Genomic DNA, 112,662 nt, shown 5'->3' with positions numbered 1-112,662 from the left:
AGTTGTCGTGAGATATTGGTGCCGGTCAACTGCCCTTCGGCGAGCCGGGTTTCCAAGTGGCCGTTCAGGGCGCGCTTGAGTTCGGCCAGGCTGTTGCCCTGGCTTTCGAGTTCGCCGTTTCCTTCCAGAAGCCCCTGCACGGGGGCCGGTTCATCGCCGAGGCTTTCCAGCAGATCGCCCAGCCTCACAGCGCTGATGTTGGGTGACAGCTGCCAGCGCAGCGGTGTCTCGCGGGCATCGAGCGAGCCGGTGGCCGAGAGCTGGCCCTCGTGGAAATCCGCTTTGAAGCGAGTCAGGCGATGGCGACCCTCCTGGCCTTCCAGCGCCAAGGCCACGTTCTGGAAGCGCTGCCGCAGAAAGTGAAGCTCGCCGAGCTCAAGATGCGCCTCGAGGTTCAGGCCGGCCAGCCAGCTTGCGGGCACCAGGGCTGTCGCTTGCTCGGCATAGGCGCTCTCGAACAGGGGAAGGCTGGCGCTGGTTTCCGAGGAAGGCGTATCGGGCGGCAGGTAATCGTCCAGGTTCAGGGTGTCGCCCTGCAGGTCGAGATTCAGGCGAGAGCCGTCGAAGCGGCCTCCCAACTGCCCGCTGAAGGTGCCGCCATCCAGGTTCAGGGTCAGGCCGTCCAGGGTGATGGTCTGCAGATCGCCCTCGATCGGGCTGGTCAAGCCGACCTCGCTCAGTGCCGTATCGCTTGCCGTGGACGGCAGGATGTCGAGGCGTGTCAGCCAGGGGCGCAGCGACAATGGCGAGAGTTGCAACTGCCCGCGATAGGTAGGCGCCGTGAACAGTTCGGTCAGGTTGAGGTTGCCATTCAGGTCGAGGCCGTCGGGGCCCGTCAGGTGCAGTTCGCGGAGTTGCGCCGTCTGGGCCGGCAGGTCGGCATCCAGTTGGAAAGTGGTCTCCAGCGCCAGACGCTTGTCGCCCAGGCGCGGATGCAACAGGCTGGTATTGAGCTGGCCATCGCGCAATGTCAGATGCTGCTCGCCAAGATCGAGCACTGCCTCGCCGGCGCTCAGGTTGGCTCGCTGCTCCTCCTGCGCATCGCCGAGACGGGTATCGGCCTGCAGGGAAAGCTGCTGCAGAACGTGGCGTCCTTCGGCCAGACCGAGGTCGACCTGCGACTTGAGGATGATCTCGCTGACGAGGGTCGGCGTTTCGACGGCAACGTCGTCGTCCAGCGTGACGCGGAAGCTGGCATTGAGCGGAAAGGGCTTGTCGGGATTGACGTTGCGGCCGGTCACGTTGAGCTGCTCCAGGATGATATCCCGTTCTGCCTGATCATCGCGGTAGTGGACCTGCCCCTGGTGGACCTGAACGCTGGCGATGTTGAGCGCCACGGAAAGCCCTCCGTCGCTCGAGGCCTCGGGATTGGGGCCGGCGCTGGCTGGCGCGAGGACGGCTTCGGCCTCTTCGCCACGACTCTCCAGGCGCTCGATGAGCGTTTCCCAGTTGCCACGGCCCTGGGCATCGCGCGCCAGGTTGAGCGACAGACCTTCGAGGGTCAGGCCGTCGATGGCAATCTCCCCGCGCAGCAGGGGAGCGAAGGCCAGGCTGACTTCGGCCTGGTCGAAGGCGGCGAACGGGCGGGCATCGGAAGACTGGTTCGGCAGGCGAGCTTCGGCGGCCTTCACGCTGACGCCCAGTCGCGGATAGAACGACCAGCTGAGCGGGCCATCCAGTTCCAGCTTCAGCCCGCTATGCTCGCGTACCACGTCGACGAGGCGTGGCTTGAGGTCTTCGGGGTCGAAGAAGGTGGTGACAAAGACCACGGCACCGACCACGACCAAGCCGAGAATGCCGATGGTGGCCAGCAGGGTACGCAGGATTCGCTTCATTGCCCGGCTCCTTTGGGCGGTAAATCGAGTTCGAAGTAGTCACCCGTCTGGGTCAGGCGATAGCCGAGTCGTTTCAGCAGCATGTGGTCGGCCATGGAAAGCTGCGAGCTGACCATGCGCAGCCGGCACCCTTCGTGGTGTGCCGCTTCGCCGGTCAGTGTCAGAAGACGCGAGCCGACGCCCCGGCGGCGTGTGGTCTTGCGCACGCAGAGGTGGGAGAGCCACCAGGCGTCGGCGTCGGTGTGGACCGCCACGGCTCCCAGTAGTCGATCGTTGAAGTGCGCGCAGCAGAAGAAGCGCGTTGCCGCCAGATGCTCGCGGATGAACGCCTCGGGTTCCTGTGGCAGGCGCTCGATGGGGGCATCGGCGTAGATGCGGAGCAGATCGGTGCGGGCCTGGGCATCCGATTCCCAGGTCGCCTGGTCGACTCGCTGAAGCGTGACCGGCATGCATGATTCTCCCGTCTAGGGTGGCGAAGACCGCCATCGCTGAATGGTTGGCATTGTAGCGGATGGGGGTGGCGTTTCACTATAATGGCGATTCTGCGTCGGCGGCCTGCCATCGGCGCGTTCTGGTCAAGCGACCGGTCTTCTTTCGACAAGCGCCCTGGCGCTGGAGATTCAACATGTCCGAGCGTACCGCCACGGTCACCCGCGACACCAAGGAAACCCAGATCACGGTCACCGTGAACCTCGATGGCGAGGGGCGGCTGACCTGCGAGACCGGTGTGCCCTTCCTCGATCACATGCTCGATCAGGTGGCGCGCCATGGACTCATCGACCTCGACATCAAGGCGGTGGGCGACCTGCATATCGATGCCCACCATACGGTCGAGGATCTGGGCATCACCCTGGGGCAGGCTTTCGATCAGGCGATCGGCGACAAGCGCGGCATCTACCGCTACGGCCATGCCTATGTGCCACTCGACGAAGCGCTGTCGCGGGTCGTGGTGGACTTTTCCGGTCGTCCGGGCCTGTTCATGGATGTCGAGTTTACCCGTGCCGTCCTGGGACAGATGGACACCCAGTTGTTCTGGGAGTTCTTCCAAGGGTTCGTCAATCATGCCCGGGTCACCCTGCACATCGACAACCTGAAGGGCTTCAATGCCCATCACCAGGCGGAGACCATCTTCAAGGCCTTTGGCCGGGCCCTGCGCATGGCCGCGGCCGAAGACCCGCGCATGGCCGGCCGGATGCCGTCCACCAAGGGCAGCCTGTGAAGGAAACGCCGGGCCGCGCCGTGGAGCGCGAGACGCTTGAGTCAGGTTTCCCGAACCCGTCGACCGATACGAGGAGCATCTCATGACCATTGCCGTCATCGACTACGGAATGGGCAACCTGCATTCCGTCGCCAAGGCATTGGAGCACGTGACTCACGAGAATGTCGTGGTGACCCGTGATGCTCGGCGCATCCATGGTGCCACCCGGCTGGTTCTGCCCGGTCAGGGGGCCATTCGCGATTGCATGGGCGAGCTGGAGCGTACGGAATTGCGTGGCCTGGTGGAGGAGCTGCTGGCCAGCCAGGACAAGCCGCTGCTGGGCATCTGTGTCGGCCAGCAGATGCTGCACGAACGTAGCGAGGAGAATGGTGGCATCGATTGTCTGGGTTTCATGCCCGGCCAGGTACGCCATTTCCCCGCCGACATGCGCGACGAGAACGACAACCGGTGCAAGGTGCCGCACATGGGCTGGAACCTGGTACACCAGCATCAGGACCATCCGTTGTGGCGCGGCATCGACCAGGATGAGCATTTCTATTTCGTGCACAGTTACTATGTCGATGTCGACGACGACACCACCCTGTTCGGCACCACCGCGTACGGCCGTATCTCGGCCCATGTGGCGACCGGCCGCGATGCCACCTTCGCCGTGCAATTCCATCCGGAGAAGAGCTCCCGGGCTGGACTCAGGTTGCTGGAAAACTTCGTTCACTGGATGCCCTGAACGGCGCCCGGCCTACCGCCGGGCCCCGCCCTGGAGGATTTGACATGCTGGTAATTCCCGCCATCGATCTCAAGGATGGCACGTGCGTTCGCCTCAAGCAGGGGCGCATGGACGACGCTACCACCTATGGCGACGACCCGGTGGCCATGGCCGCTCGCTGGGTCGAGGCCGGGGCTCGTCGCCTGCATCTGGTCGATCTCAATGGCGCCTTCGAGGGGAAGCCGATCAATGGCGAGGCAGTCACCGCCATTGCCCGTGCCTATCCGGACCTGCCGATCCAGATCGGCGGCGGCATTCGTAGCGCGGCGACCATCGAACATTACCTGAAGGCGGGAGTCTCTCAGGTCATCATCGGCACCAAGGCGGTCAAGGAGCCCGATTTCGTCACCGAGATGTGCCGGGCCTTTCCGGACCACGTGATCGTCGGTCTCGATGCCCGCGATGGTTTCGTGGCCACCGATGGCTGGGCCGAGGTGTCCACCATCAAGGCCACCGAGCTTGCCAAGCGCTTCGCCGACGACGGCGTCTCCGCCATCGTTTATACCGATATTGCCCGTGACGGCATGATGGGTGGCGTCAATGTCGAGGCCACCGCTGAGCTGGCGCGCCAGGGCGGGTTGCCGGTTATCGCCTCGGGGGGCGTCACCAACCTCGATGACCTGCGGTCGCTTGTCGAAGCAGGCGAGACGGGAATCCTCGGTGCCATCACCGGCCGTGCCATCTACGAAGGCAGCCTGGACGTGGCCGAAGGGCAGCGGCTGTGCGATGAACTCACCCGCCAACGAACCGGGAGCTGAACCATGGGACTCGCCAAGCGCATCATCCCTTGCCTGGACGTCGATGCGGGACGCGTGGTCAAGGGCGTCAACTTCGTCGGCATCCGCGATGCCGGCGATCCGGTGGAGGTCGCCCAGCGCTACAACCACCAGGGGGCCGATGAGATCACCTTCCTCGACATCACCGCCAGCCACGAGGACCGCGACACCACGGTGGAAATGGTCGAGCGCATCGCCGGCGAGGTGTTCATTCCCTTGACCGTGGGCGGCGGCATTCGCACCTGCGACGATATTCGCACCATGCTGAATGCTGGCGCCGACAAGGTCTCGATCAACACGGCCGCCGTGCACAATCCCGACTTCGTTCATGAGGCCGCGGAACGTTTCGGCAGCCAGTGCATCGTGGTGGCCATCGACGCCAAGCGGGTCTCCGGCGAGAACGAGACGCCGCGCTGGGAGATCTTCACCCATGGTGGCCGTCGTCCCACCGGCCTGGATGCCGTCGAGTGGGCGCAGAAGATGGTAGAACTGGGAGCCGGTGAGCTACTGCTCACCAGCATGGACCGCGATGGTACCAAGCAGGGCTTCGATCTTGGCGTGACTCGTGCCATCAGTGAGGCGGTCAGCGTGCCGGTGATTGCCTCCGGTGGCGTCGGCAATCTCGATCACCTGGTGGAAGGCGTCAAGGATGGCGGGGCCGATGCGGTACTCGCCGCCAGTATCTTCCATTTCGGCGAGTACAGCATTCCCGAGGCCAAGCGTTACATGGCCGAGCGTGGCATCGAGATGCGCCTTTAGGGGAAACACGGTATACATGCCTGCGCATGCAGATCGCTGCGCTCTGGCTGCCATCCTTGTCGGCTACCCTGCGGGCCCATCTAACGACGCTACCGGTTCGCTCCTGGCGAACCGGTACGCGGTGCTGGTGCGCCAGCCCGGTCGAAAGCTCGCCTAACCTCATGTTATGTCTTGCCTTCTGTGCTCCAGACGCCTTGCGTGACCCACATGGATGTGGGGAAGGCGATGGCCCGTCGGGCACGGGCCTGGCTTCCCGCGTAAATCAGCGTTTCCCTACTGGCCCGGGGCCTTCATGGCGCGGGCCTTCACGCGACCGGCCAGGCTGGACAGGGCGAACAGGATCGCGGCCAGGCTGACGATGGTCGGACCGGTCGGGGTGTCCAGCCAGAAGGCCGCCTGCAGGCCCCCGGTGGTGGCGCTCGCCCCGAAGGCGGCGGCGAGCAACGCCATGGTTTCCGGTGTGCGGCTGAACGGGCGGGCCGTGGCGGCGGGGATGATCAGCAAGGCGGCGATCAACAAGACGCCTACCACCTTCAGTGCCACGGCAACGACTACCGCGAGCGACAGGGTCAGGATCAACTGCTCGCGTTTCGGGTCGATGCCACTGGCGTAGGCGAGGTCGGTATTGAGGGTGGCGGTCAGCAGGTTCGACCAGCGCCAGCCCATCAATCCCAGCACGAGGGCCGCCCCTGCCCAGATGATGGCCAGGTCGGGCTTGCCGACGGCCAGGATGTCGCCGAACAGGTAAGCCATCAGGTCGATACGTACGCCGGATACGAAGGATACCGCCACCAGGCCGAAGGCAAGGGCCGAGTGAGCCATGACGCCAAGCAGAGTATCCATGGCATAGCCCCGTCCGCTCAGTGACGAGACGATCGTCGCCATGACCAGTGACGTGACCAGCACGCCGGCGAGGATCGAGGTCGACAGGACCAGCGAGAGGGCCACGCCGAGGACCGCGGCGTGAGCGGTGGCATCGCCGAAATAGGCCATGCGCCGCCACACCACGAAACAACCCAGTGGTGCGGCGGCCAGGGCAACGCCGATGCCGGCCAGGGCGGCGCGAACCAGAAAGTCGTCGAGGATCATGAGGCCAACTCCGCTGGCGCTTGTTGATGGGAGTGGTCGTGACGGTACAGGGCGAAGGCATCCTGAGTGTCGTGCCCGAACATGGCGCGGTAGGCTGGCGAGGAAGCCACGCGCTCCGGCGTGCCTTCGCAGCAGATGGCCCCGTTCAGGCAGACGACGCGATCCGAGGCGCGCATCACGACATGCAGTTCGTGGCTGACCATCAGAACGCCGCAGCCGAGCTCGCGGCGTACGCTTTCCAGCTGGCGGTAGAAGTCGGCGACACCGCGCTGGTCGAGTCCCTGGGTCGCTTCGTCGAGAATCAACAGGTCGGGGGACTCCAGCAAGGCGCGGGCCAGCAGGATGCGCTGGAATTGGCCGCCCGACAGTGAATTCATCTGCTGTTGGCTCAGCCCGGCGGCGCCTGCCCGCTCGAGAGCCTGGTCGATCCGCTCGGCGTGCTGCCGACGAGGCAATCCCATGAACCTGGACACCGTCATCGGCAGGGTCGGGTCGAGATGAAGTCGCTGCGGGACATACCCCAGAACCAGTTCCGATGACCGTGCGATGCGTCCTCGTGAAGGTGTCAGCGAGCCGATGATGGCCCTCAGTAGGGTGGTCTTCCCCGAGCCGTTGGGGCCGACGATGGTGACGATCTCGCCGCGCTCGATAGTGAGCTGGATATTGTCGAGGATGGGGCGTCCATCAATGTCGACATCCAGGTGTTCGATGGTCAGCAATGTCATGGTGTCTCTATCGGAAGCGAACAAGGGTGAAGCTGGGCAGCGCAGGATGGCGTGCTTGACATTATTGTTATGTTATAACATAAATGTTTGCCGCTCAATTCACCTGACTGCGCCCCTGGAGGATGCCATGCCAATACGCGCTCGCCATTGCTTGATGGCGCTGCTGGGAGCACCGGCCATTGCGGTCGCCGATGTGCCGGATGTGGCGGTGGACATCCCGCCGGTCCATTCGCTCGTCGATCGTGTCATGGGAGATCTGGGCTCCCCCGAACTCGTGATTCAGCCTGGCGCATCACCGCATGGCTATTCCATGCGGCCATCGGAAGCCTCCGCGCTGGATCGTGCCGATGTCGTGTTCTGGATCGGCGATGACCTGACGCCCTGGTTGGGTGAATCGCTGAAGAGTCTGGCCGGCGATGCCGAGAGCGTCGCCCTGCTGGAGGTGCCTGGCACGAAGACGCTGGCGTTTCGTCAGGGGGCCACCTTCGAGGCCCACGATCATGATCATGGGCATCATCATGGTCACGACCACGACCACGACCATCATCATGCGTCTGGCGGTCATCACCATTCGCATGATGGCGAAGATCCACACGCCTGGCTCGATCCGGAGAATGCCCGTGTATGGCTGGATGCCATCGCCCAGTCGCTGGCCGACGCCGATCCGGAGCACGCGGAGACCTATCGGGAAAACGCACGCCTCGGCAAGGAAGCGCTTGAGGAACTGATCGGTGAGCTGGAGGAGCGTCTTGCCGGTGCCCATGACGCCCGCTTCATCGTCTTTCACGATGCCTATCAGTATTTCGAGCAGCGCTTCGATCTTGCGGCTGCCGGGGCGATTTCTCTGGGTGATGCGTCGGACCCGAGTCCGGCGCGCATCGATGAGCTCAGGGACATGGTGCAGGAGCTGGGAGTCGACTGTGTCTTCAGCGAACCGCAGTTCAACCCGCAACTGGTGGAAAACGTGTTCGGCTCGACCGGAATCGACACGTCCATCGTGATCGATCCTCTGGGAACGGAGTTGTCGCTCGGTGAAGCGCTTTATCCGCAACTTCTTCGCCAGTTGGCGGATGGCGTGGCGCAATGCGCCACGGAAGCCTGATCGCGGTGTCGCACCGCTTGTGGTCCGGCATCGAGAGACATCAGTAACACATTGATAAATAACGTAAAAGAACGAGTGGTTCATCCACTCGAACTGTTGAGCAAAGGAGAGAAGCATGAGCATGCCATATATGAAGAGGGCGAGCGTTCTGGCCATCAGCCTGCTGGCCATGACGGCGGGTCAGGCGGCGATGGCACATGAGAACGGCCACGATGAGCATGACCACGATCATGGGCACAGCCACGATCATGGCCACGACCACGACCACGACCACGACCACGACCATGGCCATGACAGCGATATCTACGCAGGTTATTTCGACGACAGCCAGGTGAAGGACCGGCCGCTTTCCGACTGGGAGGGTGACTGGCAGTCAGTGTATCCCTACCTTCAGGATGGCACGCTCGATCCAGTCATGGCCTACAAGGCGGAGAAGAGCGATGAGAAGACCGCCGAGGAATACAAGGCGTACTACGCGAAGGGCTACGAGACGGATGTCGATCGCATCGTGATCGACGGCAGTACCGTGACCTTCCATGAAGATGGCGAAACGATGTCCGGCGAATATGCCTACGATGGCTATGAGATCCTGACCTACGAGGCCGGCAACCGGGGCGTGCGGTTCATCTTCGAGCTGCAGGAAGGCGGTGATGAGTTGCCCGAGTACATCCAGTTCAGCGACCACAGCATCTACCCGACCGATGCGGGCCATTACCACCTCTACTGGGGCGATGACCGGGAAGCCCTGCTGGACGAGGTCACGAACTGGCCGACCTACTATCCCTCCAGCATGAGCGGCGACGCGATCGTCCGCGAGATGAAGGCCCATTAGGGCTGCCATGCTCGGCCCATTGGCTCGCCAATGGGCCGTCTCGCTCCGGTGTGTCGGGCCTCATTGCGTACACGCCCCTTGAAAACTCCCCCTGACGCCACCACCCTCCCACGCGGGTCCAGCATGGACCGCCCGCGGCTGACCGCCGTCGGTAACGAGATCGAATCTGAACCATTCCGACTTTCATAAGGAGGTATTGGATGTCAGTGCAGACATCGTCCAGCCGACCGCTGCCACAAGCGAACGCCAAGACCGATCTGAATTTCCTCGAAGCAGAGAGCCGGGTGCGGAGTGCCCCGCTTCCGGATGAGGATCCCTATCCGACCCGTCTGTCCGAACCGCTGGATCTCCCCTGGCTCAATCGCCGCGAGCCGGTGGTCAAGGGAGGCGAAGCCGATGGGCCGCTCTCGTCCTCGCAGCTCGACACCTTCGAGCGCCAGGGCTTTCTATTCGAGCCGGATTTCCTGAAGGGGGAGGAGCTCGATGCGCTGCGCCGCGAGCTCGATGCCCTGCTGGCCCGAGATGATTTCCGCGGACGCGACTTCGCCATTACCGAGCCGCAGGGCAACGAGATCCGCTCGCTGTTCGCGGTGCACTTCCTGTCGCGGGTCTTCAGCCGCCTGGCCCACGATGAACGCCTGATGGGCCGCGCCCGCCAGATTCTCGGGGGCGAGCCCTATGTCCATCAGTCGCGCATCAACTACAAGCCTGGCTTCGAAGGCAAGGGCTTCAACTGGCACTCGGATTTCGAGACTTGGCACGCCGAGGATGGCATGCCCGCCATGCATGCGGTGAGTGCCTCCATCGTGCTGACCGACAACCACACCTTCAATGGTCCGCTGATGTTGGTGCCGGGCTCGCATCGCGTGTTCGTGCCTTGCCTGGGCGAAACGCCGGAGGATCATCATCGGCAGTCGCTCAAGACTCAGGAGTTCGGCGTACCGAGCCGCGAAGCACTGCGCGAGTTGATCGATCGGCACGGTATCGAGGCGCCCACCGGCGCGGCAGGTGGCCTGCTGCTGTTCGACTGCAACACCCTGCACGGTTCCAACGCCAACATGTCGCCGGATCCGCGCAGCAATGCCTTCTTCGTCTACAACCGTCGTGATAATCGTTGTGTCGAGCCCTATGCGGCCGCCAAGCGCCGCCCGAGCTTCCTGGCGCATGCGCCGGATGAGCCGTGGTCGCCGGATAGCTGACTCGAGCGTAAACTGAAGGAGCCGGGCCCTGCTGGGCCTCACCCGTAGAAGGAGTCGAGTCGGATATGCGCTTCGTTCCCCGTTTCACCGATGGCCGGAGTTTTCCGGAACCGCTGGGCAAGATCGTCTGCGTCGGTCGCAACTATGCCGAGCATGCCCGGGAGCTGAACAACCCGGTGCCCAGCGAGCCGTTGTTGTTCATCAAGCCGGCCACCAGTGCCGTGGATCTGGCCTCGCCCATCCAGCTACCGCTTGCGCGTGGCGAGGTACATTTCGAGACGGAACTGGCATTGCTGATCGGCGAGCCATTGAGTGCGGCCGCGCCCGATCAGGCGGAGCATGCCATTGCGGGGATTGGCCTGGCGCTGGACCTGACGTTGCGCGATGTTCAGGCACGTCTGAAGGACAAGGGGCAGCCTTGGGAAGTGGCCAAGGCCTTCGATGGAGCCTGTCCGATATCGGCTTTCCTGCCGCTCGCCGAGACACCCAACTGGAGTGCCCTGGAGTTTACCCTGGAAGTGAACGGCGAGCGCCGACAGCACGGCCTGGGAGCTGACATGCTGTTCTCGGTGCCGACACTGCTGGCGGAAATGAGCCGCCACTTCACGCTGCTGCCGGGGGACGTGGTGCTGACCGGTACGCCCGCCGGCGTGGGGGAATTGCCTCGCGGTGCAGCGTTGCGCCTTCAATTGACCGGAGGTCTGACAGTGGAGACCCGGGTCGCGGAATGAACCCGGGTCGGCGCATCGTGGCCGAGCCAGACTGAGAGCCTCGGCCGATATACCTCAACGACAAGGCCCCGCCGGGTTACCCGGCGGGGCCTTGTCGTGGTGGGGCTTGCCCCGGGCGTTCAGCAAGCCCGGGACAGCAGGGCTAGTCCTGCTTCAGCTTGTAGGCCACCACGTAGTCACCGATGGTGGTACCGATCGAGCCGTGCCCGCCGGCCACCTGGACGACCATCTGCTCGCCCTGGCTGTTGAGGTAGGTCATCGGTGTGGCCTGGCCACCGGCCGGCAGGCGGGCTTCCCACAGCTGCTCACCGGTGCTGAGGTCATAGCCGCGCAGGTAGTCGTCCACGCTGGCGGCCAGGAAGGCTACGCCACTTTCGGTGATGATCGGTCCACCGATGCCCGGCACGCCCATCTTGATCGGCAGCGGCAGCGGCGTCATGTCTTCGATGGTGCCGTTCTTGTGCTTCCAGACGATCTCGCCGGTGCGCAGATCGGTGCCGGCCACGTAGCCCCAGGGCGGTTGCTGGCAGGGCACGCCGAACGGCGACAGGAAGGGCTTCATATCGACCGCATAGGGGGCGCCTGCATTCTCGTTCAGGCCCTGTTCTCCCTGGTTGGTCTCGCCCAGGTCAGCGCCTTCCTTGGGCACCAGGGTGGAGGTGAAGGCCAGGTAGAGCGGCATGCCGAACATCACCTGGCGCTTGGGGTCCACGGCGATGCTCCCCCAGTTGAAGACCCCGAAGTTGCCCGGGAAGACAATGGTGCCTTGCTCGGAGGGCGGGGTGTACTGGCCCTCGTAGCGCAGCGACTTGAACTGGATGCGGCACATCAGTTGGTCGAGCGGCGTGGCCCCCCACATGTCCGCCTCGCGCAGGGTCGGCGGCCGGAAGGTCAGGCTCGAGATTGGCTGGGTCTCGGCGGCATGGTCACCCTCGATGGTGCCCTGGGGTGCCGGCTGCTCGGAAATCGGCAGGATCGGCTCGCCGGTCTCGCGGTTCAGCACATAGACATCGCCCTGCTTGGTGGGGATCACCAGGGCCGGCTGGGTTCCCTGCTCGGTATCGAGATCGAGCAGGCTGGGCTGAGCCGGGGTGTCCATGTCCCACAGGTCGTGATGCACGAACTGCTGGACCCACTCCACCTGGCCGGTTTCCAGGTTCAGCGCCACCACCGAGCTTGCGTACTTCTCCTCGGCCTCGCTGCGGTACATGCCGAGTTGGTCAGGCGTGCGGTTGCCCATGGGGAAGTAGACCATGCCCAGCTCTTCGTCGGCGCTGGCGATCGACCAGCTGTTCGGGGAGCTGGTGGTATAGGTCTCGCCCTCGGCGATCGGTGAGGTCTCGTCCGGGTTGCCGGCGTCCCAGTTCCATACCAGTTCACCGCTCTTGGCGTCGTAGGCGCGAATCACGCCGGAGGGAGACTCGACGGCATAGTTGTCGTTGACTGAACCGGCGACGATGACCTTGCCGTCGGCCACGACGGGGGGAGAGGTGGAATAGTAGAAGCCGGCCTGCTTGAACGGCATGTTGTGCAGCAGGTCGAGTTCGCCGTTGTCGGCGAAGTTGCTGCAGCGTGCGCCGGTCGCCGGGTCGACCGCGACCAGGCGGGCATCGGAGGTCGGCAGGAACAGCTGGGCGTCGCACTGCATGGCGTCCAGGTCCTCGGCCGGTCCGCTGGCGACCTGCACGTCAATGTCGTCCGCCTCGCCGGAGCTCGGCGGCAGGTAGGAGACGCCACGGCAGGTCTGGTGCTGGCGCGAGCTTTCCGCCGGCACCTTGGCGTCATAGACCCACTGTTCTTCGCCGGTATCGGCATCCAGGGCAATCAGCCAGTTGTGCGGCGTGCACAGGAACAGAGAATTGCCCACCTTCAGCGGAGTCGCCTCGTAGGTGGTTTCGGTAACGTCCTCGGGGCCTTTCACGTCACCTGTCTGGTACTGCCAGGCCAGCTCCAGATCACCGACGTTCTCCGGAGTGATCTGCTCGAGCGGTGAATAGCGCTGCCCCAGGTTGCTGCGCCCGTAGGCGTGCCAGCTTTCCTTGGGCGTGTCCCCGGTGGCCGGCTCTTCGGCGACCACGTCGCGGCTCAGCTCGCCCTCGATACGGTGAGCGTCGACGCTGAGGCTGGCGAGAGTGCCCACACCGATGATCGCCCAGACCGGCAGCAGCAGGGCCAGGCCGGCGCGACTGCCCCCCTTGGCCGGGATCAGCAGCGGGATGGCGAGCACCAGGAAGAGGCCCAGCCGGGTTGCCAGCGGCCACCAGTCGTAACCGGATTCCCAGAGCGACCAGGCGGCGGTCGCGATCAGGAAGAGCGCGTATAGCATCTGAGCGGTGGGGCGACGCGAGCGCGTCAAGGCCCCGACCACGATCAGGACGATGCCGGCCAGTGCGTAGTACCAGCTACCGTCGAGGGTGATGAGCCAGATGCCACCTCCCAACAGGGCCAGTCCTACCAGCCAGAAGATGAGCGAAAGAATGATCATGATCCAAGCTCCTTGCCATGGAAGAAGCCCTGAATAAGGTCGCGATGCCGGTATTCGCACGCCAGCCCGATCTCGGTTGCGCTCGCCGTGCCGCCGAATGGAGCAGACTGTACCGAGCCATCATTCGGCGTTTGAATCCGTTCGTCGATTTATCCAGTGCTTGCGGAGTCGTTGATTAATTTCATTTTATAATAGTTAGCCTGTGAAACAAAGGCGGCCACCCGTGGCGGCCCGTGTGACGCCTCGTCCCGGACGCAGCGTTACCATCACTATGGTCTAATGGACCGGAGATGTCAGTGTCGAATGCGTCGAAAACCGTTCATTCCAGGTAGGTATACCCTTCCAGACCGGCGGAGAGGTCATGCCGGAACTGGTACTGCTCGTCGTCGCTCAGGTCGCTGGCGGCGAGTTGCTCATCGAGCCGTGCGCGCAGGGCATCGGCATCGAAGTTGACGTACCCGAGCACGTCGGCGACCCGATCGCCGCGCAGCAGGTGGTCGAAGTGCCACTGGCCATCGGCATCGAGGGAGGCATCCACTGAGTCAGTATCGCCGAACAGGTTGTGCAGATCGCCGAGGATCTCCTGATAGGCGCCGACCAGGAAGAAGCCCATCAGGCGCTCCTCGTCGTCGCGCCATTCCGGCAGCGGCAGCGTGGATTCGACCCCCTGGCCGTCGACATAGCCATCGATGCGGCCGTCGCTGTCGCAGGTGATGTCCTGGATCACCGCGCGGCGCGAGGGCTCACGGTCGAGGCCGGAGAGTGGCAGCACCGGGAATATCTGGTCGATTCCCCAGACATCGGGCACCGACTGAAACAGCGAGAAGTTGACGAACAGCTTGTCGGCCAGCTTTTCGGCCAGCTCGTCATGGATCTCGCGATGGGCGCGGTTGCGGGGGTCCAGCCGCTCGCGCAGGCGAGCACAGGCAGCGGAATGGACGCCTTCCCCCTCGGCACGCGCACCGAGGTCGGCCAGACCCATGACGAAGCGGTCCTGGAGTTCGCCCAGCGCCTGGGTCAGGTCGTGCCAGGCCTCGACCAGCCCGCGCGGGTCATGCAAGGCGTGCAGTTCGTCGTGGACCCGCCACAGCTCGGCTACCTGCGGGTCGCCGGCGTGGCAGCGCGTCTCGGGGGCTTGGGTATCGGGGCGCTCCTCGCCGATCACGTTGGTGATCAACACCGCATGATGGGCGGTCAGGGCCCTGCCGGATTCGCTGAGCAGGTGGGGATGGGGCAGCCCTTCGCTGGCGCAGACCTGGGAGAAGGCCGAGACGACGTTGCGGGCATATTCGCGCATCGAGTAGTTGATCGAGCAGAAGCTGCGCGAGCGAGTTCCCTCGTAGTCGATGCCCAGTCCGCCACCGACGTCCACGGTATCCACTGGCGCGCCCATCGCCAGCAGGTTCTGGTAGAAACGGGCGCATTCACGCAGGCCGCGCTGGATGTCGTGAATGTTGGCGATCTGTGAGCCCAGGTGGAAGTGCACGAGCTGCAGGCTTCCCAGGGCGTCGGCCTCGGTCAGGCGAGTGACCACAGCCTGGATCTGGCTGGCGGTGAGGCCGAACTTGGACTTCTCGCCCCCGGTATTCTGCCATTTTCCCTTGCCCACCGAGGCGAGACGGGCCCGCAGTCCGATGCGTGGCACGACGCCGAGATGCTCGGCCTCCTCGAGGATCAGCGGCAATTCGGAGAGCTTCTCCACGACCAGGTAGACGCGATGTCCCAGCCGTTCGCCCATCAGGGCCAGGCGGATGTATTCGCGGTCCTTGTAGCCGTTGCAGACGATCAACGAGGGGCCGTCGCCGGAGAGCGCGAGAACCGCCAGCAGCTCGGGCTTGCTGCCGGCCTCCAGACCGACGCGGCCGCGACCACGCTCCTGGGTGGCGAGGATCTCCTCGACCACCCGGTGCTGCTGATTGACCTTGATGGGATAGACGGCCGTGTAACCACCATCGAAGTCTTCCTCGGCCATGGCGCCGTCGAAGGCGGCACAGAGCTGCTCGACGCGGTCGTGGAGGATGTCGGTGAAACGTACCAGCACCGGCAGGCGCAGCCCCGCCTCGCGAAGCCGTGTCGCCAGTGTCGTCAGCGGCAGGGCAGGCCCTTCGGCGTCTTCGCCGAGTGGTCGCACCAGAGCCTGGCCGCCATCATCGACATCGAAATAACCGCTGCCCCATTGATCGATGTTCCAGGTATGCCGGGCGCGATGCGCGGGGCCGGCGGCACTGCTCATGGAGGCCTTCAAGACGTGACCTCGGGAAGCGGCAGGGCACCTTCCTCCAGGCGTCGCTTGAGGATGGTGCGGAACTGATCGGGATCGTGGGGCGTCAGGTCATGGGCCGGCGGGTCGACGTAGACCACCAGCAGCCGCGAGAGCCAGTAGCGCAGGGCCGTCATGCGCAGCATCATCGGCCAGGCATCGCGCTCGGCGGCTTCCAGCGGGCGCTGGGCCTGGTAGGCGGCGAGAATGGTGGCGTAGCGTTCGGCGTCGAGGCGACCGTCGGCCTGAGAGGCCCAGTCGTTGATGACGATGGCCAGGTCGAACAGCAGATCGCCCGTGCACCCATTGTAGAAATCGATCATGCCGCCCAGGCGGTCGCCGTCGAACAGGGTGTTGTCGCGGAACAGGTCGCCGTGGAGCGCGCCCTGGGGCAGTTCCGGATGCCCGTCGAAGAAGCCCTGGTAGATTTCCACCTCGTCCATCATCAGCGCCTGATCCTCGGGCGAGAGATAGGCCAGAACCTTGTGGTGCATGGGCAGCAGCCAGTGCAGGTCGCGCGGGTTGGGGCGATGTCCGGGGAAGCGTTGCGAGACCTTGTGCATGTGGCCCAGAGCATCGCCCAGGGCGCGGCACTGCGCCAGGTTGGGATGATGGGGATGTTGCCCCGGCAGGCGCGGAAACAGCAGGGCCGGCTTGTCGGCCAGGCTGTGCAGGGCGATGCCGTCGTGATCGTGCAGGGGGCCGGGGACCGGTAGACGGTGCTCGTCGAGGTAGTCCAGCAGCTCGACGAAGAACGGCAGTTCCTCATGCTCGCCTTGCTCGAAGAGGGTCAGCACCAGTTCCTGACGATCGGTGGTGACGAAGAAGGTGCTGTTCTCGGTGCCGGCGGGCACGCCTTCGACGGCAACCAGCGAGCCGGCGTCGAAGCGGCTCAGGAATGCCGCGACCTGGGCGTCGGTAAGCGGTGTGAATACGGCCATGTGTGTCTCGCGCGGGCTGTGCCAAATCGCCTATTGTAGCGGCTTGGCGCGTCGATGCACGACTACCGGGGCAGGTTGTGCCGCACCGGGGGTCAGCCGTCCTGCCGTACCCATTCGGGGACGGTGATATCGTTGCCCTCCTGGCGCTCGAAGTTGCCGTCGCCGTCCCTGTCGACCAGATAGTAGGATGGGCCCGAGGCGGGCTGGATCTCGATGGCATAGAGCACGCCGTCGACCCGGTACTCGCGAATGGTGCGATCCGCTTCCTGGCGGGTGGTGATCTCGGGGTCGGGCGAATCGCCGGACTGGGCCAGGGCCGGCAATCCGGCGAGCAGCAGGCCGCCACCGACCAGCAAGGCGGCGAACGGACGAAACAGGGACAGCATGGCAATCTCCGGGGCTGCAGTCATCTCCCCTAGTGTATGCCGTCGTCCGGTCGAGGCATACCGTCCGGCAAACATCGGCGGCTATGCGTATCATGGGGACTCAGGATGGCGCTTTCTTCCCGGACATCATTTTACTCAGACATCAATGGATGCCGATTCATGGCCGACACCCCCATCGTACTCGTCGACGGTTCTTCCTATCTGTATCGAGCCTTTCACGCTCTGCCGCCATTGACCACTTCCGGTGGCCAGCCCACCGGTGCCGTCAAGGGTGTGCTCAACATGCTCAAGCGCTTGCTCAAGGATTATCCCGACAGCCCCATGGCGGTGGTCTTCGATGCGCCCGGCAAGACCTTCCGCGATGATCTCTACGCCGAGTACAAGGCGCAACGGCCGCCGATGCCGGACGATCTGCGCGCCCAGGTCGAGCCGCTGCACGACTGCGTGCGGGCGCTCGGCCTGCCGCTGCTGTGCGTCGAGGGCGTGGAAGCCGACGACGTCATCGGCACCCTGGCCCGACATGCCGCCGAGGCCGGGCGCGATGCCGTGATCTCCACCGGCGACAAGGACATGGCGCAGTTGGTCAATGGCCACATCACCCTGGTCAACACCATGAAGGACGAGACCCTCGACACCGCCGGCGTCGAGCAGAAGTTCGGCCTACCGCCGAGTCTGATCATCGACTTTCTCGCGCTGATGGGCGACAAGGTCGACAACATTCCCGGTGTGCCCGGTGTCGGCGAGAAGACCGCCCTGGGGCTGCTGCAGGGCATGGAAGGGGGGCTGGAAACCATCTATGCCGACCTGGAGAAGGTCAAGACGCTGGGGTTTCGTGGCGCCAAGACGTTGCCGAAGAAGCTCGAGGAGAATCGCGAGCAGGCCTTCCTGTCCTACGAGCTCGCCACCATCAAGACGGACTGCGATCTGCCGGTCGGCCTCGACGACCTGAATATCGCCCGCCCCGATCGCGAGGCGCTGCTCGCCCTCTATCGCCGACTGGAGTTCAAGAACTGGCTGGCGGAGTTGCTGGAAGGCGATGACGAGGGTGTCGATGACGTGGCGGGGGGCACTGCCACGCCCGAGGCGAGTGACGCGGAGGAGGCCGGCGGGAGCGGAACGCGCCGCGATGTGGTGATCACCGAGCAGGCGGTGCTGGACGAGTGGCTGGCGCGTCTTGCGGACAGCGAGGCCTTCTGCTTCGATCTGGAGACCACCAGCCTCTCCTACATGGAGGCCGACATCGTCGGCGTGGGACTTGCCCTGGAACCAGGGGAAGCGGCCTACATTCCGCTGGCGCACGATTACCTGGATGCGCCTGAGCAACTCGATCGCCAGGCCGTGCTCGAGGCGCTGGCCCCCTTGTGGGCCGATGCCGGCAAGGCCAAGATTGGCCAGAACCTGAAGTACGACATCTCGGTGCTGGCGCGTCACGGCTACGAAGTGGCCGGTGCCCTGCACGACACCATGCTCGAATCCTATGTGCTGGATTCCACGGCCACCCGCCACGACATGGATTCCCTGGCGTTGAAGTACCTGGGCGAGAAGACGGTGAGCTTCGAGGAGATCGCCGGCAAGGGCGCCAAGCAGCTCACTTTCAATCAGGTTGCTCTGGAGCAGGCCGCGCCCTATGCCTGCGAGGATGTCGATATCACCTTGCGGCTGCACCGCGAACTACGCCCGCGGGTCGACGGGCAGGGTCGGCTGGCCGAGGTGCTCGACAACATAGAACGACCGCTGGTCCAGGTATTGTCGCGAATGGAGCGCAACGGGGTCGCGCTGGATCCCGAGCGGCTCCACGAGCAGAGCCGGGAGCTGGACGAGCGCATCCGCGAGCTCGAACAGCGCGCCCATGAACTGGCTGGTCGCGAGTTCAACCTCGGTTCACCCAAGCAACTGGGCGAGATCCTGTTCGAAGAGCAGAAGATTCCGGTCATCAAGAAGACGCCCAAGGGCGCGCCCTCGACTGCCGAGGCCGTGCTCGAGGAGCTGGCGCTGGAGTATCCGTTGCCCAAGGTGATCATGGAGCATCGCGGCTTCTCCAAGTTGCGCTCCACCTACACCGACAAGCTGCCCAAGCTGGTCGATCCTTCGACCGGGCGTCTGCACACCAGTTACCACCAGGCGGTCACCGCGACCGGGCGCCTGTCGTCGTCCGACCCCAACCTGCAGAACATCCCCATTCGCACCGAGCAGGGCCGACGCATCCGCCAGGCATTCGTGGCCCGACCGGGCTACCGGCTCGTCGCCGCCGACTACTCACAGATCGAGCTGCGCATCATGGCGCACCTGTCGGGCGACAAGGGCTTGCTCGATGCCTTCGCCGAGGGCCGCGACATCCACGCCGCCACCGCCGCCGAGGTCTTCGGCGTGGCGCTCGACAAGGTCTCCGGCGAGCAGCGGCGCAGCGCCAAGGCGATCAACTTCGGGCTGATCTACGGGATGAGCGCCTGGGGACTGGGGCGCCAACTGCATATCGAGCGCAACCAGGCGCAGATCTACATCGATCGCTATTTCGACCGCTACCCCGGCGTGGCGCGCTACATGGAGCGCATTCGCGCCCAGGCAGCGGAGGACGGCTATGTGGAAACCGTCTTCGGTCGACGGCTCCATCTGCCGGAGATCCACTCCCAGAATCGCAATCGGCGCCAGGGCGCCGAGCGTACCGCGATCAACGCGCCGATGCAGGGCACGGCCGCGGACATCATCAAGCGTGCCATGATTGATGTCGACGACTGGCTGGCCGAGGATGACATCGATGCCATCATGGTCATGCAGGTTCATGATGAACTGGTCTTCGAGGTCGCGGAAAGCGAGGTCGACACCTTCATTGAACAGGTCAAGGCCCGCATGCAAAGCGCCGCCGAGCTCGACGTGTCGCTGACCGTCGAGGCGGAGAGCGGCGCCAACTGGGACGAAGCACACTGAGTCAGCGGTCCGCGTGGACTGTGCGGCTGTCAGGGGGTGCTTGCTCGCGGTCGTGCAAGCCGTAGTCGCGCTCGATCCGGGCGATGCGCAACCGATAGTCGGCGAATACCGAACGGCGGCCCGCTTTCTGGGCCGCGCGGTGGGCCTCCAGGCGGCGCCATTCGGCGACGGCCTGCTCGTCGCGCCAGAAGGACAGCGACAGCAGGCGATCGGGGTCGGCCAGGCTCTGGAAGCGTTCGATGGAGATGAATCCCTCCACGTCCTCGAGCAGCGGCTTGAGCTCGGCGGCGATGTCCAGGTAGCGCTGACGCTGGTTGGGATGCGGCTGGGCTTCGAAGATGACGGCGATCATGCGTGTTCCTCCTGTGTCGAAGTGAGGCGGGGGATTCGGCCGTGCCGCGATGGCAGGTAGCCTTGATGGTGAAGGGTGTTGACGTATTCACGACGCTCGAGCAGGCCGGTGATGACATGGGTGGCAATGCCCAGTGCCAGGCGTCTTCCCGGGCAGTGGTGACGTCCCGCGCCGAAAGAGAAGCTGATGCGCTGGCGACGCTCGAGGCGGAAGTGGTCGGCATCCGGAGTCAGGGCAGCATCGCGGTTGGCGGAGGCGGTCAGCACCAGAACGGTGTCGCCGGGCTTCAGCCATGTATCCCCCAGTTGGCAGGACGCCGCGACGAAGCGCTGGGTGCTGTGTACCGGCGGGTCGTGGCGCTCGACCTCTTCGATCATCGTGGCCACGCCTTCGGGTCTGTGAGCGAGCGCATCGCGTAGCGACGGGCGCGCATGCAGGGCGAGCATGGCATTGCCGATCAAGCCGGCCGTGGCGTCATGAGTCTGCGACAACAGCCCGATCAGGTTGGCGACCAGGATGTCCGGGGCCAGTGTGCCCTGGGCTCTCGTGGGGAGAGTCTCGAAGCGGGATACTGTCGCCATCAATGCTTCAGCGGCCCGGTGGGCAGCTTCGCGTTGGACGCTGGTGCCGAGCGGATTCAAGCCGGCCACGAAACGCGATGTTTGCGCGGCCAGCCAAGCTTCGTGCTCTGGTGGGCATCCGAGCAGGGCGGCGATAACCATGACCGGAACACGAAACATGGCGTCCGATGGCGCGGGAACATCCGATGCGCTGAGTCGATACCGCGTCAGCCTGGCGATCTCTTCGTCATCCAGGGCGTTCAGGAAAGGCATCAGGAACCGCCTGGGAGCCTGGTGGGCCTCGCCTTCGTTCATTCTCATCAGTCGACCGAAGAGTTCGCCGGCGGGGCCATCGGCGATCGTGGCGGGGACTGGTTCCTCGTGCGGTCGCACGTGGCAAGCGGGCTGCTCGAAGGCCTCGGCGACGGTGGCGGCGTCGCTGGCGACCCAGAGACCCGGTGCCTCGAGATAGTGAAGGCCACCGTGTTGACGCAAGTTGGCGTAGGAAGGATAGGGATTCGGGTGGCTTGGAGGATCGAGGGTAAGCATCGTGCATTCCTTTGTGCGTGTCCGGCATGATGGCGCTAGAGTCGTTCAGTCAGGGGCCTGACATGGCGTACCGACCCAGTATCGGTGCCTGTCGCGGGTCATGATTCGATCGGGAGCGAAATATGGCAGTCACGGATCTCGCGATGTCCCGGGTGGCGGCGGCGATCGCCGAGCCGGCGAGGGCCCGCATGCTGTGCGCGCTCATGGACGGCCATGCGCGGACCAGCACCGAGCTGGCGGTGATCGCTGGGGTCGGCCCGCCGACGGCCAGCACTCATCTGGCGCGTCTCACCGAAATGGCCTTGTTGCGGCGGCACGTTCAAGGTCGTCATCGTTACTATGCGCTGGAGGATCCGAGCGTCGCCGAGGCCCTTGAGGGGCTGATGGTCATCGGGCAAGGAGCGGCGCCAACCTTCGCGCCGAACACGCCGCAGCGCCTGCGCTTCGCTCGGACCTGCTATGACCATATGGCCGGCGAGCTGGCGGTGACGCTCCACGATGCCTGTGTCGGGGCCGGCTGGCTGGTGCCCGCTGCCGATGCGGGGAGTGACTATCGGCTGACCGAGGAAGGGGCGCGAGCCTTCAGCGCCATGGGCGTGGACGTCGCGGCGGTGCGGGCTCGCCGACGTCGCTTTGCTCGTCCCTGCATGGACTGGAGCGTGCGTCGTCCGCATCTGGCGGGAGCCCTGGGAGCGGCCCTGCTGGAACTGGCCATCGGTCGGGAGTGGGTACGGCGTGACCTCGACGGCCGGGCGCTGACATTGACGTCAGCGGGGCGACGGGGGCTGGGGCGTCGATTCGGTATCGAGATGCCCGGCTAGCGTGCCGGGGTGAGCGCCGGAAGGAAAGGCGGGCCCGCGATGATGTCGCGGGCCGTCACTTGCAGGGATTGCGAGAATGAGCCACCTATCTCCAGCCGACGCGGTCGAAGATCTTGATGGCCTCGGGGTTGTTTTCGCCCAGTTCGCTGATGTTGAGCTGGTCCTTCTTGAAATCTCCCCAGGATTCCAGCACATCGCTCTTTTCGGCACCTTCGACGACCGGGAATTCGTAATTGCCCGCGGCGAAGGCCTGCTGGGCCTCGTCGGAGGCGAGGAACTCCAGGAAGCGAATGGCATTGTCCCGGTTTGGCGCGTTTTCCACGACGCCGGCGCCGCCAACATTGACGTGCGCACCACGGTCATCCTGATTGGGGAACAGGATCTCGACCTTCTCGGCGGCTTCCCGGTCGGCGTCGTTATCCGATTTCAGCAGGCGAACGTAGTAGTAATGGTTGGCCACGGCGATATCGCACTGGCCGCTGGCGACACCCTTGATCTGGTCGGTGTCACCGCCTTCGGGGTCGCGAGCCATGTTGTCGACCACGCCCTGTGCCCAGGCTTCGGCTTCCTCGGCGCCGTGATGGGCGATCAGCGAGGCGAGCAGAGACTGGTTGTAGATGTTGTTCGAGGAGCGAATGCACACCTGGCCCTCGAAGCGCGGATCGGCCAGGTTCTCGTAGCGGGTGAGTTCGTCGGCGTCGACGTTGTCGGGGTTGTAGAAGATGGCGCGGACGCGCTGACTGAAACCGAACCACTTGCCTTCCGGGTGGCGCATGGCGTCGGGCAGTCGCTCGGCCAGCGTTTCGGACTCGATGCTGGCGAAGATGCCTTCCTGTTCAGCGCGCCACAGGCGGCCGGCATCGACGGTCATCATCACGTCGGCAGGGCTGGCTTCGCCTTCGCGGAGAATGCGCTGGATGAGCTGGTCGGAATCGCCCTCGAGAACGTTGACTTCGATGCCCGTTTCTTCGGTGAAGGCGTCGTAGAGCGCCTGGTCGGAGTCGTAGTGCCGCGCCGAATAGATGTTGAGCTCATCGGCGGCGGCGCCGGTGGTGAAGGCCGCGCCGGTCAGCAGGGCGGCAAGCGGTATGACGAGTCGCTGGGAATGGAACATGCGTAACCTCTCAGGCGTGTTGGAAATGATTTGTTGATGTTAATGCGTTGCATTTCCTGTCAAGCATTGAAGCGCCTGCCGGCGAGGGCGTCAACCTCGGGGTGCGCAGAACGTTGACGCAGGCGTTGAGGGCTGCAGCGTTGAAAATCGCAACGTGTCGAAGATGCTTTCGCGTTACCATGACGCTCGAACTTTGCTGTCGGCGACTGCCATGCACCAGGCTCCCTTTCAGAATGCCGCCGAGCCGTTCGCCTCGGAGGCGCCCATCGTCCTGAGCATGCAGGACATCCATCACGCCTATGGCCGCCACACGGCGGTGGCGGGGATCAATCTGACGGTACGCCAGGGCGAGGTCGTCTGCCTGCTGGGGCCTTCGGGGTGCGGCAAGACGACGCTATTGCGCATCGTTGCCGGTCTCGAGGTTCTCCAACGGGGGCATGTCGAGATCAATGGGCGGCCCCTGGGGCAGCCGCATGTGCCGCCGGAGCATCGCAATGTCGGCTTGGCCTTCCAGGAGTCGGCGTTGTTTCCCCATCTGAGCGTGCTCGAGAACGTCACCTTTGGGCTGGCGTCGTTGCCCGCTCGGCAGCGCCGCGCACGTGCCATGGAACTGCTCGCCCTGTTGGGGATGGAGGACTACGCCGGCAGTTATCCCCACACCCTGTCGGGCGGGCAGCAGCAACGCGTTGCCCTGGCCCGAGCCCTGGCGCCGGAACCCGGCTTGATGCTGCTCGACGAGCCGTTCTCGAGCCTCGATGCGCGACTGCGCGACCGCATTCGCGACGATACCCTGCACGTCCTCAAGAAACTGGGAGCGGGCGCCCTGCTGGTGACCCACGACCCGGAGGAGGCGATGTTCATGGCCGATCGCATCGCCCTGATGCGTGAAGGCCATGTCGTACAGATGGGTACGCCCCGGGAACTCTATTGCGAGCCGGTCGACCCGTTCGTGGTGACCTTCTTCGATACGGTCAACGAGCTGACCGGCGAGGTCCGCGGAGGGCGCGTAGCCACGCCGGTGGGCGAAGTGGCGGCACCGGCGCTGGCGGAGGGTGAGCGAGCGCGGGTGATGATCCGTCCCGAGGCGTTGCGGGTCGAGGCACTGGCGAAGCCGCCGACGACGACCCATAGCCATGTGATCATGGCCAAGCTGCTGGGACGAGCCAGTTTGCTGCATATCTGCGCCCATGGCGCCGATGGGCAGGAGGCGCACCTGCATGCCCGGGTGCCGGGCGTCTTTCTGCCCGAGGAGGGGCAGCCGGTGGCGATAAGCCTGGATGCTTCACAGGTGTTCGTCTTTCCCGCCGGGACGCGCGCCGCGCATGGCGAGGCTTAGCAGCACCACGGGCATGATGCCCACCACGACGATCGTCAGTGAGGCAGTGGAGGCCTCGGCGAGCCGTTCATCGGTGGCCAGGTTGTGAGCGCGCACGGCCAGGGTGTCGAAGTCGAAGGGGCGAAGGATGATGGTCGCCGGCAACTCCTTCATCACGTCGACGAAGACCAGAATGGCGGCGGCCAACAGGCTGCTGCGCATGATCGGGGTATGGATTCGACGCAGGGTGCCGCCGGCGGTCTGTCCCAGGGTGCGAGCCGCCGCGTCCATGTTGGGCGTGACCTTGCCGAGGCTGGCTTCCAGGGCATTGAACGATACCGCCAGAAAACGTACCACATAGGCATAGATCAGAATGAAGGCCGAGCCGCTGAAGATCAGGCCGGCGATAACGCCAAAGTGTGTGCGTAGCCAGCCATTGATCTGGTCATCCAGCCAGGCGAAGGGAATCAGGATGCCCACCGCCACCACCGAGCCGGGCACGGCGTAGCCCATGGCGGCGATGCGGGTGGCGGTACGGGTCGTCGGCCCCGGGTGCAGGCGAGCGCCATAGCTCAACAGGAGTGCCAGGGCCACGGCGACCAGGGCGGCCAGGGCGGCAAGTACCAGACTGTTGCCGGCGAACTCGAGGAAGGCGGGGCCGAACAGGCTGTCGCCACCGGTCAGGGCAAGGTAGAGCAGCAATCCACCGGGGATGAGAAAGCCCACCAGTACCGGCGTCAGGCAGGCCAGGCAGGCCGCTGCGGCTCGCCAACCGGCAAGCGGAAACTCCGGCAGGCGCCGGTAGCGGCCCGTGGTGTGGAAATAACGGCGCCTGCCGCGCGAGACGCGCTCCAGCAGTACCAGGCCTATCACGAAGGTCAGCAGACAGGCCGCTAACTGGGCGGCCGCGACCTGCTCGCCCATGCCAAACCAGGTGCGGTAGATGCCGGTGGTGAACGTGTCGACGCCGAAATATTGCACCGCGCCGAACTCGTTGAGGGTTTCCATCAACGCCAGCGAGACGCCGCCGACGATCGCCGGACGCGCCAGGGGCACGGCCACGCTGCCGAACAGCCGCCACGGGCCGCATCCCAGGGTGCGCCCCACATCCAGTACGCACACCGACTGTTCGAGGAAGGCCGCCCGGGTCAGCATGTAGACGTAGGGATAGAGCACCAGGGTGATCAGGGTGGCGGCTCCGCCCAGGGAACGGATGTCCGGGAAGACATAATCGTCTCGCCCCCACTCGAAGGTCGCCCTCAGCCAGCCCTGTACCGGACCGGCATACTGCAGGAAGTCGGTATAGGCGTAGGCGATCACATAGGTCGGCACCGCCAGCGGCAGCAACAGGGCCCATTCGAACAGACGGCGTCCCGGGAAACGACACATCACGATCAGCCAGGCCGTGCCGGTGCCGATGATGAAGGTTCCCAGGCCCACCATGATCACCAGCAAGAGAGTGTTGGCGAGATAGCGACCCAGTACGGTGCTGGCCAGGTGCTGCCAGACGCCATCGGTGGGCATGACGATATGGGCGAGCACCACCAGGACCGGCAGCGCCACGATGGCGGCGATCCCCAGGGTCAGCAGATTCCAGGCATCGAGTCGTAGCCTCGATCGGAGGGCCGTCGGTACGGAGCGTGAAAGACGGGTGCGGGACAAGCGGGAGGTCTCCCGGAGGCAGACGAAGCGGCGGACAGTGCCAGCATATCAGGCGTCGCAGCCCGCTGGCATGGCGGGCTGCGAGATCGTTCAGTGACCGAGCAGCAAGGTCGGCAGACCGGTCACCAGAGTGGGAAAGATGGCCATCAGCACACAGGCCAGCACGATCAGCGCGCAGAATGGAATCACGGCTCGGTAGAGATCGACGATCTCGACCCCCTGGGGCGCCACGCCCTTGAGGTAGAAGAGTGCATAGCCGAACGGCGGTGTCAGAAAAGAGGTCTGCAGCACCACGGCCACCATCACCACGAACCACAGCACGTCGATGCCCATCTGCTCCACGATGGGCAGCATGATCGGGAAGCTGAGCAGCACGATGCCGGTCCAGTCCAGGAACATGCCAAGCACGAAGACCAGAAAGAGCATCAGGATCAATGCGCCGGTGGTGCCGCCGGGCATGGCCATGACGACCTCGCTGATGACCTCCATGCCGCCACCGATCGAGAATACGCCGGTGAAGGCGGTAGCGCCAACCAGCACCAGCATCACCATGGTGGTGGTCTTGCTGGCTTCGATCAGGGTGCGATAGCAGGTCGAGAGCTTGCGGTCGCCGAAGATCAGGAAAAGTACGAACGCGATGGCCACGCCGATGGCCGAGGCCTCGGTGGCAGTGGCGATGCCGGTGAACAGTGACCCCAGGACGCCGAGGATCAATGTCATGGGGGGCAGCACGTACCGGCCGAGCATGCCCAGCAGTTCACCGGTGGAGACATCGGCGCGTTCCTCGGCGGGGACCGGTGGGCCGTAGGATGGCTTCACATGGCAGATGATCAATACGTAGAGGGCATAGAGCACGCCTAGCATGACCCCGGGCACCAGGGCGCCGGCGAACAGTGCGCCCACCGAGACCGGCGAGTAGCTGGCCATCAGAATCAGCATGATGCTCGGCGGGATCAGAATGCCCAGGCAGCCGCTGGCCATGATCACTCCGGTACTGAGTTCCTTGTTGTAGGAGTACTTGAGCATTGGCACCAGGGCGATCATGCCCATCACGGCGATGGAGGCGCCGACGATGCCGGTGGTGGCGGCGAGCAGCACCGAGACGATGACCACGGTGAGCGCCAGGCCGCCGCGCAGGTTGGCGAGCAGCAGGCGCATCGACTCGAACATCTTCTCGGTGACGCCCGAGTCGTTGAGAAAGCGTGCCATCAGCACGAAGAGGGGGATGGCCACCAGGACGTAGTTGTCCATGGCGTTGCCATAGATGTTGTTGATCAGAATACCCAGGGTATTGGCCCCTGGCCCCAGCCAGGCTCCGAGTACAGCGACGCCGCCCAGGACAAAGGCCAGCGGGTGGCCCATGAACAGGCCGACCAGCAGGCCGCCGAACATGAACAAGGTGAGCATCTCGGCGCTCATGCGGTTTCCTCCCTGCGCACTTCCTGGATGGCTCGGATCACCACGGCGATGGCCTGGAGCAACAGCAGGACGGCGGTGACGACAATGACGGCCTTCACCGGATAGACGGGGATGGACACCATGCCGTAGGTGGTTTCGCCGCGGCTGAAGGAGCGCAGGAAGAAATCCCAGCCCAGGCTGAGCAACATCCCGATGAAGGGGACGAAAAAGAGCAGGTAACCCAGGATCTCGAGTCCCGCCTGCTTGCGTCGTGACAGCAGGCGCTTCAGCACGTCCACTTCCACATGGGCGTGGTGGCGCAGTCCATAGGCGGCCATCAGCATGAAGTGGGCGCCGAACAGCATCTTGGTGACATCGAAGGCCCAGTCGCTGGGGCGCCCGATGAGAAAACGCATGGCAATGTCGTAGATCACGATCAGGGTGATCACGGCGAGCAAAGGGGCAATCAGGCGTCCGAATCCCTCATTGAGGGCATCGATGGTCCTGGCAATGGCATTCATGATGATGATCTCGGCGTCAGACGATATCGGCGTGGCCAGGCGCAGGGAGCGCCGTCGTCACGGCAGGGCGGGCCCCGAAGGGCCCAGCCGCTCCGTTTCACTGCTCCATGCAGGCCTCGATTTCCTCCAGGGAGGGCAGGTTGTCGGTGACTCGGCTCATGTTGTAGGGCGCCGAGATGTCGCGCCAGTTAGCGTAATGCTCCATGTAGCTGATCATGGAATGATAGATCTTGGCGTGCATCGGATCCTCGCAGGCGCCCTGCACGATCACCTCGTTGGTGATGTCCTGGATCTCGGCGAGGTCCTCTTCGGAGAGCTGGTTGATGGTGGTGCCGTCCTCGAGGAACTTCACCGTGCCTTCGGTCGACTGACGCTCGGACCAGGCCAGCGACCAGGCCATGGTGGCGTCCGCGGCGATCTTGAGCTTTTCCTGGGTCTCCTCGGAGAGCGCGTCCCAGGCATCCTGGTTGATCATCACGCCGAACACGCTGGCGGACTGGTGCCAACCCGGCGTCAGCCAGTAATCGGCAACCTCGTTGAAACCGGCCTTGTAATCCACGCCGGGGGTTGAGAACTCGGCGCCGTCGACCACGCCACGCTCGATGGCCTGATAGATTTCCCCTCCGGCGAGCGTGACCTGGGAGCCGCCCAACTTTTCCAGCACGCGTCCTTGGTCCCGGCCGGAGAGGCGCAGGCGCTTGCCCTCCAGGTCGGCGAGGCTCTCGATGGGCGTGCCGCCGCGGAAGCCGGATTCGTTATTGGTGATACCGTAGGGCAGATAGACCATGTTGTACTGGCCGTAGACTTCCTGATAGAGCTCGAAACCGCCCCATTGTTGAATCCAGTTCAGGTAGTCGACGCCATTGAACAGGCTGGTGGTGGTAGCCAGCGGCGAGAAGGCCGGGCTGCGTCCCGCCCAGTAGCCGGGCCAGTCACCGGCGGCCTCGATACTACCGGTCTCGGTGGCGTCGAACACCTCGGTGCCGGGCATCAGGGTGCCGCCGGCGCGGAAGTTGATCTGCAGCTCGTCGCCGGCCAGCTGGTTGACCAGTTCTGCCCAGTGGCGGTCGATCTGGATGAGATCCAGGTTGTCCGGCCAGGTCGTGGTCATGGTCCATTCTTCCTGGGCCTGGACATGAGTCGCCAGCGTGGCCAGGGCAACGCCGGCGGCCAGGCTGGTGAGAGCGAAGCGTGTCATCATGTGGGACTCCCTCATGGGGTTGTTGTGGTTGTCGAGAAGAGACGCAGCAAAGAACGTTGCCATCCCGTGATATCCCCGACCAGCGGAACGGCGGCAGTCATCAAGCTAGCATGGCTTTTCCGCCGTGTTCGATGTCCACCATGGTCGTGTTCCACGCAATTTTGTGGCGACCGCACATGTCATTGATTCATGGAAAGTCTCGTAATATCAGTAGAATGAAGGGGTTTTGGCGTATCGAGTGCTGCGTTGCCGAAGTGCAGTCGAGCGTTTAATTCCCGAAATTCATTAGACCAAAGTTGATTTGTCCAGGAGATCGGCATGTCGCCCTTGCCCAGCCCCCACTTCCCGCCGGAACTGGACGAGTTCTGTCAGGCCCTTCGTCGGCATCGATGGCGCGGACTGGTCTGGCTACAGGGCGAGGCCGGGCGTTGTCGCGAACGGGCGTGGCGGCTCTGGGGAGATGCAAGATGGCAGGCTCCTCTCTGGGTTGCTCCCGAATCGCCGGACGGCATCGCGGCGTCGTCATGGCTTCCGGCGAGCAAGGCGCGGACCCGGCTGGGCGGGGAGCAGGACCTGATCGTCTTCGATGCGGCCTCTCCGGGCGCGGGGTTCGATCCCGAGGCATTCGGTGCCCTGTCCGGCACCTTGCGTGCCGGTGGCTTGATGGTGCTGTTGACGCCCACCGACTGGGGCGCGCGGCCCGATGCCGACTATGCTCGTCTGGCCGAGTATCCCTGGTCCCTGGAGGAGCTGTCGTGCCGATATCTGGCGCGCTTGTCGACCTTGCTGGCGGATGCGCCGGGCGTCGCGCGGTGGACCGATGCGGCATCGCCGGTGGTGCCGGTATTGACCGATGAGCCTCGCGAGGCGCCGACGTCGCCCGACGCTGCCTGCCTTACCCCGGACCAGGCCGATGCCGTGGCCCGGCTAGAGCGTCTACGGCGACGTCGGCCGCTGGTGATGACCGCCGACCGGGGGCGCGGCAAGACGGCCGCTCTGGGCATCGCCTGTGCCCGACTGCTGGCGCGAGGCATCGCCGTTCTGGTAACCGCGCCGCGTCCGGCTGCAGTGGCGGGGCTCTTCGAGCGTCTCGCAGCGCTGTGCCCCGAGGGCGTTCGCCAGGGCAATCGCTTCGCGACCGACAAGGGACACGTGAGCTTCCTGGCCCCGGATGAACTGCAAGCGCGAATCGAACGAGGCGAGGCCGGCGGGGCAGGCAGCTGGTTGCTGGTGGATGAGGCGGCAGCAATACCTGCCGGACTCCTGGGGAGCTGGCTCGAGGCCTTCCCGCGAATCGCCTTTGCGACGACCGTGCATGGCTATGAAGGCGCGGGGAGAGGCTTCGCGCTGCGCTTTCGAGAGAGGCTCGACCGCCTGGCCCCGGACTGGCGCGAATGCCACCTGGCCACGCCGGTGCGCTGGGCCGAGGGCGATCCTCTGGAGGCGTTGACGTCGCGCCTGCTGATGCTCGACGCCGAACCGGATGTCGACCAACCGGAGGCGGGCGTGCACTGGCAGCGCGAGGATCGCCGAGACCTGGCTCGCGACGAGCCGCGTCTGCGTGCCATCTTCGGTCTGCTGGTGCAGGCTCACTACCGCACCACGCCTGGCGACCTGAGGCGCTTGCTGGATGCGCCGGGAGGCCGCATTGCCAGCCTGTCGGGCGGTGGCGGGGTCGCGGCCGTCGCGGTCACCAGCGACGAAGGAGGCTTCGAACCGGTATTGGCAGAGCGAGTGGCGCGTGGCGAGCGGCGACCTCGTGGACATCTGCTGGCCCAGTCACTGGCAGCCCATGCCGGCGAGCGCGAGGCGCTGATGGCCCGATTGCGCCGTGTCCTGCGTATTGCCGTGGTGTCGCCATGCCGCCGCCAGGGCATGGGAGCGCAGTTGCTGGCGGCCGAACGGCGCGATGCCGAGTCGGATGGCATCGACCTGCTCGGTGCGAGCTTCGGCACCGACCCCGGCCTTCTGGCCTTCTGGCAGGGTCAGGGGTTTAGAGTGGTACGCCTCGGCCTGACCCGCGAGACCTCCACGGGCGAGCACGCCCTGATGGTGGTGCAGCCGATCAGCGCCAAGGGCGAGGCGCTGGCGACACGCCTGATGCATCGCTTCCATCGTCAGCTTCCGGCCCTGCTGGCTTTCGAGCTGGCCGAGCTCGAGCCGCTGGTGGCGCTGGCCCTGCTCGGCGAATGTCCCGCCGGGCCGCTGTCGGCGGAGGACCTTCGCGACCTCGAGGATGTGGCCCATGGGCATCGCGATCCGGCCATGGTGAGGCCGGCCGTGCAGGCACTGATCGGCTTCGTCGCTCCCCATGGCCAGGGCGATGACGCGCTGGCCATGCTGGCCGCCTGGGCCTTCCAGGGGCGTTCCGACGAGTGGCTCGCTCGACGGCTGTCGCTCAGCGGCGCTCGGCAGGTCGATGGCTGGCGGCGGCAGGGCATCGCCAGATGGCTCGATGCCGCCAGTCTTCCCAAGGGTGAGGACGGCCGGTAGAGTCTCCGAGTCAATCACGATACAGAAGCGCCATGAACGCACATCTCGAGCAACTCGCGCCGCGCCCGCTGTGGCGCCATTTCCGCACTCTGTGCAACACCCCGCGTCCTTCCGGCCATGAAGCGGCTCTGGTCGCGCACCTTGAGGCCTGGGCCGACGGCCTCGGCCTGCCGCATGATCGCGACGCTTTCGGCAACCTGCGCATCCGCAAGCCGGCCAGTCCTGGCCACGAGAAGGCGCCGGGCGTGATTCTGCAAGGTCACCTGGACATGGTCGCCCAGGCCAATGCCGATCATCCCCACGACTTCACCCGCGATCCCATCGCAACCCATGTGGTGGATGGCTGGCTGCATGCGCGGAATACCACCCTGGGCGCCGATAATGGCATGGGTGTGGCGGCGGCACTGGCGATCCTGGAAGACGACACGCTGGTGCATGGCCCGCTCGAGGCACTGTTCACCCTGGAGGAAGAGTCCTCGATGGGCGGTGCCTTGAACCTGGCGGAAGACTGGCTCGAGGGGGAGATGCTGCTTAACCTCGATTCCGAGGACCGTGGTCAGGTCTACATCGGTTGTGCTGGCGGTGCTGACGTGGTGGTCGAGGCGCAGTTGCCCACCAGCGCGGTGGGCGAGGATGAAACACTGGTGCGCCTAGCCCTGACCGGGCTGACCGGAGGCCACTCGGGTCTCGATATCGACAAAGGACGCGGCAACGCCAATCGCCTGCTGGTGCGGGCGTTGCGTCGCCTCGAAGACGTCGATGCACGCCTGGTCGACTATCAGGGGGGTACCCTGCGCAATGCCTTGCCTCGTGAAGCCTTCGCTACTCTGGCGTTGCCCGCCGAGGAAGTGGAGGCCGCGCGCACGCGCCTGGCAGCCCTGGAGCAAGAGTTGCGCGATGAACTGGCCGGGGTTGATGATGACCTGCGACTGACCCTCGAGCCAGGCGTCGCTGCCGACGGCACGGCTGCCCTGAGCCGTGAGGCCAGCCGCCTGCTGGTCAATGCCCTGCATGTAGCGCCCTGTGGTGTCGAACGCATGAGTACCGCCGTGCCGGGCGTGGTGGAAACGTCCAACAATCTCGGGGTGGTGAGTCTGGCAGACGGCCGCTTCCACCTGTGCGCACTGGTGCGCTCGCTGCGAGACAGTGCGCGTGCCGACATCGCCGATCGCTTTCGCGCGCTGTTCGAGTTGATCGGTGCCCGCACTCGGGTCGAGAACGCCTATCCCGGCTGGACGCCGTCCCCGGAGAGCCCGCTGCTGGCGCGTTTCTGCGCCCTGCACCGGGAGCGGCTGGGGGTCGATCCGGCCATCAAGGTGATTCATGCGGGCCTGGAGTGCGGCATCCTCGGTGCCAAGTATCCGGCCCTGGAAATGATCTCCTTCGGTCCTTTGATCCGTGGCGCGCATTCGCCGGACGAGCGCGTGGAGATCGACTCGGTTGCGGAGTTCTGGGACATGCTGCGGGCCCTGGTCGAAGATCTGGCGGACCCCAAGGCGTGAAGGAGAGGGCATGAACGAGGCATGGCTCGCGCCCGGTTGGGGGCTGCCGCTCGGGCTGGGCGTGCTGGCACTGGTGAGCCTGGCTTGGGGAATCGGCCAACGCCGCCGTCATGTGGCCGTCAGTGCCCGTCTGGCCGAACGCGAGGCGGCCGCGGCACGGCTCGAGCAGGAACTGACCCAGAGCGACGCCCAACTGGATGGCTGTCGCGAGCGGCTGGCCAGTGTCGAGGCGGCGCTCGAGCAGACTCAAGGGCAACTGGCCGAGCAGCGCGAGCGGGCGGCACGGCTGGAAACGGAACGTGAGCAAGCGGCGCTGCGCCATCGTGAGCAGCTTGCGCTGCTGGAAGACGCCCGCGAACGCCTCAAGGACGAATTCCACCAGCTCGCCGGCCAGGTCTTCGACGAACGCCAACGCACCTACAGCGCCCAGAGTCGCGAGAGCCTCGAAGCGCTGCTGAAGCCCTTCCGCGAGCAGGTCGACCATTTTCGTCGACGCGTCGAGGAGTTGCATGGCCAGGAGCAGCGCGAACGCGGCTCGCTCAAGGCCCAGCTGGATCAACTGGCCGGTCTCAACGCCAAGCTCGGCGAGGAAGCCGCCGGGCTGGCCCGGGCACTCAAGGGCGACCAGAAGGCGCAGGGCAATTGGGGAGAGCTGATTCTCGAGCGGGTGCTGGAGCGTAGTGGCCTGCGTCGCGACATCGAGTATCGTCGCGAGGTGACGCTGCACGACGAGCAGGGGCGGCGGCGTCCCGATGCGATCATCTACTTGCCGGAAGACCGCCATCTGATCGTCGATGCCAAGGTGTCGCTCAGCGCCTGGTCCCGAGTGGTCAACGCCGAGGACGAAACCGAGCGGGAAGTGGCGATGCGCGATCACCTGCAGTCGCTGCGCTCGCACGTTCAGGGCCTGGCGGCCAAGGACTATCCGGGCCTCTCGACGCTGCACTCTCCGGACTTCGTGTTCCTCTTCGTGCCGGTGGAGCCGGCCTTCGCGGCGGCCTTCGAACGTGATCCGACGCTGTTCCAGGATGCCTTCGACAAGCAAGTGGTGATGGTCACGCCGACCACCCTGCTGGCCAGCCTGCGCACCGTGGCGGGTCTGTGGAGCCTGGAACGCCAGAACGAGAATGCTCGTCTGATCGGCGAGCGTGCCGAGCGCCTGCTGAGCAAGTTCGGAGGATTCGTCGAGAGCCTGGAAGAGGTGGGGCGACACCTGGAGCGTGCCGGAGACAGCCATCGCCGCGCCATGCGGCGGCTGTCGACGGGACAGGGCAGCCTGGTCGCTCAGGCCCGGGAGCTGGAACGCTTGGGCGTGCGCATGAAGAAGCCGCTGCCCGATGACCTGGTGCGTGCCGCCGAGGGCGAGGCACCGGATGAGTCTCCCGAACACGACGCCGCCGCCCCGAAAGGCGGCGACGAGGATCAAGACCGCTAATGGTCGAGAGCGGATCCAGGGAAATCGTGTTCCCCGAACCTTTTGGGTACAGGAAGTGCTGATTTATGTCGTGAGCGACGATAAGTTGGCCGCCGCCGGAACGGAATAACCGCAGTTTACTGATCGTAAATGAGGATTATGAGTACCGCCGACGGTCAGGGTATCGAGCGCAACAATAAATCAGTGCTTCCTTAGCCGAGATAGGCGTTCAACATCCAAATCGTCTTCTCTTGCTCGCGGATGTAGTCGCTCACCTGGGAGGCGGTACCTTCGTCGTCGGCATCGGATGCCAGGGAGAGGATCTCGCGCTGCAGCTCGATCAGCGTCTGGTAACCCTTGACCACGCCACGCACGCAGGTCTCGCCGTCGTGGATATCCTTCTCTTCCTCGATGCTGGACAGCTTGAAGTAATCGCTATAGGCGTGCACCGGCTTGTGTCCCAGGGTCAGGATGCGCTCGGCGACCTCGTCGATCTTGGCCAGCAGGTCGGTATAGAACTCCTCGAACTTGGTGTGCAGCTCGAAGAAGTTCTCGCCTTTCACGTTCCAGTGATAGCCGCGAACGTTCATGTAGAAGATCTGATAGTTGGCCAGCAGGGCGTTGAGCCGTTCGGCCAGTTGGCTGGCACTGCCGGAATGCAGGCCGATGCTGTTGGTCTCGCTCATGCGAATGCCTCCTTGATTCGTGTTGGGCCAGTATAGGCGCCGGGGTAGTGACCGTTAAGCGAATTTCCTGCATGGACACCATAGCGCTGATTGATGACATGCGGGCGACGTTGCGGGGCTTCAAGAGGGTGGCGACTGCTAGACTGTCGGAAGACACCGAGGAGAGACGCATGGCTCGAGGAAACTGGCACGCCCTGTTGATAGCCCCGTTCGCGGTCCTGGCGGGCTGTCAGGCGACGCCCACCCGCATGCCGGAAGCCGAGCCGGCCCCCGCCGCTGCCTGCCATTGGCCGGTGGAGGCCGGCTCGCGCAGCACCACTCTGGCACGGGTGGTCGAGGTACTGGAGCAGCGCGATTTTCTGGTACGCGATACCGATACCTCGCTGGGGCTGGTCAGTGCCGAGCGTGCCGGCCGCACCCTCTATCATGATGCCGTCGACCCGGCACCCCGCCTGGGCGGTTTTCTGTTCGGCGGAAGCGGCGGTCATGTGGCATCCGGCGTGGGGCTGGGCATCGGCTTTGGTGGCGCGGGGTGGCCGTCCGAGGAAGCCACCCGGATCGAACGTGTCTCGGTGGTGGTCGGCGGCGAGTCGGTGAGGGTGTCGCGTGATGTTCAGCTGTACGACTGGCGCGGTCAGTTGCGGCAGTCGCGCACCGCCAGTGACGCGAATTTCTGTCGCGAGCTGCACGATGCCGTCGAGGCTGGGGAGGTATCGTCATGAGGCGCCGCTTGCTGGGGGGCGCGCTGATGCTGCTGCTGACGGGATGCGCGAGCATGGCACCGCCCGCCCCCGCCGAGCCTGTCACGGGGAACGTGCCAGGCTCGGTGGTCGACGTGCTGGATGAAGCCATGATCCTGCTGATGGAGCGTGGCTATGTGGTGCGCCATGCCGATGCCGACCTGGGACGTGTCGAGGCCGTGCTCGGGCGTTGGCCCGGTTACCGGCTGCGTCTCGAGGCGAGTCCCGCCGAGCGAGGCAGCCGGGTCGAGATGACGGCCCTGCGTGGCGGTCGTCCCCTGCCGCCATGGTTGCTCGAGCCCTGGCTGGCGACGCTGCGCACACGCCTGGAGAACTAGGCGGGTGCCTTCCAGTCGATGGCTTCTATTTCCGCCAGCAGACGATCGCGCAGGCTCGCCAGGGTGTCCAGATCATAGGGCGAGGCCTGACCGTGGCCCCAGACCGGCGCCGGCCAGGCGTCGTCGTCATGACGTCGCAGGATCACGTGCAGATGCAGCTGGGAGACCACGTTGCCCAGGGTGGCGATGTTGAGCTTGTCGCCCGTCAGACACTCCTTCAACACGCTGCCGGCCAGGGTCGCCTCCCGCCAGAGCTGGCGCTGGTCGGCCTCGTCGAGTTCGATGACCTCGGAGACGCCGGCACGGCGTGGCACCAGAACCAGCCAGGGGAAGCGGGCATCGTTCATCAGGCGTAGCTGACAGAGCGGGAGTTCGGTGATGGGGTAGGTGTCCTCGATCAGACGGGCGTCCGGTTCGAAATCTGGCATGTCGGGGCTCCTTGAAGTCGTTGGTACATGTGCAGCATGCCATGGCCATGCTGCAGGGGAATCAGGTCTGGAAAGCCGGGGTAGGGGGTTGTGCGGGATAGGGGCTGTGCGGGACCGCGCTTCCTGCTAGATTGAACGAGTAGCATCCCTTCCCGGAAACGCCGGAGGAGGCGGTATGGCGCCTGTGGCGCCGTTCGCCTTCCGCGTTTCCCTACCGAGCCGTAACAAGGAGAGCCCGATGAAACGGACCCTTTCTCTGATGATGATCACCCTGTTCACGCTGTCGCTGCTGGCCGGATGCAACACCGTGCGCGGTGTCGGTCAGGACATCGAACAGGGCGGCGAGGCCATCCAGGAGTCCTCTTCCTGACGCATGCCTCCACCATGGCCCGGCTTGCCGGGCCATGGTTCATTGCCTGGCGTCATGTGCCGCCTGGGTCTGACGCTCTTCCTCCTCTTCTGCCCGCTTGCGCAGCTTCTTGCGCAATGCGGCCTTCTCGTGGCGCAGCTGTTGCTCGGGCGTCTTCAACTCCAGAGGCGGCACGCTGGCGGGTTTGCCCGCTTCGTCCACCGCGACCATGGTCAAGTAACAGCTATTGGTGTGACGGATCAGCTTGTTCTGTATGTCCTCGGCTATCACCTTGATGCCGACTTCCATGGACGAACGTCCCACGTGGTTGACGCTGGCCAGGAAGGTCACCAGTTCGCCGACATGGATCGGCTGCTTGAAGCGTACCTGGTCCACCGACAGTGTCACGACATAGCTCCCCGAATAGCGGCTGGCACAGGCATAGGCGACCTCGTCGAGTTTCTTCAGGATGGCGCCGCCATGGACCTTGCCACTGAAGTTTGCCATATCGGGAGTCATCAGCACGGTCATGGTGAGTTCGTGCTGACCGGGCAGTGCATGTTCCGTCATTTGCAGGGTCTCTTGTGGAGGTTGCCCTCAGCATAACGCCTTGCCGCCGTAATGGGGACAAGGCGAGCCACACATATGCCATGCGTTGATTCATGGCGCCGGCTGCCGGGGCCAGCCGTCAATCCGGCGCCGCTAGAGCCAGGTCAGGCCGGCGGCGATGATCACGCCCGTCAGCAGCAACTGGACCAGGCAGAACCCCATGATGTCCTTGGCCTTGAGACCGGCGATGCCGAGGACCGGCAGGGCCCAGAAGGGTTGCAGCAGGTTGGTCCAGGCATCGCCCCAGGCCACGGCCATGGCCACGCGGGGAATGTCCACGCCCAGGGCCTCGGCGGCCGGCAGCATGACCGGCGCCTGCACGGCCCATTGGCCGCCGCCGGAGGGCACGAAGATGTTGACGATGCCGGCGCTGATGAAGGTCCAGAAGGGCAGCGAGGCTTCCGAAGCCATCGAGATCAGGGCGCCGGAGAGCGTCTCGGCCAGTCCGGACTGGACCATGATCGCCATGATCCCGGCATAGAACGGGAACTGGATGACGATGCCGGCGCCGCCCTTGATCGCTTCATGCAGGCTCTCGAGCAGGCTGCGGGGCGTGCGATGCAGAACGATGGCCAGGAACAGGAAGAGAAAGTTGACCACGTTGAGGTTGAGACCGCCACCACGCAGCACGAAGTGGTCGAGCAGGAACAGCAGCCCCGGAATCCCCACCAGCCAGGCCAGGGTCACGCTGTTCTCGAGACGCTCCGCTGGCCGGGTGATGCGCACGCGTCGTGTCTCGTCCTCGTTCAGCAGGCTCGGGTCGATATACACGCTGTCCTTTTCGTCGGGCAGCATCATGCGGTTGATCAACGGCATGGCGATGAACAGCACCACCACGATGCCGAGATTGAACAGCGAGAAGACGGTCTCGGAGGTGCCGATGACGCCGATCTGTTCGGCGGCGAAATGACCGTCGGTGGCGATGGTCAGGGGCACCGAGCCGGCCAGCCCTCCGTGCCAGACGATGAAACCCGAGTAGGCGCTGGCGACCAGCAGGCGATAGTCGACGCGGATCTGGCGGGCCAGCTCCTTGGCGAACAGCGCGCCTACCACCAGGCCGAAGCCCCAGTTGATCCAGCTGGCGGCCAGCGACACCAGGGTGACCAGGACGATGGCGGCGCCGGCGTTGTTGGCCAGGCCGGCCAGGCGTTGCAGCAGTCGCTTGACCGGGGGCGAGCTGGCCAGCATGAAGCCGGTGACCAGTACCAGCAGCATCTGCATCGAGAACGACAGCAGATTCCAGAAACCGTCGCCCCAGAAGCGGAGGACCGTCAGTGGCGTCTGACGTTCGACGGCGATGGCGGCGGCAGCGGCGATCACCGTCAGCAGCAGCACGAAAATGTAGGGGTCAGGGAGATACCGCTCGACCAGTTTGACCGCTGGACGCGACAGTGACTTGAGCATGGTGCTGGGCCTCATCTCGGGTCAGGGAAATACGGCTTGAATGACGGCACGTGCAAATCGCCATGCCGCACGGCGCTGGGAAACTCGCCTAACGGTTTGTTATGTCTCGCTTTCTGCGCGTCATTTGCTTTGCGCTTCACGACGCTCGGCTATTCAATCAGCCTTGCCATCGTGGCAGAAGATACTGAGAAATCTCGTTAGATCAGGAAGTTGGGCAGCATCAAGTTGCCCGACTTCCCGGGAGCTGTCAAAGCCACCAAAGTCCAATGACTGAAGAGGGCGGTGTGTCCTCAGGCATCTCGCCAGTGCCACCGACGATAGTGCCGATAATAGGCGATCAGCACGGCCGAACGCGTTGCGGTGAAGACAGTGAAGGCCAGCCACAGGCCGTGATTGCCAAGCGGTTGAGTGAGCCACCAGACGGGGAGGTAGACCGCCAGGCCGATGAAGATGCTGTTGCGCATCTCACGGATTGCCGTGGCGCCGATGAACACGCCGTCCAGCAAGTAACTCCATACCGCAATCAGCGGCATGACCACCACCCAGGGCAGGTACTCGCCGGCATTGGCACGGACATCCGGCAGGCCGGTGAGCAGCGCGATCAGCCAGTGACCGCCCAGCGCGAAGGCCAGGGCGGCGATGCCTGCGGTCAGCAATGAGAAGCGGGTCGCGCCGCGCACTGCTTGGGCGAATTCCTGCCAGCGACCACGACCCACGGCGTGGCCGGTCAGGGCTTCGGCGGCGTGGGCGAAGCCATCCAGGCCGTAGGAAGTGAGCATGATGAACTGCAGCAGCACCGCGTTGGCGGCCAGGATGGTGTCGCCTTGAGCCGCGCCCTGGGCGGTGAAGAAGGCCGTGGCGAACAGCAGCCCCAGGGTGCGCACGAAGAGGTTGGCATTGACCTGGAAAAGCTCGGCGTAAGCGCCGAGACGCAAGAGACGTTCGCGCCGGAAGCGTCCCTCGAGCCGCCGCAGTTGACGGCTGACCAGCCAGAGGCCCACCGCCAGAGCGCTGAAGTCGGCAATGACCGTGGCCCAGGCCACGCCATCGCTGGTCATGCCGAACCCGACCACGAAGAGCAGGTCGAGCAGGATGTTCACGGCGTTGGTCAGCACCAGGATGATCAGCGTCACCCGGGAATTCTGCTGGCCGAGGAACCAGCCGAGGATCGCATAGTTGGCCAGTACCGCCGGTGCCGACCATAGACGAATCCGTGCGTACTCGCCGGCCAATGCCGTGGCCTCGGCGCTGCCGTCCAGCAGCCAGAGGCCGAGGTCGACCAGAGGGCCGCCCGCCAGGATCAGCACGAGGCCGATGCCCAGTGCCAGCAGCATCGATTGGCCCAGCAGGTTGCGTACACCCTCGTCGTCGCCGCGTCCCGCAGCCTGGGAGGTCAGGCCGGTGGTGCCCATGCGGAGAAAGCCGAAGCCCCAGTAGAGAAAGCCGAACAGGGTCGCGCCGAGCGTGACCGCAGCCAGATAGCGGGAATCCGGCAGGTGGCCCACCACGGCGGTGTCCACCAGGCCGAGCAGCGGTACGGTGATGTTGGAGAGGATGATCGGCCAGGCCAGGGACCAGACACGCCGTTGGTCGGGATCGGAAGATGACACGGTGGCTCCGGAAGTTCAGCGAGCCCGATAGGATGGGGGAGACGGCTCGTCTGAGCAAGAAAACGGCCCTCGCCTCGACGAGAGCCGTGTCTTTCAAGGGAGGCAGGCGCGCGCCGATCTCAGGCCGCAGTGATGAGCCGGTATTTCTCCATCAGTTCTTCCCGGGATTCCTTGCGCTCCGGGTCGAGGGGAATGCAGTCGACCGGGCAGACCTGCTGGCACTGCGGCTCGTCGTAGTGACCGACACACTCGGTGCACCGGTTGGGGTCGATGATATAGATCTCTTCCCCCGGCGAGATGGCGTCATTGGGGCATTCGGGTTCGCAGACGTCGCAGTTGATGCATTCGTCGGTGATCATCAGGGCCATGGGGCGCCTCATAAAAATCTGCTGTGCGTCGGCCATAGGGCGTTGGCATCTCGCCAGAAAGCGCTTTTGTACGTCTGCTTTTCGTACACCTAAAGTGCGCTTTCCGCTCGATATCGCCTTGTCTGGCGCAAGCTCGCTAGATTTTAACAGGGTTTGAGCAAATCAGTACCGGGCACACAAGACCGAGTGCCACGGTCAGGTATTGTAGCGATTCTTGAGCGCTTCGGCGACATCGGGATGGACATGCTGCGACACATCGCCGCCGAGGCGCGCGATTTCGCGCACCAGCGTGGAGGAAATGTAGGAGTTTTCCACCTCCGGCGTCAGGAAGACGGTCTCCAGTTCCGGCATCTGGGCGCGATTCATGTTGGCCAGCTGCAACTCGTACTCGAAGTCAGAGACCGCACGCAGGCCTCGCAGGAGAATGCGGGCCTGGCGCTGACGCATGAACTCGGTGAGCAGGCCGGAGAAACCGACCACTTCCACGTTGTCGTGGTGCTCCACCACCTTGCGCGCCAGGGCGATGCGGGCGTCGATGTCCAGAGCGGGCGACTTGCCGGGACTGGAGGCGATGGCCACCACGATGTGATCGAACAGACGCGAGGCCCGCTCGATCAGGTCGTAGTGTCCGTTGGTGATGGGATCGAAGGTGCCGGGATACACGGCGGTGTTCATGAGTCCTCCTCTCCGTCGTCGAGCCGGCCGAAGGGGTTGTCCACGGCCAGCGAGACCGGCTTGGCATAGCCCGGAATCTGGATGGCGTCATCGCCGACGTCGAGTTCAGGGCCTTCGAGCACGCCTTCGCCGAAGCGATAGCGGGGCGCGAAATGGCCTCGGTCGGCGTCGTGGTAGTAGGCCGCGGCGGTCTCTCGTGTGGCTTCGCGCCGGGCTCGCCAATCTGCCATGGCCGCAGCGCCGTGACGGGCAGTGAGCAGGCGCTCGGTGACGCCGGGAGAGAGCACCACACCGGTGGCGTTGTTGCCGCCGAATCCCTTGGCATTGATGAAGGCGGCATCCGCCTCGAAGGCATAGGGGTCGCGAAAGAAACGCAGCCGGTCGGTGTGGACGTCGTCGGCCACGGCATCCAGGGTTGGAATGCCCGGCAAGAGGCCATGGGCGAAGCTGCCCAGGGCGCTGGCCAGCTGGTCGCCGGCGGCACCGCCCTGTGAATGGCCGACGAAGGCCTTGATGGCCGTTACCGGCCAGTCTTCGATGCCGTGGGCCCGGGCGACCAGGTCGAAGACGTGAGACTCGGTGACACGGTTCTTGGGCGTGCTGGTGCCATGGGCATGCAGGAAGGTGCGATGTCGCAGGGCATGCTTGCCGAGCATGTCGCGCACCAGCGAGGCGGCCTTGCCGAGCGTGATGTAGTTGCCGATGCCCGGTGCCGAGATCGAGCGCTTCCAGCCGTCGGCGTTGACGAAGACCTCGGGCACGCTGCCGAGGAGTTCGGCACCGACCTCCAGGGCCAGGGAGTCATCCATCAGCATCAGGAACTGGCTGGATTCGCCCATGGTGAAGCCGCAGTTGCGGGCGAAGGGGCGGCAGGCCCGCTGGTAGTCGGCGTCGGTCAGCAGTTCCAGGGCATCCAGGGCACGCAGGCTGTCGTCATCGGCCAGGGCACCCATGGCGCGAAAGCCCTCGACGATCTCCGGGGTGATCGGTGCGTCGGAGGTGCCGACCATCACGACGCGGCGCCGCCCGGCGCGGATGTCGTCCACGCCGAGCCGCAGGTTGTAGAGGAAGCTGGCGCAGGCGCCCAGTGCGGCGCCCGTGCCCCCTACGCTGCCCAGCACATAGGCATTGAGGAAGTCGGCGGGCATCTGCCCATAGCCCAGCGGCATCTGCTTGGAGGTGGCCCGCTTGCCGGAGACGAAGCTCTTCAGCAGACCGCCCCAGCCCTCGTCATCAAGCTGGCCGATGGAGTTGCCGGCATACACCGCGACCTGGTCGGGGTCCAGGCGGTCGCGCAGTTCATCCCAGGTCAGGCCGCTGTCCCCCAGGCAGTCGCTGGCGGCGAAGATGGCCATGGAAAGCCCGCGGGGGTGGTGCACGCTGCGGTAGAAATGACTGGGTTCGAAGCCCGAGGGAAGCTGGCCGGCGGCCCGTACCTGGGCAGGGCGTGTCTCGGGCAGCATGACGTCCATCTCGCCGGCTGGCACCGTGACTTCCAGATGCCGGCGGTCGAGCTCGCGAACCTGCCAGGTCGGTGGCAGGTCGTCGGGCAACTGGCGACGGCGCACGCGAAAGGTCAAGGGGGCATCCAGCGCGAGGGTCGCTCGGCGGTTGGCGGGCAAGCCCTCGGCGTTGAAGCGGGGATCTTCGATGCGTCGGATCAGGGTGTGGTCCAGTACGCGCTGGCGGGTGCGCTCGACGAGGGTGGCGGCATCGAGGGGATGCCCCTGGGCGTCGTGCCAGGTGCCGTCGTCCTGAGCGTCAGCCAGGCGCATCATCGCCGCCAGGCCGAGCAGGGTCTGGGCCTGGTCATCATCGGGCAGGGCGTCGAGCACGGTGCGGCGAAACGCCTGGTGGCCCGAGGTGCGGCCGGCGGGATTCACGCCGCCCATGCCCACGATCACCGGTAAATGTGACAAGCCGGGTTCCTCGTTGGATTGAAATAGCAGGGCAGAATCGTCTCTCGATAGGCCATGGATCATAGCACCCGGCCCGCCACGGCGTCATGCCGGGCCGCTGCGCCGGGGCGATGGCGGCTGCTAGAATGCTCGACCGTCGACATCGCCATCGGTTCCCCCATGACTGGACATTCCCGCGCCATCACCTCCAATCAGCCCGGTCCCCACCGGGATCTGACGCGTCGCGTCGAGCGAGCGCTGCAACACCCCCTGCGCAAGCCTGTGGCCGACCATACTCGCGAGGCGTTCGAGCGAGCCGAGCACTGGCGTGACGCCCGGGCGAGGATGCCACTGATCCTGGATGCCGGTTGCGGGGTCGGGCTGTCGACCCGACGCCTGGCCAGTGAACACCCGGGCTGCGCGGTGATCGGCGTCGATCGCAGCGCCGATCGCTTGTCGCGGGATCACGGGCCGCTGCCCGACAACGCCCTGCTGGTGCGTGCCGACCTGGTCGATTTCTGGCGGCTGGCGCTGGCCGAGGGGTGGCAGCCGGCGCGGCATTATCTGCTGTATCCCAATCCCTATCCCAAGTCGGTGCATCTCAAGATGCGCTGGCATGGCCACCCGATCTTTCCGGTCATCCCGGCGCTGGGCGGTCGCCTCGAGCTGCGTTCCAACTGGCGACTCTACGTCGAGGAGTTTGCCCTGGCATTGCGGCAGGCCACTGGCGTCGAGGCAGGCGTCGAGGCGTTCGAGCCTGATGGCGAGCCGCTGACCCCCTTCGAGGGCAAGTATCGGCAAAGTGGGCAGTCGCTCTGGCGGCTGGTGACCGAGTTGCCGCATCGCCCCGAGCTGCTGCCTGTCGAGTAAGCGTTATCTGAGTCGGTGATCGCGAAACCGTTCACCCAGGGTGCGCTGTAGCCACTGGGCGATGGGGCCGCGTCCGCTGTCGCGGCGGGAGACCGTCTCGACCTCGATGACCGGCGGGATGCCGAGGGCATCGCTGGCCAGGTGGATGAGATCGTCGCGAAAGGGCGGGTATTGGGCGATGTGCTGTGGTACCAGGGCCCAACCGAGCCCCCGGGTCGCCAGTTCGGCCATGGAGTAGAAGCTGTTGAGTCGCCAGAACTGGGCGCTCAGTGGTTGCCAGGCATCGCCCTCGCTGCGTGAAGCGATCAATAGCTGGCGATGCCCGGCCAGATCGCCCGCTGAGGGCGCGGGAAGCTCGGCGAGGGGATGGTGACGCGCCACGACCAGGGCTTGCTGGAGATGGGCGATGCGAATGCCCTCCAGCAGCGGCCCCTGGCCCTGCTGGCGCAGGAGGATGCCAAGGTCGGCGGTCTGGTCTTCCACCCAGCCGGCGATATCGCCCTGGGCGCCATAGAGCAGCGTCAGTTGCAGGGCCGGGTAGTGGCCGGCCAATGCTTCCAGGCTCTCGTCCACCGGCGGCATTTCCACCAGCGCCTCGTCGATGGCCAGCACCAGCCGTGCTTCCTCGCCCTGGCCGATGGCTTGGGCCCGGGATTCGAGTCGCTGACACTGGCGGATGACCGCCCGCGCCTCGTGGAGCAGTGCGGCGCCTGCCTCGGTGAGGCGGGGCATCCGGCCCGTGCGGTCGAATAGCTGGCAGTCCAGGTCGGTCTCCAGGTGCGCGATGGCGGTGCTGATCGCGGACTGGGCTCGGCCCAGATGGCGGGCCGCCGCCGAGAAAGAGCCCCGCTCGGCGCAGGCGATGAGGATTTCGAGCTGGTCAAGACTCCAACGCATGATATACGCGACCTATCTGAAAAATTGATGGATTCCAACTCGCACCCATCGCCATCATGGCGAGAATAGGAGGCCACGTCGAGGCCATGTTGGCCTGAGGGACCCGAGTGAGGAGGTCACGATGCGTTCCTGGAAGGAAAGGATCACGCACACTCTGCTTTTCGAAATGGGCGGACTGGTGCTGGTAACACCGCTGGCGAGCTGGCTGACCGGTCACGGCCTGAGCGAGATCGGAGTGCTGGCGGTGGGGCTGGCCAGTGCTGCCATGCTCTGGAACCTGGTCTGGAACCGGCTCTTCGATGTCTGGGTGCCGACGCGACGCCGTTCCCTCGTCCAGCGGATGGCCCAGGCCTTCGGCTTCGAGCTGGGGCTTTTGATCATGACGCTGCCGGCGGTGGCCTGGTGGCTCGGCATCGGGATCGTCGAGGCATTCTGGCTGGATCTCGGGTTCATGCTGTTTTTCCTGCTCTATGCCATGGTATTCAACACGCTTTTCGATCATGTCATGCGCCGGCGGCTGGCGCAGGGGGAGTGCGGATGAGTTATGTATTTCTCGCCCTGGCGATCATCGCCGAGGTCGTCGCCACATCGGCGCTCAAGGCATCGGACGAGTTTTCGCGTTTCTGGCCGAGCGTTCTGGTGGTGGTGGGCTATGTCACGGCCTTCTATCTGTTGACGCTGGTGTTCCGCACTCTGCCGGTAGGCATTACCTATGCGGTCTGGGCGGGGCTTGGCATCGTGCTGGTAACGCTGGTCGGCATGGTGGTCTACGGCGAACGCCCCGATCTGCCGGCGGTGGTGGGCATGGCCCTGATCATCGGCGGCGTGGCGGTGATTCAGGTGTTTTCCTCGTCGACGCCACACTGAGCCGAGATACGGTCGAAACGCCCTCCATGCCCGGGTAAACTGCGGAGTCGCGCCGTTGCCCGAATAACGCTGCATGGATGCCGTCATGTTTCATCGCACGCTGAGCTGTTGTCTGCTGGTCTTGTCATTGCTGCCATCGTCCGTCATGGCGGCGGGATTTCCACGACTCTCGTCGCTGACCGATGATGGCTTTCGCATCAGTGCCGAGGCACGCCTGCTGGGCACGGGGGATCGCTCGGATGAGATTCTGGCGAGCCTGTCGCCGTCGCTTTCCCTGTCACCGGCCTCGGTCTCCAAGGTGTACACGGCGGCAGCGGCCCTTGACCGTTTCGGCCCCCAGCATCGCTTCACCACGCGTCTGGTCAGCACGGCCGAGCCCGGTCCCGATGGCGTGCTCGGCGGCGACCTGGTGTTCGATGGCGGCGGTGATCCGGCACTGACCAGCGAAGACCTGTGGCGCCTGGTTCAACGGCTGTACCAAGCCGGCGTGCGCGAGGTGACCGGCCGGCTGGTGGTCAGCCAGTGGCGTTTCGGGCCGGTGGACTGCATCACGACCGATCGTTGCGAGGCGCGTAGCCGAGTGGACAACGCCTACAGTGCGCTGCTGTCCTCCGCGGGTGTCAACTTCGGTAGCTGGTGCGTGAACGTCGCGCCGGGCTCGGCGCCCGGTGTGCCAGCCACGGTTACCGGCTGCGACAGCAAGGTTCTGCTGCCGGGCATCGACAACCGGGTCGACACCAAGGCCGCCAATAGTGGGACCCAGCTATCGGCCCTGCGGTTGACCGAAGGCGGCGCTGATGTGGTGCGCGTCAGCGGGCAGATTTCCACCAATTCCCATCCCCGGGATCTCTACCGTGCCAGTGCCGCTCCGGCCGAGCAGACTGCGCAACTGCTGATGGCGATGCTCGAGCGTGCCGGTATCCAGGTCCAGGGCGGGCATACCACCAGCACAACGAAACCCTTGGCCTCGGCACGCGAGCTGGCCGCGGTGGATGGCGAACCGCTTCAGGAGGTTCTGCTGCGGACGCTCAATTACTCCAACAACTTCATGGCCGATGTGCTGGCGCTGGATATGGCAGCTGGCCCGCGTCCGTCCCTGGAACAAGGCGGTGCCGCCATCGAAGCCTTCGCGGCCGGCATTCCCGACCATGGCCCGCTGACGCTGCGCAGCGGCAGCGGCCTGACACCGGAGAACCGCACCACCGCCAGCGGTGTGAACAGCCTGCTGGCGTACATGTTCGCTCAGCCCTCCCTGTTTCCCAGCTTCGTGGCCGGACTGCAGTCACCCAGCAACGGCGTGATGCGCTTCATCCGCAAGGGGCCTTCGAGCTTTCAGGACCGTGTGATGGTCAAGACCGGCACCCTCAATGAACCGGTGCAGGTACGCGCGATGACCGGCTATTTCCGCACCCGGTCGAATCGTTGGGGCGCCTTCACCGTGCTGGTCAACGGCACCGAGTCGACGCCGTATCTCAACTGGACAATGGTGCTGGAACGCCTGTCCGAGGATTTGGCCGCACTGATCGAGGCTCATTGAGTCGCCAGCGATACCAGATTGTGGAGGGCCGGCGAGTCATTGTCCGGCCGCCAGGCGAGCCACAGCAGCATATCGCACGTATCGAGCTCGGGTAGCTGTAGAAAGTGCACGCCGGGCATTGGGTGGTGGCTGCTGGCAGCGGGCACGATGGCGATGCCGAGCCCGGCGGCGACCATGCCGAGGATGGCGATATTGTCCGCACCGTACTGCACGACCCGGGGCTGGAAGTCGAGTCGGCGAAAGTGCGCCTGTATGCGGTCATGATACTGTGGCGAGGCGTGTCGGAAACCCCAGATGACGTCTGCGTCCGCCAGCTCGTGCAGGCTTGCTGGTGGTGATGTCGCCCAACGGGAATTCTCCGGGACGGCCAGCAGCAGGTGGTCGCGTTGCAACAGCCGTGTTTCCAAGCCGGGCAATTCACCTCCGTCGAGATAAAGGATGCCGGCATCCAGCCCGCCATCCTGCAGCCGATCGAGTTGAGGACCCGACAGCAGTGGAAAGACCTCGAAGGCCACTCGAGGGTAGTGATCCCGATAACTTGACAGCAGGCGAGCCACTTCGGGAACCCACAGGTGGGTCACCGTCACGCCGAGACTGACTCGACCCGTCACCCCTTGGCCCAGAGTCGAAAGGCGTGTGCGTAGCCGTGTGCGTTGATCGAGGAGTTCCCGAGCTTCTTCGTGGAGCGCCCGGCCGGCTACTGTGAGTCGCATGCCGCGGGCATGTCGGTTGAACAGCCGAGTCTCGAGATCTTCTTCCAGTAAGCGAATCTGGCGCGTCAGGGCGGGCTGGGCGACATGAACTCGTCGGCTTGCCGCGGACAACGAGCCTTCCTCCACCACGGCGAGAAAATACTGGAGTTGTCGGAATTCCATGCACGACCCTTGCTGGCAATATCGAAATGATATGGATGGAATCCATTATGGATATTTTTTATATCGCCTAGCCTGCGCCATAGTCCAGTGACAATCCATAACAAGATTCGCTTCGGCGAGCTGGACAATCCCATGAACAAGACGCTGTATTCCCTTCTGGTCGGCGGGCACTTCACTTTATGCACCCTGGCCATGATCTGGCCCGGTGCGTTGATCGCCAATCGCGTCGAGCCGACCATGCTCGGCCTGCCTTTCCTGTTCGCCTGGTACATCCTGTGGATGCTGGTGCTGTTCCTCGGCATGTGGGCGGCTTTCGTCGTGCGGCCTGCGGGAGGTCGCGATGAATGATGCGATGATCGTCACGGCCATCACCCTGGCTTATCTCGGTATCGTACTCTGGGTCGGGTTACGGGCCCGAGGACGGGGCGGTTCCGGCCTGGAGGGCTATGTGGCAGGTGGCCGCCACGTCGGGGTGGTGATCCTGTTCTTCATCCTCGGCGCCGAGGTCTTCTCGGCCTTTGCCTTTCTCGGTACGCCGGGTTGGGCCTACCAGCATGGTGCCCCGGCCTTCTACATACTGGCTTATCTGTCGCTGGTACCCATCACCATCTGGGTGCTGGGGCCCAGGGTGGCGGCATTGGGCCGTGAACGAGGCTATCTGACCCAAGGCGATATGCTCGCCGACCATTATCGCAGTCGGCCGCTGGGCGTGCTGGCTGGGATCATCGGCGTCATGGCGCTGGTGCCCTATCTGACCATCCAAATCGCCGGGGCCGGACTGCTGTTTCAGGCCGCCACCGATGGCTTGGTCCCTTTCTGGTTGGGTGCTCTGCTGGCCTTTCTGGTGGTGGCGGCCTATGTGTTCTGTAGTGGCCTAAGTGGTATCGGCTGGACCAACCTGGTGCAGGGCATCATGATGATTGCCATTGCCTGGTTTCTGGGACTGGCGATCCCCGAGCATCTGTTCGGCGGTGTTGGTGAGATGTTCGCGCGTCTCCAGATCGAGGCGCCCGAGCATCTCGTCCTGCCTGGGGCGACCAACATGGGCTGGGGCTATTTCAGCACGGCCATTCTGGTTAGTGCCTTCGGCGGCGCCATGTGGCCGCACATGTTCATGAAGTTCTATTCGGCCGACAGCGGCCGGACCCTGCGTCGGGTCAGCGTTTTCTATCCGCTTTATGCCTATCTGCTGGTGCCCTTGTTGTTTATCGGCTTTGCGGGGGCGCTGGTGTTTGCCGAGATGCCCCTGAAGCGCCCGGATACCGTACTGTTGAAACTGGTGATGGAAGTCGCGGCGTTTCCGCCGTGGGTGGTTGGGTTGATGCTTTCCGGAGCGCTGGCGGCAGCCATGTCCACCGGCGCCAACCTGGCTCATACCGCAGCCGTGGTATTGGTGCGTGATGTCCTCGGTACCACGTTGATGCGTGATGTCGGCGAGCGGGCCACAGTGGCCGCGACTCGCTGGAGCGTGCTGGCGCTGTCGTTGATCGCCTATGGTCTCGCTCTGTTCAACCCTGCCTCTCTGGTGATGATCCTGCTCACCGCCTACGGACTGATCGTGCAACTTCTGCCGATGGTGCTGGGAGCGCTTTTCTTCCCATTGCTGAATCGTCGCAGCGCCATGGCCGGTGCCATCGCCGGCAGCCTCTCTTTCCTGCTGCTCGAGTTTGGTTTCGGCTCACCGCTGGGGTGGCATGCCGGTGTCTGGGGCATGCTCGCCAATCTGGCAGTGCTTGGCCTGTGCCAGGCGCTGCTGCGTGAACGTGGGGCCGCTCGCGTCCTCGATTGAGGCCATCCCCTTTGCTGACCCGATGGAGAGAACCATGAATCACCAACATCCACATCTAGACATCAGGGCGGCCGTCGAGAGTCAGGTCGAGTCGACTTTCGAACGGGTTCAAGACCTCTACCAGGCGATTCACTGTCAGCCGGAGCTACCCTTCCAAGAGCACCGTACCAGCGCACGGCTTGCCGAGGCATTGGAAACTCTGGGCTTCGAGGTAACGCGCGGCGTCGGTGGCACCGGGGTGGTGGCCCTGATGCGCAATGGCGAGGGGCCGACGGTGATGTTGCGGGGCGACATGGATGCCTTGCCCATCGAGGAGCAGACCGGGGTCGAGTTTGCCAGTCGGGAAACCGCCGAGAACGCTGAGGGCAAGAGGGTGCCGGTGATGCATGCTTGTGGTCATGATCTGCACAGCAGTTGCTTGGTCGGTGCCGCGTCCGTGCTAGCGGATCTCAAGGCGCAGTGGCAGGGAACCCTGATGCTGGTTGCCCAGCCCGCCGAGGAAATCTTCGGTGGTGCGCGGGCGATGCTCGATGACGGCCTCTATGAGCGTTTCGCGCGTCCGGATATCGTGCTTGGGCAGCATAATATGCCGGCCATGGCCGGCACGCTCGGCCATCTCGCGGGTAACGCCATGGCGGCCGCCACTACCTTGAGGGTGACCATCCATGGCGATGGTGGGCACGGTTCCATGCCGGCCCATACCGTGGATCCCGTGGTGATCGCTGCGTATGTGGTGACGCGTCTGCAGACCATCGTGGCCCGGGAAGTGCCTCCGGAGGAAACCGTCGTGGTCACGGTCGGCAAGCTGCATGCCGGGACCCAGGGCAACATCATTCCCCATACGGCGGAACTCGAGATCAACGTGCGCAGTTTCGACAACGCACTGCACCGCCGCGTGCTCGAGGCCATCGAACGCATCGTGCGGGCCGAGTGCGAGGCGGGCCGCTCGCCTCGAGATCCGGAGTTTCACACACTCACCGAGACCATATCACTGCACAATGATGAGGAAGCCGTCGAGCGGGTGCGTCGTGCCCATGCCGAATATTTTGGTGAGTCGCAGCTTTTCGCCATGCCGCGACTCAACGGCAGCGAGGATTTTCCCTACTTCGGCAATGCCATGGCGGGAGGTTTCGGCGGTGATGATATTCCCTGTGTCTATTGGTTCATCGGCGCGACGCCCGAGGCACGCTGGCGGGAGACGCCAGGCGAGGGGATCTCCGAAAAGATGCGTCATCTGGAAATGCCGCATTCACCGTATTACTTCCCCGGGCAGGAGGCGACCATACGGACGGGAATAGCGGCGTTGACCACCGGAGCCCTGGCCTACCTGGCTCCCTAGAGGAACTGTGCATCGGTTCTGCTACCATCGCTGCTCATACCCTGGCTGATCGATGGATACTGGCAGATGAAACCTGGACACACCGGCCTGCGCCATCTGGTGCATTCCACTCGCTATTCCTTCAAGGGGCTCAAGGCGGCCTATCGCTACGAGTCGGCCTTTCGCCAGGAGCTCGGCCTCTGCCTGGTGCTGATTCCCCTGGCATGGTGGATCGGTGAGGCGCCGGTGGAGTGGCTCTTGCTGGTCGGCAGTTGCCTGCTGGTGTTGATCGTCGAGTTGCTCAACACCGCTGTCGAGAGCGTGGTGGATCGCATTGGCCCCGAGCGTCACAAGCTCTCCGGGCGTGCCAAGGACATCGGCTCGGCGGCGGTGATGCTGGCATTGGTCTTTGCCGGACTGACCTGGGGGTTGTTGCTGTGGGACAAGTTTCTGGGTTGAGTCGGTGCTTTCTTAAACGCGCCTAGTGTCCGAGGCGTGTGCTTGGTTATGCTGAGGGCATTCGCCAGCCGACGATGAGACGCCCATGGCCCTGCCTGCTGATTTCCTGCCCCTGGATGCCATTCCCGAACCGCTGACCTCGGCGTTGCGGCATACTTGGGAGCGTCTCACCGCTTCGCTCGAGCAGGCCGACAATCTGGCGTCGATGCAGGGCCAGGAGGCGCCGAGTGAATGCTGGACGGCGCTGTCTCCCGAGCGGTGCGAACAACTGGCCCGGGTGCTGGCCGTTTCCGGTTTTGCCGTGGAGACGCTGGTGCGCCATCCCGAATGGCTCGCCCATCTGGATGCGGAGGGCGAACTGGATGCCGCGCCCTCCGAGGCAACCCTGCGCGAGTCGCTCGAGGAACGTCTCGAAGACGCCGAGGACGAAGCCGCCATGCATGCCGCCATCCGCCGCTTTCGGCAGGCTCGCATGCTGGGCATCGTCTGGCGCGACCTGACGCGCCCGCAAGGCATCGATATGTGGCACACCAGCGGCGCCGTGTCGCGCCTGGCCGAGGTGTGCCTGGAGGCGGCGCTGAGCTGGCTCGAGAAGTACGTCGAGCCGCGTTGGGGACGACCCGCCGCGCGAGCCGACGGCAGCGAGCAACGCCTGGTGGTGCTGGGCATGGGCAAGCTCGGGGCCGGCGAACTCAACCTGTCTTCCGATATCGACCTGATCTTCGCCTTCCCCGAGAAGGGCGAGACCCAGGGCGGGCGCAAGTCGCTGGAACATCAGGAATATTTCACCAAGCTTGGCCAGAAGCTGATCGCTGCGCTGGACGCGGTGACCGCCGACGGTTTCGCCTTCCGGGTCGACATGCGGCTGCGCCCTCTGGGGGATGGCGGCCCGCTGGTCGGCAGCTTCGCCTCCCTGGCCGGCTATTATCAGGATCAGGGCCGGGAGTGGGAGCGCTACGCCATGCTCAAGGCGCGACCGGTGGCCGGCGACGTGGATGCCGGTGATGAGTTGCTGGCGAGCCTGCGGCCCTTCGTCTATCGCAAGTATCTCGATTTCGGTGCCATCGAGTCGCTGCGCGAGTTGAAGTCGATGATCAACCGCGAGGTGAAACGCCGTGGCATGGAAGGCAACATCAAGCTCGGGCCCGGCGGCATTCGCGAGGTCGAGTTCGTGGTCCAGGCCTTCCAGTTGATCCGCGGTGGGCGTGATACCGAGCTGCAAGTGACCTCGTTGCGCAGCGCGCTCGAACGTCTGCCGGCGCTGGGGCTGCTGCCGCAGGAGGTGGTCGACGAGCTCGAGCCGGACTATCGCTTCCTGCGCGATCTGGAGCATGTCCTGCAGGCGCTCGAGGATCGCCAGACCCAGATGCTGCCCGAAGGTGAGCTCGAGCGTGAGCGTGTCGCCCTGGGGCTGGACATGGAGGACTGGCCGGCGGTGATGGGGCGCCTCGACGAAGTCCGCGCCCGGGTGCGTCGGCATTTCGATGCGGTGATCGCCGACCCCGAAGAGGAAGTGGAGCCGGACGAAGGCGCCTCGGAGACGAACAGCGGAGTCGACCTCGAGGAGTGGCGAGCCCTGTGGCGCGGGCATGAAAGTGAGGAGGAGGCCCTGGCACTGCTCGAGGCCGGTGGCTTCGACGCGGCGGCGGCCAGCCATCGTCGATTGATGGCATTGCGTCGTTCTCGCCAGGTCCAGAGCATGCAGCGCATCGGCTTCGAGCGCCTCGATGCCCTGATGCCGCTGCTGCTGGAGGCTGCCGCGGACAGCGACGCGCCCGACACTGCCTTGGAACGCGTGCTGCCCTTGATCGAGGCGGTACTGCGACGCACCGCCTATCTGGCGTTGCTGCGCGAGAATCCGGTGGCTCTGGAACATCTCATGCGGCTGTGCAGCGCCAGCCCCTGGATCGCCGACCAGTTGGCGCGCCATCCCATCCTGCTCGACGAGCTGCTCACGCCGGATACGCTGTACACGCCGGCGGACAAGGCGCGCCTGGCCGACGAGTTGCGCCAGGCGCTGGGGCGAATCCCCGAGGATGACGAAGAGGGCCAGCTTGAGGCGTTACGGGTGTTCAAGCATGCTCAGGTGCTGCACGTTGCCGCCTCGGACATCGCCGGCACCCGCCACTTGATGAAGGTCAGCGATTATCTGACCTATATCGCCGAAGTGGTGCTCGAGGCGGTACTGGCCATGGCCTGGAAGCATCTGACCCGCAAGCATGGCTTTCCCGAACGCCGTGACGGCGGCCGCTGTGGCCAGGTGCCGGAATTTCTGATCGTCGGCTACGGCAAGCTCGGGGGCATCGAGCTTGGCTATGGTTCGGATCTGGATCTGGTATTCCTGCACGATGGCGCCGGCCAGGGCAGCACCGACGGGGCCAGGCCCATCGACAATGCGGTGTTCTTCACTCGACTCGGCCAGCGCATCATCCACCTGCTCACCGCCATGACGCCGGCGGGCAGCCTCTACGAGGTCGACATGCGCCTGCGCCCCTCGGGCAATTCGGGATTGCTGGTCTCGAGCCTCGATGCCTTCGCCGACTACCAGCGCCGCGAAGCCTGGACCTGGGAACACCAGGCCCTGGTTCGGGCACGCGTGGTGGCGGGCCACGAAACCCTGAGCGAGCGTTTCGCCGAGGTACGTGGCGCTATCCTCGGCAGCGAACGCGACCTCGACGAGCTGCGCGGTGAGGTCGTGGCCATGCGCCATCGGATGCGCGAACACCTGAGCGGCAAGGCCGATGCCGGTCGTTTCGACCTCAAGCACGACCCGGGCGGCATGGTCGATATCGAGTTCCTGTGCCAGTACGCCGTGCTGGCCATGGGGCACGAGACGCCCGCATTGCTGACCTACAGTGACAACATGCGCATCCTCGAGACCCTCGAGGAGACCGGCCGGCTGCCGGCCGACGACTGTCGCCGCCTGCGTGACGCTTACCTGGCTTGCCGCACGGCATCCCACCGCTCGGCCCTGACAGGCGATCCGGCGTTTGGCGACGTCGAGGACTTCAAGGCGCATCGCGATACTGTCATCGCGGTGTGGGAACGGTTGCTTGAGCCGGCCTCATGAAACCGGCTTATCGATAAGGAAACCATCACGATGCACAAGGTCCTGGTCCTGCATGGCCCCAACCTCAACCTACTGGGTACGCGTCAACCGGAGATCTACGGTCGCGAGACCCTGGCCGATATCGACCGCGACCTGCGCGAGCAAGCGGCACGGGCCGGCTGGGAGCTGGCCTGCCGGCAGAGCAACCATGAGGGCGAGCTGATCGATGCCATCCATGCCGCTCGGCTAGATGGCACCGCGGCGATCATCATCAATCCGGCCGCTTATACCCACACTTCGGTGGCCATTCTGGATGCGCTCAATGCCTTCGACGGCAAGGTGATCGAGGTACATCTCTCGAACGTGCACAAGCGCGAGGCCTTTCGCCACCACTCCTACGTATCGCTGCGGGCCGATGGGGTCATCGCCGGACTCGGTAGTCAGGGCTACCATGCCGCCCTGGAGGCATTGATCACGGCTGGATGAGCGACACGCTGGACCAGCTTCGCGAGTGACTTGCGCGGATTTATAGTCCTTCACGGGACGGCTGCGCTGCAGGCAGACTAAAGCCCAAGGCTTCATTCATCGATCCTGCCTTCCCAATCTCAGGGGATGACCTTCTCGGCGCGAAGCCGATCGAATAGATCAAAAAAGGCACCGCGAGTCTCGCGGAAATGGCTGAAGCCGAAGTCGCGGGACTTGGTGGTGTCGTTGACACATTCCTGGTCGCGACCCAGGTCGGCGTCGGTGTGCCACCAGGAAGCCAGCTTGTCGACGTCCGGCTCGACGAGATCGTGCTTTGCGGCGATTTCGCGCCAGGTCGATTCCGCGTTGGCCATCTGATCCTCCAGCGGCTGCGGTGTCTCGGGGCAGTCAGCCACCTTGAGGCCGAAGTATTCACCGATCTCATGCCACATGCGGCGCCAGCGGAAGACATCGCCATTGACCGTATTGAAGGCTTGATTCGCTGCGCCCGGCGTGGTCGCCGCCCATTCCATCTGCCGTGCCAGCACGAGAGCATCGGTCATGTCGGTCAGCGCATTCCACTGAGTCTGCGATCCCGGGAACACAAACGGCTGGCCGGTTGCCTTGCAGATCGATGCGTAGACGGCAAGCGTCGTGCCCATGTTCATGGCGTTGCCGCGGGCATATCCGATCACGGTGTGCGGTCGGTGCACGTTCCAGGCAAAGCCGTGATGCTCGGCGGCCTCTAACAGTACGTCTTCCAAGGCGTAGTAGAAGTTATCGCCCGGCACGCGCGGCTCGGATTCACGGAATGGAGTCTCGATACGCCCACTGCCGTAGGCCTCGAACGACCCTAGATACTGTTTGGTGCCGGTCACCAGCGAGGCATGTTGCAGGTTATCGCTATCGAGCGCTTCGAACAGATGACGCATCATCGCACTGTTGGCTTCAACGTTGGCCTTCTCATTGTCGCGACGAACCCAGGTGCAGTAGAAAACATGTGTGATCGGCAGCCCGGCGAGCGCTTGCTCGGTGGCCGGCTTGTCCAGCAGATCGGCGGCAACGGGAATCACGCCGCTCTGTTCGGTGGCACGGCGCGATAGACCGTAAACGGTCCACCCGCTGGCAACCAGATAAGAAGCCAGATTGCCGCCGGTGATACCGGTGGCGCCCACAACGAGTGCTGTGCCTTTGCGCATGATCAGTGTCCCTCTTGGAAGTTCAAGAAGATCCGGCTTCACGCCAGATCGATGGATACAGCTTGATAGAGGGCTGCTGTTGCTACAATCGGTAGTATTGCAAATCTTTATTGCGTATATCGCAACATAATGAGCCTTGATACGATGGACCTGAACGCCTTGCGCGTATTCGAACGTGTCGCCGCCACCGGCAGCTTTACCGCCGCCGCGCACCATTTTCACCGCGCCGTATCATCCGTTTCGCGACAGATTCGTGGACTGGAAGAATCGGTGGGGCAGCCGCTGTTCTATCGGCACACCCGTGCCGTCACCCTGACCGAGGCCGGTTGGCGCTATTACGAAGAGGTTCGCGATATTCTCGAACGCCTCGACATGGCAACCGAAGCGCTGAATCAACCACAGGCGGAACCTAGTGGTGTGTTGCGCATCAATGCTCCGGTGGCCTTCGGCCAGCGCCAGATCGTGCCGTTGCTTCATCGCTTTCAATGCCGTTTCCCGGGTATCAAGGCGGAACTGCAGTTGAGCGATCACGTCGTCGACCCGGTGCGCGAAGGCCATGACATTACCTTCCGAGTCGGTCATTTATCCGATTCATCGCTGATTGCACGGCAACTGGCGCCGATGAACTACGTCGTCGCAGCGTCACCCGACTACCTGGCAAGGCGGGGAAGGCCGGAAGCTCCCGAGGCACTTGTCGAGCATGACTGCCTGATCTACCAGGGAGAGCTGGGCCGCCAGCGTTGGTATTTCCAGCAGGACGATGGGGAGAGGGAAGTCGCCCATGAGGTCGATGGTAGCCTCGTCAGCAATGATGCTGAGAGCTTGCTGAGAGCGGCGCTTCTTGGCCAGGGGCTGGTCATGTTTCCCACCTGGCTGATCGCTGAGGAGTTGGCTTCGGGGACTCTGGTGGCGCTGCTCGAGGCATGGCGTAGCGAGGTCATGCCCGGCCATCGCGAGCTTTATGTCTTGACGTCCGAGCGCCGGCTCAGGGCACCCAAGGTGCGTGCCTTCATGGATTTTGTGCTCGAGGAGGTGTCGCCTTTCCCGCCTTGGGATGGCTGGCGAGAAAGGTTGTAGCCCGATTCATGCTCAGGAGCATGCATGTACCACCATGGGTCACGCGTTCGAGCTAGCCGGAGGACAGAGCGAACAGGCCGCTATGCCGCATCAGCCACAGCACCAGGCTGATGGTCACAAAGGACCCCAGGGTGCTGACCATCAGGGCGGCGGCAGTGATATCGCTCAGCCCGAAGCGCTGCCCGAATATCGGATAGACGCTGATCATCGGGGCGCAGGCGAACAGCAGGGCGCCGGTAAGCAGCAGTGGATCGATATCCGGCAGCAGAAGGAAAATGCCGAACACCGCCAATGGGTGTAGCACCAGCTTGCCGATGGCGATCTGGCCCATGTCCCGGACCATGCCCTTGGGGCGCAGGCCGTACAGTGAGCCGCCGATCACGAAGAGCGCAGCGGGGCCGGCGGCACCGGCCAGCATATCGATGGCCTTGGCCAGGGGAGCAGGGATGGGGCGGCCCATGACGGCGAGCAGAACACCGATCAGCAGTCCGATCAGCACGGGGTTGCGCACCAGGCGAAGAGCTGTCTGGTGCAGTGTCCCGCGGAAGCCATTACCAGTCTGGCGGCCCAGCTCGGCAAGGGTCAGGGCTAAGGGAATGATCAGCAGGTTCTCGATCAGCATGTTCAAGGCGAGGAACATCGCGGCGGGGGATCCCAACACCATGGCGGCTACCGGGTAGCCGATGAAGCCGCTGTTGGACGCCGACATGCCAAGGGCCTGGATGGCACCGGTGCCCAGGGGTTTGTGCTCCAACCCGAGGGTGAACGCCAGGCCGAGCGCGAACACCACGAGGGAGCCGGCCCCGTAGGCCAACAGGTAGTCGGGATCGAAGACCTCGCCTAGCGGGTTCTGGGTCAGGGCGCGTATGACCAGCGCCGGAAGGGCGAAGTACATGACGAAGATGCCGATGCCCTGCAACGGCTCATGACCAATGATGCGGCCGGCCCGGGCCAGGTAACCAAGGCCGATGATGGCGAAGATCGGGGTGGTGATAGCGAGAATGTCGAGCATTCGAGGCCTCCTTGCCGCTGTGCTCCCGTCTCGTGTGAAAGGCCGCGCGATGCTCCGCCTGCGGCATGGTGAGGGTGGCGGGGTCAGGTGTCAGGCGTTGTGCTCAGCTGACATGGGTCTTGATCAGTTGCACCTTGTCCCGCAGCAACGGCAGGAATGACCGTGTCAGGGTGTCGAAGTCGATGCGCGCGGCATTGGTGCTGATGTTGATGGCACCGAGCAGCTTGCCGTTGGCGTCGAAGGCCGGGACTGCCAGGGAGCGCAATCCCGGGTCCAGTTCCTGGTCGACGATGCTGTATCCCTGCTGGCGTACCTGCTCGATGCAGTTGCGCAACTGGGCCGTATCGGTGATGGAACGCTCGGTATGTGGCTCGAGCTTCACTTGTTCGAGATAGCGGGCCAGTTCGTCATCCGGCAACTGCGACAGCAGCACACGCCCCATCGAGGTATAGGCCGCCGGCAGGCGCGTGCCGACCGACAGGGTGATCGCCATCAGGCGATGCTTGGCGGAAGAGCGGGCCACATAGATCACATCGTTACCGTCCAGCACACCCATCGACGACGACTCGCCGATTTCATCGGTGATGTCCTCCAGGTATTGCTGGATCACCGAGCGGTAGTTGTTGGCCGACAGGAAGGCATACCCGAGTTGCAGTGCCTTGGGGGCAAGCTCGAAGTGACGTTGCTGCTTGCGAACGTAGCCCAGGGCATGCAGCGTCAGCAGGAAGCGGCGAGCACGGGCTCGGTTCATGTCCGTCTTGGCGGCGACTTCGCTCAGCGTCATGCGCGGGGTTTCGTCGTCGAAGGCCTGGATGACCTCGAGGCCGCTGGCCAGCGCTGTCACGAAGTCGCGATCATCGGGGGTCAGGGTATCGTCTTGCATGAGGGTGCCTTCGCTATGGTTCATGTCGACTTGCTAGGTCGCTCGCCCTCAATCTAGCATAGTTGTTCGAATTGCGAACACCTGTGCGACTTATGTCAAGTGATGCGCCGACTCCCTGCGAGAGCCGGCCGTTCCTGCCAGTGGAGAGCCTGTCATGCCCGACGCCCTGATCCAGCATCCCTTCATGAGCCAGAGCGGTCTGGCCGCGTCCCGCGACGAGGACTTCGTCGGCGCCATGCTGGCTTTCGAACTGGCGCTGGTCGAGACTCAGGAGGCCAAAGGGGCCATTCCTGCTGGGGTCAGTCGACGCATGCGAGCCTGCCTCGAGAGTCACGATTTCGATCCGGGCGCAATAGCCGAGGGTGTGGCCAGCGGCGGCAACGCCGCCATTCCTTTCGTCAAGGCCGGACGAGCAGTGCTCCCCGATGATCTCAAGCCCTACTGGCATCTTGGCGCGACCAGCCAGGACGTGGTCGATTCTGCCCTGATGCTTCTGCTGACGCCACGCCTGGCCCGTCTGGATGCCTTGCTGGCCCGCTGTCGACGCGCGGCGTTGCCGCTGATGGAGGCTCACGCTCGGACGCCGATGGTCGGGCGCACCCTGATGCAGCAGGCGTTGCCGATCACCTTCGGCGTCAAGGTGGCCCACTGGGCCTTGGGGCTGGAGCAGGCGCGCCGCCGTCTCGCCACCCTGGCCGAACCGGGGCTGCCCGTGCAGTTCGGTGGGGCCGTGGGGGTGCATTCTGGCTGGGAAACCCTGGGACTCACTGTCATGGACGGCCTCGCCGAGCGCCTGGGCCTCTCGGCGCCGGTGTTGCCCTGGCACACCGATCGCCAGCCGATCCATGCCCTGGCGACGGCCTTCGATGGTGCGGCCGGGGCCGTCGAGAAGTTGGCGCTGGACGTGTCGCTGATGACTCAGACCGAGCTCGGCGAGGTGGCCGAGCCCGCCGGGGAAGGCATGGGCGAGTCGTCGTCCATGCCCCACAAGCGTAACCCGGTGCGCTGCGCGATGATCCGGGGCGCCTGTCGTCAGATCCATGGTCACACCACGGTCATACTCAATGCCACGGCCCAGCCGCTGGAGCGCGGGTTGGGCGAGTGGCATGCCGAATGGGCGCCACTGCTCGACAGTGCGCTATTGCTGGAGGGAGCCCTCGAACAGGCTGCCGTGTTGCTCGAGGGGCTGGAGGTGCACGCCGAGGCCATGCAGCGCAATCTCACGGTGACCGGTGGCGCGATCATGGCCGAGCCGGTCACCAGGTTGCTGACGCCTCACCTGGGGACGGAACAGGCCAAGGCCCTGGCCGCGGAGGCGGCGGAGCAGGCACGCCAGCAGCGGATCCCGTACGCCGATTCGCTCGAGGCGTTGATGGTGTCGCGTCATGGTGAGCTGTCGGGCGAAATCGGGCGGGCGGATCTCGAGGCGGTCACGGATCCGGCGTTATACCTTGGTAGCAGTCAGGCGCAGGTGGATCGCGCTCGGGCTTGGTTGGAAGATCGCTAATAGACTGAAACTCAAGTGAAAGAAACGTCCTGAACGGGGGCAGGGAACACCTGCCCCCGTTTTTCGTGCGCGTTTGACGGGCCGGAGCTGGCGGATTATTTTGTTCGTATAACAAACCTATGTTCGTACAGCGCACCTTGCCGAGTGACAAGTCTCGGTGCCCATGAGGCGTTGCGACAAGCACCGGTGCGCGATTCAACCAGAGGCAAACCATCATGGCCGAGATCCTCAGCCTGCATGATGCGGTGGCACGCTACGTCGAAGACGGCGCTACCGTGGCCATGGAAGGCTTCACCCATCTGATTCCCTTCGCTGCCGGACACGAGATCATCCGTCAGGGCAAGCGCGATCTGACGCTGATCCGCATGACGCCGGATCTGGTCTATGACCAGCTGATCGGTGCCGGTTGCGCTAGGAAGGTGATCTTCTCCTGGGGCGGCAATCCTGGGGTCGGGTCGTTGCACCGCCTGCGCGATGCCGTCGAAAAAGGCTGGCCGCACAAGATCGAGATTCTCGAACACAGTCACGCCGCCATGGCGTGTGCCTTCGAGGCCGGCGCCGCTGGGCTGCCGCTGGCCGTGCTGCGCGGCTATGTAGGCAGCGAACTGCCCCGCGTCAACGACCAGATCAAGTTCATCGAATGCCCCTTCACCGGCGAACGTCTGGCCGCCGTGCCTTCGGTACGGCCGGATGTGTCCATCGTGCACGCCCAGAAAGCCGATCGGGCCGGCAACGTGCTGGTCGAGGGCATCGTCGGCGTGCAGAAGGAAGCCGTGCTGGCCGCCAGGCACAGCATCGTCACCGTTGAGGAGATCGTCGATGACCTCGAGGCGCACCCCAATGCCTGCGTGATTCCGGGCTGGGCGATCGACGCCATCAGCGTCGCCGAGAAGGGCTCGTTGCCGTCCTACGCGCATGGCTACTACCCGCGCGACAACCACTTCTACAAGGAGTGGGATGCCATCGCGCGCGACCGCGACACCTTCACCCAGTGGATCGATGACAACGTCATGAACGCAGGGGGGAATGCCTGATGAGTTCTGTCGACAATCACCCGGACTACACCTCCTCCGAGATGATGACCGTCACGGCGGCGCGTGCCCTGGAAAATGGCACGACCTGCTTCGTCGGCATCGGGCTGCCGTCCGAGGCTGCCAATCTGGCGCGGCTGACTCATGCTCCCGATGTGGTGCTGATCTATGAATCTGGCACCTTGCAGACCAAGCCGGACGTGCTGCCGCTGTCCATCGGCGACGGCGAGCTGTGCGAGACTGCGCTGACCACCGTCTCGGTGCCCGAGATGTTCCGCTACTGGCTGCAGGGGGGAAAGGTCGACGTGGGCTTTCTGGGCACCGCCCAGATCGATCGCTACTGCAATCTCAACACCACCCTGATCGGCGATTACACCGCACCCAAGGTGCGCCTGCCGGGCGGTGGCGGCGCGCCGGAGATCGCCACCAACGCCGGTGAGGTGTTCATTACCCTCAAGCATTCCAAGCGCACCTTCGTCGACGAGGTCGACTTCGTCACCACCCTGGGCTTCGGTCGCGACGGCAAGGGCCGCGATGGCGTGCCCAACATCGGCCGTGGCCCGACTCGGGTTATCACCGACCTGTGCGTGATGAAGCCGGATCCCGAAACCAAGGAGCTGGTGGTGGTATCGCTGCATCCAGGCGTGACCGCCGAGCAGGTGCAGGAGGCCACCGGTTGGGAGATCCGTTTCGCCGAGACGCTGGAGAGCACACCGGTACCCAGTGCCCGCGAGCTCGAGGTGCTGCGCGAGCTCAAGGAGAGAACCGCTCGCGCCCATGGTGGCCAGTAAATTCGCTCTATAACGGTCTGCGCTTGGCCATACGGTGTTGAGAGACTGCTCAAAATGCTCATTTACTCCTCCGTAAACTCTGCTTTTTCGCTGTCTCTCGCCTTGTCTGGCCATCGCTCGCCTCGTTCTAGAGGCGAATTTCATCAATTCGCGTTAAAGCGCTCTAGAGGCGAATTTCAGGAGATCAGTGAATCATGAGTGACGCTTTCATCTGTCATCCGCGCCGCAGTGCCATCGGCCGCTTCGGCGGCACCCTGGCAAGTGTGCGCCCCGACGACCTGGCCGCCGATATCTTCAAGGCCGTGCTGGTGCAGGCACCCGGTCTGGCTCCCGAGGCGATCGAGGAAGTCTTCATGGGCTGCGCCAATCAGGCCGGTGAAGACAACCGCAACGTGGCGCGCATGTCGTCACTGCTGGCCGGTCTGCCGCCTTCGGTGCCCGGCACTACGCTCAACCGCCTGTGCGGCTCCGGCATGGACGCGGTGGGCACGGCCTTTCGCGCCATCAAGGCCGGTGAAATGGAGCTGGCACTGGCCGGCGGCGTGGAGTCCATGTCCCGGGCGCCCTACGTGATGGGCAAGGCCGAGACCGCCTTCGACCGTGGGCAGAAGATCGAGGACACCACCATTGGCTGGCGCTTCGTCAATCCGTTGATGAAGAAGGTCTACGATACCCACTCGATGCCCGAGACCGCAGAGAACGTGGCCGAGCAGTTCGGCATCTCCCGCGAGGACCAGGACGCCTTCGCCGCGCGCTCCCAGGCCAAGGTCGCCGAGGCCCAGCAGGCCGGTCGCTTTGCCGAGGAAATCGTCGCCATCGAGATTCCGCGTCGCAAGCAGGAGCCGCTGGTCTTCGACACCGACGAGCACCCGCGTGCCGGCACCACTGTCGAGAAGCTCGCCAAGCTGCCGACGCCCTTCAAGGCAGAAGGCGGCAGCGTCACCGCGGGCAACGCCTCCGGCGTAAACGACGGGGCCGCCGCCATGCTGGTGGCCAGCCAGCAGGCCGTGGAACAGCATGGGCTCGAGCCCATGGCGCGGATTGTCGGCATGGCCACCGCCGGCGTGGAACCACGCATCATGGGCTATGGCCCGGTGCCCGCCGTGCGCCGCCTGCTGGCGCGTACCGGCGTCTCCCTCGACGAGATCGACGTCATCGAACTCAACGAAGCCTTCGCCGCCCAGGCACTGGCCTGCATGCGCGATCTCGGGCTCGAAGACGACGACCCTCGGGTCAACCCCAACGGCGGCGCCATCGCCCTGGGCCATCCGCTGGGCATGTCCGGGGCGCGGCTGCTGATGACCGCCGCCCACGAACTGCAACGTACCGGCAAGCGCTATGCGCTGTGCACCATGTGCGTCGGGGTGGGGCAGGGTATCGCCACGCTGATCGAGCGGGTGTGACCAAGCGCTGGGCGAGTGGCCAATGCAAGCAATAACCAACTTTTCCGTACGGGTCGTTCAGCGTTATCTGCCGAGCGCATTCGTTCTGGCGGTAATGCTCACCGCCATCGTCTTTGTTCTGGGGATGGCCGTTGGCGGAGAGTCGCCCCAGAACATGGCGCATTACTGGGGCGACGGCTTCTCCAACCTGTTCACGTTCGGGATGCAGATGACCCTGGTACTACTGACGGGATATGTGCTGGCGCTGACGGCGCCGATGCAGCGTCTGCTGACCGGATTGACCCGGCAGGCCAACACGCCGAAACAGGCGTTGGTGCTAACGATCGTGGTGAGCTTCGTCTGCTACTACCTGAACTGGGGGTTCGGGATGGTGGCCGGCGCCATCCTGGCCCGGGAGATGGGGCGTCGGGTCGCCGTTCACTTTCCGCTTATCGTGGTCGCGGCCTACGGAGGAGAGTTGGTGCGCGGCCCTTCGTCTTCCATCCCGTTGGTCATCGCGACGCCCGATCACTTCATGGAGGATGCCATCGGTATCGTGCCGGTGGCCGAAACGCTCTACTCTGTCTGGAACATGGCGCTGACCGCTGGATTGCTGGGCCTGCTGGTGCTGTTTTTCATGTTGCAGAAGCAACCCGACAAGATCGTCCGGCTGAGAGTGGACAGCGAGGACGAGCAAGGGAAGACGGCAGTCGATAAGTCGCACCAGACACCGTCGGACCGGATCGAGAACAGCCGCTGGCCGACACTTTTCATGGGGCTTCTGGCGGCGGGCTACTTGCTGAACAAGGTTGTTGCGCAAGGATTCAGCATCAATCTGAATACCATCATCCTGGTCTTTCTGGCCCTCGGGCTGCTGCTGCACCAAAACCCGGCAAGTTACCTGCACGCGGCCGAGAAAGCGGTCCATGCGGCACGCGGTATCATCATCCAGTTTCCGCTCTATGCGGGTATCGCCGGCATGATGACCAGCGCCGGTCTGGTCACCCAGTTTTCTGAGGCCATCATCTCGTTCGCCACGCCGACGACCTTCCCGCTACTCACCTTTCTGTCCGCGGGTGCCGTGAACTTCTTCATCCCGTCGGGCGGCGGGCAGTGGGCCATTCAGGGGCCCATCATGATGGAAGCAGCCGCGGCATTGGGGGCTAATCCGGCGCAAACCATCATGGCGTTCACCTGGGGAGATGGCTGGACCAATCAGATCCAGCCCTTCTGGGCGCTTCCGCTGTTGGGGGTGGCGGGCCTGTCGGCACGCGACATCATGGGATACCTGGTGATCTGGTTGGGGATTTCCGGCATCGCCATTGTCAGCACTTTCGTCGCATTGGCCGTATTCGGTTAGTTCCGCTTTCAAGCAAGGAGTCAGTCATGGCTTTTATTAACGTCAACGGACGCAACGTTGCCTATCGTCTGCTGGGCGCCGAGGCCAATCCGCTGGTGATCCTGGCGCATCCGCTGGGCATGACCCAGGCGGTGTGGGACGACGTTCTACCGGCATTGCTGCCGCGTTATCGGGTGCTGACCTGGGATCTGCCGGGCCATGGTGCCAGTGAGGCCTGGCCAGCAGATGGTGGCGATATCACTCCGGCCGCGTTGGCCGCCGATGCTCTGGCACTGGTCGAGCAGGCCGGCGACACGCGCTTCCACTTCGTCGGCACCTCCATTGGCGGCGTCATCGGCAAGCAATTGCTCTCCGAGCATGCCGATCGGCTTTTGTCGGCGGTTTTGACCAACACCGGGGCGGTGATCGGCAATGCCGAGCTGTGGAACACGCGAGCGGGTCGGGTGCGCGACGAGGGCCTGGTGGCGTTATCCGGCGAGATCGTGCCGCGCTGGTTTGCCGCCGACCTGAACAAGCGCGACCCGGCGCTGGCAGAGGGCTGGCGAACTGTCATGGGGCGTGGCGATGCCGAATCCTATGCCCGGCTCTGCGAAATGCTCGGCCGCACCGATTTCCGCGGCAAGCTCAAGGCGGCTTGTTCCCAGCCCGGGGGAGTCGACGTGCACCTGCTTGGCGGGAGCGAGGACATGGCGACGCCGCCCGAGACCCTGCAAGCCCTGGCGGCCGAGTGTGGCGGCGCGCCGCTGGAGATTCTCGAGAACCTGGGGCATGTGCCTTCGGTGGAGTTTCCCGAGGCGCTCGCCAAGCGACTGCTGCTGTGGATGGCCCCGGATCGCTCCCAGGTCGGCGAGCAGGGCGTGGCCTATGCCGAGGGACTCGAGACCCGCAAACAGGTGCTGGGCGAGGCGCACGTGGCGCGCTCGACCGAGAACGCCACTTCGCTGGATGCCCCTTTCCAGCAGATGATCACCCGTCTGGCCTGGGGGGAGCTGTGGGGCAACGGCGACCTGACCCGGGCCGAGCGCAGCATGGTCACCACCGGCATCCTGGCCGCCCTGGGGCGCGAGGAGCTGGAACTGCATCTCAAGACGGCCAAGCGCATCGGCCTCAGCGAAGCCCAGCTACGCCAGGTGCTGATGCATGTGGCGGTCTATGGCGGTGTGCCGGCGGCCAACCACGCCTTCGCGTTGGCCAAGCAACTCGGCTGGGGCGAGACCCTGGAATGAGGACACGACCGGCCGTGACGGGGGCGTGGCGTTGGATGGGACACAAACGGGAGGCTGAGGTGTGTTGAGCCCGCGTATCAAGTTGCGCCATCTCCAGGCCTTTCTTGAGGTCGCCAAGCATCGCAGTTTCGCGCGGGCCGCCGAGAGCCTGGCGATTACCCAGCCCGGGGTATCCAAGACCATCCGCGAACTCGAGGACATCCTGGGAACCGAGCTCTTCGAGCGTGGTGCCCAGGGTGTGGCATTGAGCCAGTCGGGTCTGACGTTCTTGCGCCATGCCGGGCCGGCGATCCGGACGCTGGAAGAAGGCATCAGTGCGGTCGGCGATGCCCATCAGGGCGCGCGCTGGTTGCGCGTGGGGGCGCTGTCCACCGTGGAGAGTCACCTGCTGCCCACGGCGATTCGGCGTTGGCAGGCTACCCAGTCGGCGGATCGGGTCGGCGTCAATGTGGTGACCGGCCGCAGTGCCTTCCTGCTTTCTCAACTGCGCCTCGGTGAACTCGATCTGGTGGTGGGGCGCATGACCGAGGCGCGCGAGATCCGCGATCTGACCTTCGAGCATCTCTACTACGAGCCGTTGATGCTGGTGGTGCGCGCCGGCCATCCCCTGGCCGGCATCGAGCCGCTGGCCCCCAGTCGGCTGACCGAATTCCCCTGGGTGATTCCGCCGCCGCAGACCACGCTACGCCAGCAGGTCGACAGTTTCTGCGTGCGCCACTCGCTGGACTTGCCCGCACAACTGCTGGAAACCCTGTCGCTGCCGATCAGTCACCGTTACACGCAGGATGGCGACGCTATCTGGGTGGCCCCGAGAGAAGCGGTGATCGACGATCTCGAGGCCGGCCGTGTCGTCGAGCTGGCGCTGCGGCTGGAACAGCAGGGCGGTTCGGTGGGGTTATGTACCAACGCCAGCATGGAGCCCTCGCTGGCACTGGAAGGATTCTGCGAAGTATTGCGCGGGGTGGCTGCCGAGTCCATAACCACCAGGTTATGACCTCTCGCCGAGACGTCAATTGGCAGCCTGAGGGTCAGCCGCCACACTGCGATCATTGGCCGACGAGCCGCCGGGTGCGGTGCGTCGCCTTCTGTCAGCCAGCAAGAGACACCAAGATGCAAGACGATAACAAACGCTTCGTGGAGCGCGACCGTGACTGGCATCCACCGGCCTATGCCCCCGGCTACAAGACCTCCGTGGCTCGTTCGCCGAGCCAGGCGCTGGTCAGCCTGCAGACGCCCAGCGTCTCCGAGCTGACCGGGCCGGATTTTCGGCAATTACGCATGGGGCCCCATGATAACGACCTGCTGATGAACTTCCGCGAGGACCCCGCCCTGGCGGGAGCGGCGGGCCTGCCGGTGGGCGAGCGCATCATCCTGTTCGGCCGGGTGGTCGATCAGTTCGGCAAGCCGGTCCCGCATACCTTGGTGGAGATGTGGCAGGCCAATGCCGGCGGTCGCTATCGCCACAAGAAGGATGGCTACCTGGCACCGCTGGACCCCAATTTTGGTGGCGTAGGGCGTTGCCTCACCGACGAGCAGGGCTGGTATCGTTTTCGCACCATCAAGCCCGGCCCCTATCCGTGGGGTAACGGCATCAATACCTGGCGCCCGGCGCACATCCACGTGTCGGTGATGGGCCCATCGATTTCCACCCGCCTGATCACCCAGATGTATTTCGAAGGTGACCCGCTGATTCCGCTCTGCCCGATCGTGCAGACTCTCAAGGACCCCGAGGCCGTCGAGACCATGATCGGCCGTCTCGACATGGCGCGCAGCCGTCCCATGGACTGCCTGGCGTATCGGTTCGACCTGGTGGTACGGGGCGAGCTTCAAACCTACTTCGAGAATCAGTGAGGGGAGCCGAGACCATGCGACAGCCGAATTCCCAGCCTTGCAGCGAGCTGATGCTGCGCGAGACCGCATCCCAGACTGCCGGGCCCTATGTGCACATCGGCCTGGCCCTGGACGTGGCCGGCCTACCCGAGCGCGATGAGGAAATCTGGAGCCGGATGGCCAAGCCCGAGGCCGAGGGTGAGCATATCGAAGTGATCGGCACCGTGATCGACGGCAACGGCGATCCGGTGCGCGATGCCCTGCTGGAGGCCTGGCAGGCCGATGCCAGTGGGTGGTATCAGCCGGCGTTCGACCTGCAGAAAGCGTTCAACAGCTTTGGCCGGACCGCCACCACTGCCGAGGGCAACAGCGAGTGGTCGCTGACCACCATCAAGCCCGGTTCCGTGGCCCGTGGCGACGGCAAGGTGATGGCACCGCACATCAACCTGGCGATCTTTGCCCGAGGCATCAACATTCACTTGCAGACCCGTCTCTATTTCGAGGACGAGGTCGAGGCCAATGCCGCCTGTCCCGTGTTGGGTGCCATCGAGTCGCCGACACGTCGCCAGACCCTGATCGCCAAGCGTGAGGAAGTCGACGGCAAGGTGCGTTATCGCTTCGATATCCGCCTGCAGGGCGAAGGCGAGACGGTGTTTTTCGATTTCTAGACGCCCCGCTTCATGAGCCAATGCCACAGTAATTATCGGGCCCTGCGACGGGGCCCGGACGGTTTCATGGCTGCCCTGGTCTCCCGATCCGGCCATGTGTGTTGTGGCCCGCGGCGGCTCAGCGAGATGTGAGGCGGCAACGCCGGGGAAAGCAAGCAGGTGCCAGGCATGCCCTTGGCGCCGAGAGTTCTCTCACCCTCCTTTTCTGGCCTGGATGATCCGATCCAGGGTATCCAGCAGCCACCGACGCTCCTCTTCCGACAGGAAGCTGTCGAAAGCCGACTCGCCTTCATTCACCTGACGGTCGAGGCGCTCCGTGAAGGCCTTGCCTTTCTCCGTCAGGTAAAGGGCGTAAGAGCGGCGGTCATGTTTCGATTTCCGGCGTTCCACCACCTCCATGCCTTCCAGCTTGTCGATGGCCGCGACCATGGCGGAGCGGTCCACATCCAGGGCGTTCGATACGGCCGTCTGGGTGAGCCCCGGGTTGTGGTAGACGATAGCGAGGATGCCGAACAGCCCCGGGGTGATGCCCTCCTGAGCGCACGCTTCGGAGAAAACGTCGAAGTAGACCAGTTGGGCGCGCCTCAGCTTGTAGCCGAGGCGCGACTGCAGCATCGAGTAGTCGATTCCGTTCTTGTCGTCGCTGTGCATGTGGCTGTCCTGATTGCTGTAGACCAATGTTTAATGGTTAGAATGTTTATGTGATAAACAATTTATGGAAGTCTTTAAGTCCATGCTACCAAGGCGTCGACGCCCGGGGTAGGGCAGGTCGACCCTTCTCGACAATGACCATAATGACAGGGTGCGATCATGTTAGATTCCTTCCGCGATGTCCGTCTGGGAACGGCGACTGCCCACCTGGCCCGTCGTGATGACGGGGTGCAACTGCTGCGCGTCGAAGAGCCGCTCGGCGAATATCCGGAAACCCTGATGGGATGCCTGGATTACTGGGCGGCGGTGGCGCCCGATCGGTGTTTCGTGGCGCAGCGCAACGGGGCGGGCGAGTGGCAGCGGTTGAGCTATGCCGAGACCCTGACCAGGGTTCGCTCTCTGGCCCAGGGGCTGCTCGATGCGGGCCTGAATGCCGAACGTCCCTTGGCTATCCTCAGCGGGAATTCCGTCGAGCACTTGTTGCTGGCGATGGCGGCCATGTACGTGGGAATCCCGTATGCGCCGATATCTCCTGCCTATTCACTGGTCAGCAAGGATTTCGGCAAGCTACGCCATATCACCGACTTGCTGACCCCGGGCATGGTGCTGGTCGACCAGGCGGATGACTTCGCCGCTGCCCTGGAGGCGGTACAGGTCGATGATGGTATCTGCCTGGCGCTGGAGCCCGGGGCGATCTCCGGTGCGCGCGCTTTCGCCGAGTTGCTGGACACACCGGTGAGCGAAGCGGTCGACGCTGCCCATGCAACCGTCACGCCCGATACCATCGCCAAGTTCCTGTTCACCTCCGGTTCCACCGGCATGCCCAAAGGGGTCATCAACACCAATCGCATGCTCTGCGCCAATCAGGAGATGCTGGCAGCCCAGATGCCCTTCCTGCGTGACGAGCCGCCGGTGCTGGTGGACTGGCTGCCCTGGAACCATACCTTTGGCGGCAACCACAATATCGGCATCGTGCTCTACAACGGCGGTAGTCTCTATATCGACGATGGCCGCCCGATACCGGGCGAATTCGATAAGACCATCGCCAATCTGCGCGACATTGCGCCGACCGTCTACTTCAACGTTCCCAAGGGCTTCGAGATCCTGGTCGACCACCTGAAGCGCGACGACGCTCTGCGCGAAACCTTCTTTTCCCGTCTCAACCTGATGTTCTTCGCCGCGGCGGGGCTATCCCAGCATATCTGGGACGAACTCGACCGCCTGGCCATCCAGACCCTGGGCTGCAAGGTAGGCATGTTGACCGGCCTGGGGGCGACCGAGACGGCGCCTTCGGCCATGTTTGCCTCGCTGGAAGAATCGCAGTCCGGTGTGGTGGGGCTGCCGGCGCGCGGGGTCACGGTCAAGCTGGTGCCCAACGGCAGCAAGCTGGAGTGCCGGGTGAAAGGGCCCAGCGTGATGCCGGGCTATTGGCGTCAGCCCGAGGTGACGGCCAGAAGTTTCGACGACGAAGGCTTCTATTGCCTGGGTGACGCGGTCAAGTTCATTGACCCGGCCGAGCCTCAGCGTGGCATGCGCTTCGACGGGCGTATCTCCGAGGACTTCAAGCTGGATACCGGCACCTGGGTCAGCGTGGGCCCGTTGCGCGCGCGAATCATCGAGGCTGGAGCTCCCCATGTGAAGGATGTGGTGATCGCCGGGCTCGACCGCTCCTATGTCTCGATCCTGATCTTCCCGGATATGCCGAAGTGCCGCGAACTGGCGGGGCTGGGCAGCGGGGCCGAGAATGCCACGGTGCTGGCCAGCGAGCCGGTGCGCGAACGTTTCCTGCAGTTGTTGCGTGACCTGGACAGCGAGAGCACAGGCAGCGCCAGCCGGGTACGGCGGGCGATGCTGCTTGCCGAACCGCCGCGCCTGGATGCCAACGAGGCCACCGACAAGGGATCCATCAACCAGCGGGCCGTGCTCGAGAACCGGGCTGATCTAGTGGACGCGCTCTACGCCGTCGAGCCTTCCGAGGATGTGCTTCGACTCGATGGAAACCGGGCCCGATGAGGACAAGATGCTGACCCACACTCATGTCCGCTCCATCGAATGGGGTGATTGCGACCCGGCGGGAATCGTCTTCCACCCTCGCTACCTGGCCTACTTCGATCATGCGACCTGTTTGTTGTTCGCCAGGGCCGGCTTCGACCTGGCGACCCTGCAGTCCCGTTTCGGCGTGCTCGGCTACCCGGTGGTCGATCTGCACAGTCGTTTCACGACGCCCTGCCGCTTCGGCGATGAGGTGCGTATCGAGACGCGAGTTGCCGAGTTCCGCAACAGCAGCTTCGACGTGCACCACCGCCTGTATCGCGGCGCAGACCTGGCCGTGGAGGCCACGGTGACTCGTGTCTGGGCCGGGCCGCACCCGGACGACCCGCAGCGTCTGCAGGCCCGGCCGGTACCGGAGGCAGTGAGAGTGGCGCTGGGAACGGAGTAGAGCGCGGTAGGCCTTGCCTGCGGGGTCCTTGTCAGGTCGATCGGACAGCAGGCCCTTGCGGTATACCAAAGTCTGGTATCGGGAGTAGTGGTGATATGGACTATAATCCGGAAAAAGATAGATGTGTAAATCTATTGTTTTTATACACAACAATTACAAGTTCGCTAAATCGCTGAGGTGATCCATGATGCATCGTTCCTTGCTCACGCCCCTAGTCATTGCCGTCTCCCTGGGGAGTCTGGCGTTCGCTGGCCAGGCCCAGGCCCGAGACCTGCGCATGGCGCCTGGGGTGCCGCCGGCGCATCCGGCGTATGACCCGATGTTCACCGAGTTTGCCGAGCGGTTGGCGGAAAAGACGGACGGCGAGCTTACGGGGAATCTGCTGGGCACCGAGGTGGCCAACATCGGCAACATGCGCAACGCGTTGCGCAGCGGCATGGTAGAAGTGGGGCTCTTTCTGCCGGCCTACTTCCCGGCCGACCTGCCGGAGATCAACCTGGTGGGCGACCTGGCGCTTCTTGGCACGAATCCGCATGCCATGGGAGCGGCGATGACCGAATATATCGTGACGTGCGGCGCGTGCCAGCAGGAGCTCAAGAAGCTGGGCATCGTCTATACCAGTTCCCATGCGTCGGACCTGTATCGGATCCTCAGCACCGAACCGGCCAGCTCCCTCGACGATCTCCAGGGGCTGCGCATGCGGGTCGGTGGTCCCCAGTATTCCCGCTGGGCGGAGGCGATGGGCATATCGCCGGCCTCCATTCCAGTGGGCGAGCAGTACGAAGCGCTCTCGCAGGGCGTGATCGAGGGCACTATCGCGTCCGTCGCCGATATCATCTCCTTCCGGCTGGATGATGTGTTGAACCATATCACCGACATCCAGCTCGGCACTTTTCATAGCACCGTCTCTCACGCGGTCGGTCAGCAGGCCTGGAACTCGTTTTCTCCCGAGCAGCGTGAGGCGCTGGTCGAAGCCTCCGTGGAAGCCAGTGCTGCCATCACCCAACGCTGGGGGTACGAGATGGCAGATGAAGCTCGGGAGATCGCCCAGGAAAGCGACATCGAGATTCTGGAGCCCGATCCCGAATTGCTGGATGCCACCGAAGCCTTCCTCGAAGAGGACCTGACCTACGCCGCCGAGCAGGCCGAGAACCGCTATGGCGTCGAAGGTGCGGCGTCGAAGATCGAGCGCTTCCAGGGCCTGGTGGAGAAATGGACCGGTATCGTCGAGGACGTCGGCGAGGAGCCCGAGGCGGTCGCTGAGGCCATGGAGCGTGAGATCTGGAGCCAGGTGGACTTTTCCTCCTACGGCACCTGATGTCATGCCCGGAGGCCGGAATTTGCCGGTCCCGGGACCGCCGAGGATGCAGGAGGCGAATTCATGGCCGTGTTGTACCGCTTGACCAACCGAGTCGCCATCGGGCTGGCGCTGCTGGGCACTGTCGGCATCCTGTTGATGGTGATCCACGTTACCCTGGATGTGGTGCTGCGCTCGACCCTATCGGTGTCGGTTCCGGCAACCGTGGAGCTGGTTACCCGCTATTACCTGATCACCATGGCACTGCTGCCCCTGGGGTGGGTGGAGTGGCGGCGCGAAATGATTGCCGTCGAGGCCCTGGAAGGACTGATGGGCCCTTGGCTAGTGCGCCTGTCGGATGTCCTGGTGTCGTTGCTGTCGGCGGCGATCTATACCGTCCTGGCCGTGGCGACCTGGGGCAAGGCCATGGAGCAGTACGATATCGGTTCCTATGTGATGTCGCTCAACTTCCCCATGCCGGTCTGGCCGACCTATTTCGTGTTGCCCCTCGCCTTCGCCCTGGCGGCCCTGGTTTGCCTGGTTCGCTTGCCCTTCCTGGCGGGAGGCGCGCCCTCGTCTCCCGAATCCCAAGGAGGGAAGTGATTCATGTCCGTCACTGTCGGCGTCTATGGCCTCATTGCCCTGTTGGTTCTGCTGGCCCTGCGTGTACCGGTTGCCCTGGCCCTGATCAGTGTCTCGATGGGAGGCATGAGCTTGATGCTGGGCTGGGATACGGCCATCGGCATGCTGTCCTCCGCGCCCTATGAGTTCATCGCCAAGTGGACGCTCAGTGCGGTGCCGATGTTCTTGCTGATGGGCTTCGTCTGCTTTCATGCCGGGCTCACCAAGGGGTTGTTCAATGCCGCCAAGGTCCTGTTTCGCTGGCTACCCGGCGGCGTGGCGATCTCGAGCATCGTCGCCAGTTCGGGCTTCGCCGCGGTGAGCGGCTCCAGCGTTGCCTGTTCGGCGGCCATGGGGCGTATCGCCATTCCCGAAATGGTCAGCGGCGGCTACAAGCCGAGCTTCGCCTGCGGCACCATCGCCGCCGGCGGCACCATCGGTGCGTTGATTCCTCCGAGCATCCTGATGATCGTCTATGGCGTCTTCGCCCAGGTTTCCATCACCCAGGTATTTCTCGGGGGCATCACCATTGGCCTGCTGACGGCGCTGAGCTACAGCCTGGTGATCCTGACGGTCAGCTGGTTGCGGCCCGACATCGTGCCGCGTGAGGCCGTCGGTGCCCGGGAGGTGGAAGCCCGAGAGGCCCTGGTCGATATCTGGCCGGTACTGGTGCTGGGGGTACTGGTATTCGGCGGCCTCTTCTCGGGGATCTTCACGGCCACCGAGGCGGGGGCGGTCGGTGCCGCCGGAGCGATCTTGGTCGCCCTGGCGCTCGGGCGCCTGAATCGCCAGTCGATGAAGGCCGCGCTGCTCGAGACGCTGTCGACGACCTCGGCGCTTTTGATCATTGGCGTCGGGGCCAGCATGTTCACCCTGTTTCTCAGTCTGAGCGGGCTGGCAGGCCAGGTGACGGGCCTGGTGACCGGCTGGGATCCCTCCTACCTGGAACTGATGCTGGTGATTGTCTGCATCTATCTGTTCTTGGGGCTGTTCATGGAGCCCTTCGGCGCCATGTTGGTGACCCTGCCGGTGTTGCTGCCGGTCTTCGAGCTCTATGACGTCAGCCTGATCTGGTTCGGGGTGTTGCTGGTCAAGTTGCTGGAAATCGGCATGATCACCCCGCCAGTGGGCATGAACATCTTCGTCATCAAGGGTGTCGCGGGCCAGTACGCATCGCTGATGGATATCTTCAAGGGCGTCGCGACCTTTCTGGTCGCCGACATCCTGGTGGTGGCCCTGGTGATCTTCTATCCCCAGATCGTATTGGTGCTGACCGGCGGCTGACCATGCCGTGTAGTGGCGTGTACCGAATTGTCATCGTATTTGTTTGTTATATAAACAATATATTTTAAATAACAACTTTTTATGCCTGAGGAGCCCACAGTGAACAAGGTGATCGACAGCCAGACCGCGGCCGGCCTGATTCGTGACGGTGACACCGTTGCCTGGACTACCGCCGGAATGTGCGGCTTCGCCGAGGCGGTGGCCGCGGCGCTGGAATCGCGCTTCCTCGAGACCGGTGCCCCTCGCGACCTGACGCTGGCGCACAGTTGTGGCTGTGGTGATGGCAAGGACCGCGGCATGAACCACCTGGGCCATGCCGGCCTGGTCAAGCGACTGGTCAGCGGCCATACCGGTCAGGCGCCGCGCATGGGCGAGCTGATCCGCGAGAACCGTATCGAAGGCTACCTGTTGCCGCAGGGCGTGCTGGCGCATCTATGGCGTCACATCGCCGGTGGCAAGCCCGGGGTGCTCAGCAAGGTGGGGCTCGGTACCTTCGTCGATCCGCGTCTGGACGGAGGCAAGGCCAACACGGCGGCCGAGGAAGATCTGGTCAAGGCGGTCGAACTCGAGGGCGAAGAATGGCTGCTCTACCGCACTTTCCCGGTGGATGTGGCGGTGATCCGCGCCACCACCGCCGACGAACGCGGTAACTTGAGCCTGGAGCGCGAGGCGCTCTTCCTCGAGCAGCTCTCCATGGCTCAGGCGGCCAAGAACAGCGGTGGCATCGTCATCGCTCAGGTGGAGTACCTGGCCCGGCGGGGCAGCCTGCACCCGCAGCGGGTCAAGGTGCCGGGCGATCTGGTGGATCATGTGGTGGTAGCTGAGCCTGGGCAGCACATGCAGACCATCTCTACCGGCTACAACCCGGCCCTTTCCGGGGATCTCAAGGTGCCGCTGGGCGGTATCACGCCGATGCCGCTCGATCCGCGCAAGGTGATCGCCCGACGTGCTGCCATGGAGCTGGTGCCAGGCGGCATGGTCAACCTCGGCATCGGCATGCCCGAGGGCGTTTCCAGCGTGGCGGCGGAAGAGGGCGTCAGTGACCTGATGACCCTGACCACCGAACTCGGTACCTACGGCGGTGTGCCGGCCAGTGGTGGCGATTTCGCCACTTCCTACAACGCCGAAGCGATCATCGATCACGGCTACCAGTTCGACTTCTATGACGGCGGTGGCCTGGATGTCTGCTTCCTGGGACTGGCCCAGACCGATCACGAAGGCAATCTCAACGTCAGCAAGTTCGGTGACAAGGTGGTCGGCCCGGGCGGCTTCATCAACATCAGCCAGAACGCCCGCAAGGTGGTGTTCTGCGGCACCTTCACCAACGGCGGAAACGTGGCGGTCGAGGACGGTCGTCTCGTCATCCGTCAGGAAGGACATCGACGCAAGTTCGTACAGCGCGTCGATCAGATCACCTTCAGTGGCCGCTATGCCCATGAGACCGCCAAGCCGGTGCTCTTCGTCACCGAACGATGTGTCTTCGAGCTGATCGACGGCGAAGTCACCCTCACCGAGATAGCGCCTGGCCTCGACGTCGAGCGCGACATTCTGGCGGCCATGGATTTCGTGCCACGCATTGCCGATGAGCTGCGCGGAATGTCGATGGAGCTCTTCCAGCCCCACTGGGGTGGCCTGCGCGCACGGCTGATCAACAACTGAGCCCTCGGACCACATCTCCGTATTTCCCCTTCGAGGAGTCGAGCATGTTCAAGAACGCCTACATCCCTTATGGCGGTTACTACTCCAGCCCCTTCTGCAAGTGGATGGGCAGCCTGGCCAACGTCAACTCCATCGAGCTGGGAGCCGCCACCAGCAAGCGGTGGTTCGCCAGTCGCGACATCGATCCCGCGATCATCGACTACCTCTATCTCGGGGTTTCGGTGGGCCAGAAGTCGATCTTCTACGGCGCTCCCTGGGCGGCGGCTCTGATGGGAGCCGGCCAGGCACCGGGGCAGAACATCACCCAGGCCTGCGCGACCGCGACCACCTCGGTGTTCAACGCTGCCCTGGCCGTGGAGGCCGGCGGCTTCGAGACCACCTACTGCCTGCTCGCCGACCGCACCTCTAATGGCCCCCACACCATCTGGCCGAATCCTGCCGGGCCGGGTGGCGAGGTGATCGCCGAGAACTGGAACATGGACAACATCGCCGCCGATCCGGCCACCGGCAAGGACATGTTGACCACCGCCGAGAATGTGGCCCGTGAGCATGGCTTCTCCCGTGACCAGGCCGATGAACTGACCCTGCGTCGCTATGCGCAATATGGCGAGGCTCTGGCCGATGAGCGCGCCTTCCAGCGGCGTTACATCTTCCCGGTCGAGGTGCCGGTGTCACGCAAGGAGACTCGGGTCGTCGAGGCCGACGAAGGCGTGATGCCGACCACCGCCGAAGGGCTTGCCAAGCTGCGCACGGTGCAGCCGGAAGGTATTCATACGTATGGCACCCAGACCCATCCGGCCGACGGCAATGCCGGGATCATCGTCACCACCCGGGAGCGGGCCGCCGAGCTAAGCACCGACCCCAGGATGGCGGTACAGGTGGTGGCCTACGGGCATGCGCGTACCAAGCCGGCCCATATGCCCATGGCACCGGCCGTCTCGGTGCAGCGTGCGCTGGATCAGGTGGGCCTGTCCCTCGACCAGATCAAGACGATCAAGAACCACTCGCCGTTCATCGTCAATGACCTCTACCTGGCCAAGGCGCTGGGTCTCGATGCCGAGACCTTCAACAACTACGGCACCTCGCTGGTGTTCGGGCATCCCCAGGGCCCGACCCTGGCGCGCCTGCTGATCGAGGCCATCGAAGAGACCGCCCTCAAGGGTGGTGGCCATGCCCTGGTGACTGGCTGCGCCGCCGGCGACTCTGCGGCGGCGCTGATCGTCAAGGTGGGGTGAAGCGTTTCCGGTGATACAGACCGGGAAGCCCGCCAAGGAACTCGGCGGGCATAGAAATGAAACGCCAGGGAATGGAAATCGCACGATGCCTATATCGGATTTCAAGTCTCCCTGAGGTTTGGGATCTCCATTATTAAAACAATGCGGAGATACAAATGAGAGTAAACAAGAACAATATTTTGCTGGCGATTGCACTTTCCACCATTTCCTGCAAGGGCTATTCGCTTGAACTTGGAGAGTTTGATGGAACCAAGGTCAGTATTGGCGGATATATCAAGGCGGAAGGTATATTTACCGATCCCGATGGAGGTGACCGTTATTTCGATTCCAGTGCCCGCCAGTCAAGGGTCAACCTGAAGATCGACAAGGAGGTCAAGGGGCATGATGTAACGGCCTTCGTGGAGGGTGACTTCTGGGATAATGCCACCGATGCCAGTGACACGAGCTACGCCATGCGTTTGCGTCATGCCTATATCAAGGTGGACGACCTGACATTCGGCCAGACCTGGACCGGGCAGTTCTATGCCAATGCGCCATTCGATGTCGAGATTCTCGATTTCTATGGAACGGGTATCGGCACCGTTTCCGGCAGTGGTGCCGTGGTTCGCCCCGATCTCGTCGTGCATTACACGCCGGGTGGCTGGCGTTTCAGCCTTCAGGATCCGGTCTATGACGATGCCGACCTGCCGGACATGGTGGCATCATACACCTACCGTACCGAAGCCGGGCACGCGTTCAACGCCGCGGTGACCGGGCGGGAAGTGCAGACGGATATAGATGACTCGGAGTTCGGCGCTGCGGTCTCTCTGGCGGGGAAGTTGAATTTCGGCGATACCTCTCTCGCCTTGAGCGGCTATACGGGAACGGGCAATAACGTTTATTCCGGATGGGGCTATAACGGTGCGACCAATCCAAGCAGCATCGCCGCTCGAGGTGAGGTCGATGCCTCGGGTGACCTGGTGAGCACGACTGGATTTTCTACAGGGGTAAGTCACAGGTTCAGCGACAAGCTGCGAGGCAACATCCGCTATGCACAGGTCAAGGCGGATGAGGTAGCACCGAGCGTTCCCGACGATACCCTGGAGAAGATCAATGTCAATCTGATCTATACGTACTTGCCCAACCTGGATTTTGGTGTTGAATGGCGCGATCGCAGTGCATTCACCATGCCGCTTCGTCCGGGTGGGCAACAAGTCGAGGTGATGGCGAAGTACAGGTTCTAGCGCGAGCCCGTCAGATAAGCAGTTGAACCCTATTCAGGTTGCTTGTTTCGATTCTTGGGGCGAACCATCAAGATGCGTTGATGGTTCGCCTTTTTTTATGTTCTTTTTTATGTTCTCGGGCTGTGACGAAAGGGCTCATGACATGCCTCTCCCGGGTAGATCATGCCGCCTCAGAAGCCTGCCTCTGGAATGCGGGCCAGTACCTGGCCGCCGTGGCGCACCGCCCGGGCGTGGGAGTCGGCTTCGGGGGCCACGCTGGCCATGTAGAAGCGGGCGAGTTCGATGATGCCGACCAGGTGGGCGGCGTCACCTTCGCCGGCGTCGTGTCGGCGCTGTGCTGCCTCGGCGGCGCGGGCCAGCTGCCAGCCGCCGCACACGATGCCCAGTTGATGCAGCAATGGCACTGCGCCGCCGTAGAGTTCGGCGGTTTGCTCCTCTCCCTGGGCGAGCAGCCAGTCGGTCGTCGCCGCCAGACCGTCGACCAGTTCGTTCAAGCTTTCGGCCAGATCGCCGAGGCGCGCGTCCTCGCCGACCGAGCGAGCGCAGGTGCGGATGTCGTCGAGCAGTTCGCGCAACGTGGCGCCGTTGTCATGGAGTATCTTGCGACCCAGCAGGTCGTTGGCCTGGATGCCGGTGGTGCCCTCGTAGATGGTGATGATGCGGGCGTCACGGAATAACTGGGCGACACCGGTCTCCTCGACGAAGCCCATGCCGCCGAACACCTGGATCGCTTCGTCGCACAGCGCGTTGCCGAGCTCGGAGCACCAGCCCTTGGCCACTGGCATCAGCAGGTCGACGTGGCGGCGATGCTTGTCGGCCACTTCGGCGTCCGGGTGGTGGCGGGCCAGGTCGAACCAGCCGGCGGCGGTATAGAGGAAGGTGCGCATGGCCAGCAGTCGCGCGCGCATCCCCACCAGCATGCGCTTGACGTCAGGATGATGAAGGATCGGTAGTCCCGTCTCGCCTCTGACGACGTTGCGCCCCTGGATGCGCTCCCGGGCATGGTCCAGCGCCGCCTGGTAAGCGCGCTCCCCCAGGGCGAGGCCCTGCACGCCGGTACCGAAGCGGGCCTCGTTCATCATGATGAACATGGTCTTGAGGCCAGTGTGGGGCTCGCCGATCAACTGGCCGATGGCGCCGTCGTGGTCGCCGTAGCTGAGCGTGCAGGTGGGGCTGCCGTGGATGCCCATCTTGTGCTCGATGGAGATGCAGCGCACGTCGTTCTTCTCCCCCGGTTCGCCCCGTTCGTCGAGCAGATACTTGGGCACCAGAAACAGCGATAGTCCCTTGACCCCTTCGGGAGCGTCCGGCAGCCGGGCCAGCACCAGGTGCAGGATGTTGGGCGTGAGTTCGTGTTCGCCGTAGGAGATATAGATCTTCTGGCCGTGGAGGCGGTAGTTGCCGTTCTCGTCGGGCTCGGCGCGCATGCGGGTGGCGGCCAGATCGGAGCCGGCCTGGGGCTCGGTGAGGTTCATGGTGGCGGCCCACTCGCCGCTGACGATCTTCTCGAGCCAGGTGGCCTTCTGCGCTTCGCTGGCAGCAATCAGCAGTGCCTCGGCCTGGGCGACATTGAGCTGCGGCAGCATGGTGAAGGCCATGTTGCTGGAGAACCACATTTCCCACACGGGGGTGGAAGCCAGCTTGGGCAGGCCCTGTCCGCCGAATGCCTCTGGCAACGACAGGCCCAGCCAGCCCGCTTCGCGGAACTGGTCGTAGGCGGCTTGCCAGCCCTGGGGTAGGACGACGCGCTCGCCCTCAAGGCGGCAGCCTTCCTGATCGCCCCGGCAGTTCAGCGGGGCCAGCACACCGCTGGCGAACTTGCCGGCTTCCTCGAGGATGGCATTCACCAGGTCGGAGGACTCCTCCTCGCAGTCCGGCAGCGCGGCCACGGCGTCGAGGCCGGCGAGCTCGCCGAGAATGAACTGCATGTCACGCAGTGGAGCCTGGTAATCGATCATAGTGGCGCCCTCAAGCTGATGCTGGCCGGACCCTGGTCGGAGGATAACGTCTCGCTGGTGGGCTGATCCGGCGCCCACCAGCGAGTGGGAGTGCGAGGAGGCCTTACCGAGGTGCCATGCGCAGGGCGCCGTCGAGTCGGATCGTCTCGCCGTTCATCATCACGTTGTCGACGATCTGGCAGGCCAGGCGGGCGAACTCATCGGGCTGGCCAAGACGATGGGGGAAGGGAATGGAAGCCGCCAGGGATTGTTGAGCCTCTTCCGGCAGGCCCTCCATCAACGGTGTCTTGAACAGCCCGGGGGCGATGGTCATCACGCGGATGCCATGACGGGCCATTTCGCGGGCAATGGGGAGCGTCATGGAGACGATGCCGCCCTTGGAAGCCGCATAGGCGGGTTGGCCGATCTGGCCGTCGAAGGCGGCCACCGAGGCGGTGTTGATGATCACGCCGCGTTCGCCATCGGCCTGGGGTTCGCCCTTGGCCATGGCCGCAGCGGCCAGGCGCAGCATGTTGAAACTGCCCAGCAGGTTGATGTTGACGACACGCGAGAAAGCTTCCAGGTGCAGGGGATCCCCGTCACGGTTCACGACCTTGGCGGGATCGCCGACGCCGGCGCAGTTGATCAGTCCCTGCAGGCCGCCGAAGCGTGACACGGCAAGATCCACCACGGCCTGGGCATCGGCCTCGTCGGTGACGTCGGTGCGCTGGAAGGCGGCACGTTCTCCCGCGCCTTGCGCATTGAGTTCGGTGGCCAGTGCCTTGCCACGTGCGGCATTGAGGTCGGCGATCACCACCCGGGCGCCGGCCTCGTGCAGTTCGCGCACCGTGGCCTCGCCAAGGCCAGAGGCGCCGCCGGTGACGATAAAGGTGTTGTCCTGGAATTTCATGAATCACTCCCTCCGAAAGTTAGATGCGCGGGCCCTTACCCTTGCGCTCGAGAAATTCCCCGATCCGTTCGGCAACCTCCGGGCTGGTCTGGGTCAGGGCGGCGGTCAGCGACTCCACGAACAGGCCGTCGTCGCTGGACATGTTGTCGATGCGCGAGATGGCCGAGACCATGGCCCAGTTGGCCATGGGCGCATTCTCGGCAATGCGCTCGGCAAGCTGGCGGGCCTTGTCGAGGCTCTCGCCTTCGCCGACCACATAATGGGAAAGCCCCAGGCGCTGACCCTCGTCGGCTTCCATGATCCGGCCGGTAAGCATCATTTCGCACATGCGACCGGGACCGATGAGGTTGGCCACTCGCACCGAGGCGCCACCGCCGACGAAGATGCCGTGGCGCCCCTCGGGCAACTGGTAAATGGTGTTGGGTTCGGCGACACGCACATGGGTGGCCGTGGCCAGCTCCAGGCCGCCACCGATCACCGCGCCCTGCATGGCGGAGACCACCGGGATGCCGCCGTTCTGCAGGCGGTCGAAGATGCGGTGCCAGCCCTGGGAGTGCTGCATCACGCCGAAGGGGTCTCGATTCTGATGCTCCGTGAGGTCGAGGCCGGCGCAGAAGTGCTTGCCCTCGGCGGCGAGGATGATCACCCGGGTGCCTTCCGGGGTGGCGATCAAGGCTTGCTCCAGGGCGCCCAGCAGGCGGTCGCTGACGGCATTGCGCTTCTCGGGCCGTGCCAGCGTGATGGTGTAGATGCTGTCGTCCAGGGATGTCTTGACGAGGGACTCGGTCATGATGGGCCTCGGCGATGGGAAGTTAAGGACTCAATGAATAATGAATAGTGAATGATGAAAGACGTGGCTGGCATGCCGGTATAAGAGTTGTCAGTCCGAGTGCCGCGACGGAGGAGCATTCGACGCTGGTTGGTGTCGTTCTGTCGGTGGTCATGTCGGCTCCTGATGGCCTGGCGTTGGGGCATCACTTATGTTGATTGATATACTGTTGTTACAATAAACAATATGTAGATTACAACAGATATGCCGTCAGGTCATCTTGGCGTACTACGTCTTTGGTCGGGGCGGGTATCGGATGGGCAAAGAAAAACGGCGACCCAGGGGTCGCCGTTTAGAGGAGGGAAGTGGGGATGTGTCAGGCGGAGCACTTGTCCTGCAGGCTCATGGCTTCGTCGTAGACCGTGCTGGCCTCGTCGCCGATCTCTTCCAGATAGCGGTCGGTGGTTTCCTGCAGTACGGGCCCCCAGTCGGGATGTTCGAGGGCGTTGTCGATGACCACGAAGTCGTCGCCGGCCGCCTCGGCTTCCTGGCGCCCCTGGCGGATCAGCTCGTCGTAGACCTCGGCGGCGCGCAGTGACCACTCAAGCCCGCTGTGATCGTCGATGACCTGCTGCAGGTCGTCAGGCAGGGCGTCGTAGGTTCGCTGGCTCATGGTGGCGAACAGCGACAGGTCGTAGAGCGGGACTTCGGTATGGTGGTTGGCCAGCTCGTTGAGCCGGAAGGTCTTCATGCCTTCCCAGTTGAAGCTCAAGCCGTCGACCACGCCGCGCTGCATGGCGGTGAAGACATCCGGCGCCGGCATACCGACGGCCTGGGCGCCGAGGCGTTCGAACATGTCGCCGACCAGTGGAGTGGGGCGGCGCAGGCGCAATCCATCCAGGTCTTCGGGCGTCTCGATAGGCTGTGTCTTGGTGTGCAGGTAACCGGGGCCGGTGGTGAACATGAACAAGGGATGGGTATCGGCATACTCGGCGTTGAGGTGGCCGGCATCGTAGAGGGATTGCAGGATGCAGGACCCCTGGCGGCTGCTGGCCGAGACGCCGGGCAACTCGATGACCTGCGTCAGGGGGAAGCGTCCGGCGGTATAGCCCTGAGCGGAGGCGCCGATATCGGCGATGCCGTTGGCGATGCTCTCATAGGTCTTGTCGGATTTGGTCAGGGTCTGGCCGGGATAGACCTCCACCTCCAGGCGGCCCTGGGAGGCTTCCTCGACGCTGGTCGCCCAGGCCTGGAAGAGTTCCTTGTCGATCATCGAGCCGCCGGGCCAGACATGGGCGACGCGCAGGGTGGTGGTCTCGGCCAGGGCAGCCTGGGTGGTCAGGGCGCTGGCCACCGCCAGGCCGGTCACGATCGGGTTGAGACGCATGGCATCCTCGTTGTGTCGTTGTGATTATGTTGGTGTCGTTGTGCTTGGGAGCGGGCAGCTGAATCAGAGATCCAGCACCAGGACCTTGCTCTTGGCTCGCGAGCAGCAGGGAGTGAATTGGTCGTTGGCGGCGTGTTCGTGATCCTCCAGGAAGAAATCCCGGTGGTCGGGCTCGCCTTCCAGTACCCGAGTCAGGCAGGTGCCGCAGACCCCCTGTTCGCAGGAGACCATGACGTCGATGCCGTTCTCAGTCAGCACCTGGTGGACGGTCTTGTCGGCCGGCACGGTCAAGGTCGCTCCGCTGCTGGCGATCTTGACCTCGAAGCTGTCGTCATCCTCGGTATTGGCCACGGCGCCGGCAAAGTACTCCGTGTGCAGCCGGTCGGAGGGCCAGCCCGCGGCTTGGCAGGTCGACATCACGGCATCGATGAAACCGGTGGGGCCGCAGACATAGACGCGGGTATCGGGGGCCGGCGTGGCCAGCAGTGACTCCAGGTCCAGCTTCTGCTCCGCCGGGCCGTCATCGAAGTGGAAGTGCACCTTCTCGGCGAAGCCGGAGGCGGCGATGCGGTCACGAAAGGCCGTGCGCTCCGGCGAGCGGGTGCAGTAGTGCAGCTCGAAGGTGGTGTCGGTGTGAGCCAGGCGTTCCGCCATGCACAGCAGCGGCGTGATGCCGATGCCGCCGGCCAGCAGCAGGGTGCGTTCGGCGGGCTCGAGCGGGAAGTGATTCTTGGGGGCGCTGATCTGGATCAGGTCGCCCACACGGATCTCGTCGTGCATGGCGACGGAGCCACCGCGCGAGGCTGGATCCCGGAGCACGCCGATCAGATAACGGTCGCGTTCCTCGGGATGGTTGCACAGCGAATACTGGCGAATGATAGTGTCCTGGCCCTTTGATGGGACCTGCACATCGATATGGGCACCGGCGCTGAACGCCGGTAGCGGCCGACCATGGGGGTCGGCCAGCTCGAAGGTGACGATGTCCTGGGCTTCCTCGTGCCGCGCCTTGACCTCGACGATCAGGGAGAGGGATGAGTTGCTCATGTCGTGGCCTCCGTATCGCGTGACTCGCGCTCCTCGGCGAGGATGCGGTCGATGACGCGCCGTGCCTGGACGCCGCCGCCGTCGATGTTGAGCTTGAGCAATTGGCGGTCCGGATAGCGCAGCAGGTTGCGCTGTTGCGACTCGAGCATCTCCAGGTCCTCGGAGAAGATCTGGCCCTGACCCTCGCGAATCTGGTCGGTGAGCTCCTGGTCTTCCGGCTTGAAGTTGCGCGCCATGCCCCAGAAGTACCAGATCGAGGTGTCCGTCTCGGGGGTGATGAAGTCCACCACGATGCTCGATGCCTTGAGGTCGGCGGGAGCGTCATACCCCCCGTGGCCGGCATGGGCGACTCCCACCTCGATCAGCACGTGACTCGGTGGTGTGAAGCGGCAGATCTGCCAGCGATCCACGGGCACATCGTCAGCCAGGCCATTGCCACGCAAGGCCGTTTGCCAGAAGGGCGGAGCCGGGATGTCGTGCATGTGGCGTCCGGTCGTCACCTCGTCGCCCTCGACCTTGGTTTCGGGGGCGGCTTCCTCGATTTCCGGTTGGCCGATGCTGGAGGCATGTACATAAGTCTCATGGGTCAGGTCCATGAGGTTGTCGATCATCAGGCGATAATCGCAGTGGATGTGGTAGAGCCCGCCGCCATAGGCCCAGGCCGGATCGTTGGCCCAGTGCAGCTCGGGAATCAGGGCGGGATCGGCCTTGTCCGGGTCGCCGGGCCAGATCCATACGAAGCCATGACGCTCTTCCACCGGGTAGGCACGAATGCTCGGGAAGCCGCGCACCCGCTGGCCGGGCATGCTGGAACACTTGCCGTTGCAGCCCATCTCCAGGCCGTGATAGCCGCAGACCAGCTTGCCGTCGCGCACGAACCCCAGCGATAGCGGTGCACCACGATGGGGGCAGAAATCCTCCACGGCCGCCACGCGTCCTTCGTCGCCGCGAAAGAAGACGATCGGTTCGTTGCAGATGGTACGTCCCAGCGGCTTGTCTTCGAGCTCATCCGGGGTGCAGGCGACATACCAGGTATTCTTGGGATAGGGGGCTTGATGTGTCACGGTTTTCTCCTCGGGTGGTTCCGGGCCGCACGGATGCATTGCCGCACTTGGCAGTCCGCGATCAGATGTTTTCGGGCGCGACATGGATCCACGCTTGTCTACGGTCAGGAAGTGTTGTTTTGGATCCAAAGTAGATATCTTCAGCGATCATTTGGTCAACTTATGCTTTAGTTGGATCCAGTTGTATTCGATGGCTCATCTCTCAGCGACGATAGGAAATTCAAGTGAGTGACAGCGACACAAGTGTGGTGAGCCGATTGCGCAAGCTGATCGGCGAAGGTGCTTTCCGGCAAGGAGAGCGGCTCGGGGAAGTGGCGGTGGCCGAGCAGCTGGGCGTCTCGCGCACGCCGGTACGCCTGGCTTTCCGCACCTTGGAGCAGGAGGGATTGCTGCAACGGGCCGGCAAGCGTGGCTTCAGGGTGCGTGAGTTCACCGAGGCCGATGTGCTCTGCGCCGTGGAAGTGCGCGGTGCCTTGGAAGGGCTGGCGGCGCGTCGCCTGGCGGAACAGGGAATGTCGCCAGTGTTGACGGCCGAACTGGAGTTCTGGATCCAGAAGGGGCGGGATCTGCTCGCCAAGGGATACCTCGAGGAGCAGGATGTCGAGGTGTGGAGCGAGCTCAACCGACATTTCCACGAGAACATCGTTGGCTCGGCCGGCAGTTCGGTGATCGGAGATGCCATCGCCCGCAACAACCATCTACCGTTCGCGGCGGCGGATTCGATCATCATCGACAGCGAAGCGCTCGATCGCGAATACCGCAAGCTGCAACTGGCCCAGGTGCAGCACGAGCTGGTGGTTCAGGCACTACGCCATGGTGAGGGCGCCAGAGCCGAGATGTTAATGCGTGAGCACGCCTTGATCGGACTGCGCTATGCCGAGTTGTTGGATGTAGGCCGGCACGCCCCTAGCGGGTAAATGAGCATTTTCAGCCGAGTTTGAGCGCCGTATGGGCAAGCGCTGGCAGGTTTCGGGCAGGGCGTAAGACCAAAGTCGTTTTTCACGGCGCACCGGGGTGGTTTATCTTTGCTGCATAGTGCGAACTCATGTTCTCTATGCGAACTTTGAAGCGGATAACGATAACGACACCGATCGTCGGAGGATCCCATGAAGACCAAGGTTTCTGCCTGTGTACTGGCGGCTGCGCTTGCCGGGCTGGCCGCCACGTCCACGCAAGCTGCTACCACGCTTCGCATGGCCCACTTCTGGCCCGGTGCCTCGGGTATCAACCAGGATATCTTCGAAGCCTGGGCCGAGAGCGTCGAGGAGGCATCCGGCGGTGAGCTGAAGGTCGAGATGTATCCTTCTGGCACCCTGGCCAAGGCTGATGCCATCTACGAGGCGGTGGGAAACGGTGTCGCCGACATCGGTGCCACGGCTCAGGGGTATACGGCCGGTCGTTTCCCGCTTTCGCAGATCGTTGAACTGCCCGGCGTGGCGACTACGGCCACCCAGGGGGCCTGTGTATTGCAGACGCTCTATGACGAAGGGCATCTCGATGAGGAGTATGCCGATACCAAGCCGTTGTTCATGTTCACAACCGGCCCCGGCGGCATTCATACCGTCGATACCGATATCCAGACGCCGTCCGATCTCGAGGGACTACGCATTCGGCGTCCGACCTCGGTAGCCGGAGACATGCTCGAGAACATGGGGGCCACGCCGGTCGGCATGCCGGCGCCGGACATTTACACCGCCATGCAGCGCGGCGTGGTCGATGGCCTGAGCTTCCCCTGGGAAGGACTGAAGGGGTTCCGCATCAACGAGTTGGTCAACTACCACACCGAGGTGCCCTTCTACACCCTGATCTTCGTGGCCACCATGAGCCAGCGCACCTACGACAGCCTGAGCCCCGAACAGCAGGCGGTGATCGACGACCATTCCGGCATGCAATGGGCCGCGAACGCCGGCGCCGTCTTCGACCGGCTCGACCGCGAGGGCAAGCAGGAAGCCATCGAAGCCGGCCATACCATCCGTGAGGTCGAAAATCCGCTGGAGGACCCGGATTGGCAGAAGCCGCTCCAGGCGGGCATCGACAGCTATCTGGCCGAGCTGGAGGCGCGAGGCCTGCCGGGCCGCGAGGTCTACGAAGCGGCACTGGACGCCAGCGAGTCCTGCGCCAGCGCTCAGGAGTAAGTCGTCATGCCGAGTCAACTGGAAAGGGTCAGCCACTGGCTGGCCCTCGTCTGTCGTGTCGTTGCCGGTATCGCCCTGGTGGCGCTGCTGGCAGTGACCATTGCCGATGTCGGCACTCGCTATCTGTATCGTCTCACCGAGGGGGCGATTGCCCTGCGAGTGACCGGCAGCGTGGAGCTGGTCAGCTATCTGATGCTGTGCTCGCTGCTGGCAGCCATGGCGGCCAATGTCGAGAAAAGCCAGGTGGTGGTGGAGGCGTTTTCCCACGGTCTGTCGCCGGCCCTCAAGCATCGCTTGCATGGTGTCTATCTGCTGGGCTTCGCGGCTCTCGGCTTGATCCTCTTCCTCGGCCTGCTCGAGTCGGCCGCAGCGGCGGCGCGTCACGGTGAGGTGACCCAGGATCTGCGCTTGCCGATGAGCCCCATCTATTACGTGGCCGCGGTCCTCAGTCTGTTGCTGGGGATCCGCAGCCTGATGCATGCCCTGCTCGGTGCGTTCTGGGGACGCGAGTCGGAGGTGTCCCATGGCGAGTGAAACGATCGGCGCCCTGGGCCTCGGGGCACTGCTGATCCTGATGGTGCTGCGCGTGCCGGTGGCGCTGACCATGCTGATCGTCGGAGTGGTGGGATTCGCCCAGGTGATCAGTTGGGACGCGGCCATCTCCCAGCTCAAGACGGTACCGGTGGAGGTGCTCTCCAACTACAGCTTCAGTGCCGTGCCGATGTTCATCCTGATGGGCGTGCTGGCGGCGCATTCCGGCATGGCCGGGAAGTTGTTCCAGGCCACCCGGGTGATCTGCGGTGGCTGGAAAGGTGGGCTGGCGATCGCGGCGGTGGGTTCGTGCGGGGTCTTTTCGGCGATCTCCGGTTCCTCGCTGGCCACTGCCAGCACCATGACGCGAGTGGCGCTGCCGGAGATGGAACGCTACGGATACAACCGTGGCCTGGCCACCGGGGCGCTGGCCGCCGGGGGAACCCTGGGCATCATGATTCCGCCGTCCATCGCACTGCTGATCTACGCCGTGTTGACCGAGCAGTCGGTGGGCGACATGTTCATGGCCGGGCTGGTGCCGGGGCTGATGGGGCTGGTGATGTACTCGCTCACCGTGACGGTCGTGATGCGCCTCAGGCCCTCGTTGGCGGTGGCCGGCGAGCCGACTTCCTGGAGGGAGAAGCTGGCCTCGATGAGCGGGCTGGTGCCCTTTTTCGCGGTCTTTCTGCTGATGATTCTGGGCATCTACTTCGGGATCTTCACGCCGACAGAAGGGGCCAGCGTCGGTGCCTTCGCCACGCTGCTCTACGCTCTGGCCAAGGGCCTGCGGGGGCGTGAGCTGTGGCAGGCGATCCAGGAGACTCTGGCGCTGTCGACGGTGGTGTTCTTCATGCTGGTCGGTGCCGATGCGCTGGGCTACTTCATTTCGGTGTCGCGGATCTCGTTCTCGATCAGCGATTTCCTCTACGGGATGGACCTGGCGCCGATCGTGGTCGTGCTGTGCATCCTGCTGATGTACTTCGTGCTGGGCATGTTCATGGATGCCATCGCCATGCTGGTGATCACGGTGCCGGTAGTCTTCCCGATCATCCAGTCGCTGGGCATCGATCCGGTGTGGTTCGGCATCGTTACGGTGCTGACCGTGGAGCTGGGCCTGATCACTCCGCCGGTGGGCATGAACGTCTTCGTGATCAAGGCGATGGCGCCGCACGTGGGGCTGGGCGAGATCTTTCGCGGTGTGGCGCCGTTCATCGTCTCGGACTTCGTGCGCCTGGCCGTGTTGATCGCCTTCCCGGTGCTGACCTCGCTGTTTCTGCTGTAGGAGGCAAGCGTCGGAGGGGAACTTCCGAACTTGCCACCGGGTCAGGGCTTCGCCATATACCGTGAAGCCCTAACCTGAGCTGGCTATAGCCTCGATAATGTTCTCGCAGAACCAGCGTTGGGCTGGTGATCGGGTCGTATATTCCTGCCAGTAGAGTGCCACGTCGAAAGGGGGGACCTCGAACGGAAGTTCGAGGACCTTGAGTGGCGCTTCCCGCTCGAACGCCGCAGCAATCTGCTGGGGCAAGATCACCAGCAGGTCGCTTTCCTGCAGGATCCTGGGGAGGATCGAAAAGTGGGGAACGACCAGGCTGACCTTTCTCTGGATGCCCAACTCGTGGATGACATCTTCGGCCAGGCCATGTCCCGATGAAGCGGCAACTACGGCATGCCTGGCTGCAATGAACTGCTCCAGGCTCAAGTGATTACCGATGCTGGTATGGTCTCGATTGAGAAGACAGACATAGCGTTCATTGAGGATTACCCTGCGCTCAATCCCCGGAGTCGTTATCGGACAGCTACAGATGACGGCATTGACTTTTCCCGTGGCCAGCCACTCCCCGACCTTGTCGATTTCCAGGGCAATGACCTCGAGTTCTATATCCGGGGCTATAGGGTGTATATGAGCCAGGATGCGTGGTAATAACGCCATCTCGCCGAGATCGGTCAATGCCAGGCGAAAGCGTCGTCTGGAGTGTTGCGGGTCGAATTCACGGTTGCTTTCCAGAACGTTGTCTATCTGTGCCAGTGAGTCACGTAGGGAGGGATAAATCTGCATGGCTGTGAAAGTTGGCTCCATTCCCTCTCGAGACCGGATGAAGAGTCGGTCGTCGAAAAGATCACGCAGCCGTGAAAGGGCATAGCTTACCGATGGTTGAGTGACATGAAGCTGTTCTGCGGCCAGGGTCACGCTTCTGGCGTCGAAGAGCGTCACGAATACCCTGACCAGGTTGAGGTCGAGTGATGGCATGAGATAAACACCATTTATTTTGTATAGAAAATATATTGATTTGATCGATTATAGCAGGGTGGCTAATGTGAAGTGAAAGTTGTCAATTAAGAGAAGCACATGCCGTCCGTACACTCCGTCAGCTACAGTATTCTCCGCCAGCAAGGCCTCGATATCGTCTTCGGAAACCCCGGTTCAAACGAGCTGCCATTTCTCAAGGATTTTCCAGAGGATTTTCGCTATGTTCTCGGTCTCCACGAAGGTGTCGTGGTGGGAATGGCGGATGGCTATGCTCTGGCGAGCGGCAAGTCAGTATTGGTCAACCTGCATGCCGCGGCTGGAACGGGCAATGCGATGGGAGCACTGACCAATGCCTGGTATTCCCATTCCCCCTTGGTCATCACTGCAGGCCAGCAGGCACGCTCGATGATCGGCGTGGAGTCGATGCTTGCCAATGTCGATGCACCATCTCTTCCGCGCCCTCTGGTCAAGTGGAGCTATGAGCCTTCCTGCCCCGAGGACGTTCCGCGAGCCTTGAGCCAGGCAATTCATATGGCTAGTCTGCCGGCCCGTGGCCCGGTTTACCTGTCGATTCCGCATGATGATTGGCAATGCGAGGTCGGGGAAGAAGCGTCGTTGCTGCCTCCTCGTGACGTCCATCATGCGGGCGCACCATCGGATACCCAGATAGATGCGCTAGCCGAGCATCTCGACCAGGCCGACAATCCGGTACTCGTACTGGGACCTGAAGTCGATGCCGAGCGTGCCAACGCTTTGGCCATTGAGTTGGCAGAACGTCTATGCATGGAGGTCTGGATAGCACCATCTGCCTCGCGCTGCCCATTTCCCAATCGCCATGCTTGCTTTCGCGGAGTATTACCGGCAGCCATTTCGGGCATCTCGGAGCAGCTCGCCGGGCATGACCTGATCCTGGTGATCGGCGCCCCTGTATTCCGCTACCACCAATATGCGCCGGGTCGCTATCTACCGGATGGTGCTCACCTGATACATGTCACCAGTGATGCGCAGGAGGCTGCCCGGGCCCCCATGGGCAATGCTCTGGTGGGTGACATCCGCGCCGTTCTGGAGGCCTTGTTACCGAAGTTGGCCCAGAGTGACCGCACCATGCCGGATCCGTTACCGATACCGTCGCCGGCCAATTCCGGTGAGATCGGTCGCCTCTCTCCTGAAAGTGTCTTCGATGTCCTCAATGATCGGGTTCCTGATGACGTGATTTACGTCAAGGAGTCGACGTCGACGGTAACGGCCTTCTGGCAACGTGTGGAGATGCGACACCCCGGGAGTTATTTCTTTCCTGCAGCAGGCGGGCTGGGGTTTGGCTTGCCTGCGGCAGTAGGCGTACAGCTTGCCAGTCCTGATCGCCGAGTCATTGCAGTGATCGGTGATGGGTCGGCCAATTATGCGATCAGCGCACTCTGGAGTGCTGCCCGATACAATGTTCCGGTGATTTTCATCATTCTCAAGAACGAAACCTACGGTGCGCTGCGTTGGTTCTCGAAGATGCTGGATGCCGAGAGTGCGCCGGGAATTGACGTCCCCGGGCTGGATTTCTGCGCGCTGGCACGAGGGTACGGTGTCGAGGCTAACCATGTCGAAACTCGGCAGAAATTCGAGGAGGCATTGTCCCAGGCACTTGATGCGTCATGTCCCATGTTGATTGAAGTGCCAACGACAACCATCGAACCCTGAGTTAGACATTAGTTAGGCAGAATCTGCTGACAATGGGAAAGGCTAATAAATGGCAAAAGAGGATGCCCATGAAATTCGCGATATCATCTCTACTCTTGGTTGCGTCAACATTAGGAATGTGCGGCTCAGCCTCCGCAGAATCCACTTTACGCATGGCTCACCTGTGGCCGGCTGGTTCGGTCGTCAACAAGAAGATATTCCAGGATTGGGCCAAGCAGGTTGAAGAAGACTCGAACGGTCAGCTCAATGTAGAAATCTATCCCTCACAGACCTTGAGCCAGGCTGGTAAGACCTATGAGGCGGCAGCAAATGGGATCGCCGATATTGCCGTTACGTTGCAAGGCTATACGGCGGGTCGTTTTCCCCTGACCGAGATCGTACAGCTACCTGGTGTGGTCAGCAGCGCATCGCAGGGATCCTGTATTCTGCAGACGCTGTATAATGAGGGGGACATCGCCGAGGAGTATTCCGATACTCGCGTGCTGTTTCTGTTCACTACAGGTCCCGCCTACCTTCACAGTCAAGACGCTGAGATTCAGAAGCCTGGTGACCTGGAGGGCCTGCGTATTCGTCGACCCAGCTCGGTGGCGGGAGAAATGCTATCAAGTATGGGGGCCCAGCCATTGGGCATGCCTGCGCCAGACATTTATACTGCGTTGCAGCGTGGTGTGATGGATGGCTTGAGTTTTCCATGGGAAGCAATGACGGTATTTCGTATCAATGAATTGGTGAATTACCATCTTGAACTTCCTTATTACGCTGGTGCCATTGTGGCCACGATGAGCCAGTCTTCTTACGATGACCTCTCGTCGGATATGCAGGACGTGATCGACAAAAACAGTGGTATGAAGTGGTCCAGAGTGGCAGGTCGGGTCTTCGATGAACTCGATAGGAAGGGGCGCGAAGAAGCGGTTGCGCAGGGGGATACCATCCATGTCGTCGAAGACCCATTGTCTGACCCTGACTGGGCAGCACCCTTGAAGCAGGGCTCCCGGAACTATCTGCAAAGCCTCGAGGAGCGTGGCCTCGATGACGCCGGCGATGTCTATGAAAAGGCATTGGCACTTGGTGAGCGTTGCCAGGCGTGATCAATCGTTCCCTGGGGGACAGCACCTAGTGACAAGCAAAGGAAAGATCATGAAGGCAATCGAACTCTTGATCGGGGGGCAGTCGCGCCCCGCATCGAACCACGCCACCATCGAACGCGCCAATCCCTTGGCCGGCCATACGGTGACCCGTGCGGCGGCAGCGAGTGTCGAGGATGCTCGCGAGGTGGCCGATGCTGCTGGTCGCGCCTTCGAGACCTGTTCTCGGAGCGGCCCCGAGGAGCGGCGTCTCAAGCTGCTCAAGGCAGCCGAGCTGATGGAAGATCGCCAGTCGGTATTCGTCGAGCGCATGGTGGACGAAACCGGGGCGACGCCCGGCTGGGCCGGGTTCAATGTCTCGGTCGCCGTGGGCATTCTGCGTGAGGCGGCGGCGCTGACAACCCAGGTTCAAGGCGATGTGATTCCCTCGAACGTGCCCGACAGCCTTGCCATGGGGGTGCGAGTGCCCTGTGGTGTGGTCGTGGGCATCGCTCCCTGGAATGCGCCGATCATCCTGGGCACCCGCGCCATCGCCACGCCCCTGGCGTGTGGCAACAGTGTCATCCTCAAGGCCTCAGAGCAGTGCCCGGCCACGCATCACTTGATCGTCGATATTCTGCAGCAGGCAGGCTTCGGCGACGGCGAGGTCAACCTCATCACCAATGACCCGGCGAATGCCGCCGAGGTGGTGGAGAACCTGATCGCCCATCCGGCCGTGGCCCGGATCAACTTCACCGGCTCCACCGGGGTGGGGAAGATCATCGCCGAAAAGGCCGCTTCCCATCTCAAGCCGGTACTGCTGGAGCTCGGCGGCAAAGCGCCCTTGCTGGTGCTCGACGATGCCGATCTGGATGCCGCCGTGGATGCGGCGATCTTCGGTGCTTTCTTCAATCAGGGGCAGATCTGCATGTCCACCGAGCGTCTCATCGTGGATGACTCGGTGGCCGACACCTTCGTCGAGAAGCTGGCTGCCCGGGCCTCGGCCCTCAAAGCGGGTGACCCTCGCGACTCGGCCAATGAGCTCGGCACCCTGATCGATGCCGGAATCGGCGAAAAGCTCAATGGCATGCTAGACGACGCCGTGACTCAGGGGGCTCGCCTCGCTGCCGGCGGCAAGGCGGAAGGGGTGATCATGCCCGCTACCGTGGTCGATGGGGTGACGTCAGGGATGCGGCTCTACGCCGAGGAGTCCTTCGGGCCTGTGGTGGCCGTGATTCGTGTCGACGGTGAGGAAGAGGCCCTGCGCGTGGCCAACGACAGTGAATACGGCCTCTCGGCGGCGGTGTTCAGCCGCGATACCGCTCGGGCCATGAGAGTGGCCGGACGCATTCGCTCGGGGATCTGCCACATCAATGCCCCGACGGTGCACGACGAACCGCAGATGCCTTTCGGCGGCGTCAAGGCCAGCGGGTATGGGCGCTTTGGCGGCAGGGCAGGGATCGAGGAATTCACCGATCTGCGCTGGATGACGGTCCAGCTTGGCCCGCGTCACTATCCGATCTGATTCTAGGGAATTGCCGGCCTATTGTTGCCTGCGACCCGCTGCATCGGCTTCCTGGCGGCGGCGGAAGTCCTTGGGCGGCAGTCCCGTGAGTCGCTTGAAGAAGCGCGTGAAATAGGCCGGCTCGGAAAATCCCAGGCCTTCGGCCACTTCGCCGATGGTCAGGTTGGTATAGGTGAGCTGGCGCTTGGCTTCCAGCAATAGCCGCTCATGGAGCAATTGCAGGGCGCTGCGTCCAGCCAGGCGCCGGCAGAGCGTGTTGAGGTGAGCGCTGGTCACACCCAACTGTTCGGCGAAATGCTCGATGCCGGGCTGCTGGCTGAACTGAGCTTCGATCAGCGTCTGATAGGCCTGCAGGTGCTCCCTGGCCTTGTCCCGCTGGCGAGGGCGCGCGCGGGACGGTTGCCGAGCGGCCGTCTCGGCCAGTCGTGCCGTCTCGATGGTCAGCGCTTCCACCAGGGCTTCCAGCAGGTGCGAGCGCCCCAGGGCGGGATGGCGATACTCGTCGTCGATCTGCTCGACCAGGGTAGCGATGCGCCCATGGTGCCGCGTCGTGCCCAGCGCATGGGCATCGGGATTCGACAGTACGCCGGATTGGCTGTCCAGACGGGCTTGCAGCCTTTCGACCAGCGGCCGCGACAGGGTGATGATGTGACCCTGGGTATCCGGCGAGAAGTGGAAGCCATGAATGCTCATGGCCGGCACCACGATCAGCTGTGGGGCCTCGAGAGAGCGGCCGCCACCTTCCAGTTCCAGGGTCACCCGGCCTTCGGCGAGATACAGGAGGTGGCAGAGGTCGGCATGGCGATGTGGTCGAATGCGCCAGTCATGACGACGGCTGCGCTCGGGGATCGATTCGCAGTGCAGCAGGTCGGGGGTCGGCCACTGGCGTGTTTCACCATAGAGCTGGAAGACGGGCACGAGAGAATCGGGCATGGGGCGTCCTGGCGGTGAGCCTACGACCAATGTAGGTAGCAAATGCCGGAAATGTCCAAATGGTGATGTGGATATTGCCTTATACGGGCAAGCATTTCATTGAAAAATGCAATTCATTGAATTGTCCACGATTGCCGGGGAGGACTTCCCATGAAGACACAGGTCGCCATCATCGGTGCCGGGCCCTCGGGCTTGCTGCTGGGACAGTTGCTGCAGCGCCAGGGCATCGACAACGTCATCCTCGAGCGCCGCTCAGGGGAATACGTGCTCGGCCGTATTCGCGCCGGAGTGCTGGAACAGGGCATGGTCGACCTGCTGCGCGAGGCAGGCGTCGACGAACGCATGGATGCTGAGGGCCTGCCTCATGACGGTGTCGAACTGGCCTTCGACAACCGCCGGGTGCGTATCGACCTGGCCGGCCTGACCGGCGGCAAGCAGGTGATGGTCTACGGCCAGACCGAGGTGACCCGCGACCTGATGGCGGCGCGCCAGGCCACTGGTGGCACGACGCTCTATGAAGTCGATGACGTCCAGCCTCACAATCTCGACACCGAACGCCCCTATGTCACCTTCGTCGACAAGCACGGCGAAACGCAGCGCCTCGATTGCGATTATGTGGCGGGCTGCGATGGATATCACGGCGTGTCGCGCCAGTCGATTCCCAAGGATCGTATCGAGGAATTCGAGCGCGTCTATCCCTTTGGTTGGCTGGGGCTGCTGTCCGATACACCGCCGGTCGCCGACGAATTGATCTATGCCCGTCACGAGCGTGGCTTCGCGCTGTGCAGCATGCGCTCCGAGACCCGCAGTCGCTATTACCTCCAGGTGCCGCTGGAGGAGAAGGTCGAGGACTGGTCGGACGAACGTTTCTGGGAAGAGCTCAAGCGTCGCGTTCCCGAGGACGTGGCGGCGAAACTGGTCACCGGTCCCTCCCTGGAGAAGAGCATAGCGCCGCTGCGCAGCTTCGTGGTCGAGCCCATGCAATACGGCCGGCTCTTCCTGGTGGGTGATGCCGCACATATCGTGCCGCCGACCGGGGCCAAGGGGCTCAATCTCGCGGCCAGCGATGTCAACAGCCTCTATCGGCTGCTGGTCAAGATCTATCACGAGGGTCGCACCGACCTGATCCCGAACTACTCCCGAGCCTGCCTGAAGCGTATCTGGAAGGCCGAGCGCTTCTCCTGGTGGATGACCTCGATGCTGCACAAGTTCTCCGACGAGGAGGATTTCGGCAGCCGCATGCAGCAGGCCGAACTCGATTACGTGACCGGCTCCGAGGCGGGCCTGACCACCATCGCGGAGAACTATGTGGGCCTGCCCTACGAGTCGCTGGAATAGCCAGAACCGAGCATTCAACGATGTCATTCGCGAAGGCCGAGGTACTGAGTAAGGCAGTCTGCAGCTGCTGGCCGGACGGCATCGAGGCGAACGGTGATCCGTCGTGTGTGCAAAGAGCGTGGCTCGATCCTGGGCCAGTGGCGTCATGCCGCGCGTATCGCTGAGATCAATCCTGCCCATCGCCCGCTGCAACTATCGTCGTTTTCAGGCGGCCTCATGAAGGAGCGGGGGCATTCGCGAAGACCGGGGCCCAAAGGGTCTTTTCCCGCTGTCAGCCGAGCATGCGTGTGCTGGATCGATGGCAGTGGTGCGTGACATCGTCGGCCGTACAGGGAGATCATATCGAACGTCGGGGCCGCTCCGCGCCCTACCGTGAGTCGAGGAATGGTGATGCGAGGATGGCTGGGACTCTTGTTGGGCCTGCTGCTGGCGGGCTGCGATCAGACGCCCACCGGTCGTCAGCAGTTGGCGCTGGTGCCTGATGCGTTGATGTCGCAGATGGGGGCGGATACCTTCGAGCAGATGCGCCAGCAAGGACCCATTGCCACCACATCGGCTATCAATCAGCAGGTGGAATGTGTGTCCCGGGAGCTGCTGGCCGCCGCGCGGCGTCGGTATCCGCAAGTGGACATGCCCGATGAATGGGAGGTGGTGGTGTTCGACCGGCCATCGCCCAATGCCTTCGCCTTGCCGGGCGGGCGCATTGGCGTGCATGCCGGCTTGTTGCGGGTAGCCGAGACGCCGTCACAGCTGGCGGCGGTGATCGGGCACGAAATCGGGCATGTGCTGGCCGATCATGGCAACGAGCGCATGACCCAGCAATTGGGCATCAAGAGCGTGCTGATACTGGTAGGGCTACTTGGCGAGGGCGAACTTGGCCAGGAGCCGCTGCAGCGAGCGCTGGGCATCGGGGCACGCTTGGGCATTGCCTTGCCCTTCAGTCGCACTCATGAGGAAGAGGCCGACCTGATGGGCCTGATGATCATGGCCGAGGCGGGCTACGCCCCGGCTCAGAGTGTGGCGCTATGGCACAACATGGCCGCCGCCGGGGGCGACCAGCCGCCGGAATTTTTGTCGACCCACCCGGCACACGAATCGCGCATCGAGCTATTGCAGAAACACCTGCCGGAGGCGCGAGACATTCGTGAAACGGCGGCGCCTTCGTCCTGTGCGTGATGCCGCCTCCGGGGCGACAAGACTAGCTCGGCCGGGTAAGGTGCGAAGACCCATTGTCGCAACCCGGTAGCCGTCCATGGATGATCGTCTATCCCCCTTCCAGTTGCTGATCCTGGTACTGTCGATCTATGTGCTCGGCGCATTGGCGGTGGACGTGCTGTTCACTCTGTCGCCCGAAATGTCGCGCCTGTTGCACTATATCGATCTGTTCGTCTGCATGTTCTTCTTTGCCGACTTCTGCATCCGCTTCCGAGCCGCTCGCAACAAGTGGCGCTTCATGCGCTGGGGCTGGATCGACCTGGTGGCGAGCATTCCCGCCGGTTGGCTGTTTGCCGGCCGCCTGGTGCGCGTTGTACAGGTCATTCGTCTGCTGAGGGCGATCAAGTCACTGCACATGATCTGGCGCGTGCTGTTCCGCAACCGCGCCAAAGGCTTCTTCGTCTCGGTCACCACGGCGACCCTGCTGCTGATAGCCTTCGGGTCCATGACGATCCTGATGGTGGAAGGCCCCAACCCGGAGAGCAGCATCGACACCGCCGAGGAGGCGCTGTGGTGGGCCTTCGTCACGGTCACCACTGTGGGCTATGGGGACTATTATCCGATCACCACCCTGGGTCGTATCGTGGCGGCCATGCTGATGGTCGCCGGGGTTGGCATGTTCGGCAGCTTCGCCGCCTATGTCGGTTCGCTGTTCGTCGAGGAACAGGACGACGAAAACGCGCGCCAGCACCGTGCCAGTCGTGAGTTGATCCGCGACCTGTATGGCGAGATCCAGGCGCTGCGCCAGGAGGTCGAGGCCCTCAGGGAAGAGCGTGATCCGCCCTCCGGTGGACGCTGAGCGACACGCTGCCGCCGAGTCGCCTCAGGAATTCGAGCGGTCGTCGCGGGTCTCGTAGTCGCCTTCGAGCACCTGATGGTCCCGCGCCCGGTCGTTCGAGCGGGGCTCGCGGTAGGTTTCGCCGCCGATGTCCTGGGCTTGTTCGGCGCGCATTTCCTCCATGCGTTTCTTCATGCGGTGCCGCAGGAAGGGCAGCATGGCCCAGCCGATCAGCAGGAATACCAGGCCGATCACGGTGCCGATGATCATCATCACGCCGAAGAACAGCCAGGTGAACAGCAGCTTGATACCGCTGACATTGCCGCCGGGCTTGGCCTGGCGGGCACGCTGCTGCCACTGTTGCGCGGCGCGCCAGGCGGCGTTGCTGCGCGGGTCATTGGGGTTGGGCATGGGAATCTCCATGGTGGCCGGCCGCATCGCGACCGTGCCGTGAATGACTGCCACTTGGAAAGCGTTGCGTCATGAATGTTCCGTGCGGCCAGTCTGCCAGAGTTCGCCGAGAATTTCGTAGCTGCGCAGGCGATCCTCTTGCGCGTAGACGTCGGTGTGGATCATCAACTCGTCGGCACCGGTAGCGTCGAGGAAGGCGTCGAGCCCGTCACGCACGCGCTGGGGGCCGCCGATGACCGCGGCGCCGAAGAACTGCTCGACCTGTGCCTGTTCCAGGGGCGTCCAGTCGAGTCGCTCTACCGGAGGGAGGGCCTTGGTGCGATGGCCGCGGATCATGCCGAGGAATTTCTGGCGTGCCGTCGAGGCGAGAAACTCAGCCCGTTCATCGCTGTCGGCGGCGACCACCGGCAGGCCGACCATGGCGTAAGGCGCATCCAGCACTGAAGAAGGCTGGAAGTTGTCGCGATACAGTCGCAGGGCGTGGTGCAGTTGGGCGGGAGCGAACTGGGCGGCGAAGGCGAAGGGCAGGCCTTCGCGGGCGGCCAGTCGCGCGCTGTAGTCGCTGGAGCCGAGAAGCCAGAGTGGCACCTTGGTGCCCTGGCCGGGAATGGCGCGTACGCGCTGGTCGGCTCGCTCGTCGTCGAGGAAGCCGCGCAGTTCTTCGAGGCGCTGGGGAAAGTCGTCGACGCCGGCGCGCGGGTCGCGACGCATGGCGGCCATGGTGGCGCCGTCGGAGCCCGGGGCGCGCCCGAGGCCGAGGTCGATGCGGCCCGGGTAGAGGGTTTCCAGGGTGCCGAACTGCTCGGCGATCACCAAGGGCGGGTGATTGGGCAGCATGATGCCTCCGCTGCCCACGCGGATATGCGAGGTTCGCTCGGCCAGGTGGCCGATCAGCACGGCGGTGGCGGCGCTGGCGATGCCATCGATGCTGTGGTGCTCGGCGACCCAGTAACGCGTGAAGCCGAGGCGTTCGGTCAGGCGAGCCAGCGCGACGCTCTCGGCGAAGCTGTCGGCGGCGTTGCCGCCCTGCCGGATAGGGGCCAGGTCCAGTACGGAGAGGGGCGTGTCGGCCAGTCGGGGCATGAGGGAGGCTCCAAAAGTTAGCATGCTTTATTTATAAGTGAGGGCGAGGCCGGGCAGAAACAATGGGGAAGGGCACGATCGGGCGTGTTCTGCCTGTACGATGATGCCGACAAGACGTATGCCAGGCATGTCATGCAACGTGCGTTTATTTATACTCGGAATATTGGCGTTTCTCTTCGCCAGGACGGCGAGATTGACCACATGGATGGAGACGGTCGCGCGGTAATGCTGCGGGCGCTCAGGGGGCTGGAGGAAAAATGGCGGGGATGTCGCGGACTCGCAAGCGGACTGGCGCGACCCGGCGGCATGCACCGACTCGGCGACATGTGCCGAGTCGGCGGTGGCGGTTCGACTGGTCGTGTTTCGACCGTTGGCTGGACAGGGTCGTGACGCTGGCCGTGATCACCGCCCTGCTGGTGGGCGGAACGGCGTTGGTCCTCCACCTGGTGCTGTGAGACGCGTGGCCGTCACCTTCCTTGTCATGCTTGACGGCGATGCCGTCGGGGCTGCTGCTGCGTGATGCAGTGGATGTTGCCTCCGCCGAGCAGGATCTCGCGGGCCGGCACACCGATCACCCGACGCGTCGGGAACAACCCCTCGATGATGGCTCTGGCCTCGTCGTCCCTTGCCGGATCGAGCAGCGGCATCACGACCACCGAGTTGCCGATGTAGAAGTTCACGTAGGAGCCGGCCATGCGATCGCCGGGCCGGCGCGGATGCGAGTGGCTGAGCCGGTCGATACCGCTGGCCTCGTCCTCTTCGATGGTCAGCGGACCGGGCTGGGGCAGCTTGTGCACCTTGAGGGGGCGCCCCCGGGCATCCCGGGCTTGTTCCAGGATCGCCAGAGCCTCTCGGGAGATGGCGTGCTGGGGATCGGTGTCGTCGTCGGTCCAGTTCAGGGCCACCTCACCGGGGGCGATGAAGCAGCACAGGTTGTCGACGTGACCATCGGTTTCGTCCAGGTAGCAGCCGCGTGGCAACCAGATGATGGTGTCCACGCCCAGGGTATTACGCAGGACCCGTTCCATGTCGTCCCGTGAGAGATTCGGGTTGCGGTTGGCATTGAGCAGGCATTCCTCGGTGGTGATCAGCGTGCCCTCGCCATCCACGTGGATGGCGCCTCCTTCCAGCACCACCGGCGCCACGAAGCGTTCGACGCCGAGCATCTCGGCGATCTTGGTGCGAATGCGGCGATCCTTGTCCCAGGGGAAGTAGAGCCCGCCCTCGAGCCCGCCCCAGGCGTTGAATTCCCAGTCCACCAGAGCCAGCCGGCCATCCGGGTGGGTCAGAAAGGTCGGGCCGACGTCGCGCATCCACGCGTCGTTGCTGGAAAGCTCCACCACGCGGATGCTGTCGGGCAATTGATTGCGGGCGTTTTCGTATTGCTCGTCGTTGACGCCGACGAACACCGTCTCGCTCTCGGCGATGGCCGTGGCGACCTCGACGAAGGCCTGCTGGGCCGGCTTGGCGCCATAGCGCCAGGTGTCGGGACGCTGTGGCCACAGCATCCAGCAGGCGTCGTGGGGCGCGAATTCGGCCGGCATGGAAAAGCCGAGACTGACAGGTGTGGCAGAGGAGGTTGGTGTGATCATGGGCGCTCTCACAGGTAACCGACGGTCAGGAATACCGCAGTGGCGATGGCCGCGGCAATCAGTACATAGGGCAACTGGGTGAGGGCGTGGGCCATCGGTGAACAGCCGCTGCCCTGGGCGGAAAGCACCGTCGAATCGCCGTAGAAGCAGGCATGGCTGCCGAAGGCGCTGGCCGAGATCAGGGCGCCGACCACCAGGGGCATGTCGGCCTGAACGCTCTCTGCCAGTGGCAGCACGATAGGCATGGCCACGGCGAACAGTCCCCAGAAGGATCCCGTTGCGAAGGCCAGAAAGGCCATGGTGATGAAGACCACCGCCGGCAGGAGGCCGGCCGTCATCAGCGGCTGGACGGTGCCGATCACGAAGTCGGTCAGCCCCAGTACGTCATTGACCTCCTTGAGGGCAAAGCCGGCCACCAGGGTACCCAGCGGCATGATCATGGCCTTGAAGCCCTCCAGGGCAGTGTCGAAGGTGTCGTGGAAGCTGAGCAGGCGCTGGGACAGGATCAGCGTCAGGGTCACCGCGAGCGCCACGATCACGCCGCGCAGGATGTCGATGTCGAAATACCAGGTGAAGAAGATCAGGGTGGCGATGGGCACTAGGAAGTTGAGGAGATGAGGGCGTGGCTTGCTCTCGTCGACTTCCAGGGCGTTGTCGTCGACCCCGTCGGGCATCGGCTGGCCGGCGACGGCGCGCGCCTCGGCGGCTTTCATCGGGCCGAGGTTGGGCACCCAGCCCATCGCCACCAGCGGTACGATGGCAGCAGCCACCCAGGCATAGAACATGAAGGGAATGGCCTCGATGTACAGGCTCATGCCATTGCCGGTCACATTGTTCTCCTCGAGCAGGCCGGCGAAGAACACCGCCCAGGTGGAGAAGGGCACCAGAATGCAGATCGGTGCGGCCGTGGAATCGACGATATAGGCCAGCTTCTCCCGGGAGATGCCGAAGCGGTCGGTGATCTTCTTCATCGAGGCGCTGATGGTCAGGGCATTCAGGTAATCGTCGACGAAGATGATCAGTCCCAGGAACCAGGTGGTCAGAAGGCTCTGGGAGCGGCTATGGATGCGTCGGGTCACGGTGTCGCCGAAGCTGAGTACACCGCCGGTCTTGACCAGCAGGGCGATCAGGCTGCCGAACAGGCCACAGACCAGGATGATCCAGGTGACGGTATCGTTGCCGAGCACGTCGAGCAGGATGTCCGAGCCTCGGGAGACCACATGGGTGGGGTCGGTCATCAACAGGCCGACCAGACAACCGGTCAGCAGCGATTCGATGGTACGTCGTGTCAGGATAGCCATTCCCAGCACCACCAGCGTGGGGATCAGGCTCCAGGCGCCATAGGTTTCCATGGGTCGCTCTCTATTTGTCGTTGTTGGTTGACGGGCCCGGCCGAGCGACGACCGGGCGGTCGGTCTTACAGGAAGCCGTCCTCGCGCAGCGTCCTGGTCGCCGCACCGAAGGCCTCGTCGAGGATGTCGACCACGCGATCGATGGTGTCCCGCGTCCAGATCAGCGGGGGAGAAACGATGTTGAGATGCCCGACTGGGCGGATGATCAGGCCGCGCTGCTGGGCCTCGAAGGCGACCCGGTCACCGACGCGGGCCTCGACCGGTAGCAGCTCCTTGGTCGCCTTGTCGGCCACGTTTTCCAGGCACATCATGAAGTGGCTGCCGCGCACGTCGCCAACGGTGGCGTGGTGCGACAGGGTTTTGAGCCGCTCTTCCAGATAGGGGCCCACCTCGCGAACGTTCTTGCAGATGCCCTCGCGCTCGATGATCTCGATGTTCTTGAGCGCCGCTGCGCAGCTTACCGGGTGGCCCGAGTAGGTGAAGCCTGTGCTCAACACGCCGCCCTTTCCCTGGGGCGTGCCCAGCACCTCGAAGAGCTCGTCGGAGATCAGGGTCGCGCCCAGCGGGGCGTAGCCGGAGGACAGCCCCTTGGCGCAGTTGATGATGTCCGGCTGGGTGTCGAACACTTTCTCCGAGGCGAAGAAGTGTCCCAGGCGACCGAAACCGGTCACTACCTCATCGGCGATGAAGAGGATGTCGTTGGCGCGGCATACCGCCTGCATGCGCGCATGATAGCCTTCGGGGGCCACCAGCACGCCACCGGCCCCCATGATCGGCTCGGCAATGAAGGCGGCGATATTGTCGGCGCCGATGCGTTCGACTGTCGCCTCGAACTCGGCCACCAGGTGGTCACAATACTCGGCCTCGCTCATGCCCTCGGGGCGACGATAGCAGTTTGCCTCGCTGAGGTGGGTCACCAGGTGCTCGAGGGTATCGAATTCCCAGTTGTTGCTCGCGATGCCGGTCAGGGTCGCGGCCATGTAAGTGGTGCCGTGATAGGCGTTGTTGCGCGAGATGATGCGCTTCTTGTTCGGCTTGCCCAGGCGGTTGAAGTAGTAGTGCACCAGGCGAATGGTGGCGTCGTTGGCCGCCGAGCCACCGCAGCTGTAGAAGACATGGTTGAGGTGGGCCGGCGCCAGCTCGGAGAGCTTGGCGGCCAGCTCTGCGGCCGGTGCGTTGGAGAGGTTGTTGAAGGTCGAGAAGTAGGCCATGCGCGTGGCTTGATCGGCCATGGCCTGGCCGATCTCTGCGCGACCGTGGCCGACGTTGACGCACCACAGGCCGGCGATGCCGTCGATGAAACGGTTGCCGTGGGCATCTTGGACGTAGATGCCGTCGCTGTCGGTGATCAGGTCGCAGCCCTGTTCATGGAAGGTGCTGTAATCGGTGAAGGGATGGATGAAGTGGTCCCGGTCCTGGCGCCACAGTGTCTGGGCGTCGAGTTCGGTACGCGTTGTGCTTGTGGTCATGGCAATACCTCCTGTCGAGTGTCGGCCAGCCTAGCCAGCCTCGACGGTCGTCGAACATATCCTCATTGGGGTATATGGCGGCAGAGGCTCGGTGGCTGCCGCGACAACGAGATCGGCCCCTGCGACTATGGGCACACAGGGGCCGATACCGGAGAAGAGGCGCTGATGGTCGGCGTCTTGTGGTTACGACAGGATCGGCCGTCGACCGGCGGCGAAGGGGGGCGGCAGCACGTGCTCTAGGTCACCTGCGATGCGGAAGGCGGTGGCGTCGTCGTAGGACGGCGCGACGATCTGCATGCCGATGGGCACGTGGTTGGCGCCGGCACCCACCGGCACAGAGAGTACCGGAAAGCGGTTGAGGATATTGAAGGGATAGGTCAGGCACAGGCCGGTCACTCCGTCGGCCTGGCGGCCGTCCACCGTCAGGACGTCGTGGGTCTGATCGTAGTCGGCCGGGATTCGGGTGGTGGCCATGGTGGGGCAGACCAGGGCATCGAAGCCGGCCAGGAAGACCTTGTCCTGCAACTCGCGGAGCATGGTGTCGGCGATTCGCCAGCCGGCCTTCTCGTCCTCGAAGCTGACCTCGGCCCGGCCCTCGACGATCTCGCGGGCATAGGAGGTGAGCTTGTCCATGGGGATGTCATCACCCAACTGTTCATGGAAGACGCTACCGGCCTGGAACATCAGGTGTTGCATGATCACCCGACCGGCCTCGTCGGGCCAATCGAGGTTGACGACCTCCACGTCGGCCCCCAGGTCGCGCAGCGCTTCGGCGGCGCCCGCCAGAGCCTGGCGGACTTCCGGGTCCACGGCGAAGATACCCAGGTCGGGGCAGAGGGCGATGCGCATGCCGGCGATGGAGGCCTGGCGCTCGGGCAGGGTGTAGGCGGGCAGCGAGCATAGGTCGTAGGGGTGGGGACCTGCGATGACGTTCTGCATCAGGATCATATCGCCGACCGACCGTGCCAGGCCGCCGCTTTGGGCGAAAGACTCACGGTTCCAGGGATAGACCTCGGGAACCCGACCCCAGGGGGCCTTGAAGCCGACGGTGCCGGTGAGGGCAGCGGGGATACGGATCGAGCCGGCGATATCGCTGCCGCTGGCCAGGATGGTGGTGCCGGCGGCCAAGGCCGCCGCCGCGCCGCCGGAGGAGCCGCCGGGGGTGCAGCTGGGATTCCAGGGGTTGCGGGTCACGCCCCACAATGTCGACCAGGTGGCTAGCGACATGGAGAATTCCGGGGTGGTGGTGCGGGCATGGATGATGGCACCGGCATCCTGGAGTCGTTGTGGCAGGGGATCGGTATAGTCGGCCACATAACCTTCCAGCAGTAGAGAACCGTTGGTGGTGGGGCGCCCCTCGATCATTGGCTCGTCCTTGATCGCTACCGGGATACCTTCCAGGGGGCGGGCGGTGCCGTTGCGCCAGGCGCGCTCGGCCCGCTTCGCCTGCTCGCGGGCCTCCTCGAAATAGGTGAAGGAGAAGGCGTTGATGCGCGGTTCCAGGGCCTCGGCGCGCTCGATCAGCGCATCCAGCAGCTCCACGGGTGAGAGGCTGCCGCGGCGGAAGCGATTCAGGCACTCCCGGGCGCTCAGGTAACAAAGGTCCAGATTCATGGGGTGATCTCCTCGGTGGGGGTGGGCACGGCATCGGTGAGTCGGGTCACCGGCAGGGCGGTAGCCAGGCAGGTGGCGAAGCAGCCAAGGATCAGCAGCAGGCCCAGGGAGCTGCCACCGGCATCGATGCCCAGGCCGACCAACCAGGGGCCCAGGGACAGACTGCACATCATCACGAAGCAGCCGATGGCGGTGAGCTCGCCGTGGCGATCCAGTTGGGACAAAGCGCCCTGTAGATAGGGCAGAGTGAATGCCCAGCAGATGCTCAACACCATCACTGCCGCGGCGTAGAGAGTGAGCCCCTGATCCAGCAGCAGGGCGGCAGTGGCGGCCAGTGAAAGCAACAGTCCCCCGGCAAGGGGGCGGGTGCGTCCCCGGCGCTCGCCGAGCCACATCACCGCCAGGGCGCCGATGCCACCGATGCCTCCGGCGATCACGGTGACGCCATGGATCTGTGCTGCGGGCAGTGCCAGCGCTTGGCCGAAGGCCTGGAGGAAGGCCCAGGCGCCGGCGTTGGCGATCTCGAAAAGAGCGATGGCCAGTAGCAGGCCCCATAGCCGCCAGTCCCGCCAGATGGTGCTGGTGCCACGGCGGGCGCTGCCCAAGGGCGCGGTGTCGTCGGGGGCCGTGCGGCCCATGGCGGGGATGCAGCAGAGTGCCAGCAGGGCGCAGCCGGCGAAGGTCAGGTAAAGGGCGGGCAGGCCGAAGTGGGTCACCGGCGCCTCGAGCAGCAACAACAGCAGGCCCGCGCCGAGGAACTGCAGCAATAGCAGCATGGCGTAGCCGCGTTCGGGGTGGTGGCGTCGGGCGGCCCAGGCATAGGCGGCGCCGGCCAGTAGGCCGCCGCCGAGCCCGGAGGCCAGGCGGACCAACACCAGCGGAGCCAGGGCCGTGACGGTCAGGGAGGTCAGTTCGGCGGCCAGGATCAGGCCGGCGCCCCCCGCTGCTAGGGCCTTGAGGCCGGTGCGGCGCAGCAGCCCGGCGACGCCGAGCATGCCCAGGGCGTTACCGAAGAGGTTGGCGGAGACCACCATTCCGGCCTGGGCCTCACTATGGCCGAGCTCCACCACCAGGCGAGAGACCAGCAGGGGCAGTACCGCCAGTACCACCAGGCCGCCAAAGCCAGCCAGGGAGACCAGAAAGGTGGCGAGATAGCCGTCGGGGTCGAGGCGCCGAGGGAAGGGAGCACGGACAGCCGGAGTACGGGAGTCGGGAGTCATGAAGGGACCCTTGATTGTGATTATGGATGGGAATATCCATCACGCTATCAGGGCCGGGGGTGGTGATGTTTTGCGGCGAGCCGGAAAACTATTGCGACGAGACGGAGCTTCGCCCATGGCAGGATGATCGCCAGCACAAGCGCTGGGCTCAGTGGGCAAGCCGTTGGCGACGATGCTTGCGATAGTCCCGTGGGGTCAGGCCGAGCGCGCGCTTGAAGGCGGTGGTAAAGTTGGCCGGGTGCTCGTAGCCCAGGGTCTCGGCGATCCGGGCAATGGGCAGGCGTTCGTCGTCCAGCAGTCGTTCGGCCTCGCGCAGGCGCGCCTGGCGCAGGCAGTCGGTGAGCGATTGGCCGTGGTATTCCCGAAAGCGCTGCTTGAGCTTGCTCTCGCTCATGCCGATGGCGCGGCTCAGTTCGGCGAGGTGCGGTGGCCGGGCTAGGTCGGCGAGCAGTCGGCGCCGCGCTGCCTCCAGGGCTTCGCGATCCCTGGGTTCTAGTCTCGGGGCTGGGAATGTCTGTGCAGGGGAACTCAGTAGCAAGCAGAGGAATTCGCTGATCTTGGCTTGCAGGTAGAGCAGTAGGCGGTGTGGGTCCACGGGCGGCGAGGCCATGTCCCTCAGGCAGCGGCGCAACGCGGTATCCAGGGGCAGGCGTCGATTGCCGTCGATCTCCGGGGCGAAGCGGGCGACATCGCTGGCGGTGAGCCCGAAGGGAGGCCGGCGCAGGTGTTCCGGATCGAGGATCAGCAGCACCATCAGGTAGCGCCCTGGCTCGGGGCAGCGGTCCAGGAAGGCAGTACCCTGACGACGATGGCTACACAACAACTGACCGTTTCCCAGATCGAAGGCCTCCCCTTCCGGGGTTTCCAGGGCAGTGTCGCCGTCCAGCATGCCGGCCAGGGTCAGGTGGCCGCCAGGGATCCAGGCCGGAAGACAGCCCGAGGCCTGCTCCAGGTCGAGGGTGCGAAGCCAGAGGCCGGGGGGCAGGCGATAGCAGGTCTCCCAGCCGCGCCCCGCTGGCTGATCCCAGCGCAGCCGGAAGGCGTCATGCTGTGCGCTCAGGGTGAACCAGTCGGTGCTACTGTGGCAATCGTATTGCCGGGAGGCGGCCGGCATGATGGTCATGGTGCAGGGTCCTCCGGAGGTGGTATCTGGGGTGGTGCGGGTACAACCCCCGAACAAGGTAGGGCGGGACGATACGCCGTCAATATACCCCGAACGTGGGAAGGCGGCATGCTGCTGAGGTGCCCCCGCTGTCGACCAGGCATTCGTTCTCGTCGCGGGCGCTATCGTCAACATATCCTGATTGGGGTATATCAGGGAGTCGCGTTGCCCTCGTAAGGTCGCTGTCATGACGAACAACGACCGAAGAGGCTCACCATGACGATTTCCATCGATGGCCAGCGGCTGTGGGACAGCCTGATGGCCATGGCCGAGATAGGCCCCACCGAGAACGGCGGCAGCTGCCGCCTTGCTCTGACCGAAGAAGACGCCGCCGGTCGGCGGTTGCTGCTCGATTGGTGCGAGTCGCTCGGCTGCACCTGGCGGGTCGATCGCATCGGCAATATCTTCATCCGCCGCGCCGGCAGGCGTGACGATCTCGACCCGGTGGCCATGGGCAGTCATCTGGACACCCAACCCAAGGGCGGTCGCTTCGACGGCATTCTCGGTGTACTGGCCGGGCTCGAGGTGTTCCGCACCTTGGAGGACCAAGGCATCGTCACCGAGCGGCCGCTGGCGCTGGTGGTCTGGACCAACGAGGAAGGCAGCCGCTTCGCGCCGGCCATGGTCGCTTCCGGCACCTATGCCGGTGCGTTCAGCGTCGAGTCGACCCTGGCCCGCGAGGACCGCGACGGCGTGACGCTTGGCGAGGCTCTCGAGGCCTGTGGCTACGCCGGCGAGTTGCCGGTGGGCGAGCCCCGTCTGGACAGCTTCTTCGAGCTGCATATCGAGCAGGGGCCGGTGCTCGAGGAAGAAGGCGAGACCATCGGCGTGGTGACCGGTGTTCAGGGCATGCGCTGGTTCGACGTGACGCTCTCGGGCCAATCGGCCCATGCCGGCCCCACCCCCATGCGCTATCGACGCGATGCCCTGGCCGCGGCGGCGCACCTGATCGACCGGCTGCAGGCCTATGCCCTGGCCGATGAAAGCGGTGATACCAAGGTCACCTGCGGCTGTCTGGATATCGTCTCGGCGTCGCGCAATGTGGTGCCCGGCGAGGTGCGGCTCACCATCGACCTGCGTCACGTGGTGGAGCGCGAGCTGGACATCCTGCAGGAGCGTTTCGAGCGGTTGCTCGTCGAGGTCGGCGAGAGCTTCGGCGTGACGGTGTCCCAGGAGCGGATCTGGGCCTCGCCGGTGGTCGAGTTCGCCCCCGAGTGCGTCGCCGCCGTGGAGCGGGCGACTCGCGTACGGGAACTGCCTTACCGCCGCATGATGAGCGGTGCCGGCCACGATGCCGTTTATGTATCCCGCGTCGCGCCGACCGCCATGATCTTCGTGCCCTGTCGCGACGGCATCAGCCACAACGAGGCCGAATACGCCACACCGGAACACTGTGCCGCGGGTGCTCAGGTGCTCTGCGATGCCATTGTCGAGCGCGCCAGCCGCGCGTCCTGAGAACAGGAGGTCGACATGAACGACATGATCCGATCCGAAACGCCGATTCTCGCCACCGAGTCCCCCGAAACCCATGCCGACTGGCGGGCGCTGGCCGTCACGCTGGTCGAGCAGGGTCTCGAGACCCGTGCCTATATCGACGATGCCTTCGTCGCGGCCATCGGCGGCGAGACCTTCGCCACCGTCAATCCGGCCACC

102 protein-coding genes and 1 pseudogene (1 of these 103 only partly in view) are annotated in these 112,662 nt (G+C 64.0%); 58 read left to right on the top strand and 45 right to left on the bottom strand.

The window, feature by feature from the left end; translation table 11 throughout:
- Together HSDC_RS06155 and HSDC_RS06150 are read right to left on the bottom strand one after the other, a co-directional pair.
- Positions 1-1,835: the 5' portion of an AsmA family protein gene (locus tag HSDC_RS06155; RefSeq protein WP_064699067.1), read on the bottom strand. Its footprint begins 475 nt before the window's first position; 1,835 of the gene's 2,310 nt are visible here — the first part of the coding sequence; its start codon is at positions 1,833-1,835; the stop codon falls past the left edge of the window.
- Positions 1,832-2,284 carry an acetyl-CoA sensor PanZ family protein gene (locus tag HSDC_RS06150; protein ID WP_064699066.1) on the bottom strand — a complete coding sequence of 151 codons (453 nt, stop codon included), beginning with the start codon at positions 2,282-2,284 and terminating at the stop codon, positions 1,832-1,834. The genes HSDC_RS06155 and HSDC_RS06150 overlap by 4 nt, the downstream gene beginning before the upstream one ends.
- Before the next feature lie 176 nt (positions 2,285-2,460).
- Between HSDC_RS06150 and hisB the strand changes: the two genes are divergently transcribed.
- The 4 genes from hisB (at position 2,461) to hisF (ending at position 5,352) form a co-directional block, all read left to right on the top strand.
- A complete protein-coding gene (gene hisB / locus HSDC_RS06145) occupies positions 2,461-3,054 on the top strand; it encodes an imidazoleglycerol-phosphate dehydratase HisB (protein WP_013333772.1) in 594 nt (197 codons plus the stop codon).
- 82 nt (positions 3,055-3,136) lie between these two features.
- The gene (hisH, locus tag HSDC_RS06140) at positions 3,137-3,778 is read left to right on the top strand and encodes an imidazole glycerol phosphate synthase subunit HisH (RefSeq protein WP_064699065.1); all 642 of its coding nucleotides are present in this window, start codon (positions 3,137-3,139) and stop codon (positions 3,776-3,778) included.
- A gap of 44 nt (positions 3,779-3,822) precedes the next feature.
- Complete coding sequence (hisA, locus tag HSDC_RS06135) at positions 3,823-4,575, top strand: 1-(5-phosphoribosyl)-5-[(5-phosphoribosylamino)methylideneamino]imidazole-4-carboxamide isomerase (protein WP_064699064.1); 753 nt, start codon at positions 3,823-3,825, stop codon at positions 4,573-4,575.
- 3 nt (positions 4,576-4,578) lie between these two features.
- Positions 4,579-5,352 (top strand): imidazole glycerol phosphate synthase subunit HisF, encoded by a 774-nt coding sequence (gene hisF, locus HSDC_RS06130; protein WP_064699063.1) that lies wholly within the window; start codon positions 4,579-4,581, stop codon positions 5,350-5,352.
- A gap of 273 nt (positions 5,353-5,625) precedes the next feature.
- Here the strand turns inward: hisF and HSDC_RS06125 are convergent, their stop codons facing one another.
- Positions 5,626-6,441, bottom strand: coding sequence for a metal ABC transporter permease (locus HSDC_RS06125; RefSeq protein ID WP_064699062.1), 816 nt, complete (start codon positions 6,439-6,441; stop codon positions 5,626-5,628).
- On the bottom strand, positions 6,438-7,166 hold the full coding sequence (locus HSDC_RS06120) for an ATP-binding cassette domain-containing protein (protein WP_064699061.1): 729 nt from the start codon (positions 7,164-7,166) through the stop codon (positions 6,438-6,440). Before HSDC_RS06120 ends, HSDC_RS06125 begins: the two co-directional genes overlap by 4 nt.
- Positions 7,167-7,293: 127 nt before the next feature.
- Here HSDC_RS06120 and HSDC_RS06115 point away from each other — a divergent pair, with 127 nt between their 5' ends.
- The 4 genes from HSDC_RS06115 (at position 7,294) to HSDC_RS06100 (ending at position 11,030) form a co-directional block, all read left to right on the top strand.
- A complete protein-coding gene (locus HSDC_RS06115) occupies positions 7,294-8,268 on the top strand; it encodes a zinc ABC transporter substrate-binding protein (protein ID WP_064699060.1) in 975 nt (324 codons plus the stop codon).
- A gap of 115 nt (positions 8,269-8,383) precedes the next feature.
- Positions 8,384-9,100, top strand: coding sequence for a metal-binding protein ZinT (locus HSDC_RS06110; protein WP_064699059.1), 717 nt, complete (start codon positions 8,384-8,386; stop codon positions 9,098-9,100).
- 200 nt (positions 9,101-9,300) lie between these two features.
- Entirely contained in the window at positions 9,301-10,299 is a 999-nt protein-coding gene (gene thpD, locus HSDC_RS06105) for an ectoine hydroxylase (RefSeq protein ID WP_064699058.1), read from the top strand.
- A gap of 65 nt (positions 10,300-10,364) precedes the next feature.
- Positions 10,365-11,030 carry a fumarylacetoacetate hydrolase family protein gene (locus HSDC_RS06100; RefSeq protein ID WP_064699057.1) on the top strand — a complete coding sequence of 222 codons (666 nt, stop codon included), beginning with the start codon at positions 10,365-10,367 and terminating at the stop codon, positions 11,028-11,030.
- Positions 11,031-11,172: 142 nt separating this feature from the next.
- Here the strand turns inward: HSDC_RS06100 and HSDC_RS06095 are convergent, their stop codons facing one another.
- The 4 genes from HSDC_RS06095 to HSDC_RS06080 all read right to left on the bottom strand — a co-directional run bounded on the left by HSDC_RS06095 (position 11,173) and on the right by HSDC_RS06080 (position 17,102).
- Positions 11,173-13,515: a glucose/quinate/shikimate family membrane-bound PQQ-dependent dehydrogenase gene (locus tag HSDC_RS06095; RefSeq protein WP_064699056.1), complete on the bottom strand. Its 2,343-nt coding sequence runs from the start codon at positions 13,513-13,515 to the stop codon at positions 11,173-11,175.
- A gap of 319 nt (positions 13,516-13,834) precedes the next feature.
- Positions 13,835-15,748, bottom strand: a complete 1,914-nt coding sequence (speA, locus tag HSDC_RS06090) for a biosynthetic arginine decarboxylase (protein WP_064699055.1) — start codon at positions 15,746-15,748, stop codon at positions 13,835-13,837.
- 8 nt (positions 15,749-15,756) lie between these two features.
- The gene (locus tag HSDC_RS06085; protein ID WP_064699054.1) at positions 15,757-16,716 is read right to left on the bottom strand and encodes a homoserine kinase; all 960 of its coding nucleotides are present in this window, start codon (positions 16,714-16,716) and stop codon (positions 15,757-15,759) included.
- A gap of 92 nt (positions 16,717-16,808) precedes the next feature.
- Positions 16,809-17,102: a DUF2782 domain-containing protein gene (locus tag HSDC_RS06080; protein ID WP_064699053.1), complete on the bottom strand. Its 294-nt coding sequence runs from the start codon at positions 17,100-17,102 to the stop codon at positions 16,809-16,811.
- Positions 17,103-17,261: 159 nt separating this feature from the next.
- On the opposite strand from HSDC_RS06080, the gene polA reads away from it, so the two are divergent.
- Positions 17,262-20,027 (top strand): DNA polymerase I, encoded by a 2,766-nt coding sequence (polA, locus tag HSDC_RS06075; protein ID WP_064699052.1) that lies wholly within the window; start codon positions 17,262-17,264, stop codon positions 20,025-20,027.
- 1 nt (position 20,028) lies between these two features.
- Here the strand turns inward: polA and HSDC_RS06070 are convergent, their stop codons facing one another.
- Both HSDC_RS06070 and HSDC_RS06065 read right to left on the bottom strand, forming a co-directional pair.
- Positions 20,029-20,379: an antibiotic biosynthesis monooxygenase family protein gene (locus HSDC_RS06070; RefSeq protein ID WP_064699051.1), complete on the bottom strand. Its 351-nt coding sequence runs from the start codon at positions 20,377-20,379 to the stop codon at positions 20,029-20,031.
- The gene (locus tag HSDC_RS06065) at positions 20,376-21,488 is read right to left on the bottom strand and encodes a cytochrome P450 (protein ID WP_064699050.1); all 1,113 of its coding nucleotides are present in this window, start codon (positions 21,486-21,488) and stop codon (positions 20,376-20,378) included. Before HSDC_RS06065 ends, HSDC_RS06070 begins: the two co-directional genes overlap by 4 nt.
- A gap of 122 nt (positions 21,489-21,610) precedes the next feature.
- Between HSDC_RS06065 and HSDC_RS06060 the strand changes: the two genes are divergently transcribed.
- Positions 21,611-22,309: an ArsR/SmtB family transcription factor gene (locus HSDC_RS06060; RefSeq protein WP_064699049.1), complete on the top strand. Its 699-nt coding sequence runs from the start codon at positions 21,611-21,613 to the stop codon at positions 22,307-22,309.
- An 85-nt stretch (positions 22,310-22,394) separates the two neighbouring features.
- On the opposite strand, the gene HSDC_RS06055 is transcribed toward HSDC_RS06060, so the two are convergent.
- A complete protein-coding gene (locus HSDC_RS06055) occupies positions 22,395-23,423 on the bottom strand; it encodes a Fe(3+) ABC transporter substrate-binding protein (RefSeq protein WP_064699048.1) in 1,029 nt (342 codons plus the stop codon).
- A 211-nt stretch (positions 23,424-23,634) separates the two neighbouring features.
- On the opposite strand from HSDC_RS06055, the gene HSDC_RS06050 reads away from it, so the two are divergent.
- Complete coding sequence (locus HSDC_RS06050) at positions 23,635-24,759, top strand: ABC transporter ATP-binding protein (protein ID WP_064699088.1); 1,125 nt, start codon at positions 23,635-23,637, stop codon at positions 24,757-24,759.
- Here the strand turns inward: HSDC_RS06050 and HSDC_RS06045 are convergent.
- From HSDC_RS06045 to dctP (HSDC_RS06030), 4 genes are all read right to left on the bottom strand, one after another.
- Complete coding sequence (locus HSDC_RS06045) at positions 24,706-26,325, bottom strand: ABC transporter permease (RefSeq protein ID WP_170862795.1); 1,620 nt, start codon at positions 26,323-26,325, stop codon at positions 24,706-24,708. The two genes, HSDC_RS06050 and HSDC_RS06045, sit on opposite strands and share 54 nt — an antisense overlap.
- Positions 26,326-26,490: 165 nt before the next feature.
- Complete coding sequence (locus HSDC_RS06040; RefSeq protein ID WP_064699046.1) at positions 26,491-27,819, bottom strand: TRAP transporter large permease; 1,329 nt, start codon at positions 27,817-27,819, stop codon at positions 26,491-26,493.
- Positions 27,816-28,319, bottom strand: a complete 504-nt coding sequence (locus HSDC_RS06035) for a TRAP transporter small permease subunit (RefSeq protein ID WP_064699045.1) — start codon at positions 28,317-28,319, stop codon at positions 27,816-27,818. Before HSDC_RS06035 ends, HSDC_RS06040 begins: the two co-directional genes overlap by 4 nt.
- A gap of 97 nt (positions 28,320-28,416) precedes the next feature.
- Complete coding sequence (gene dctP, locus HSDC_RS06030) at positions 28,417-29,520, bottom strand: TRAP transporter substrate-binding protein DctP (RefSeq protein WP_064699044.1); 1,104 nt, start codon at positions 29,518-29,520, stop codon at positions 28,417-28,419.
- A 318-nt stretch (positions 29,521-29,838) separates the two neighbouring features.
- Here dctP (HSDC_RS06030) and HSDC_RS06025 point away from each other — a divergent pair, with 318 nt between their 5' ends.
- Genes HSDC_RS06025 through HSDC_RS06015 form a run of 3 tightly spaced genes read left to right on the top strand, consistent with a single transcriptional unit; the run spans position 29,839 to position 34,950 of the window.
- Positions 29,839-32,013 (top strand): tRNA(Met) cytidine acetyltransferase TmcA, encoded by a 2,175-nt coding sequence (locus HSDC_RS06025; protein WP_064699043.1) that lies wholly within the window; start codon positions 29,839-29,841, stop codon positions 32,011-32,013.
- A 32-nt stretch (positions 32,014-32,045) separates the two neighbouring features.
- A complete protein-coding gene (locus HSDC_RS06020; protein ID WP_064699042.1) occupies positions 32,046-33,515 on the top strand; it encodes an aminoacyl-histidine dipeptidase in 1,470 nt (489 codons plus the stop codon).
- A 10-nt stretch (positions 33,516-33,525) separates the two neighbouring features.
- Positions 33,526-34,950: a DNA recombination protein RmuC gene (locus HSDC_RS06015; RefSeq protein WP_064699041.1), complete on the top strand. Its 1,425-nt coding sequence runs from the start codon at positions 33,526-33,528 to the stop codon at positions 34,948-34,950.
- Between the two features lie 191 nt (positions 34,951-35,141).
- Here HSDC_RS06015 and HSDC_RS06010 read toward each other — a convergent pair whose 3' ends face one another.
- Positions 35,142-35,615 (bottom strand): Dps family protein, encoded by a 474-nt coding sequence (locus tag HSDC_RS06010; protein WP_064699040.1) that lies wholly within the window; start codon positions 35,613-35,615, stop codon positions 35,142-35,144.
- A 170-nt stretch (positions 35,616-35,785) separates the two neighbouring features.
- Here HSDC_RS06010 and HSDC_RS06005 point away from each other — a divergent pair, with 170 nt between their 5' ends.
- Both HSDC_RS06005 and HSDC_RS06000 read left to right on the top strand, forming a co-directional pair.
- Positions 35,786-36,337 (top strand): hypothetical protein, encoded by a 552-nt coding sequence (locus tag HSDC_RS06005; RefSeq protein ID WP_064699039.1) that lies wholly within the window; start codon positions 35,786-35,788, stop codon positions 36,335-36,337.
- Complete coding sequence (locus HSDC_RS06000) at positions 36,334-36,693, top strand: hypothetical protein (protein ID WP_064699038.1); 360 nt, start codon at positions 36,334-36,336, stop codon at positions 36,691-36,693. Before HSDC_RS06005 ends, HSDC_RS06000 begins: the two co-directional genes overlap by 4 nt.
- Here the strand turns inward: HSDC_RS06000 and HSDC_RS05995 are convergent.
- A complete protein-coding gene (locus tag HSDC_RS05995; protein WP_064699037.1) occupies positions 36,690-37,121 on the bottom strand; it encodes an HIT domain-containing protein in 432 nt (143 codons plus the stop codon). The two genes, HSDC_RS06000 and HSDC_RS05995, sit on opposite strands and share 4 nt — an antisense overlap.
- A gap of 238 nt (positions 37,122-37,359) precedes the next feature.
- Between HSDC_RS05995 and HSDC_RS05990 the strand changes: the two genes are divergently transcribed.
- Complete coding sequence (locus HSDC_RS05990) at positions 37,360-37,491, top strand: entericidin A/B family lipoprotein (RefSeq protein ID WP_064699036.1); 132 nt, start codon at positions 37,360-37,362, stop codon at positions 37,489-37,491.
- A gap of 39 nt (positions 37,492-37,530) precedes the next feature.
- Here the strand turns inward: HSDC_RS05990 and HSDC_RS05985 are convergent, their stop codons facing one another.
- The 6 genes from HSDC_RS05985 to HSDC_RS05960 all read right to left on the bottom strand — a co-directional run bounded on the left by HSDC_RS05985 (position 37,531) and on the right by HSDC_RS05960 (position 44,028).
- Positions 37,531-38,040, bottom strand: coding sequence for an acyl-CoA thioesterase (locus tag HSDC_RS05985; RefSeq protein ID WP_064699035.1), 510 nt, complete (start codon positions 38,038-38,040; stop codon positions 37,531-37,533).
- Positions 38,041-38,172: 132 nt separating this feature from the next.
- Entirely contained in the window at positions 38,173-39,483 is a 1,311-nt protein-coding gene (locus HSDC_RS05980) for a short-chain fatty acid transporter (RefSeq protein WP_064699034.1), read from the bottom strand.
- A gap of 290 nt (positions 39,484-39,773) precedes the next feature.
- Positions 39,774-41,093, bottom strand: coding sequence for an MATE family efflux transporter (locus HSDC_RS05975; RefSeq protein WP_064699033.1), 1,320 nt, complete (start codon positions 41,091-41,093; stop codon positions 39,774-39,776).
- Between the two features lie 119 nt (positions 41,094-41,212).
- A complete protein-coding gene (locus tag HSDC_RS05970) occupies positions 41,213-41,461 on the bottom strand; it encodes a YfhL family 4Fe-4S dicluster ferredoxin (RefSeq protein WP_064699032.1) in 249 nt (82 codons plus the stop codon).
- Positions 41,462-41,656: 195 nt separating this feature from the next.
- Positions 41,657-42,136, bottom strand: a complete 480-nt coding sequence (gene coaD / locus HSDC_RS05965; RefSeq protein ID WP_064699031.1) for a pantetheine-phosphate adenylyltransferase — start codon at positions 42,134-42,136, stop codon at positions 41,657-41,659.
- Positions 42,133-44,028, bottom strand: a complete 1,896-nt coding sequence (locus HSDC_RS05960) for a beta-ketoacyl synthase (protein ID WP_064699087.1) — start codon at positions 44,026-44,028, stop codon at positions 42,133-42,135. Before HSDC_RS05960 ends, coaD begins: the two co-directional genes overlap by 4 nt.
- Positions 44,029-44,214: 186 nt before the next feature.
- Here HSDC_RS05960 and trmB point away from each other — a divergent pair, with 186 nt between their 5' ends.
- Complete coding sequence (gene trmB / locus HSDC_RS05955) at positions 44,215-44,904, top strand: tRNA (guanine(46)-N(7))-methyltransferase TrmB (RefSeq protein WP_064699030.1); 690 nt, start codon at positions 44,215-44,217, stop codon at positions 44,902-44,904.
- 3 nt (positions 44,905-44,907) lie between these two features.
- On the opposite strand, the gene HSDC_RS05950 is transcribed toward trmB, so the two are convergent.
- Positions 44,908-45,801: a LysR family transcriptional regulator gene (locus HSDC_RS05950; protein ID WP_064699029.1), complete on the bottom strand. Its 894-nt coding sequence runs from the start codon at positions 45,799-45,801 to the stop codon at positions 44,908-44,910.
- 121 nt (positions 45,802-45,922) lie between these two features.
- Between HSDC_RS05950 and HSDC_RS05945 the strand changes: the two genes are divergently transcribed.
- The 3 genes from HSDC_RS05945 (at position 45,923) to dacB (ending at position 48,205) form a co-directional block, all read left to right on the top strand.
- Positions 45,923-46,342, top strand: coding sequence for a PACE efflux transporter (locus HSDC_RS05945; RefSeq protein ID WP_064699028.1), 420 nt, complete (start codon positions 45,923-45,925; stop codon positions 46,340-46,342).
- Positions 46,339-46,668 (top strand): DMT family transporter, encoded by a 330-nt coding sequence (locus HSDC_RS05940; protein WP_064699027.1) that lies wholly within the window; start codon positions 46,339-46,341, stop codon positions 46,666-46,668. The genes HSDC_RS05945 and HSDC_RS05940 overlap by 4 nt, the downstream gene beginning before the upstream one ends.
- A gap of 85 nt (positions 46,669-46,753) precedes the next feature.
- The gene (gene dacB, locus HSDC_RS05935; protein WP_244534493.1) at positions 46,754-48,205 is read left to right on the top strand and encodes a D-alanyl-D-alanine carboxypeptidase/D-alanyl-D-alanine endopeptidase; all 1,452 of its coding nucleotides are present in this window, start codon (positions 46,754-46,756) and stop codon (positions 48,203-48,205) included.
- Here the strand turns inward: dacB and HSDC_RS05930 are convergent.
- Positions 48,199-49,080 (bottom strand): LysR family transcriptional regulator, encoded by an 882-nt coding sequence (locus HSDC_RS05930; RefSeq protein WP_064699025.1) that lies wholly within the window; start codon positions 49,078-49,080, stop codon positions 48,199-48,201. The two genes, dacB and HSDC_RS05930, sit on opposite strands and share 7 nt — an antisense overlap.
- A 132-nt stretch (positions 49,081-49,212) precedes the next feature.
- On the opposite strand from HSDC_RS05930, the gene HSDC_RS05925 reads away from it, so the two are divergent.
- The 6 genes from HSDC_RS05925 to aroQ all read left to right on the top strand — a co-directional run bounded on the left by HSDC_RS05925 (position 49,213) and on the right by aroQ (position 56,181).
- A complete protein-coding gene (locus HSDC_RS05925) occupies positions 49,213-49,428 on the top strand; it encodes a hypothetical protein (protein ID WP_064699086.1) in 216 nt (71 codons plus the stop codon).
- The gene (locus tag HSDC_RS05920) at positions 49,421-50,869 is read left to right on the top strand and encodes a sodium:solute symporter family protein (RefSeq protein ID WP_064699024.1); all 1,449 of its coding nucleotides are present in this window, start codon (positions 49,421-49,423) and stop codon (positions 50,867-50,869) included. Before HSDC_RS05925 ends, HSDC_RS05920 begins: the two co-directional genes overlap by 8 nt.
- Positions 50,870-50,903: 34 nt before the next feature.
- The gene (locus HSDC_RS05915) at positions 50,904-52,208 is read left to right on the top strand and encodes an amidohydrolase (RefSeq protein ID WP_064699023.1); all 1,305 of its coding nucleotides are present in this window, start codon (positions 50,904-50,906) and stop codon (positions 52,206-52,208) included.
- 66 nt (positions 52,209-52,274) lie between these two features.
- Positions 52,275-52,646, top strand: a complete 372-nt coding sequence (locus HSDC_RS05910; protein WP_064699022.1) for a diacylglycerol kinase — start codon at positions 52,275-52,277, stop codon at positions 52,644-52,646.
- Between the two features lie 85 nt (positions 52,647-52,731).
- Positions 52,732-55,716, top strand: a complete 2,985-nt coding sequence (glnE, locus tag HSDC_RS05905) for a bifunctional [glutamate--ammonia ligase]-adenylyl-L-tyrosine phosphorylase/[glutamate--ammonia-ligase] adenylyltransferase (protein WP_064699021.1) — start codon at positions 52,732-52,734, stop codon at positions 55,714-55,716.
- A 30-nt stretch (positions 55,717-55,746) separates the two neighbouring features.
- Positions 55,747-56,181, top strand: coding sequence for a type II 3-dehydroquinate dehydratase (aroQ, locus tag HSDC_RS05900; RefSeq protein ID WP_170862793.1), 435 nt, complete (start codon positions 55,747-55,749; stop codon positions 56,179-56,181).
- Between the two features lie 119 nt (positions 56,182-56,300).
- Here the strand turns inward: aroQ and HSDC_RS05895 are convergent, their stop codons facing one another.
- Positions 56,301-57,359 (bottom strand): SDR family oxidoreductase, encoded by a 1,059-nt coding sequence (locus tag HSDC_RS05895; protein ID WP_064699019.1) that lies wholly within the window; start codon positions 57,357-57,359, stop codon positions 56,301-56,303.
- Positions 57,360-57,503: 144 nt separating this feature from the next.
- On the opposite strand from HSDC_RS05895, the gene HSDC_RS05890 reads away from it, so the two are divergent.
- On the top strand, positions 57,504-58,436 hold the full coding sequence (locus HSDC_RS05890) for a LysR family transcriptional regulator (protein ID WP_064699018.1): 933 nt from the start codon (positions 57,504-57,506) through the stop codon (positions 58,434-58,436).
- Positions 58,437-58,488: 52 nt separating this feature from the next.
- On the opposite strand, the gene HSDC_RS05885 is transcribed toward HSDC_RS05890, so the two are convergent.
- Both HSDC_RS05885 and HSDC_RS05880 read right to left on the bottom strand, forming a co-directional pair.
- A complete protein-coding gene (locus tag HSDC_RS05885; RefSeq protein WP_064699017.1) occupies positions 58,489-59,448 on the bottom strand; it encodes an AEC family transporter in 960 nt (319 codons plus the stop codon).
- Positions 59,449-59,551: 103 nt separating this feature from the next.
- Positions 59,552-60,331, bottom strand: a complete 780-nt coding sequence (locus HSDC_RS05880) for an IclR family transcriptional regulator domain-containing protein (RefSeq protein WP_064699085.1) — start codon at positions 60,329-60,331, stop codon at positions 59,552-59,554.
- 154 nt (positions 60,332-60,485) lie between these two features.
- Here HSDC_RS05880 and HSDC_RS05875 point away from each other — a divergent pair, with 154 nt between their 5' ends.
- From HSDC_RS05875 to pcaG, 9 genes are all read left to right on the top strand, one after another.
- Positions 60,486-61,838 carry a class-II fumarase/aspartase family protein gene (locus HSDC_RS05875; RefSeq protein WP_064699016.1) on the top strand — a complete coding sequence of 451 codons (1,353 nt, stop codon included), beginning with the start codon at positions 60,486-60,488 and terminating at the stop codon, positions 61,836-61,838.
- Positions 61,839-62,053: 215 nt separating this feature from the next.
- Positions 62,054-62,872, top strand: a complete 819-nt coding sequence (locus HSDC_RS05870; RefSeq protein WP_064699015.1) for a CoA transferase subunit A — start codon at positions 62,054-62,056, stop codon at positions 62,870-62,872.
- Complete coding sequence (locus HSDC_RS05865) at positions 62,872-63,660, top strand: CoA-transferase subunit beta (RefSeq protein ID WP_064699014.1); 789 nt, start codon at positions 62,872-62,874, stop codon at positions 63,658-63,660. The genes HSDC_RS05870 and HSDC_RS05865 overlap by 1 nt, the downstream gene beginning before the upstream one ends.
- A gap of 194 nt (positions 63,661-63,854) precedes the next feature.
- Positions 63,855-65,063 carry a 3-oxoadipyl-CoA thiolase gene (pcaF, locus tag HSDC_RS05860; protein ID WP_064699013.1) on the top strand — a complete coding sequence of 403 codons (1,209 nt, stop codon included), beginning with the start codon at positions 63,855-63,857 and terminating at the stop codon, positions 65,061-65,063.
- A gap of 22 nt (positions 65,064-65,085) precedes the next feature.
- Positions 65,086-66,402 (top strand): short-chain fatty acid transporter, encoded by a 1,317-nt coding sequence (locus HSDC_RS05855; RefSeq protein ID WP_064699012.1) that lies wholly within the window; start codon positions 65,086-65,088, stop codon positions 66,400-66,402.
- 26 nt (positions 66,403-66,428) lie between these two features.
- Positions 66,429-67,628 carry an alpha/beta fold hydrolase gene (locus HSDC_RS05850; RefSeq protein WP_064699011.1) on the top strand — a complete coding sequence of 400 codons (1,200 nt, stop codon included), beginning with the start codon at positions 66,429-66,431 and terminating at the stop codon, positions 67,626-67,628.
- 61 nt (positions 67,629-67,689) lie between these two features.
- Entirely contained in the window at positions 67,690-68,622 is a 933-nt protein-coding gene (gene pcaQ / locus HSDC_RS05845; protein WP_064699010.1) for a pca operon transcription factor PcaQ, read from the top strand.
- 116 nt (positions 68,623-68,738) lie between these two features.
- Positions 68,739-69,479 carry a protocatechuate 3,4-dioxygenase subunit beta gene (pcaH, locus tag HSDC_RS05840; RefSeq protein WP_064699009.1) on the top strand — a complete coding sequence of 247 codons (741 nt, stop codon included), beginning with the start codon at positions 68,739-68,741 and terminating at the stop codon, positions 69,477-69,479.
- Between the two features lie 14 nt (positions 69,480-69,493).
- Complete coding sequence (gene pcaG / locus HSDC_RS05835) at positions 69,494-70,126, top strand: protocatechuate 3,4-dioxygenase subunit alpha (protein WP_082919962.1); 633 nt, start codon at positions 69,494-69,496, stop codon at positions 70,124-70,126.
- A 192-nt stretch (positions 70,127-70,318) separates the two neighbouring features.
- Here the strand turns inward: pcaG and HSDC_RS05830 are convergent, their stop codons facing one another.
- Positions 70,319-70,777: a MarR family winged helix-turn-helix transcriptional regulator gene (locus tag HSDC_RS05830; protein ID WP_013333710.1), complete on the bottom strand. Its 459-nt coding sequence runs from the start codon at positions 70,775-70,777 to the stop codon at positions 70,319-70,321.
- A gap of 159 nt (positions 70,778-70,936) precedes the next feature.
- Here HSDC_RS05830 and HSDC_RS05825 point away from each other — a divergent pair, with 159 nt between their 5' ends.
- The 8 genes from HSDC_RS05825 to HSDC_RS05790 all read left to right on the top strand — a co-directional run bounded on the left by HSDC_RS05825 (position 70,937) and on the right by HSDC_RS05790 (position 80,536).
- The gene (locus tag HSDC_RS05825) at positions 70,937-72,790 is read left to right on the top strand and encodes a feruloyl-CoA synthase (protein ID WP_064699008.1); all 1,854 of its coding nucleotides are present in this window, start codon (positions 70,937-70,939) and stop codon (positions 72,788-72,790) included.
- A 7-nt stretch (positions 72,791-72,797) separates the two neighbouring features.
- Complete coding sequence (locus HSDC_RS05820; protein WP_064699083.1) at positions 72,798-73,217, top strand: acyl-CoA thioesterase; 420 nt, start codon at positions 72,798-72,800, stop codon at positions 73,215-73,217.
- Positions 73,218-73,401: 184 nt separating this feature from the next.
- On the top strand, positions 73,402-74,535 hold the full coding sequence (gene dctP, locus HSDC_RS05815; protein ID WP_244534494.1) for a TRAP transporter substrate-binding protein DctP: 1,134 nt from the start codon (positions 73,402-73,404) through the stop codon (positions 74,533-74,535).
- Positions 74,536-74,598: 63 nt separating this feature from the next.
- Positions 74,599-75,117 (top strand): TRAP transporter small permease, encoded by a 519-nt coding sequence (locus tag HSDC_RS05810; protein WP_064699007.1) that lies wholly within the window; start codon positions 74,599-74,601, stop codon positions 75,115-75,117.
- 3 nt (positions 75,118-75,120) lie between these two features.
- Positions 75,121-76,419: a TRAP transporter large permease gene (locus tag HSDC_RS05805; RefSeq protein ID WP_064699006.1), complete on the top strand. Its 1,299-nt coding sequence runs from the start codon at positions 75,121-75,123 to the stop codon at positions 76,417-76,419.
- A gap of 99 nt (positions 76,420-76,518) precedes the next feature.
- Positions 76,519-78,078, top strand: a complete 1,560-nt coding sequence (locus HSDC_RS05800; protein WP_064699005.1) for an acyl CoA:acetate/3-ketoacid CoA transferase — start codon at positions 76,519-76,521, stop codon at positions 78,076-78,078.
- A gap of 44 nt (positions 78,079-78,122) precedes the next feature.
- Complete coding sequence (locus HSDC_RS05795) at positions 78,123-79,313, top strand: thiolase family protein (RefSeq protein WP_064699004.1); 1,191 nt, start codon at positions 78,123-78,125, stop codon at positions 79,311-79,313.
- Positions 79,314-79,468: 155 nt separating this feature from the next.
- Positions 79,469-80,536, top strand: coding sequence for a DcaP family trimeric outer membrane transporter (locus HSDC_RS05790; RefSeq protein WP_064699003.1), 1,068 nt, complete (start codon positions 79,469-79,471; stop codon positions 80,534-80,536).
- A gap of 170 nt (positions 80,537-80,706) precedes the next feature.
- Here the strand turns inward: HSDC_RS05790 and HSDC_RS05785 are convergent, their stop codons facing one another.
- The 6 genes from HSDC_RS05785 to HSDC_RS05760 form a co-directional block, all read right to left on the bottom strand.
- A complete protein-coding gene (locus HSDC_RS05785) occupies positions 80,707-82,494 on the bottom strand; it encodes an acyl-CoA dehydrogenase (protein WP_064699002.1) in 1,788 nt (595 codons plus the stop codon).
- 103 nt (positions 82,495-82,597) lie between these two features.
- On the bottom strand, positions 82,598-83,383 hold the full coding sequence (locus tag HSDC_RS05780) for a 3-hydroxyacyl-CoA dehydrogenase (RefSeq protein ID WP_064699001.1): 786 nt from the start codon (positions 83,381-83,383) through the stop codon (positions 82,598-82,600).
- Between the two features lie 19 nt (positions 83,384-83,402).
- Positions 83,403-84,173 (bottom strand): crotonase/enoyl-CoA hydratase family protein, encoded by a 771-nt coding sequence (locus HSDC_RS05775; RefSeq protein ID WP_064699000.1) that lies wholly within the window; start codon positions 84,171-84,173, stop codon positions 83,403-83,405.
- 355 nt (positions 84,174-84,528) lie between these two features.
- Positions 84,529-85,539 carry a TRAP transporter substrate-binding protein gene (locus HSDC_RS05770; RefSeq protein ID WP_064698999.1) on the bottom strand — a complete coding sequence of 337 codons (1,011 nt, stop codon included), beginning with the start codon at positions 85,537-85,539 and terminating at the stop codon, positions 84,529-84,531.
- A gap of 63 nt (positions 85,540-85,602) precedes the next feature.
- Positions 85,603-86,583: a PDR/VanB family oxidoreductase gene (locus tag HSDC_RS05765; protein WP_064698998.1), complete on the bottom strand. Its 981-nt coding sequence runs from the start codon at positions 86,581-86,583 to the stop codon at positions 85,603-85,605.
- Entirely contained in the window at positions 86,580-87,647 is a 1,068-nt protein-coding gene (locus tag HSDC_RS05760) for an aromatic ring-hydroxylating dioxygenase subunit alpha (RefSeq protein ID WP_244534495.1), read from the bottom strand. Before HSDC_RS05760 ends, HSDC_RS05765 begins: the two co-directional genes overlap by 4 nt.
- A gap of 224 nt (positions 87,648-87,871) precedes the next feature.
- Here HSDC_RS05760 and HSDC_RS05755 point away from each other — a divergent pair, with 224 nt between their 5' ends.
- The 4 genes from HSDC_RS05755 to HSDC_RS05740 all read left to right on the top strand — a co-directional run bounded on the left by HSDC_RS05755 (position 87,872) and on the right by HSDC_RS05740 (position 91,595).
- A complete protein-coding gene (locus tag HSDC_RS05755) occupies positions 87,872-88,564 on the top strand; it encodes a GntR family transcriptional regulator (protein WP_064698996.1) in 693 nt (230 codons plus the stop codon).
- 189 nt (positions 88,565-88,753) lie between these two features.
- A complete protein-coding gene (locus HSDC_RS05750; RefSeq protein ID WP_064698995.1) occupies positions 88,754-89,782 on the top strand; it encodes a TRAP transporter substrate-binding protein in 1,029 nt (342 codons plus the stop codon).
- Between the two features lie 6 nt (positions 89,783-89,788).
- Positions 89,789-90,316, top strand: coding sequence for a TRAP transporter small permease (locus HSDC_RS05745; RefSeq protein WP_064698994.1), 528 nt, complete (start codon positions 89,789-89,791; stop codon positions 90,314-90,316).
- The gene (locus tag HSDC_RS05740; protein ID WP_064698993.1) at positions 90,306-91,595 is read left to right on the top strand and encodes a TRAP transporter large permease; all 1,290 of its coding nucleotides are present in this window, start codon (positions 90,306-90,308) and stop codon (positions 91,593-91,595) included. The genes HSDC_RS05745 and HSDC_RS05740 overlap by 11 nt, the downstream gene beginning before the upstream one ends.
- Before the next feature lie 69 nt (positions 91,596-91,664).
- Here the strand turns inward: HSDC_RS05740 and HSDC_RS05735 are convergent, their stop codons facing one another.
- The gene (locus HSDC_RS05735) at positions 91,665-92,564 is read right to left on the bottom strand and encodes a LysR family transcriptional regulator (RefSeq protein WP_064698992.1); all 900 of its coding nucleotides are present in this window, start codon (positions 92,562-92,564) and stop codon (positions 91,665-91,667) included.
- Between the two features lie 99 nt (positions 92,565-92,663).
- Between HSDC_RS05735 and mdlC the strand changes: the two genes are divergently transcribed.
- The 3 genes from mdlC to HSDC_RS05720 all read left to right on the top strand — a co-directional run bounded on the left by mdlC (position 92,664) and on the right by HSDC_RS05720 (position 96,842).
- On the top strand, positions 92,664-94,253 hold the full coding sequence (gene mdlC, locus HSDC_RS05730; RefSeq protein WP_064698991.1) for a benzoylformate decarboxylase: 1,590 nt from the start codon (positions 92,664-92,666) through the stop codon (positions 94,251-94,253).
- 68 nt (positions 94,254-94,321) lie between these two features.
- On the top strand, positions 94,322-95,341 hold the full coding sequence (locus HSDC_RS05725; protein WP_064698990.1) for a TRAP transporter substrate-binding protein: 1,020 nt from the start codon (positions 94,322-94,324) through the stop codon (positions 95,339-95,341).
- 49 nt (positions 95,342-95,390) lie between these two features.
- Positions 95,391-96,842, top strand: coding sequence for an aldehyde dehydrogenase (locus HSDC_RS05720; RefSeq protein ID WP_064698989.1), 1,452 nt, complete (start codon positions 95,391-95,393; stop codon positions 96,840-96,842).
- Positions 96,843-96,860: 18 nt separating this feature from the next.
- On the opposite strand, the gene HSDC_RS05715 is transcribed toward HSDC_RS05720, so the two are convergent.
- Entirely contained in the window at positions 96,861-97,775 is a 915-nt protein-coding gene (locus HSDC_RS05715; protein WP_064698988.1) for a helix-turn-helix domain-containing protein, read from the bottom strand.
- 150 nt (positions 97,776-97,925) lie between these two features.
- Between HSDC_RS05715 and pobA the strand changes: the two genes are divergently transcribed.
- From pobA to HSDC_RS05700, 3 genes are all read left to right on the top strand, one after another.
- The gene (gene pobA, locus HSDC_RS05710) at positions 97,926-99,113 is read left to right on the top strand and encodes a 4-hydroxybenzoate 3-monooxygenase (protein ID WP_064698987.1); all 1,188 of its coding nucleotides are present in this window, start codon (positions 97,926-97,928) and stop codon (positions 99,111-99,113) included.
- A gap of 390 nt (positions 99,114-99,503) precedes the next feature.
- On the top strand, positions 99,504-100,289 hold the full coding sequence (locus tag HSDC_RS05705) for a M48 family metallopeptidase (RefSeq protein WP_064698986.1): 786 nt from the start codon (positions 99,504-99,506) through the stop codon (positions 100,287-100,289).
- Positions 100,290-100,365: 76 nt separating this feature from the next.
- On the top strand, positions 100,366-101,127 hold the full coding sequence (locus tag HSDC_RS05700) for an ion transporter (RefSeq protein ID WP_064698985.1): 762 nt from the start codon (positions 100,366-100,368) through the stop codon (positions 101,125-101,127).
- Between the two features lie 24 nt (positions 101,128-101,151).
- On the opposite strand, the gene HSDC_RS05695 is transcribed toward HSDC_RS05700, so the two are convergent.
- Both HSDC_RS05695 and HSDC_RS05690 read right to left on the bottom strand, forming a co-directional pair.
- On the bottom strand, positions 101,152-101,517 hold the full coding sequence (locus HSDC_RS05695) for a hypothetical protein (RefSeq protein ID WP_064698984.1): 366 nt from the start codon (positions 101,515-101,517) through the stop codon (positions 101,152-101,154).
- 69 nt (positions 101,518-101,586) lie between these two features.
- Positions 101,587-102,600 carry an LLM class flavin-dependent oxidoreductase gene (locus HSDC_RS05690; RefSeq protein ID WP_064698983.1) on the bottom strand — a complete coding sequence of 338 codons (1,014 nt, stop codon included), beginning with the start codon at positions 102,598-102,600 and terminating at the stop codon, positions 101,587-101,589.
- A 266-nt stretch (positions 102,601-102,866) separates the two neighbouring features.
- On the opposite strand from HSDC_RS05690, the gene HSDC_RS05685 reads away from it, so the two are divergent.
- Entirely contained in the window at positions 102,867-103,055 is a 189-nt protein-coding gene (locus HSDC_RS05685; RefSeq protein ID WP_064701067.1) for a hypothetical protein, read from the top strand.
- A gap of 24 nt (positions 103,056-103,079) precedes the next feature.
- Here the strand turns inward: HSDC_RS05685 and aguA are convergent, their stop codons facing one another.
- From aguA to HSDC_RS05655, 6 genes are all read right to left on the bottom strand, one after another.
- The gene (gene aguA / locus HSDC_RS05680) at positions 103,080-104,192 is read right to left on the bottom strand and encodes an agmatine deiminase (RefSeq protein ID WP_064698981.1); all 1,113 of its coding nucleotides are present in this window, start codon (positions 104,190-104,192) and stop codon (positions 103,080-103,082) included.
- 8 nt (positions 104,193-104,200) lie between these two features.
- Entirely contained in the window at positions 104,201-105,544 is a 1,344-nt protein-coding gene (locus tag HSDC_RS05675; RefSeq protein WP_064698980.1) for a Na+/H+ antiporter NhaC family protein, read from the bottom strand.
- A gap of 65 nt (positions 105,545-105,609) precedes the next feature.
- On the bottom strand, positions 105,610-107,013 hold the full coding sequence (locus HSDC_RS05670) for an aminotransferase (protein ID WP_064698979.1): 1,404 nt from the start codon (positions 107,011-107,013) through the stop codon (positions 105,610-105,612).
- Between the two features lie 183 nt (positions 107,014-107,196).
- The gene (locus tag HSDC_RS05665) at positions 107,197-108,627 is read right to left on the bottom strand and encodes an amidase (RefSeq protein ID WP_064698978.1); all 1,431 of its coding nucleotides are present in this window, start codon (positions 108,625-108,627) and stop codon (positions 107,197-107,199) included.
- Positions 108,624-109,847: an MFS transporter gene (locus HSDC_RS05660; protein WP_064698977.1), complete on the bottom strand. Its 1,224-nt coding sequence runs from the start codon at positions 109,845-109,847 to the stop codon at positions 108,624-108,626. Before HSDC_RS05660 ends, HSDC_RS05665 begins: the two co-directional genes overlap by 4 nt.
- A 148-nt stretch (positions 109,848-109,995) precedes the next feature.
- On the bottom strand, positions 109,996-110,970 hold the full coding sequence (locus tag HSDC_RS05655) for a helix-turn-helix domain-containing protein (protein WP_064698976.1): 975 nt from the start codon (positions 110,968-110,970) through the stop codon (positions 109,996-109,998).
- 255 nt (positions 110,971-111,225) lie between these two features.
- Here HSDC_RS05655 and HSDC_RS05650 point away from each other — a divergent pair, with 255 nt between their 5' ends.
- On the top strand, positions 111,226-112,464 hold the full coding sequence (locus HSDC_RS05650; protein WP_064698975.1) for a M20 family metallo-hydrolase: 1,239 nt from the start codon (positions 111,226-111,228) through the stop codon (positions 112,462-112,464).
- A gap of 15 nt (positions 112,465-112,479) precedes the next feature.
- A pseudogene (locus HSDC_RS05645) lies at positions 112,480-112,662 on the top strand (aldehyde dehydrogenase PuuC); the annotation flags it as partial.

It is taken from the genome of Halomonas caseinilytica, assembly GCF_001662285.1.
GTDB lineage: Bacteria > Pseudomonadota > Gammaproteobacteria > Pseudomonadales > Halomonadaceae > Halomonas > Halomonas caseinilytica.
This window is presented reverse-complemented; position numbering and strand designations above follow the sequence as displayed.

Excerpts from the sequence above, each read along its gene's own strand:
- HSDC_RS05670 (WP_064698979.1), bottom strand. The coding sequence starts at position 107,013 with ATGACCACAAGCACAACGCGTACCGAACTCGACGCCCAGACACTGTGG.
- HSDC_RS05735 (WP_064698992.1), bottom strand. The coding sequence starts at position 92,564 with ATGCCATCACTCGACCTCAACCTGGTCAGGGTATTCGTGACGCTCTTC.
- pobA (WP_064698987.1), top strand. The coding sequence starts at position 97,926 with ATGAAGACACAGGTCGCCATCATCGGTGCCGGGCCCTCGGGCTTGCTG.
- aroQ (WP_170862793.1), top strand. The coding sequence starts at position 55,747 with ATGCACAAGGTCCTGGTCCTGCATGGCCCCAACCTCAACCTACTGGGT.
- HSDC_RS05705 (WP_064698986.1), top strand. The coding sequence starts at position 99,504 with ATGCGAGGATGGCTGGGACTCTTGTTGGGCCTGCTGCTGGCGGGCTGC.
- HSDC_RS05765 (WP_064698998.1), bottom strand. The coding sequence starts at position 86,583 with ATGAGCAACTCATCCCTCTCCCTGATCGTCGAGGTCAAGGCGCGGCAC.
- HSDC_RS05740 (WP_064698993.1), top strand. The coding sequence starts at position 90,306 with ATGGCGAGTGAAACGATCGGCGCCCTGGGCCTCGGGGCACTGCTGATC.
- HSDC_RS05805 (WP_064699006.1), top strand. The coding sequence starts at position 75,121 with ATGTCCGTCACTGTCGGCGTCTATGGCCTCATTGCCCTGTTGGTTCTG.
- HSDC_RS05990 (WP_064699036.1), top strand. The coding sequence starts at position 37,360 with ATGAAACGGACCCTTTCTCTGATGATGATCACCCTGTTCACGCTGTCG.
- HSDC_RS05785 (WP_064699002.1), bottom strand. The coding sequence starts at position 82,494 with ATGATCGATTACCAGGCTCCACTGCGTGACATGCAGTTCATTCTCGGC.
- pcaH (WP_064699009.1), top strand. The coding sequence starts at position 68,739 with ATGCAAGACGATAACAAACGCTTCGTGGAGCGCGACCGTGACTGGCAT.
- HSDC_RS05885 (WP_064699017.1), bottom strand. The coding sequence starts at position 59,448 with ATGCTCGACATTCTCGCTATCACCACCCCGATCTTCGCCATCATCGGC.
- HSDC_RS05920 (WP_064699024.1), top strand. The coding sequence starts at position 49,421 with ATGAATGATGCGATGATCGTCACGGCCATCACCCTGGCTTATCTCGGT.
- HSDC_RS06050 (WP_064699088.1), top strand. The coding sequence starts at position 23,635 with ATGCACCAGGCTCCCTTTCAGAATGCCGCCGAGCCGTTCGCCTCGGAG.
- HSDC_RS05870 (WP_064699015.1), top strand. The coding sequence starts at position 62,054 with ATGGCCGAGATCCTCAGCCTGCATGATGCGGTGGCACGCTACGTCGAA.
- HSDC_RS05850 (WP_064699011.1), top strand. The coding sequence starts at position 66,429 with ATGGCTTTTATTAACGTCAACGGACGCAACGTTGCCTATCGTCTGCTG.
- HSDC_RS06065 (WP_064699050.1), bottom strand. The coding sequence starts at position 21,488 with ATGCTTACCCTCGATCCTCCAAGCCACCCGAATCCCTATCCTTCCTAC.
- HSDC_RS05690 (WP_064698983.1), bottom strand. The coding sequence starts at position 102,600 with ATGCCCCGACTGGCCGACACGCCCCTCTCCGTACTGGACCTGGCCCCT.
- thpD (WP_064699058.1), top strand. The coding sequence starts at position 9,301 with ATGTCAGTGCAGACATCGTCCAGCCGACCGCTGCCACAAGCGAACGCC.
- HSDC_RS05880 (WP_064699085.1), bottom strand. The coding sequence starts at position 60,331 with ATGCAAGACGATACCCTGACCCCCGATGATCGCGACTTCGTGACAGCG.
- polA (WP_064699052.1), top strand. The coding sequence starts at position 17,262 with ATGGCCGACACCCCCATCGTACTCGTCGACGGTTCTTCCTATCTGTAT.
- coaD (WP_064699031.1), bottom strand. The coding sequence starts at position 42,136 with ATGAACACCGCCGTGTATCCCGGCACCTTCGATCCCATCACCAACGGA.
- HSDC_RS06110 (WP_064699059.1), top strand. The coding sequence starts at position 8,384 with ATGAGCATGCCATATATGAAGAGGGCGAGCGTTCTGGCCATCAGCCTG.
- pcaG (WP_082919962.1), top strand. The coding sequence starts at position 69,494 with ATGCGACAGCCGAATTCCCAGCCTTGCAGCGAGCTGATGCTGCGCGAG.
- HSDC_RS05875 (WP_064699016.1), top strand. The coding sequence starts at position 60,486 with ATGCCCGACGCCCTGATCCAGCATCCCTTCATGAGCCAGAGCGGTCTG.
- HSDC_RS06015 (WP_064699041.1), top strand. The coding sequence starts at position 33,526 with ATGAACGAGGCATGGCTCGCGCCCGGTTGGGGGCTGCCGCTCGGGCTG.
- HSDC_RS06005 (WP_064699039.1), top strand. The coding sequence starts at position 35,786 with ATGGCTCGAGGAAACTGGCACGCCCTGTTGATAGCCCCGTTCGCGGTC.
- pcaF (WP_064699013.1), top strand. The coding sequence starts at position 63,855 with ATGAGTGACGCTTTCATCTGTCATCCGCGCCGCAGTGCCATCGGCCGC.
- HSDC_RS06070 (WP_064699051.1), bottom strand. The coding sequence starts at position 20,379 with ATGATCGCCGTCATCTTCGAAGCCCAGCCGCATCCCAACCAGCGTCAG.
- HSDC_RS06055 (WP_064699048.1), bottom strand. The coding sequence starts at position 23,423 with ATGTTCCATTCCCAGCGACTCGTCATACCGCTTGCCGCCCTGCTGACC.
- HSDC_RS05895 (WP_064699019.1), bottom strand. The coding sequence starts at position 57,359 with ATGCGCAAAGGCACAGCACTCGTTGTGGGCGCCACCGGTATCACCGGC.
- aguA (WP_064698981.1), bottom strand. The coding sequence starts at position 104,192 with ATGATCACACCAACCTCCTCTGCCACACCTGTCAGTCTCGGCTTTTCC.
- HSDC_RS05960 (WP_064699087.1), bottom strand. The coding sequence starts at position 44,028 with ATGGGCGGCGTGAATCCCGCCGGCCGCACCTCGGGCCACCAGGCGTTT.
- HSDC_RS05810 (WP_064699007.1), top strand. The coding sequence starts at position 74,599 with ATGGCCGTGTTGTACCGCTTGACCAACCGAGTCGCCATCGGGCTGGCG.
- HSDC_RS06125 (WP_064699062.1), bottom strand. The coding sequence starts at position 6,441 with ATGATCCTCGACGACTTTCTGGTTCGCGCCGCCCTGGCCGGCATCGGC.
- HSDC_RS06010 (WP_064699040.1), bottom strand. The coding sequence starts at position 35,615 with ATGAGCGAGACCAACAGCATCGGCCTGCATTCCGGCAGTGCCAGCCAA.
- HSDC_RS05745 (WP_064698994.1), top strand. The coding sequence starts at position 89,789 with ATGCCGAGTCAACTGGAAAGGGTCAGCCACTGGCTGGCCCTCGTCTGT.
- HSDC_RS06060 (WP_064699049.1), top strand. The coding sequence starts at position 21,611 with ATGGCAGTCACGGATCTCGCGATGTCCCGGGTGGCGGCGGCGATCGCC.
- HSDC_RS05685 (WP_064701067.1), top strand. The coding sequence starts at position 102,867 with ATGTCGCGGACTCGCAAGCGGACTGGCGCGACCCGGCGGCATGCACCG.
- HSDC_RS05725 (WP_064698990.1), top strand. The coding sequence starts at position 94,322 with ATGAAATTCGCGATATCATCTCTACTCTTGGTTGCGTCAACATTAGGA.
- HSDC_RS05825 (WP_064699008.1), top strand. The coding sequence starts at position 70,937 with ATGTTAGATTCCTTCCGCGATGTCCGTCTGGGAACGGCGACTGCCCAC.
- HSDC_RS05910 (WP_064699022.1), top strand. The coding sequence starts at position 52,275 with ATGAAACCTGGACACACCGGCCTGCGCCATCTGGTGCATTCCACTCGC.
- HSDC_RS05980 (WP_064699034.1), bottom strand. The coding sequence starts at position 39,483 with ATGCTCAAGTCACTGTCGCGTCCAGCGGTCAAACTGGTCGAGCGGTAT.
- HSDC_RS05865 (WP_064699014.1), top strand. The coding sequence starts at position 62,872 with ATGAGTTCTGTCGACAATCACCCGGACTACACCTCCTCCGAGATGATG.
- HSDC_RS06095 (WP_064699056.1), bottom strand. The coding sequence starts at position 13,515 with ATGATCATTCTTTCGCTCATCTTCTGGCTGGTAGGACTGGCCCTGTTG.
- HSDC_RS06115 (WP_064699060.1), top strand. The coding sequence starts at position 7,294 with ATGCCAATACGCGCTCGCCATTGCTTGATGGCGCTGCTGGGAGCACCG.
- HSDC_RS05790 (WP_064699003.1), top strand. The coding sequence starts at position 79,469 with ATGAGAGTAAACAAGAACAATATTTTGCTGGCGATTGCACTTTCCACC.
- HSDC_RS05985 (WP_064699035.1), bottom strand. The coding sequence starts at position 38,040 with ATGACGGAACATGCACTGCCCGGTCAGCACGAACTCACCATGACCGTG.
- HSDC_RS05890 (WP_064699018.1), top strand. The coding sequence starts at position 57,504 with ATGGACCTGAACGCCTTGCGCGTATTCGAACGTGTCGCCGCCACCGGC.
- HSDC_RS05675 (WP_064698980.1), bottom strand. The coding sequence starts at position 105,544 with ATGGAAACCTATGGCGCCTGGAGCCTGATCCCCACGCTGGTGGTGCTG.
- dacB (WP_244534493.1), top strand. The coding sequence starts at position 46,754 with ATGTTTCATCGCACGCTGAGCTGTTGTCTGCTGGTCTTGTCATTGCTG.
- HSDC_RS05820 (WP_064699083.1), top strand. The coding sequence starts at position 72,798 with ATGCTGACCCACACTCATGTCCGCTCCATCGAATGGGGTGATTGCGAC.
- HSDC_RS06000 (WP_064699038.1), top strand. The coding sequence starts at position 36,334 with ATGAGGCGCCGCTTGCTGGGGGGCGCGCTGATGCTGCTGCTGACGGGA.
- HSDC_RS05855 (WP_064699012.1), top strand. The coding sequence starts at position 65,086 with ATGCAAGCAATAACCAACTTTTCCGTACGGGTCGTTCAGCGTTATCTG.
- HSDC_RS05945 (WP_064699028.1), top strand. The coding sequence starts at position 45,923 with ATGCGTTCCTGGAAGGAAAGGATCACGCACACTCTGCTTTTCGAAATG.
- HSDC_RS05915 (WP_064699023.1), top strand. The coding sequence starts at position 50,904 with ATGAATCACCAACATCCACATCTAGACATCAGGGCGGCCGTCGAGAGT.
- HSDC_RS05655 (WP_064698976.1), bottom strand. The coding sequence starts at position 110,970 with ATGACCATCATGCCGGCCGCCTCCCGGCAATACGATTGCCACAGTAGC.
- speA (WP_064699055.1), bottom strand. The coding sequence starts at position 15,748 with ATGAGCAGTGCCGCCGGCCCCGCGCATCGCGCCCGGCATACCTGGAAC.
- HSDC_RS06040 (WP_064699046.1), bottom strand. The coding sequence starts at position 27,819 with ATGAGCGCCGAGATGCTCACCTTGTTCATGTTCGGCGGCCTGCTGGTC.
- glnE (WP_064699021.1), top strand. The coding sequence starts at position 52,732 with ATGGCCCTGCCTGCTGATTTCCTGCCCCTGGATGCCATTCCCGAACCG.
- HSDC_RS05775 (WP_064699000.1), bottom strand. The coding sequence starts at position 84,173 with ATGACCGAGTCCCTCGTCAAGACATCCCTGGACGACAGCATCTACACC.
- HSDC_RS06085 (WP_064699054.1), bottom strand. The coding sequence starts at position 16,716 with ATGGCCGTATTCACACCGCTTACCGACGCCCAGGTCGCGGCATTCCTG.
- HSDC_RS05780 (WP_064699001.1), bottom strand. The coding sequence starts at position 83,383 with ATGAAATTCCAGGACAACACCTTTATCGTCACCGGCGGCGCCTCTGGC.
- HSDC_RS05650 (WP_064698975.1), top strand. The coding sequence starts at position 111,226 with ATGACGATTTCCATCGATGGCCAGCGGCTGTGGGACAGCCTGATGGCC.
- HSDC_RS05930 (WP_064699025.1), bottom strand. The coding sequence starts at position 49,080 with ATGGAATTCCGACAACTCCAGTATTTTCTCGCCGTGGTGGAGGAAGGC.
- HSDC_RS05665 (WP_064698978.1), bottom strand. The coding sequence starts at position 108,627 with ATGAATCTGGACCTTTGTTACCTGAGCGCCCGGGAGTGCCTGAATCGC.
- dctP (WP_064699044.1), bottom strand. The coding sequence starts at position 29,520 with ATGATGACACGCTTCGCTCTCACCAGCCTGGCCGCCGGCGTTGCCCTG.
- HSDC_RS05950 (WP_064699029.1), bottom strand. The coding sequence starts at position 45,801 with ATGCGTTGGAGTCTTGACCAGCTCGAAATCCTCATCGCCTGCGCCGAG.
- HSDC_RS05970 (WP_064699032.1), bottom strand. The coding sequence starts at position 41,461 with ATGGCCCTGATGATCACCGACGAATGCATCAACTGCGACGTCTGCGAA.
- HSDC_RS05695 (WP_064698984.1), bottom strand. The coding sequence starts at position 101,517 with ATGCCCAACCCCAATGACCCGCGCAGCAACGCCGCCTGGCGCGCCGCG.
- hisA (WP_064699064.1), top strand. The coding sequence starts at position 3,823 with ATGCTGGTAATTCCCGCCATCGATCTCAAGGATGGCACGTGCGTTCGC.
- HSDC_RS05750 (WP_064698995.1), top strand. The coding sequence starts at position 88,754 with ATGAAGACCAAGGTTTCTGCCTGTGTACTGGCGGCTGCGCTTGCCGGG.
- HSDC_RS05700 (WP_064698985.1), top strand. The coding sequence starts at position 100,366 with ATGGATGATCGTCTATCCCCCTTCCAGTTGCTGATCCTGGTACTGTCG.
- HSDC_RS05660 (WP_064698977.1), bottom strand. The coding sequence starts at position 109,847 with ATGACTCCCGACTCCCGTACTCCGGCTGTCCGTGCTCCCTTCCCTCGG.
- HSDC_RS06120 (WP_064699061.1), bottom strand. The coding sequence starts at position 7,166 with ATGACATTGCTGACCATCGAACACCTGGATGTCGACATTGATGGACGC.
- HSDC_RS05795 (WP_064699004.1), top strand. The coding sequence starts at position 78,123 with ATGTTCAAGAACGCCTACATCCCTTATGGCGGTTACTACTCCAGCCCC.
- HSDC_RS05720 (WP_064698989.1), top strand. The coding sequence starts at position 95,391 with ATGAAGGCAATCGAACTCTTGATCGGGGGGCAGTCGCGCCCCGCATCG.
- HSDC_RS05925 (WP_064699086.1), top strand. The coding sequence starts at position 49,213 with ATGAACAAGACGCTGTATTCCCTTCTGGTCGGCGGGCACTTCACTTTA.
- trmB (WP_064699030.1), top strand. The coding sequence starts at position 44,215 with ATGACTGGACATTCCCGCGCCATCACCTCCAATCAGCCCGGTCCCCAC.
- HSDC_RS06150 (WP_064699066.1), bottom strand. The coding sequence starts at position 2,284 with ATGCCGGTCACGCTTCAGCGAGTCGACCAGGCGACCTGGGAATCGGAT.
- HSDC_RS06035 (WP_064699045.1), bottom strand. The coding sequence starts at position 28,319 with ATGAATGCCATTGCCAGGACCATCGATGCCCTCAATGAGGGATTCGGA.
- HSDC_RS06020 (WP_064699042.1), top strand. The coding sequence starts at position 32,046 with ATGAACGCACATCTCGAGCAACTCGCGCCGCGCCCGCTGTGGCGCCAT.
- hisB (WP_013333772.1), top strand. The coding sequence starts at position 2,461 with ATGTCCGAGCGTACCGCCACGGTCACCCGCGACACCAAGGAAACCCAG.
- HSDC_RS05830 (WP_013333710.1), bottom strand. The coding sequence starts at position 70,777 with ATGCACAGCGACGACAAGAACGGAATCGACTACTCGATGCTGCAGTCG.
- hisF (WP_064699063.1), top strand. The coding sequence starts at position 4,579 with ATGGGACTCGCCAAGCGCATCATCCCTTGCCTGGACGTCGATGCGGGA.
- HSDC_RS06100 (WP_064699057.1), top strand. The coding sequence starts at position 10,365 with ATGCGCTTCGTTCCCCGTTTCACCGATGGCCGGAGTTTTCCGGAACCG.
- HSDC_RS06025 (WP_064699043.1), top strand. The coding sequence starts at position 29,839 with ATGTCGCCCTTGCCCAGCCCCCACTTCCCGCCGGAACTGGACGAGTTC.
- HSDC_RS06080 (WP_064699053.1), bottom strand. The coding sequence starts at position 17,102 with ATGCTGTCCCTGTTTCGTCCGTTCGCCGCCTTGCTGGTCGGTGGCGGC.
- HSDC_RS05940 (WP_064699027.1), top strand. The coding sequence starts at position 46,339 with ATGAGTTATGTATTTCTCGCCCTGGCGATCATCGCCGAGGTCGTCGCC.
- HSDC_RS05715 (WP_064698988.1), bottom strand. The coding sequence starts at position 97,775 with ATGCCCGATTCTCTCGTGCCCGTCTTCCAGCTCTATGGTGAAACACGC.
- hisH (WP_064699065.1), top strand. The coding sequence starts at position 3,137 with ATGACCATTGCCGTCATCGACTACGGAATGGGCAACCTGCATTCCGTC.
- dctP (WP_244534494.1), top strand. The coding sequence starts at position 73,402 with ATGATGCATCGTTCCTTGCTCACGCCCCTAGTCATTGCCGTCTCCCTG.
- HSDC_RS05995 (WP_064699037.1), bottom strand. The coding sequence starts at position 37,121 with ATGCCAGATTTCGAACCGGACGCCCGTCTGATCGAGGACACCTACCCC.
- mdlC (WP_064698991.1), top strand. The coding sequence starts at position 92,664 with ATGCCGTCCGTACACTCCGTCAGCTACAGTATTCTCCGCCAGCAAGGC.
- HSDC_RS05770 (WP_064698999.1), bottom strand. The coding sequence starts at position 85,539 with ATGCGTCTCAACCCGATCGTGACCGGCCTGGCGGTGGCCAGCGCCCTG.